The following is a 115343-nucleotide window of genomic DNA, read 5'->3' as shown; positions in this document are numbered from 1 at the left end:
AGATTTAAATAAATTAATAATTGTTTTATTTAGTAATTGTTTAGAGCCTTCTGGTCATTCAAAACCAACTAAGTTTTGTTCCATAATAGAGGTTAATAACTCAGCAAAATTATTTTGCACCTCAGTGGCTTTTTCATCAGCTAAATATTCTTTAAATAAAGTATTAAATGTTTCTTTAATTAAATCTTTATTTAAATCAATAGCATTAATTACTCATTGACTTAAGCTAGTAATATCTTTAGTTGTTTTTTCATCAAAAGCAGAAGCAATTATTTTTTTAATTAATGGCATTAAAGTTACATCATATTTTTCATCAACAAAACCTTTGCTATATTCGATAACGCTTGATAAATAATCTTTAACTTGTTGAGTTATTCCCTCTTTATCATCAACTTTTATACCTTCTAAAGCATTTTTAATAATATTTTTTAAATCTAGTGAAGCAAAAACAAAATCAACAAATTCGTTTTTAGTTAATAAAATTTGAGCGACCTTAACAATATCAATGCTTTCATATTTATTATTAACTGTTATTAAACTATTTAAATTGGTTAATAACTCTTTGTTTTCAAAAGCAAAAATGTTTTTAATTACTGTTAATGAAACATTTACTACATCGCTTAAAGAAGAATTATTGTTCAATTTACTTTCATATTCATTTAATAAAGTATTTGTTAAATTGTTAAATAATTCGCTTTGCGGTAAGTAATTTAAAACATCTTTTATGTATTGTTTTAATGTATTTATTTCTTCTTCACTTAAATTGGTTTTAGCTTTTTCTTTTAAATAATTAATTAAACCATTATAAGCAGTATCAAACACAAAACCATTGCCTAATAAATTAGCTATTAATTTTTTAGTTGGCTTATCTAATGCTATCTGTTTACCTTTTCTTAAAATTAACACAATAAATTTATCTATGGTTGTTAATTCTAAATAAGGATCAATATCTTTATTAATGTTTCTTAATACGTTAAATATATCATCAATTAATTCATCGTCTAAAACGTTTTCAAAAACATTATCTAATAAATTATTAACAAAATCAGTAATACTTTCTTCATCAGTATTAATAAATAGTTTTAATACTTCTTTATTTTCTATCGCTTCTATTTTTTCTTTTAATAATTTTGCTAATAATTTTTTCAATATTGGATTTTGTTTATCTTCTTTGACTTTATCTTTTAGAACATCTAAAATTTGATCTCTTGTTTCTACTTTTAGATGTTTTAAAACTTTTATTAAAGTGTCAATAATTATTTGTTCATCAACTCATGAACCAAAATAATTTTTTAAAAATTCTGCTATTTTAGAAGAAGTGTTAGAAGAAGTGTTAGAAGAAGTGTTAGAAGAAGTGTTATATTCTATATTTACTAATAATTTAGCTAAATCAACATAGTCTTGATCAGTTAATTTTTCTAATAATATTTCATCTAAAAGCTCAAAAACAAAATCTTTTAATTCGCTTTCATTTTTATTTAAAGTAAATATTAGAAAATCAGATCAATCATTTATATTATCTAATTCTTGCTTTTCAATATTAATTATTGAATTAATTAATTGTTTTAGCTGAATATGTAATTTATAGTTTTTAGTAATTAAATTAATTGCATATTCTGATAAATGATTTGCTAAATTGTTTAATTTTGGATTTATTTCTAAAATCTTATTTTTAATCAATATTCCTAAATTATCTTCAAGTAGCTTTTTAAATGATTCACTGGTTTTAATGTAATTTACTAATTGATCTAAATTATTAATAATTTTTTCTTTGTTTTCTTGTGATAAAGAAGTTAATAATTTTTTAACTAGACTAATAATAAATACATTATCAATTTCAATCTTTTTGCTAATGTAAACAATTTTAGTGTTAGCTTTTATTTCTTCTTTTGAATTACCTTCTTCTGAACCATTTTCTTTATTAATAAAGTTATCTAAAACATTTATATTACTAATAATAAATTCAATTATTTTAGCGTAATCATCCCCACTTATAGAAGTAGCAAATAATTCTATTTGATTTAAATCAATTTCCTTAAATAATTTAGCTAAATCTAAAGTGTAATTAAAGTCAAATTGTTTATAGTCAAAATCATTTTTATTAATATTTTCAATTAATTTGTCAACAAAAGCATTAATAACAGGTTGAATAATATTTAATTTGTCTAAATGTTTTGAAATATTAGCTAATAAAGAAACGAGTAATTCATTGTTTTCTTGTGATAAATTTAATTTATTAATTAATAAAGCAGAAACTATTTTTGTAAAAGCTTCTTTAAATTTAGGATTTTCAGTGTTTAAATAAGAATTTTTTAAATTAATAATTGTATTAGTTAAATCAATTTTTGCATTTTCTAAGTAAGCAATAACTAAATCTTTAATTGATTGCTCTTCTTCAACAGAATCTAATAATTTATTTATATGTTTGAATAATTCTTCTTTTATTAAAATATCAAAATTATCATTTACATAATCTTTGGTGTAATCTAAAAGCTCTTTTAAAGCTTCTTTTAATTGAATGTTGCTAATAGAATTTAAATCTAAATTATCTATTGATTTAACAATTAAATCTTTTAAATTTAATTGTTTTCATACATAGTCAACAAAAGTTTTTTTGCTTAAAAGAATTTTTAATGTTTCCACAAATTCTTTAAATTTATATTGTTTATCAACTAATAGTAATTCTTTTATATCTTCTAATAATGATTTATTTTTTAAATCAAAATATTTAGATAAAGCAGTTTGTAAAGCTTTTAAAATATCATCATATTTAGAAGAAGAATGTAAGTTTGCAAATTCGTTAAAAATTTGTTTATTTAAATTATTATAAAGTTTTGAATCAGGTAAAAATTCAATTAATTTTTGAACATAATTTTTAAGTTTTTCTTCTTCATCTTTATTTAAGATCGTATTAGTTTCTGATTTTAAAAATTCTAATAAAGCTGCAAATAATTTATCTTTTACGATTTGATTTGAAGTTGTATTTTTTATTAAGTTATTTACTAATGTATTTAACTTGTTACCTTCGTTAAATCTTAAGATATTAATTATTAGGATTTGAATGCTTTCATCAACGTTATAAACTGGCAGGTTATTAATTATGTTATTTAAAACATTGAATAAACTATCTGATAATTCTTTGTTATAAATATTATCTAACGTTTCGTCAACAATAATTTTAGCTAAGTCAGCAGCTTTATTATTTTCTTGACTTAAAGCTTCTAAATAATTATTAGGTATTTTAGCTATATAAGGTTTAATAACCGCTACTAAAATTTCTCTTAATTTAGCGTTATCCTTATTGTCTGAAATCGCGTTTTTTAAGATATCAAGCAGTTGTTGTTTTTGATCGTTGTTAAACGTATTTAAAACATTAATAATTAGTTTAAATATTTCTTGTTTAGTTATACCGGCTTTTACGTTACTTAGAGTAGTACTTCTAGTAGTTTTAATGTTTATTCTATCTAAAATAAAAGGAATATTTTTTGCTGCTAAATCGATAATAAATAAAACTTCATCTTGGCTTAATTCTTTGGTTAACAGTTGGTTTAAATTATCATAATTAATTAATTGTAATAAAGCGTTAATTAAACTGTTTTTATCTAATCTTACGTCATTAAAATCTAAACCATTTTTTGTCACATAATCAGCTGTTAAAGATAATAATTTATTTAATTCAATTTCAACAACTTTTTGATTTTCAATAAATGAAATCACTTTTAAAATAATTTCTCTTATTTTCTCTTTATCTTTGCCTAAATTTAAATCTGGCGCTTTTTGTTTAATAACCTCAAATAAAATAGATAAAGCATCTTTTTGATTGTCCTTATTTTTTAATAAAAAGTCATCTAAAAGTCGTTTTATGATATCAATTAAAGTTTGTTTGTTAGAAGTTATAACGTTAGCTAAAAATTGATTAATATTATTTACTTCAAAATTATTTTCATCACTAAAAGTATTAACTAAAATATCGACAATGTTTTGGTTAATTAAAGTCTCGAAATTATTGTTTGTATATTCTTTAAATGAATTAATAATTTTATTTAGTTTATCTTTGCTTTCTTGATTTAAATCTAAATTAGAAATATCTATTTTATCAATCGCGTTTAATACAATGCTTTTTAGATTTACTTTATTTAAAACAAACTTAACAAAGTTTTTATTACCTAATAAATAAGAAATAGCTTTTAAAACATCTTTTAAAGGTAATGCACTATTACCGTCTTTATTTTTTGTTAATAAAATATCAATAATTTCATTAATTAAATCTTTATTATTAAAATCAAATTGAGATTTAATTGTTTCTAAAATATATTTTCCTAATTTTGAAAAGTCATTAATTTCATTTGTATCTAAATTATTAATCTTATCTTTTAAAGTATCTATTAAATTTTTATAAAACATAGATTGAGGAATGTTTTTAAATAAAACGCTTAAATAATTAGTTATATCTTTTTGTTTTTGTTCGTCTAGTTTTACATTAGCGTTTTTATCTAATCAAAGGCTTCCAATTTTAACAATATTAGATAAATTATCTTTGCTTGCGGCAATTTGAGTTATTAATGAATTAGCTAAATCATAAATTTGATTATTTTCAGCATTTTTTAATAAAGAAATAACAAAATCATAACCATTTTTTAAATTATAGTTTTGACCGTTTTCAATTAAATCATCCAATACTTTTATTAAGCTATTAGCTATAACTTGTGATTTTAAGGTATCGAATAATTCTTTTCAAGTTTTATTAATAAAATCTTCAGCTGCTTGTTCTGGATTGTTATTATTTTCAGCAAATAATTTAGCGTAATTATTATCAATAATAAAATTGATTAAAGGAGTTAATAAGGCGTATTTTACAATTTGGTTTACTGCTTGTGAAATAACGTTGTTATCGTCTAAAATTTCTTTTATATAATAAGCAGTCAGTTTTTTAATAACTGTCTTACCTTGATCGTTAAGTTTATTATCTTTGTTTCTTACAATATTAGTAAATAAAGCTAATAATCTATCTCTAAATTCTTTATCTAAATATTGATTGATATTACTTAAATTGGCAATGTTTTTATGATCGGCAAAACCTTGCATAAAAGTATATAAACCATTTTGATATTTTTCAACATCCAAATTAGTATTATTTGGTTTAAATGAAATGATCTCAAATAATAAAGAATTGTCTTTTTTATTATTGTAAGTATCAAAAATTAAATCGTCTATCGCTTTACTTATTAAAGAAGCAAAATCATTATTTAATGTTTTAGATCCATTAACAAAACTATTTAAAATAGAACCAATAATTTGTTTAATATTTTCAATTTGATCTAAATTTTTTATTAAATTGCTTAAAAAATAATGAATATCATCATATTTATCTTCTTTAATTGAATAAATATTCATTACGTTTTTAGTAATGTTTTCAATTAAATTATTTAATAAATCAGTATTATCGTTAGATTTAATGATTTTTGTTAAAAGACTAATAACTTCATCTTTATGATCTTTAACAATTTGTTTTACGAATTCTAAAAATGTAGCCGGTTCAAAAGCTTTACTATTTGATGTAAAAATATCATTAATTGTTTGATCAATGATATTTTTTAGGTCGTTCTTAACCGCTTCATTTTTAAAAATAAATTCAAATATTTTAAAAACTTGTGGACTTAAAACCTTACTTAAATTATTCTCACTTAAAATATCTTTTACTAAATTACTTGTTAAATTTTTAAGTAAATTAAGAGATTCCCCTTTATCTTTTAATTGGTTAAATAAATCTTGTAAAATTTCATAAACAGTTTGTTTCGCAAAAACGTTTTGATTAAAAACTGATGTAATATCGCTAAGTTTTACGGCATTATAAGATTTATATTCAATAACATCGTTTGAACTTATGTCAGCTTTATTAATAGCATTGTTTAAATAATCAGAATTTAAAATATCTTCAACAAGTTTAATTGTTTTTTCGAAGGTTGTTTCATTATCTAAATTAGTTTCAAAAAAGCTTCAAATATTTTGATAATTTTGTTCAAATAAACCTAATTGATTTAATAATTTGCCTATTAAATTTTTAGCTTTTTCTTTATTAGAAAATTCTAAGCTTTCAATCTGACTTAAAAAGTATGAAAAGTATTTTTTGTTTTCTAAATTGATTTTTTGAGAATTAATAATCGCTTTATTTTGAGGTAAAGATTCAAAACCATATTCTTTGGCAAAGCTATCAATGTTAGCGGCTGATAAGCCTAAAATATTAGCTTTAATAGCAGTTGAATGTGTTGAAAAAGCCATTGTTTTTCTAAAAGTCTGGTTATCACTATCTTTTTTATTATCACCAATTAAAGCCTTAAAACCTTCTTGACCAGTTGACATTTTCATAAAAATGTCTTGTCCAAGTTTTTTATAAGCTGCATTAGAAGGTAAAGCAGATAAAATATCGGTTGAATATTTATCTGCTTCTTCGGTCATTTTTATTTCATCAAAGAAGCTTACATAATTAACATTATTATTTTTAGCCACTTGTAAAATATTTTGATTTAAGGTTTTAGTAATATCATCTAGAATATTAATTTCATATTGATTTCTTAAAATCGTAGCCAGCTTAGCAAATGGAGTTATATAACCCACTAAATTAATATTAGCTTCTGGATTTAATTCTTTAATTTTCTTAATTAATAAAGAATATTGATTTGAAAAATTAGTTAAATCATCGGCTAATTGTTTTGTTAATTCAGCTATTTTCACTGTCAATTCAGCTGTACTTATTTTTTCCAACGTCATTAAAATAGGTAAAATTTTTGAACTATCAATTACATCATTTAAACCTAACGAAATAGTTATTAGGTTTGCGTTTTTAATATCACTATTCAATTTCTCTAAATTAGAAAAATCACCAAACAGATCGGCAATTCTGTCTGATTTATTTTGTTTATTTAGATATTCGTTATAAGCTAAATTTGTATTGTCGTAATTTTCGACTTCGACATTTAAAAGGTGTAATCAATCATTAACATTGGTCTTACTTAAACCGTAATTTTGATAAGAAGCTAACTTTATTGAATCATCTTTTAAAATGTTAATTGAATTAGCTAAATATGAAGGATATGATATTCCGTATATTTCATCTTTATCTTTGTCAAAATAATTGTTTTTTTCAGCATTAATACTGTTATTTTGTCCAATGGCGTAATCATCCCCTAATGCTACGTAATGCACATCGCCTGTAATTAATTTTTGTGGTTTTTCTTTGTTTTCATCATCAATAGGTTTGTTACATTGTGATGAAACTAAACCAGCAGCTAAAATAGCCATTGATGAACCCATAGCGATAATTTTTTGGGCTAATTTAGAATTCTTTTTCATATAACCTCCTTGGGTTAACCGATAGAGACATCTTCATAAATATATTGATAATTTTCAGAGCTTGCCTTGCTTTTACCTCAAATTTTAATAGTTTGTGGAATACCAAATTGACCGGTAATCATAACTAAAATAATTGCAAGTTTACCAACGACTTGTATTTGTCCAGTAACTCCGGTCGAAAGTCCTGAGTTTCCGAAAGCTGAACATATTTCAAAAAAGACAAATGTTAAAGGCAATGAAGTCTGTCAAGGTGTTTCGGAAGTATGCGGTAAAGTTGCATATACAACAAGTGTTCCAGTTGTGACTAATAATAAAGCAATAGTAAAGACATTAACGGCTTTAATCAACGTTTCTTTGCCAATTTGTCTTTTAAAAGCATTAATGTGTTTTTTACCACTAACCATTGTGATAATACTTAAAAAGATAACAGCTATTGTGGTATTACGTACTCCTCCGGCTGTTGATACAGGACTAAACCCAATAAACATTAAAATACCATGAATAATAATTGTGGGTTGAGTAAAGTTGTAATAGTTAATTGTTGAAAAGCCAGCGGAACGGGTTGATTTAACTTGGAAATAAATCGCAAATAATTTGTTTCAACTATTGCCGTATGCTTGTTGATTTCAAAAGTACATTTCTCCGCGGGCAGTAGTTTCAAAAATAATCGTTAGAATTAAAGCGATAGCTGTTGTAGATATATAAGTTATTAAAGTAAATTTAGTAAATAAACTAAATCTATGAGCTTTTTTATCTTTATCTAAACTTTGAATTTTTAATCAAAAATCATAAATTACTGGAAAACCAATTCCTCCGATAAGAAAGACAAAAATAGTTATTATTTGAAAACCATAATCATAGTAATATGGTTGTAAACTTTTAGCACTAATAATATCAAACCCAGCATTATTAATTGAACTTATAGCGTGAAAAACACCGTATTTAATCGCTAAGTTAATATTGTTGTATGGTTTATATTGTAATGGCACGTAAGGGTTAAATTCATATGGTTTTAATCCTGTACCATTTAATTTATCGACATTATCAGTAAAAAATTGATTGTCGTTATAGTAGAAATATAAAGTAAAAATAATTGAAGCAAAAATCGTTGCAATAATTAAAAAACTAATTGAAACTTTAATCATTTTTTTAGTTTCAGAAATAGTGTTGCCACCTCTTTCAGTTTGACTAACTTGACTGTTAAAGATATTAGTTCTTCAACCTAACAATGATTGGAAAATATAAACTTTTATAGTAAATATTCCGATTCCTCCAACGACAATACAAATAGCAATAATAGCCTGTCCGAACTCGTTAAAGGTTGCTCCGATACCATTTGTAAAGGTATTTAGACCGGTATCACTAAAAGCTGATGCCGCGGTAAATAAAGCGTCTAAATAACCAACTTCTACTCCTTCACGATGGCTAATGTTTCAAAATAATAAAAGCGACATTACAACCGTGAATAAAACATAAACTAAAAATATATATCTAATCGTTCCAATTTTTTTAAGAACCTTAGATATTCAATTATGTCTTCTTATCTTTGGTTTTTGATTTTTCATAGACAAAATTATAATACAAAGGAAAAAAATATTATTTTAAATAATATTCCACCCAAAAGTAGACTTATTTATTGTTTTAAAGTTTCATTTTGGGTTTTTTAAAATATGTTTAATGATAAGATTTTTAAAGTGATTATCAAAAAACAAATAATAAGATAGGTATAAATATGAAATTATTTAAAAAAACACGTGAAATTTGTATTATCGGAGTTGGTCGTTTTGGATCAACAATTGCTAAACATTTACTAGAAGACAGAGAACACAATTTAAGAATAGTTTTAATCGATGAAGATGAAAAACATTTATTGCCTTTTAAAGATGAAGTTGATCTAATTTACGTAGCAGATTGTGCCGATCAAAAAACACTAGATTCAATCAATGTTAAAGACTTTGATGTAGTTATAGTGGCTGCTTCAAATAACATTGAAATTGTTGCTGCACTAGCAGAAATAGGTGTCAAAACTATTATTGCCAGAGCAACATCAACTCGTCATGCTAGAGTTTTAAGACAAATTGGAGTTACAAGTATTGTTTCACCAGAAGTTGAAGCCGGAAAAAGAACTGCAATGCTAGTTGCAAATCCTACTTTATCTTCTTATTCTGAAAACATTGTTGAACTTCAAGATGGATTTCTATCCGCTTCAATTTATGTTAAAAATCCAAGTCTTTTTAATAAAAAGATTAGTGAACTTTCTTTAAGACAAGAATTTGGTGTTTCAGTAACTATGATTAAAAGAGATCATACTTCTTATTTACCTGACGGCGACTTTGAAGTGCATGAAGATGACTTATTAACTTTTATCGGTAAATTAGAAGATATTACTAATGTGTTTGAATTTTTCTCAAAGACTGATTTAGGCAAAAAAGAAAAAACTAAAAATGATAAATCACAAGTTGATATTACTACTAAAAAATAAAAGAGGTTTATATGAAAAATATAGATGTTGAATTGTTAAATAAATTTGAAAAAGAATACAATGAGAACCCTTCAAACAGGATTATTCAAGACAGTATTTTTACTAATGGAATTAGAAAATCTTCAACTAATAATAAAACCGTTCAAAAACATAATTTCAAATTTTCAGTTGAAGTAAAAAACGCCTCAATGCAAGACCAAAAAGCCTCAGGAAGATGTTGAATTTTTGCGGCTATTAATTCTATAAGAATTAAATTATTAAAAGAATTAAATATTGATGATATTGAATTATCACAAAATTACGTTCACTTTTATGACAAATTAGAAAAAGCTAATTTTTATCTAACTTGAATTGTTGACCACGGTTTAGAAGCTGATAATGAAGAAAGATTATTTAGACATTTTAATCAAGAACCTATTAGCGACGGCGGATACTTTGAATACTTTTTAAACTTAGTTGAAAAATACGGTATTTGTCCTAAAGATTTTATGTCCGAATCAGCTAACAGTGAAAACACAAATACTATGGTTGAACAAATTAATTGAAGACTTAAAGCTTACACCGCTTTAATGAGAGAAACATACGCAAAAAGCAAAGATTTACAAGCCGTTTTAAACTTAAAAGAAAAAGCATTATCAGATGTTTATAACATTTTAGTTAAATCTTTAGGCTTACCTCCAAAATCATTTGCTTTTGAATATAATGACAAAGATAAAAAATTCATTAGATTGCCTGAAATGACGCCTATTGAATTTTACAAAAAATACGTTGGTGAAACTTTATTAGATCAAGTCGATTTAATTTCAGATCCTCGTGAAAAATATGACTTTAACCAAGTTTTAGTTTCTCCTTTCTCAAATAACGTTGTAGGCGGTAAACCTTTAACAATGTTAAACGTAACTATTGACGATATGAAAAAAGCAATGATCAAACAATTACAAGCTGGTGAAGGGGTTTGATTTGGTTGTGATGTTGGGACATTCTCAGATTCTAAATTAGGTATTTTAGACCCAAAACTATTTGATTTTGATTTAATATTAACAAAAACACCTGAATTTAGTAAAAAAGCAAGATTTGAATCAAGAGCTTCTGTTTTATCACACGCTATGAATATGATCGGAGTTAACTTGGATGAAAATGGAAATCCAATTTCTTGAAAAGTCGAAAATAGTTGAGGAGAAGATACTGGTAAAAAAGGAATTTTCTCAATGAGCGACGAATGATTTACTGAATATAACTTTGAAGCTATTGTTGATAAAAAATATTTAACTGAAGAAAATTTAAAAGGACTAGAAAAACCTTCAATTGAAATTTCTATTTTTGATCCTTTATGTGAAGAATAATCAGCCGAAGCTGATTTTTTCTTTTCTTTGTTTATTCTCTAAATTGCAGATTTTATAACATTGTTGTTATAATATTTTAAATATTAGGAGGTAGTTTTGGTTGGCGTTGATTTAACTACTATATCTCGTTTTGAAAATTTAGAAGAGCATACAATTAAAAACATTTTGCATGTTGAAGAAATTAAAGAGTATCAAAAAATAAACTCACTTAATAAAGCAAAATATTTAGCAACTAGGTGAGCCATCAAAGAAGCAATTTTTAAAAGTGATAATAACTATTCTAATTTTTCTAAAATAAAAATCGATAAGACGCCAGAAGGTAGATATGCTTTTGAAAATTTTAAGATATCTACATCTAATGAAGGAAACCTTTTAATAGCATTTGTAGTAAAAATATAGGAGATATTATGAAATTAAAAACAAGAATATTTTGAAGAGTTTTACCTATTATGTCTAACATTTGAACTTTAAAAGCTAAAGCAAGAAGACATAAAAAAATGCCTGAGTATTACAGAAAACACGAAAAAAATCATTTTTTACAAAAACATCTAAGCAATATTTTAAAACATTTAAACATTGAAGTCAAAGTCGAAGGTTTTGATAATGTGCCTAATAGTTCATGTTTTTTAACCCCTAACCATTCAACTTATGTTGATCCGTTAATCATCATGTCAGCTTTATATAATCATGGTGATGGTTCAAAAGTTTCCAAAGTTGCTAATTTTGTTGCTAAAGAAGAAGCTAAATCAAATAAAACTGCAGCTTTAATTTCAACTTTATGTGATGTGCATTATATCGATACATCTAAACCAAGAGATGCTTGGGCTGTAATGAGTGAATTTGGTAAATTCGTTAAAAGTAATAAATCTTGTGGTGTAGTTTTCCCTGAAGGCACCAGAACCAAAGACGGTAAATTAGGAGCTTTTAACTCAGGTGTATTTAGGGTTGCCCAAGCGGTATTTTTACCAATTGTTCCTGTAACAATTCTTAATGCAGCTAATGCTTTAGATAAAAACAGAAAAGGCAAATTAACTGTTACTGTTATTTTCCATCCAGCTTTAAAACCAATTGAATTTCAAACTTTAGATAGTAAAGTTTTAGCAGAACATGTAAAAGGAATTGTGTCTTCAAAATATGAAGATCAAGAAATTACTTCAGATGAAACTAAGAAAAACAAATACACTAAAGCAAAAAAAGTAAAAGATAAAAAAGATAAAAAAGATGATTTAGACATATTTAAGGAAGATATTACAAAATAATGCTTGAGGAATTAAAAAAACCAGTTATTAGAGAAATTTCTATCGGAACCGAAGATGAAGATCAACAAAAAACGGAAACAACTTCAGATTTATTAGATAGCGACCGTCATAATTTTAAGCTTTCTAATTTTGATGGTCCGTTAGATTTATTAGTGTCTCTAATTAAAGAAAAAAACATAAGTATATTTGATGTTGATTTACTAGAATTAGCTAATCAATATTTAGACATTATTAAAACTTTAAAATCTTACGAATTTGATATAGCTTCTGAATATTTGGTTATGGCAGCTACTTTATTGCAACTAAAAGCAAGAATGGTTTTACAAGACCCAGAAGCCGAAGAAGAAATCAAGCAAGAAAAACGTAGACTTTTAGAACAAATAGCCGAATATGAAAAATTTAAAGAAATTTCCGAAGTTTTAAGAGAACAAGAAATTAAAAGAAAAGATTTATATTCAAAAGAACCAGAAGATACAGAACAATTTGAAAAAGAAATCGACAATAGTGTTTTAGATGGACATTCAAATAGTTCTAAACTAGTTACTGTTTTAAGAAAAATGTTTGAAAGAACATATGCAGAAATGGTAAGACATGTAACTATTAACACAATTGCCGTTTCACCAGAAGAACAAAAACAAAGAATTATAGAATTATTTAGAAATCGAAACGAAGTACCGTTTGAAGAAATTTTTAATGTACCAACAGTGGGACATTTCGTTATTACATTATTAGCAGTTTTAGATTTAGCAAGACAACAAATTGTTGTAATGGAACAAAAAGATGAAGAAGTAATTAAATTTACTAAAGGAATTGAATATGCATAACAAAATAATTGAAGCACTATTATTTGTGCAAGGTAGTGAAGGTTTAAGTTCAGAACAGTTAAAAAACATTATGAAACTTAATACGGTTCAAGAAGCAAGAAGAATGTTAAAAGACTTTAAAGAATTTTTTAATAAATTAGAACGCGGAATTAAAGTTCATGAATTTAACGATGTTTATAAGTTTTTAACTATCGAATCAGTTAAAGACTATATTTCAGAAATGGTAACTATTACTAGAAAACAAAGACTTTCAAATGCGGCAATCGAAGTAGCAGGTATTGTGGCTTATAAACAACCGGTAACTCGTTCAATGATTTCTAATATTAGAGGAGTTGTTTCTGATGGTATCGTTGCTAGTTTATTAGAAAAAGGCATTATTGAAGAAGTTGGAATTGCTTCTACACCAGGTAATCCAATACTTTATGGTATTACTAATAAATTTTACGATTACTTCAAAATTAAAAGTTTAGGTGAACTTCCTCAGTTTCCTGAATTTAGTAGTTATTCAGATGAAGATGAAGAATATGACAAAGATTTTAATCTATTTGATTCACAACGTTCAGATACTAATAATGACGGTATTTTAATTTCAGAAGAAGGCGACAATGATTAAACTAAAAGCTAATCAAAATGATGAAGGCAGAATTTTATTTAAATACGTTGTTAAAATGTGTGACAACGTTCCTATTTCCAGAATAGAAAAAATTTTTCGTGAAAAAGATATCAAGGTAAACGGACAAAGAACTAAAGATAAACAATATAAAATGCGAATGAGTGATATTGTTGAAATTTATGGTTTAGATGATGCTTTTAAACCACAAAAAAGAAATGCAGCCAATATAAACTTTAAAGTTATTTACGAAGATAAAAACATTATTATTGTCGACAAAGCCACTGGTATTGCAATGCATTCAGAAGAAAATTGTTTAGATGATCAAATTTTAAAATATTTAAATTATCACAAAACAAGTTCATTTAGACCAGCTTCTATCGGCAGAATTGATAAAAAAACCAGCGGTTTGGTTGTTTATGCTAAAAACTATAAAACTCTTGTTGAATTTGAAGCTAAACAAAATGAATTTGAAAAAGTGTATCAATTTGTTTCGGATTTTGATGAAGACAGATTAGATATTACGGTTCGCCTTAAAAAAGATATTAAAAACGAAAAAATGGTTGTAGATCCAAATTTTGGGGTTAAAGCTAGAACTATTTTTTATAAAGAGGGTAATCGTAAATATGCCCAAATCTTAACAGGCAAAAAACATCAAATAAGAGCAACACTTTCTTATTTAAAATATCCAATATTGGGTGATATTAAATATGGAGGCAAGTTTGCTAAGAGATTATATCTACATTCATATTCGGTTAAATTTCATAATTTAAGCGAAGAATTTGACGAATATAACGATCAGATATTTATAAGTCATCCTAAATGATAAAAAGGGGATAATATGGACGATAAAGAATTAAAACAATTAGCTAATAATTTACTTTTCGAACCTAATGAAGAAGTTTTAACCTTAGCTAAAAAACTTTTAGGTTCTATTGATAAAGAATTATTAGAACTTGAAAACTTTGATTTGTCTTATTTAAAAGCAATGTCTCATGTTAATGAAAAACCATTAGCTTTTGAGAAATTAAGATTAGACGAAATTGATGAAAGTTTTATTTTAGATAAAAAATCTATTTTAGAAAACGCTAAAGAGCATGATAACGATTTTGTAATTATTAAGAAGGTAATTAATGAAAATTAAAGGTAATTTTGAACTTGCTTTACAAGAAGTTAAAAATGATAAAAATAACGCAATAGCAACTGTTAATGAAAGTAAAAACACCCATTTTGGCGTTTTAGCTAATTGTGTTTATACTTTAAAAGATAATTATGCTCAAAAAGGTTTTTATACAAAAGGTTCAAGTTTAATTTTAGATAATTTTAAAGCTAATTATGATTCTACCATCGTTTCATTATTAAATCAAGCTGCAGCAAGTTGTGTAGCTAGAACTAACCTTGACGAATTTGGATTAGGCGGATCTGGAGAATATTCGGCTTTTGGGTTAATAAAAAATCCTCTTAATGAAGATTATCTAGTAGGCGGTTCATCTTCTGGAGCGGCCGCAACTTTTACTAAAAACATTTCTTTTGCAATTGGATCAGACACAGGAGATTCAGTTAGAAAACCAGCCTCAAATATTGGCTGCGTTGGTTTTAAACCTAGTTATGGAGCGATTAGCCGTTATGGTTTATTCGCTTTTGCTACTTCTTTAGACACAGTAGCTTATTTTACTCATAATGTTAATGATGCTATAACCTTATCTTCTGTTTTATATCAACAAGATTTAAAACATGATTTATCTTCAATTGATTTAAGTTTTGATAGTAAAACAGTTCAAAAAGTTAAACCAAACAAAGTAGCTTATTTAGATTGTTTTTCTGAATTAGAAGACAGCGTCGCTAAATCTTATAAACAAGTATTAGATAAACTAAAAAATCAAGGCGTTGAATTAGTTAAAATAACGCCCGAAGAACACATTTTAAAATCTATTGATGTTGTCTATAAAATAATTGCTTTTTCAGAAGCTTCATCTAATTTGGCAAATTTAACCGGTGTTGAATTTGGTAATCGTTTAGATGGTAAAAATTGAGAAGATATATATATTAATACAAGATCTCATGGCTTAGGTAAAATGGTTCAATCAAGATTAATTTTAGGTGCTTACTTTTTAAAATTAGAACATCAAATAAAATATTTTGTTCAAGCTAAAAAAATGCGTCGTTATATTGCTAATTACTTTACCAAAATTCATCAATCAGCTGATTTATTTATTTATCCGGCTTCAAATAATTCTGCTCCTAAAATAGGTGAAAACTACAAAGCTTCTTATATGGATTATATTTTGACTAATGCTAATTTGACTGGCAATCCATCTTTAACTTTAAAAATGGGAGAAGATCAAAATAATATGCCATTTAATTTAGCCTTAGATGGAGAATTATACAAAGATACTAAATTATTTTCACATGCTTTATATATTGAAGAAGATATTTTAGGAGGCAACAATGAATAAAGATTGAGAAATTGTTATCGGTATTGAAATCCATCTAGAATTAAATACTAAAACTAAAATGTTTTCTCCTGCCCCTAATGTATATGGTGAAGAAGCTAATGCTCACGTTTCTAATATTGATCTGGCTTATCCAGGTTCTTTACCATTAGTTAATTCGGCAGCAATAATTAAAGCGATTAAATTAGCCAAAGCTTTAAAAATGGAAATTGATCCTATTGTTAGATTTGATAGAAAAAATTATTTTTATCCCGATTTAACTAAGGGTTATCAAATCACTCAACAATTTAATCCAATAGGAAAAAACGGACAGATAAAAATCAAGGTTAATAATAATTGACAAGACGTTTTAATCGAAAGAATTCACATGGAAGAAGATACAGCTAAATCTAACCATGAAGGTGATTTAACTTATTTAAATTACAATCGTTCTGGTGTCCCTCTTATTGAAATCGTTTCTAATCCGGTAATTCATTCTGCCGAAGAAGCAGTTGCTTACGTTGAAGCCATTAGAAAAACAGCTCAAACCTTAAATATTAGTAAAGCCAAAATGAACGAAGGTTCAATGCGAGTTGATGTTAATATTTCAGTGCGTCCAAAAGGTAGCGAAATATTAAATACTAGAGTTGAAATTAAAAACTTAAACTCGTTATCTAATATTGAAAAAGCTATTGAATACGAAGCAAATTATCAAGTCAATAAATATTTAAATAATGAGGCTTTTCCCCAAGAAACAAAACGTTTTGACGAAGGAAAACAAATTACTGTTTCCATGCGTTCAAAATCAGACGCCGTTGATTATAAATATTTTCCAGACCCTAATATTCCTTATATAGGTCTTTCTTCTGATTTAATTGATAATGTAAAAATAGAAGAACTTCCTTATGATAAGGAATTAAGATATATAAAAAATGGTTTAAATGAAGTACAAATTTCTCAACTTATTAATAATGTTGAATATGCAAAATACTTTGATGAAATCGATTTTTTAGATATTAAAAAAGCCGCAAACGTATTTTTTGCAGAAGTTATTTCTTATTTAAATTCAAATAATTTGGCTATTGAACAACTTGAGCTTCAACCTTTAGAATTAAAAGAAGTTTTAGATCTGCTTGTGCTAGATCAATTAGATAAAACTTCGGTAAAAAAAATATTGGTCGAAAAACAAAAAAATCCACAGTTCTCAGTTTCTGAGATTATTAAAAACAACAATCTTAAATTAGAATTAATGAATTTAGATTTAAATCAAATAATTGAAGAAGTTTTAAATGAAAATTCTAATTTATTAGAAGAATTTACTAAAAACCCTGCAAGAGCGGAAAAATTCATGATGGGTCAAGTAATGAAAAAAACTAAAGGTAAAGCAAAAAACGATGAAGTATTAAAAGCAATTAAAGAAAGGTTTAATTAATGGGTTGACGTAAAAAACCTAAATATAACGTTGGTTATAACAATGATTATTCTAAAAAAGATTCTAAAACAATGCAAGAAAGAGTTCAAGCCGGTCAAATAATTACCAATAAGAACAAAAAAAACATTGTTGAAAGAGTTTTAAAATGAATTATTTATGTCATTTTGTTAATTGCTATTCCTCGTTATCTAAAAAGTTCTAAAACCAAAGGGCGTGAAATTGTTAATAGTGCTTATAGCAAATTAAATTCAAACGAATTCTCTTTCGTTCCTGCTGGATATGCTTTATATTTATTTTTATCTTTCATTCCAATTATTACTTTAGTTTTTGGTATCATTGGTTCTATTTCTAGTGAATACGAAGCAGTGCTTAAAGATATTATTTTAGGTCAAATAATTCCTGGGGTCGGTGCCGTTGTTCCGTCAGCGGTTAAACTTTGATCTTCAACCGGAGGAACTGTTGCGTTTATTTTGTTTACTATTTCTGTTATTTGATTTGCTTCAAAAGGTTATAGTAAAATGATTCAATCAATGGACGCTTTATATGGTCATAAAACTACTAATCAAGCTTTAAAAACTAGATTTAAAGGATTTATTGCTTCTATTATCATTTCAATTTTGTTAACAGCAGTATTATTAGGGTTTACAGCCTTTACCACTTTTTTAATAGATAAAGCCGGAATGGGAACTATTGAAAAAGTTGTTAAAGATGGAATTGAAGAAATAATTGTTAAACCTGATTGATCTTTTAATTTAGTTTATTGATTTACAGTTATCTTATTTTTACCTATTATTACCTATATATCATTTTTATGTTTCTTTAAATTTGCTCCAAACTTTAAGCTTAAATTTTCACAAGCTCACCCAGGAGCGTTAGTTACATCTTTACCTACTTCTTTATTCATATTAATTTTTGGTTCATTAACATCATTAATTAAATATGATAAATTTGGAGTTGTAGCTTCATTTATGTACGTTATTTTATTACTATCATTTATGTCATACTTCATTTATGCCGGTTTGATAGTTAATTCAAGTTTTTATCACATTTTTATTAATCTCCCAACTGTTGAAAAAAACAGTTGATGAAAACCTAAAAACAAGATTTTATAATTTACTTATAATTTTTAATATAAATTAAAGGAAGACTATGCATAACAGATTACCAGGCGGTATTAAACACTACTTAAGATGAGTTAGAAGTCAGGCTAACATTTCTTATAAAAAATGAAACTCCAAAAGAATTGCTTTTGTGGGTGTTTTAATTGCTATTTCTGTTGTCTTTTTCTTAGTATCTGTACGTATTCTTCCTATTAGTGCCTTGCCAAGTTTAAAGTTTAGTTTTATCGGTCTTCCAATTAAAATTACAGGTTTTATTTTTGGACCTATAGTAGGAATGATTACAGGGATTTTAGCTGATTTAATTTCTTTTGCCTTGGTTCCAACTTATTACAACGTTTTATATACGGCGGCAGTAGCAATAGCTGGATTTATACCCGGTTTAGCAGCTTATTATTTCTTTAACGTTAACGAAATATTCTTTTCTCGTAAATACCGGATTTATAAATTTAAGGAAATTGTTGACTTCTTTAAATTGCAATATAATGAAGCCTTAGCAAGAGGTAATACTGAAGATATTCAATATTTTTCAGAAAAAATTGCTTATTACGAAGTAAAAATAATTTTATTAGAAACAAAAAAACGTCCAACAGCAATGATTAATTTTGCTTTTGTTTCGACGGTAGTTATTCTTGCCTTACAAATTGTTTTAATTATTGGTATTTTCTATAATCTAGACCCAAGTATTTTTGAAATGAATCGTTTTATTAAAAATAAAACTTTTTACATTATTCTTACTTGTTCTGGTTTTGCCGGCATGATTGTTTTTGTTGTGCTATTTCGTTTATTTTTAAAGAAAAAATATCAAACTTTTATCGAAGTTATGGCAATTATTTCATTTTGTGCTGTACTTGAATTTGTTAACGTTATTTTATTAGCTTGAGCTGATTCGGCAACTCTAAAAACTGACTTTTGAGTTAATTTAACTGGACAGACATTGTTTAGCCCTATTAAGATATTCTTTAACCTTGCTGTTATTTTAGCGACTTATAAAATAGTAGCTCCATTAGTTAGATCAAAAGAAGGAGATCGTTTCTAATGGCTAACAAATTAAAACTAACAGGATTTAGGGTTAATAATTTAAAGTCAATACAGCAAGTTAATGACAATTTTGAAACGTTTATTAATAACTTATCATTTACCATCGGAGTCGGTGGTATTTTGGCTTTTTTAGGCGATGATGAAGCTACTAAAAATTTAATTTTTAAATATATTACTAATAGCAAAATTCATTACAACGATTATCAAGGTTTTATTGAGTTTAAAGAAAACGAGGAGCAATTTAATTTAATTTATAAAAATATTAATTATCAAAGTCAAATTGGTTATGGATTTGACAAAGATATTTTTAGCGAGCAAAACATTTCGAATGTACGGGTGTATGATTATATTAAATCTTATGTGCAAGAAAGCCAGATACTTAATAACTACGTTAATATATTTATTAATAAATGAAGCGATATTTATACCGATTATAAATATTTATTAAGAAACGAATATGCCAAAATTAATGTTTCATTACAAAATGAAATCAATTTACATTTAAATAATATTAAAGACAAATTATTAGAATTTTATAAGGCATTAGAAAATCAAAATAAAATTACTTGTTTGAAAAATCTTAAAGAAATAGAAGAATTAATTTATAAAGTCATTTATATTCATCAAAGACACGAAGAAAAGCTTTTAAACTTAATAAATGAAACAATTTTAAAATCTGAGAACGGTATTTCATTTTTAAATCATAAAGAGTTTTTAGCTAAGAAAAAAGAGTATGACTTTATTAAGAAAAGTTTTAATTATGACAATAATTTCTTTAATAAATTAAAAGCAAAATTATTAGCTAAGAAAAATCATTTTTTAATTAAACAAAATAAATATAAAGAAATAAACCATCACATAAGTAAACTGCGTCATGATTTAAACAAAGAAAATCAATATAATAAAATTCAACTTGAAAAAAATCACAAGAAATCAGCCTTTATTTACTTTTTTAGAAACTATTACTTTAATAAGACCTATTTAAGATTTATAGCTAAATATAAAAGCTACATTCGTAAATTTGATCATGAAGAGCTAAGCCAATTAATTAATGATATTAATGAATTAAAATTACCGGTGGCAATTGACACATCTACTTTATCACGTAAATCTTCTAATATTAAATTAAAAAGACAAATTAAAAAAATCATCGACAGTACTTTTAAAAATACGATAGAGACTTTTAAAGAACGTTTCGAAGTTGCAGAAGCTAATTATCAAAAAAGAATTGAAGATTTAATCAAGCAACAAAATAATAGCGAAGAGATTCGACATACTTCAACTTTTAATAATTTAAGTATTTCTGTTTTGGAAAAAATAAAAATTGCTGAAGCAGAATATAAAGATGCAGAAAACGAATATTTATGAAATTTATCAACTACGGCTAAAAATTTACAAAATGAAACAAATTTATTAACTAATGAAACCTTGGTTAAAGCAGCTCAAAACAATTTTTTATTGTTTGAAATTAAAAGAAATATTAAACATATTTATCGAATTTTATTTAAAAATATCAACGATGAAAATATCGTTTCACAAGCTAAAAAATTATTTTTAAGCTGCAATATCTTGCAAAGATTTACTAAACAAATGGTTGAATATCAACAAATTATTTTTACTTATAAAAAAATAAAACGTAAAGTAAATAAAAATTTGGCTATTACGTTTATTAGGAAATTGTTAATTTATAGAATTATTGAAAACACACAAATACCTTTAAATAACATTTTTAAAAATATTTATGAATTAAGTTTAAAGGATCGTATTAATCTAGAGTTAAATAAAATTTTAGTTAATGAGCCTGATTTACTTGTTATTGGCAAAGAAATTGCAAAACTATCAAAAGAAGATCAAAACGAAGTTTTAAATAAAATTAACCAGTATATTTTGAATAACGGCAAAATGGCTATTTATTTTTTAAATGATTACGACTTAGCTGTTAATTTAACTACAGATTTATACGTTATAAGTGGTTCAAAAGTTATCGAACAAGGTAAGACTTCACTTATTAAAGAAAATCCAATTAATCCTGTTGTTAAATTTAATTTAGGTTTTGACGATGTTAGAACTTCTCATTTATATAAAAAATATTTAGAAACAAAAGATAATTTTGAAAACATTTTTAAATATGAAATTGAACCTAACCATTTTGTGTGATGTACTTGGGACGAATTACAAAGTTGAATCACTAAAAATAATTTAAAAAACAAAAAACTATTAGAGCTATTTTTCTTTAAACATAATTCAGAAAATAATCATTATGAAATTAAAGATGAAAGATTATTTGATGATACTACTTTAATAGATATATCAAATACAGTTCAAAGGAGTGAACCTATGGATAAAACATTTAATCACCAGATTGTTGAAGAAGGTAGAAATCAAAAATGAATAGATAGCAAAGCCTTTTCAACTCACGATTTATCTAAACCACCATTTACAGTTATTTTACCTCCTCCTAATGTTACTGGTAAATTACACATTGGACATGCCTTAGATGGTTATTTACAAGATACTATTATTAGATATAAAAAGATGACTGGATATGACGTTTTATTTTTACCTGGTAAAGATCACGCCGGAATAGCAACCCAAGCTGTCGTAGAAAAAAGATTAGCAGCCTTAGGTAAGAATAAATACGATATGGGTCGTGAAGTTTTTATTGAAGAAGTTTGAAAATGAGTAGGTGAATATTCACAAAACATTGCTCGTCAATGAGGTAAATTAGGCCTTGGTTTTGATTATACTATGGAAAGATTTACACTTGATAAAAAAGCCAATGAAGCGGTTTTAAAAGTGTTTGTCGATCTATATAACGACGGTTTAATTTATCGTGATACAAAACCTATTAATTGAGATCCTAAATTACAAACAGCTTTATCTAATATTGAAGTTATTAACAGTGAAACTAAACAAAAAATGTACTACATCAAATATCCAATTAAAGATAGTGATGAATATTTAGAAGTAGCTACAACCAGACCAGAAACTTTACCAAGCGATGTTGCTTTAGCAATTCATCCAGATGATAAAAGAGCATCTATCCTATTAACTAAAACTATTATTCATCCTTTAACTAAAAAAGAAATTCCGGTTATTAAATCAGAACTAATAGATCCTAACTTTGGTAGTGGTATTATGAAGGTGTCTGCTCATGCAGTTGACGACATAACTATTATTAAAGAAAATGGATTAGAAGTTTTAGAATGTATTGATAAAGCTGGCAAAATGAATAAAAATGCCAACGAATTTTACGGTTTAGATCGTTTTGATGCAAGAAAAGCCATTGCCAATAAATTAAAAGTAGATGGCTTTATTATTAAAGTTGAAGATATTGTTTCTAACGTTGGTTATTCAGAAAGATCAAAAGAAGCTGTTGAAATTTTAGTTCAACCTCAATGATTCGTAAAAATGGACCGCCTAGCAAAAGATTTATTAAAAGATATAAATAGTGAAGATGGTGTTAAATTCTATCCTGAAAGATTTAAACAAACTATGATTAACTGAATGGAAGGGGTTTACGATTGAACTATTAGTCGTCAAATTTGATGAGGACATCGAATTCCTGCTTGATATAAAGATGGTGAATGTGTAGTTCAAATTAATTCACCTGGTGAAGGTTGAATTCAAGAAAGCGATGTTTTAGATACTTGATTTAGTTCTGCTTTAGCTCCTTTTGTTTTCTTGGGTTGACCTCAAGATAAAACATTAATTAAAAGATACTTTCCAACTAATTTATTAGTTACTGCTTATGACATTATTTTCTTCTGAGTAGCAAGAATGTATTTCCAAAGTTTATATTTTATGGAAGAAAAACCATTTGAAAGAGTTTTGATTCACGGTTTAGTTAGAGATGCCGAAGGTAGAAAAATGTCTAAATCATTAGGCAATGGAATAGACCCAATAGCAGTTATTGATGAATTTGGATCAGATGTTTTAAGGGTTTCATTAATATTCCACTCTACCCCAGGTCAGGATATTAACTATGGACCAGATAAAATTCAATCTGCGAGATTATTTGTTAATAAATTTTGAAATATCGCTCGTTATATGACAACTATTAAAAGCGAAAACGCTGGGGAAATGTCATATGATAAACTAGACGTATTTGATAAATGAATATTAGATAAATTTAATAAATTTAAAAACGATGTAGCAAACGCAATAGAAAATTACGAATTTTCTATTATTTATAAAGCTATTCAAGAATTTATTATTAATGATTTTTCAAGCTGATATTTAGAATTTTTAAAATTCAAAAATAATAATTATTTTGCTCCTTATTTATTTAGAGAAATTTTAATTAATCTTCATCCATATATGCCATTTTTAACTGATTACTTATTTGAAAATATTTATCAAGAAGAATTGCTATTTGCAACTCAAAATAACTATCAATTACACGAAGGTGAAGATGTTTCTTTCGTTTCTCACTTAATTGAAATGATTACTACTTTAAGACAATATCGTGAAGATAAAAAGATTTCCAAATCTCAGGTTCTATACTTTTCAATGTATGAAGTACCAAACGAAGAGTTTTTAACAATTATTGAAAAATTAACTAATTTTAAATGAATGGAAAATAAAGATTTTACAGTAAAACTTACATTTGGTAATGTTTACATTAAATTAGACGAAGCATCAAAAGCTAATGAAATAGCAGAGTTAAACAAATTAATCGCCAAAGCCAAAGAAGAAATTGCTTTTAACGAGAAATTTATTAATAATCCTAATTTCATGGAAAAAGCTTCAGAAAAAACAAAACAAGAAAAAATAGATAAACTTGAATTATTTAAGAAAAATTTAGCTTTTTATGAAGAAGAATTAGCTAAAAAAACAAAATAGATTTATTATTGTTTTAATTTAAGGAGATATATGAAAATTAAAAAATTAATTTTTTCAAGTTTAAGTTTAACTTCACTTTCATTGCCTGTTGTGGCTTTATCAGCTTTGGCAAGCAATGAAGATAATTTAGAAGATAAAAAACAACAATTAAATAAAAAAATAAATGAATCAACCGAAATTTTTAATTATCAAAAAAATGATTTTCAAAAACAATTAGAAAATGCCAATAGTGAAAACATTAATCAATTAGAAAACCAAATTAATCAAGCACACGAAAATGGTATAACACCATTTTTACAAAATATTTACAAACCTTTTGCTCCAACTGCCGGACTACAAGGGGTAGTGCCTAATTTTAACCAAAACCAACATTTTAAAAATTATGTAAATCAAGCTAAAAATGATGAAGATAAAAACAAATTAGGTTTAGATGTAACTAAAAATTTAGAAATTTTAAAAGATGCTTCAACATCAATAAAACAAATGGTTGATTTTATTGATAAAGATCCTAAATATCTTAATTCAGATCAAGCATTTAAAGATAGGTTAAATAAAACTTATCATGATTTAATTTTAGCTTCAACCGGAACTGATTTTGCTAGCGTTAAAGCTTTACAAAGCGAATTAACTAAATTAAAAAATGAGACCAACGGTGAAGCTAGATTAAAACAAGAAAAAGAAAAAGCTATTAAAGAAATTAAAGAAAATTCAAATTTGTCTAATTTGCAAAAGGAAACTTTTGAAAAAGAAATAAATTCTATTAATAATATAAGTGATCTAGAAAAGAAAGTACAAGAATTAAGCATTTCAATCAATTACTTATTAGAAATTAAATTTTTAGCAGAAACTTTTAGTGGATATCCAGATGGTAATTTACACGAATATGTAAAATCAGTAAGTTTCTTAGCTACCAGATTTACTAATCCTAAAGAAATATTAGCCTTATTAAACCAAATTAAGTCAAGAGTCATACCTGGTTATGTTCCGATGGCTAATTTTGATACTCATACAAAAGTTCCTGTTCCTGAAACCCATGACGGTTTAATTAATTATCCTAATAGCAAAACCACTTATGAAGAAAATAGAAGTTTTCCATGATTAGCAATTGTTGTAGTTTTTGTTTTACTACTACTATTTGGTATTATTGGTGGTGTATTTGTATCTAAATATAAAAATAAAATTAAAAAAGTAAACAAAGAAGAAATAAATTCAGAAGATAAAAAAGAATAAAACAAATAAAAATGACTTGTGTTATTACAAGCCATTTTTTATATAAATTTTTATTTAGTTTCTTGTTTAGTTAATTCTTCTTTTAATTTCATTGAGCCAACTAGTGAAATGATAAATCCTACTAAAGGGCAAACAAATGAAACCCCAAAACCTACTCATAGTAATATTTTGGTTTCTTCTTTTTGGTTTTTAATAGCAGCTGAAAGACCTGTAAATACAATCGCAGCAATGTTAATTGGGAAAAATAAACCTAAAATCGCAATTGCTACAATATTTAAAATATAAGCTGTTTTAACGGTTTGTAAATCTTTGTTCAAAATAAACTTCCTTTATATGTTTATATATTAAATATTTTATTTTATAAAAGTTGATAATTTAAAAAGTTCAAATAAAAATGTACTTGTAAAGGTACAAGTACATCTGCTTTTTAGTAGTATTTATTTGTTGACTCTGTTGCTAATAAGTATTTTTTTAATTTTGCAGCTCCAACAATTGCTATAATCGCTCCAATAAGTGGAAATACAAATGATAATCCAAAACCTACTCATAGTAAAGTTTTAGTGTTTTTTTCCTGATTCTTAATATTAGCTGCTAAGGCAGTTAAAACTAATGCAGCAATTCAAATACCAAATTCAAATATTCCGAATAATCAGAAAAAAATTAAACCTATACCTACACCTGCAGCTAAGGCTGTTGCTCCTTCTTCTGATCTGCTAGTTGTAGCTACTGCAAAAATGGTTCCTGCAAAAACTAAGAAAAGAATAAAGAAAATTGGAAAAATAACGATATTAGCAATGTTTAAATTAAAAGCTCCTCTAGCTCTTTTTAAATCTTTTGTCAAGATATTCTCCTTTTTAAAATAAATAAATTTTACAACTCGAAAAATATCTAGCAATATATAAAAATATAAAAAAGCAATATATATATATATATATATATATATATATCACTAATTACGAGTCACTATTATTTTATATTTTTTATTGAAATAATTTTTTTAAAAAATAATTTTTGCGTTTTTATAAAACAAGTTAAAACTGTTATAAGTAATTATTTATTTATAATTATTATTATGAATTCAAACGAACATAAATATCAAGCTAGCGATTTAAAAATATTAAAAGGTTTAGATGCAGTTAGAAAAAGACCCGGTATGTATATCGGTTCTACTGACTCTAATGGTCTTCACCATTTAATTTGAGAAATAGTTGATAACTCTATTGATGAGGTTTTAGCAGGATACGCCACTTTAATAAAAGTAATTCTTAAAAAAGACGGATCAGTTATTGTTGAAGATAATGGTCGTGGTATTCCAGTTGATAAACATAGTGAAGGAAAAACCGGAGTTGAATTAGTTTTTACTGAACTTCATGCTGGAGGAAAATTTGGGGATGGAGCTTATAAAAGCTCAGGAGGTCTACACGGAGTGGGATCTTCTGTTGTTAATGCTTTATCAACTAAATTAGAAGTTAGTGTTTATCGCGATAAAAGAGAATACTTCACCGCTTTTCAACAAGATGAAATAACTAAAAAAACTACTTTAATAGGACCAACAACTAAGCAAGGCACAAAGGTTCAGTTTTGACCGGATCAAACTATTTTTAAAAAAGCTAAGTTTAATCCAGAAACCGTTAAAGAAAAACTAAGAGAATCAAGCTTTTTATTACCTTCTTTAAAAATCAATTTTATTGATGAAAATACCCAAGAAAATGTTATTTTTGAAACCACTGAAGGAATAAAAGAATATATTAAATTTGTTGGTGAAAACAAGAATTTTATTAGTGAAATTTTTTATAGTCAAGGGCTAGCTAAAAATGATATCGAAATAAGTGTAGCAGTTGGTTATACTGATGGCTATAGTGAATCTATTTACAGTTTTGTTAATAATGTTAAAACAAGAGACGGCGGAACTCATGAAACCGCTTTTAAAACGGCTCTAACGAAAACAATTAACGATTTTGCTTCTAAAAATAATCTTTTAAAAAATAAAAATACTTATGATGGAAACGATGTTCGTGAAGGAATAATAGCAGTTATATCACTAAAAGTTCCGGAAAAGATTTTGGAATTTGTCGGACAAACCAAAGATAAATTAGGAACCCCAGAAGCCAGAGAAGCAGTTGAAGAATTTGTTAGTGAGAAATTTAATTTCTTTTTAAATGAAAACAAAAAAGAAGCCGAAAAAATCATTGCCAAAATTAAAAAAGCTTATGAAGCTAGAATGGCGGCTAGAAATGCCAGAAATGAAGCTAGAAAAGCTAAAAATAAACTAGATAATAAAAAAATATTATCTGGTAAATTAACACCTGCTCAATCTAAAAACCCTGCCGTTAAAGAATTGTTTTTAGTCGAAGGGGATTCGGCTGGTGGTTCAGCTAAATTAGGACGTAATCGAATTACGCAAGCGATTTTACCGCTAAGAGGTAAAGTTATAAATACTGATAAAGCCAAATTATCTGACGTGTTAGCTAACGAAGAAATAGCAACAATTATTAATACAATTGGGGCTGGTATTGGTGAAGATTTTAATGTTAAAAATAGCAACTACAGCAAAATAATTATTATGACCGATGCTGATACCGATGGTGCTCATATTCAAATTTTACTTTTAACTTTCTTTTGAAGATATATGAAGAAATTAATTGAAGCGGGTATGGTTTATATTGCTCTTCCACCTTTATATAAAGTTTCGGTTAAAGGTGCAAATAAAAAAGAAATATACGCTTGAGATGAAGATCAATTAAAAGAAATTACTAGTCAATATTCTAACTATGAAATTCAGCGTTATAAAGGTTTGGGTGAAATGAACGCCGATCAACTTTGAGAAACTACCATGGATCCTAAAACAAGATCAATTATTAAAGTAACCGTAGCCGATCAAGCTTTAGCTGAAAGAAATGTTTCTATTTTAATGAGTGATGATGTTAATGCTCGTAAAAAATGAATTAACGCCAATGTAGATTTTTCTAATGAAGATAATTTTGAAATTAAGAAATAGGTAATAATGAAAAAAAATCATAAAGATGAATTAGATAAATATATTGAAAATATTATTGAAAAAAACATGGTCGAAGTAATGAGCGACCGTTTTGGGCGTTATTCAAAATACATAATTCAACAAAGAGCTATTCCTGATTCACGGGACGGACTTAAACCAGTGCAAAGACGGATTTTATATTCAATGTGAAATTTAAAACTTAAAAATAAAGAACCATTTAAGAAATCAGCTCGTATTGTCGGCGATGTTATTGGTAGATACCACCCTCATGGAGATTCTTCCATTTACGAAGCCTTAGTAAGAATGAGTCAAGAATGAAAAAGTAATTTTCCGTTAATTGAAATGCATGGTAATAAAGGTTCGATTGATGATGACCCTGCTGCTGCTATGCGTTATACCGAATCAAGATTAGAAAAAATTGCTGAATTAATGCTTAAAGATTTAGACCGTAAAACTGTTCCTTTTGTTCCTAATTTTGATGATAGTGAATATGAACCAGTCGTTTTACCTTCTTTATTTCCTAACTTATTAATTAATGGTTCTAAGGGTATTGCGGCGGGGTTTGCGACCGAAATACCACCACATAATTTAAACGAAGTAATTGAAGCGACAATTGCTTTAATTAAAAAACCGACTATATCTATTGAAGAATTATCACAAATAGTTTTAGGACCAGATTTTCCGACTGGGGGAATTATTTACGGAATTGAAGGTATTAAAGACGCTTTTACAACCGGTCAAGGAAAAATTATTCTTTCTTCAAAATATAAATATATATACGATAAAAAAAACGAAACTAAAATTGTTGGTATCGAAGTAAATGAAATACCTTTTGGAGTTGTTAAATCTAAATTAGTAGCTGATATTGATGCCATAGCCATTGATAAAGTTATTAACGGCATTAAAGACGTTGTTGATCAATCAGACCGTAACGGAATTTCTATTTATATTGAATTAGAAGAAGATGCTAATGCCGAAGCTATTATTACTTATTTACTAAATAAAACCGATTTAAAAATTAGTTATAACTATAACATGGTGGCAATTGATAATAATGCTCCTAAACTTTTAAATCTACAAACTGCTTTATATTCATATTTAGATCATTTAAAACAAGTTAATACAAACGGAATTAAGTTTGATTTAGCTAAATATAATCTAAGACTAGAAATTGTTAAAGGTTTTATTAAAGTTGCTGAAATTTCAGATCAAGTAATTAAGGTTATCAAAGATTCTGATAACTCTAAAAAAGGTGTTATACAAGCTTTAATGGTTAACTTTAAATTTAGTGAAATTCAAGCTACGGCAATCGCTGAATTAAGATTGTATAAATTATCAAGAATGGATCAACTTGAATTCATAAATGAGAAAAAAGAATTAGAACAAAAAATTGATTATTGCAATTTATTATTAGGCAATACATCTGAATTTAACAAATATTTAATTAATCAATTAACGCAAATTAAAAATGAATATGGTAAAGAAAGACAAACCCAAATAACTGAAGAAAAAATCTCTACCGAAGTCGATCAAAAACTCCTTGCTAAAAATGAAGACTTTTATTTCTTTTTAAGTGAACAAGGTTATATTAAAAAAGTTTCACAAAGAATGTTTGCTGCCAATAATTTTGATAACTTTAAATTGAAAGAAGAAGACGCTCTTCAATACTATGACAAAATTAATTCACTTTCAAAATTAATTTTCTTTACAAACTACGGTAACTTTTTTGTTTTAGAAGCTCATAAATTAAAAGATAACAATTGAAAAGATTTAGGAGTTCATATCTCTTCATTTGTTGGCTTAGATCAAAATGAAAGAATTATAAGAGTAATGGAAGTTGCTTCGTTTAATACTTATGCCGATTTAATTTTGGTAAGTAAGTTTGGTTTTGCTAAAAAAGTGAAAATTGAAGAATTTGACAGTAAATTAACGGCTAAAAAGCGTACTTGCATGAGTTTTAAAAATCAGGATGATGAACTAATTGACGTGCGTTTATCTAACGGCGAAAAAGACATGTTTATTATTTTGAATAATGGATGCTACTTTTTAATTAATGAAGATGTTTTTAATTCTTATTTAACTTTAAAGGCCCAAGGTATCAAACTTTTGGGTAAATTACAAATTGAAAAAGGTGTTTTTGTTTCTGGTTTTACTACCACTTCACCAATCAATAATGTGATAATGATAACTAAAGGTGGTTTAGCTAAACATTGAAATATGCGTAAAATTGAACCTGTTAAACGTTATGGTAGAGGTTTTAAATTATTTAATGCAATTAAAAACAGCAACAGTGAAATTCAAACGATTGAAGTGTTAACTTCTTCATTAGAATATTACTTTACAAACGAAGACAATGTGCCACAAAAACTTGAATTAAACGAAATAACCAAAGATAGATCGGCAGTTGATAAATTAATTAAACTAGATATTAAAGCTTTAAATTTAGGTCATTTAATTCAACATATTACTATCAATGAATTAATTGATATAGAAAGATCAGAACAAGAAAAGTTAAAAGAAGATTTCTATAAAAAACAAGAAGCTAACAAAGATCTAGAACTAACGGTCGAAACAACTTTATTTAAACGTTATTATGTAAATCCTAATAAATCACAAGAGGAATTGAACGAAGAAGAAATATTAGAAACAGGTACAGCCTTATTTGATATTCCAGAAATTCAAGAAGTTAATCTTGAAACTAAAAAAGATAATAAATCATTAGAAGAAAAATTAAAAGCAGTTGAAAATTTAAACGTTGATGACCTCTTAAAAAAAGTTAAACAAATTAAGAAAAAATAGGTATAATGTATAAATCTTTATAATATATTATAAATTTTGACAAAGGAGCAACTATGAGAAAAGATGTTAGACTTGCTAACAAAGTTAAAGCTGCTAAAAGACAAGCAAAATTAGCTAAAGAAAGAGCAAGAGAAGCAAGAAGAGCAGCAAGAAAAGCTGCTGCCGAAAACGCACAAAACTAGTTTTAATTTCACATGTTAATAATAAAGCCGTTTTTAATAAAGCGGCTTTTTATAATTATTTGTTTTATACTGTAATAAAATTTAATTAAATATCAATAATAAATAAGGATAAAAAATAATGAATAAATTTAAAATCTTTTTAACTAGCACCGCTTTTTTAGCCTGTGTTCCAGTTTCTTTAATTGCTTCTAATTGTAATAAACCCCAACCGGAACCTCAACCAAAAAATCCAAATCCACAACCCGACCCAACTCCTGCTCCCGATCCAAAACCACAACCACAACCTGCTCCATCACCTGAACCGGTTAAACCTGCTGAACCAAAAAGCAATGAATATCAAGATTCTAATATAGTATATAAACCAAGCGATTTTTATAAATCAATAGATGGTTTAAAAGGTAATGATTTAAGAGAAGGATTATTTTTAATTCAAAAAGCTAACCGAAATAAAACAGGTAATTATAACGATTTATTTGATACATATAAAGATGCTTTTGTTGATAAATATTATGAAAATGATGGCTCAGTATTAGATATATACGAAGAAAACCCAGAGGGAAAAGATAAATATGTTCAATTTCATGGTCGCTTTCAGGATAGAGGAAATAAAGAAGGTGATGGAATGAATAGAGAGCATTTAGTGCCTCAATCATGATTTGCTAAGGGTAACCCAATGCGTAATGACGCCCACCATGTTTGACCTACTGATAAAAAAGTTAATGCATTACATAGTAATTTACCTTATGGAGATGTTATTAGTGCTAAAAATATAACTGTTAACGGAACCAAAATAGGTAAAGGTAAAGAAGACGGCGGTCAAGTAACAGAAGTTATTAATGAATTTAAAGGTGATGTTTCAAGAGCTTATTTATACTTTGTATTAACTTATCAAGATAAAAATATATCAAATACTGTCGGTTCAAGAGTATTCCAAAAAGTAAATGGCAGAAATATTATTAAAAGTTCTTTTTTAAAAACATTTTTAGAATGAAATAAATTAGATCCAATTTCGCAATTTGATTTAGATAGAAATAATGGAATTTATAAGCATCAACGTAATAGAAATCCATTTTTAGATTATCCAGAATTAATTGATGTTGTATTTAACAATAATAATGATTATGTATTTCATAACAAAGGAATAGCTATTTCACTTAAATAATTACTTAATCAAGCTTAGGCTTGATTTTCTTTATTTTATTGCCACTGTTTTATGTGTTAAAATTTTTATACATTATTAAGGAGAGTTTTAAATATGATTAGAAACGAAAATATTACTATTTTTGGAATGGATAATTCTAAAAAACTAGCCAAAGAAATTGGCGGTTATTTAGATTGTGAAATTGAAGATATTCAAAAAACCACTTTTGCTGACGGTGAACATTTACTTTGATCTAATACAACTGTTAGAAATAAAACTGTGTTTATTATTTGCAATACATCAAAACCTGTTAATGATAATTTAATGGATTTATTAATTTTTATTGATTCTTTAAAAAGAGCTAGTGCTAAAAGAATTATTTGTGTTATGACTTATTATGGTTATTCAAGACAAGATAGAAAAACTTCTGGAAGACATCCTATTACAGCTAAATTAGTAGCAGATCTTTTAGAAAAAGCGGGAGCGGATAAAATAATTGCTATTGATTTACATAACGCTTCAATTCAAGGTTTCTTTAATATTCCTGTTGATGATTTAAGAGGACAATTTATTTTTGTTAACGAGTTAAGAAATCGCGAAGATAAATTTGTTATTGTATCTCCAGACCATGGTGGAGCAGTTAGGGCAAGACAACTATCAGAACTTTTAAATAAAGAAGCTAATATTGCTATTATTGATAAACGTCGTACTGGACCGAATGTATCAGAAATAATGGGTGTTTTAGGTGATGTCAAAGATGAAAATGTTATTATTTTTGACGACATAATTGACACCGGCGGAACAATTATTCACGCAGCAGAAGCTCTTAAAAAACAAGGAGCTAAAAAAATAATTATTGCCGCAACTCACGGATTATTTAGTCGAGGCTTTGAAATGTTTGAAAATAATCCTATTATTGACGAGGTTATTATTACAAATTCTATCGACCATTCTGATTTATCACATTTTAAAAAATTAAAAGAACTTTCAATGGCTCACTTTTTAAGTTTAGTTATTGAAGCTAATGTAAACAACACCTCAATTACGGAAATTTATAATGATTACGGAAAAGGCAGCATTTAATTTATTTGATAAATATTTACCCTTAACTTCTGAAATAGTTAAACAAAATTTATATCAATATTATGTTTTGATTGAAGAAGAGAATAGTAAGTACAACCTTACAGGTTTTTATGATGAAAAATTAATTTGCGAAGGTTTAATAGAATCAATATTAATTTTTAAAAAAATTGAAAAAAATATTTTTGATTTTAAAAATAAAAATGTTTTAGATATAGGTTCTGGAGCTGGTTTTCCAATATTGCCATACTTTATATATAACCCAGATTTTGATCTTACTATTTATGAACCCATGCAAAAAAGAGTTTATTTTTTAAATAAGGTTATAGAAAAATTAAATTTAAAAAATATTGCAGTAAAACCAGTAAGAGCAGAAGATTCTAAAGATTCAGAAATCTTTGATTTTATTTCAGCAAGAGCAGTTAGTGAATTAAAAAACCTTGTAGAAATTACTCACAAATTAGGAAAAATTGATTCAACTTTTTGTTTTTTAAAATCTCAAAATTATTCTGAAGAAATAAACAATGCTAACTGAATAAAAAATAAATTAAGTATTAATTTTCAAGTCAAAGATTTAAACAAGTTTTTTAGTATTAATAATGTTTTGGTTTATTATAAAAAAGAATTTAAAACCCCTTATGATATCCCAAGAAAATGAGCTCAAATAATTAAGTATAATTTAAATAAAAAGTAGAGATTGGCTATGTCTATCTCTACTTTTTTGGATAAATAAAACTATATTCATCTTTATTTTTATAAACACCTAAATTATTATTTTTTGCATAAATAGAAGCTTCAACTAATTTATTGTAATATTCTTCATTCTTGGTGAAATAAATATTATCTGCGTCAATACTTATATATTTCATTATTCCGTAACCATTTTTAATAATTTCTAAATTTAAGTTAGCTAAATAATTGTTTTTATCTAAAAAATAAATAATTGATATTATCCGGTTATATTTATCTTTTATACTATTATTGTTTTTATAAGCATTTACTTGTGGAACTAAAATTATTTTATTTGCATTAGTTAAAATTTTTTCTATATATTTTTTGGCTATTAATCCGTGTTTATTTTGTATATCATTTATATTTTTGTTTTGCTCATAAGTATTATTTGCTTTTCTTATTTCTGGTGTATCAATTCCGGCAAAACGGATTTTAAATTTATCGTTTTTTAAATAGACACTAATAGTGTCTCCGTCTATTATTTTATCTAACTTTACATAAGTCGCTTTATTTGCTTTTAAAAAATCAGAAAAATTGTATTTGAAATCTTCTAAATATTTAGGTGAATAATAGTTCAAATACTTAAAATAATTATTTTGTAATTTATCAAAATCTTTAATTTTTGCTTTTATATTATTTGGTTCATTGTTGTTTTGTTCTAAGTAACGCTTCAGATTTTCAAAATTAGGTTTAATGATTTTCAAATTTGATTTTAAATATTTATTTATATTTAATCATTTTTCTCTTATTTCATATTCAGGATTTTGAGTACAAATTTTTATTAAATTTCTTAAAAATATTTTCAAATTTTTATTTGATATAGAACATAAAATTTCTAAATATTCAATTTGTTGATCTAAAAGTTTATTTTCTATTTCTTCTATTTGATTGTTATATTTGCTATAAAAAATTCTAGCTTTTTCTAAAAAAGTTTGTTTAGAAGTATTCGCTATATTTTTAAGATCATTTAATTTATTGGCCACAAGGTTAAATTCTTCGTTTCCGGAAAAAGAAGTAAATAAACTAAAATCTAATTCAAAATTTTTCTTAATTTCAGCAGATGTTAAATTATTACAAGATATAGTTATTGTTGGGACGAAAAATAATAAAGAATTACCTAAAAATAATTTAGAAATATTTTTATTTTTCATTTAAAAAGTCTTTAACAAAAGCCCTTAAATATTGTTTGACTTTTTCAGAAGCAAAACCATAAATTTTGCGAGGGTCATAGTTTTTGCCTTTATTTAAATCGTATTTTTCTAAATACTCTTTAATTGCAAATGCATTCACTTCTTGTAAAGCGGTATTAATATTAATTTTGCTTATTCCTAGTTTTACTGCTTTTTTAATTTCTTGTAAATCAATACCAGAACTACCGTGTAAAACTAAAGGTATTTTAAGGCTATTGTTTAGTTCTTCTAATTTAGTAAAATTTAAACCATCTCATTTTTCTGGATATCTTCCATGATAATTATTGATACCGACAGCTAAATAATCAACTCCTAATTCCTTCATTTTTTGAGCTTCTTTTAAATCAGTAAGCATACATTTTAGATTTTCAATACCATCTTCTTGACCGCCAATTAAACCTACCTCTGCTTCGACAGTTACATTATTTTTTTTAGAAATATCAATTAATTGTTTAGTTTTTTCATAGTTTTCTTCAAAAGGTAAATGCGAACCATCAAACATTACAGATTTAAAACCTGTATTAATAGCTTTTAAGCATTGATAGAAATTACCGTGATCTAAATGAGGTATTGCTTTAATTTGTATATTTAAATCTTCAATTAAATTTTCAACTAAATTTAAACAAGTTTTATATCCACCCATATATTTAATAGCTGATGGAGAAAAGCCAATAATTACATCTTCTCTTAATTCATTAAATACTTCTAAAATATTTTTAATTCATTCTAGATTGTTTGCATTTATGTGTAAAATTGCTTTCCCTTGTTTATATAAGTTTTTTACTATTTCTTTTCCGTTTGTCATATTTAAATTATATTGGCATATTAAAGCTAATTAATGAAATGAGAAATAAGTATGAAAAAGTAATAAATATTTATAATATTTGCATGTGAAAATTTATAAAAAGTGCTTCCGACCATAATAGTTGATTTGACGAAGAAGACAAACAAATAGTTTTTTGAGGTAGATCAAATGTTGGTAAATCAAGTTTGATTAATGCTTTAGCTAAACAAAAAATTGCCAAAACTTCTTCTACTCCCGGTAGAACAAGATTAATTAATTATTTTGAAACAGATACTCAAAAAATTGTTGTTGATTTACCTGGATATGGTTTTGCGATTATGGGTAAAAAACATCAAGAAAAAGTTGCTGGCATTATCGATTTTTATTTTAGAAATGATAAAAGTGAAAAAGTTGTATTAATCTTAATTGATGGTAAAGTGGGTTTCCAACAAATTGATCTTGAAATGATTGATTATTTAAACTTTTTAAATATAAAATTTGACATCGTAATTACGAAAATTGATAAGGCAAATCAATCACAAAAACACAAGGTGAAACAGCAAGCTTTAACTTTTAAAAACGAGATAAATATTTTTATGGTTTCAGCCAATAAAAATATCGGTATTGATGAATTAAGAGAATTTTATAATATGTAATTTTCTTAGATTTGAAACAAAAAGGATTTAAAGATAACCATGGCTCTAACTATAAGTTAGAGCTTTTTAATATATAATTAAATAATATGAAAATTAATCGTCATCAAAAAATAGTTTTAGCTTTACAAATAATATTTTTATTTTTATTGCCAACAGTAGCTTTTTTTGTTGGAGTTTTTAAATTAAGCGGCTGAATTCAGATTTTTGTTGCAGTGTTATACATGCTGGTAGTAGCTGGGCTTTTAATTTATTTGACAGTTAATCTATTATCTTCTTATTTAAGAAGGGCAATTGTCGCCAAAAGATCTCTAAATTATTACATTCAAGAAGAGATCGGACAATATGAAATTGGTTCAATTATCTTTTTAAATAACGGCAAAATTATTTGAGCTAGTGATTTTATTAAAAAAAGATTTGGAGATAACGTTTTAAATAAAACTATCAAAGAATTATTTTTGGTTGATGAGTGAAATGATGATAATTTAGATTTTAATTTTCAAGTAGATAAATATGATTATCAAGTTCACGTTTCTTTTGAACATAACATTGTAACTATTAGAGATATAACAATTCAAACTAATTTATTAGAAGATTACAAACGTCAAAGAATTGTTTTTGGTGAATTAAGTATTGACAATATGAATATGTATCGGGCAATTCTTTCACAAGAAGATATGTTTAAATTTTATGGTCAAGTTATTAACATGTTAGATGAACTTTCGAGAAAATTTAATTTAACTTATCGTCAATATGAAAATGGAAGGTTTTTCTTAATAACCAATCAAGAGACCTTAAATTTATGAGAAAAACAACAATTTACTTTTTTTAATTCTTTTAAAGGTAAACAAACAGTCAGAAACATCGATATAACTTTTTCGGTCGGGTTTTCTTACGGAAACTTTAAATATGATTCTCTAGAACAATTAGCAAAAGATGCCTTAATGCAATCACAAACTCGTGGTGGGGATCAAATCACTGTTATGACTCGTGATGAAAAGCCACGTCATTATGGCTCAACTTCGGAAATAGATGTTAATTTATCAAGGACTAATACTAATTACATAGCTAAAATGTTATTGGCCAAAATAAGATCTAAATTAATTGATAAAGTTATTATTTATGGTCATAAAGATGCCGATTTAGATGCATTAGGTTCTACTTTCGGAGTATGTACTTTAGCAAGGGCTTTAGGTAAAGAAGCTTATATCCAAAATAAAACTTTCGATGAAACAACAAGACATGTTTTTGAAAGTTTATCTGCTGAACATCAAAGTTGATTTATCTCAGTTAAAGAAGCTAATGTATTAACTGACGAAAAAAGTTTGGTTGTAATTTGTGATACTTTTGATCAAAGTAGAATTGAAAACGAAGAAGCTTTTAAAAATGTTAAGAAAGAAAACATCATTGTTTTAGATCACCATCGAATCAGTATTAATCCTGAATTTGCATTTAGAGAAAATCTTTATATCGATTCTTCGGCTTCATCTGCTTCAGAGATTGTTACTGAAATTATTGCTTTAACATCTAATAGCGATAAAATTGATAGCCAATGTGCGCAACTTTTATTAAACGGAATTTATTTAGATACTAATAATTTTCAAAAACAAGTTACAGCTAAAACGTTTAGTGCTGCTTCACTTTTACAAGAATGAGGAGCTAAAATTATTGAAGCAGTATCATTGTTAAAAATGCGAGAAGATGTTTTTGAGACGATTAGAGATTTATTACAAAATTTACAAGAGGTTAAAAAAGGCTATTATTTAGCTTTTAAAGATGAAGAAGTTGCAACTGATATTATTTCAAAAGCAGCAGATGAAATTTTAAGAGTAGACGGTCGAAAAGCAGCTTTTGTAGTTGCTAAAATTGCCGGAACTAAAAAATATAAAATGTCAGCACGGGGCATTAATACTAACGTGCAAATGATAGCAGAAGCAGTCGGCGGAGGAGGACACTTCGGGACAGCCGCTGCAGAAACAACAGAAAAATTAGATTTATTTATTGACAATATTAAACAAGCAATAGTGAGTGTGAAAGATGAAAGTAATATTAATTAAAAATTATCAAAAAAACAAAGTGAATGACATTATTGAAGTAGCAGATGGATTTGCTAAAAACTTTTTAATTAAAAATGGTTATGCTCAACCAGTTAATAAACAAACCATGGCAAACCTTGGTAGAGTAAAAGAAAAGATTGCTGAAAATTTAGCAGAAGAAATTAAAAAAGCAAACGAAGTAAAAGCAGAAATTGAAAAGCAGACAATTGTATTTTCTTTAAAATCAAATGGCAATATCGTACATGGTTCAATTTCTCATAAAGCAATTGAAAAAGAATTACACAAATTAAACATTAGAATTCCAGATCATGCTATGAAAGGTGAATCATATAATACATTTGGATCACATAATGTAAAAATTAAATTACATCCACAAGTAGAAGCGACCTTAAAAATAATTATTAGAGAAGAGTAGGTATTTATGACAAATTTAGAGCAGAAAGAATTGGTTATATTAAATAATGAAGCTTCTTTATTAGGTTTACTAATGAGTGAATCAGAAGCTTATTTACAAATTGGAGACATTTTAGACGCTAGAATGTTTCATTTTCCGGTACATCGCACTTTATATAAAGCGATTGCTGATTTATCTCAAGATTCTAAACAATTCGATTCTGCTCTTTTGATTAATTATCTAAGTAATAACAAATTAATTGACACCATTAAAATGTACGACATGCAAGGTGTCGACTATATAAGTCATTTAATTGAAAACGCTGGTTTTTTAAGTGAAATTGAAAAATATGCTAAAAACGTTATTGATCAATATAAAACCGACGAATTAATAAAACTGTTAAATAATAATTTATCTACTATTCAAAATAAATCATTTATTGTAAAAGATTTAATAAATAATTTACAACTTGATTTATTAAATTTAGATATATCTGAAGTTAATACTTCATTTACTAAAATTGGTCAAACAGCCCAAAATTTGTATTACTCAATTATTAATAATGAAAGAAACGAAATTGGCGTTGGTCTTCAATTTGGTTTTCCACCATTAGACGAACTTTTATTAGGGGTTAACCCAGGTGATTTAATTTTACTAGGGGCTCGTCCAGCAATGGGTAAAACCGCTTTTGCCCTTAACATTGCTAATAATGTTGCTAAAGACGGTAAAACGGTTTTATTTTTCTCATTAGAAATGTCCAATATGCAATTAGTGCAAAGGTTAATGGCAATTGATTCGATGGTTCCTATTAGTGGTTTAAGAAAGAAAGAATTAACCAAAGAAGAAGCGACCAGAATTTATTGAACAGCTGACCATATGAAAGACTGAGATATGTATTTAAATGACAAAGCAACTTTGTCTATTTCTGATATAACTACGCTTTCAAAACGTTTAGCTTCAAATAAAAAAATTGATTTAGTAATAATCGACTATTTACAATTAATTAGCGATTCTTCAAAAAGATCAGCTGAATCTAGAAGTTTAGAGTTGGGAAGAATTTCTCGTGGTTTAAAACAATTAGCGAGAGAACTTCATTGTCCAGTTTTAGCGTTAGCTCAATTAAGCCGTAGCGTTGAAAAAAGAGAAGACAAAACTCCTATGATGTCAGATTTGCGTGAATCTGGAAACATGGAAAATGACGCTGATGCTATTTTAATGCTTCATAGAAACGATTACTACAATAAAAAGAAAACTTATGAAGGATCTAATAATGCCGATACTAATAATAAATCAGGATATAATAATGAAATAGATCACGATCAACCTTCATTAACTAGTGTTATCGTCGCTAAAAACCGTCACGGATCAACCGGAACGGTTCAATTATTATTCGATGCTAAATGTAATCGTTTTATTTACGAAAATCGTAAAGAAAATAATTTTAATGGTTTTAGTCAACAACCTAGAAAGGAATAATATGCCAGAGTTATCTAAAAAAGTAACTAAGGCAAAAGAAAAGATACAAAAGAAAAATCTAACTAAAGAAGAAAAATTAAAACTTAAAGAACAAAAAATGGAGATATTAAATCCCCAAAAAATAAACATTTTTAATGTTTGAAAAAAATGTCCTAAAAAAGTTTTATGAATGTTTGTTAGTGCCTTTCTTTACAACATTGCCTTAACTGTCTTTTTAAAGAAAGCAGCAACTATTGCTAGTGGTACCTCATCACTATCACAAATAATAACTTTTACTGCACCTGCCACCGCTCAATTTTATGGTTTATTTTATGTAATAGTAAACTTACCGTTAATGTTTATTTTTTGGGGCATGAACCCGAGAATGTTTATGGTGTTAACTTATTATTGAATGCTTTTCCAAGTAATAGTTCAATGTTTATTTATTGAATATGCCGGAAGAGGTTCAAACCCAATTGTTAACTTTATAAATCAAAGAATAACAATTTACAATCCGATTGGGCAAGTAGTTACAGAAGATGGTAATATTTTAAGATTTTATTGAGATCCATTTGGGTTGGATACAAGACTTATAACTCACATTAATAGAAATAATTATCAAAATATTTTTGAAGCAGCTCAACAATTAAGCTCTTCAAACGAAATTAAAGCAAGTTTATTAACTTCTTTAAATGCAGACGAAGTTAAATTAGCTCATTATTTGGTAAATAAATTTAATGCTAATGATTTAAATTTTGTTCAAAATAACGTTAAAGAAATTTTTGCTAACCCAGATGTTTACGCTTTAAACACAAAATTAGTACCTTCTATTTTATTAGGAGAAGGTTTAACTAATGGAAAAAATACAAAATTATTTGGAGTATATAATGGAGAAAACTGACCTATTATTGTTTATGCAATTTTAGGGGGTGCTTCTGAAGGGTTTGCTTCTATTGTTGCTTGAAGACAAAGAGGATCAATTGGTGGTACTTCTGTTATTTCAAACTATATCGCTTATAAAAATAAAAAACCAGTTGGAAATGTATTTTTAATGGTAGCAATTTGTTTTTCATCATTTTCTACTATTGTTATTGGTTCACTAGAATATACAGGAAACATTAACGGACACGTTTGAAATTTTGATGAATTTATTGTAAGAATCATGGGTACAATAGTTTACTTATTAGTATTTTCAGCTTTGGTTAATAAGTTTTATCCTAAATACAAAAAAGTTAGAATTGATATTTATACTAAAAAACCAGAACACGTTGCAAGCCGTTTCAAAAAGATTGGATATTTACATTCATTTAATATTTTTAACGGTGTTGGAGGATTTAATCATAAAGAATTTGGCAAGATTGAAACAGTTGCTTTATTTTTAGAAAAAGATCAAATTTTAGATGAAGTTAAATCTGTTGACCCTAATGCTTGAATTACTATTTCTAATATTCATCAAATTATCGGTCAATTTGACACTTCATTCGTTGATTAATAATTAATTTAAACGTTCTAAGTAAGAACGTTTTTATTTAACTTTATATAGTTAAATAATTGAAACAATTAACAATTAAAAAGAATATAATTGATATGTTTTTATGCAAAATAAAGTTAAAAATGTTAAAAAAATAAATAAAAATACAATTGACATTAATCCTTATAAAGTCAATATTTTTAATGTTTTTAAAAAATATCCTAAACGAATGTTAATGATCCTAATTTCAGCAATTTTATATAACGTAGCTGTTAGCATTTTCTTAACCAAAGCAGCAACGATAGCTACTGGACTTTCAGCAGTAGCTCAGGCTATTACGATGCCAATACTGATTTTAGGACCTTATTTTGCTTATATTTATTTACTATTAAACTTACCTTTAATCATTTATTATTGAAGAAAAAATTCGCGTTTGTTTATGATATGTACCGCTTGATGAATGCTTTTTCAGGTTATTTTACAATCTATCTTTTTATTACCAATTATTAAATCAGGATTGCACCAAATTTCTATTTATTATGTTAATTGAAATGTAAACATTCCTTATTCTAAATTGATTCCGTGAGAAGTTTACGGACAATATAACCAAGCTTTTATTACTAAAACTTTTATTAATTTAAGCACCCAAGCAAGTGATTTAATATTACCAATTAAAGATGGATATATACCGGCTAATTTTTCAGATTTAATTAACGCTTGAAATGGGTTTGTAAAAGATAATGCTTCTTATATTACTGAAAATAATTTACCTTTTAAACTAATGGATAATAGTCAAAATATTTATTTAAGTGATTTTTATAATGCGATAGGTATTAATACTAAATTCTTAAATTCAACGCAGTTTGCTACTATATTAAATGATAATTTAAATATTAAAGATTTAACCACTCTAAAAGAAACGCTTGATAAATTAGCTAAAACTAATTATTTATTTAGTGATTATCATAATTTATTTGATGGTCAAACTATATTAATAAATAACGTTATAACAAACGCGATTATTTTTGACATTTTAAATGTTTCCAGATTATATTCATCTGGCTTTTCAAATCCAACTTGACCAATTATTATATATACAGTTATTGGCGGAATAATGGCTGGAATTGCTTCGGGGTTAGCTTGAAAAAATTCAGGAAGTGCCGGTGGTTCTGATTTTGTTGTATTTTATATTTCTAAAATGAAACAAAAAAGTGTGGGAAGAACCTCAAGTTATGTTGCCTTATTCTTCTGTACGGTTTCTGTGGCAGTTATTTCTTTATTAGAAGGAATTGGCGTAGCTCAAGGTAAGCCTTTAAATGTAGGTGGATTAATTTTAAGAATTATTTCCTCTTTCGGTTATATCTTTTTATATACAGCGATTATCGAACTTATTTATCCTAAATACAAGAAAGTTAAAATTGATGTATATACTAAAAAACCAGATTTAGTTATTTCACATTTTAAAAATATTAATTATTGACATGGGTTTAATATTGAAAGAGTGATTGGTGGTTTTACTAATACAGAAACAACCGTAATAGAAACTTACGTTTTATTTTTAGAATTAAAACAAATTAAAGAGCAAATATTAAAAGCCGATCCACATGCTTGAATAGCCACGACCCGTGTAAATAAGGTTGTTGGTAAATTTGATACATCTAAGATTGAATAAAAAATTATTTAATAATTTTTACTATATATTCTTATAAAATTTATATCAAAGAAAGGAACTTTGTGAAAACTAAAGAACTATTAGATAAAGCAGAACGCAAAAAACAAAAGTTAGAAAACCGTAAAATTAATTACGATTCAATTAATCCTAATAAATTAAACTTTTTAAACATTTGAAAAAAAGCCCCTAAAAAAATGATTTTAATTATCATTTCAGCTTTTCTATATAACCTAGCAGTTGCTACTTTTTTAGCTAAAGCTGCAACAATCGCAACTGGTATATCAGCCTTAGTTCAAATGATTACTATTCCATTAGTACAAACAGCACCTTATTTTGCTTATATATACTTTGCTTTCAATTTACCTTTTATTATTATTTTCTGACGTAAGAACTCGCGTTTATTTATGATTTTGACGACTTATTGATTATTATTCCAAGTTGTCTTACAATCTATTTTATTAATACCCACCCTACAAAACGGAATTCATCATATTTCAATTTATTACGTTAACTGAAACAAAGATATTTCATATAACCATTTAGTTCCTTGAGATGCTTATGGACAATATTCAAGTGATTTACTTTTAAATTCTCCTTTAAGTTCTGATTTTAAAACCGCTTTAACTAATGATTTTGGAGTTAAAGCCGATTCAATTAATTACTTTAGCGACTTTTTAAAATGAGCTTCTGAAAATAATCATGTTAATAAACAATTGTTTTTAGAAACCTTAGAAAAATATTGATCAATTAAAAATATTGATTCAACTAATGAATTTATTAATCAATTAAATAGCAACATTGTAGCTAACAATGATCTTAAAAATTTAATCGGCGTACAACTATCAACAGTACAAGCGATGTATGGTTTAGGTTTTTCTAATCCAACCTGACCTATTATTGTATATACCATCATCGGTGGAGTTATGGCTGGGGTTGCTGGTGGGCTTTCTTGAAAAGGTTCTGCTTCAACTGCTGGTGCTGACTTTGTTATTTACTATATTTCTAAAATGAAACAAAAAAGCGTTGGTAAAATTTCAACTTATGTTGCTTTAGCAATGGGGGCTTTATCAATCTTTATAATAGCTGTTTTAGAAGGAATAGGTGTAGCTAAAGGTCGTCCGATGAACCCTGGTGGTTTAATTGTTAGAGTAGTTTCATCAATCGGTTATATCTTTATTTATAGTGCATTTATAGAACTTATATACCCTAAATATAAAAAGATTAGAGTGGAAATATATACTAAAAATCCAGATGCAGTTATTAATCACTTTAAAGAAATTAATTACTGACATGGTTATAATATTTCTAAAGTTACCGGTGGTTATACTAATACCGAAACAACTAAAATTGAAACATACGCTTTATATCTAGAACAAACTTTAATTTGTCAAGAAGTTTATAAAGCCGACCCTTCAGCCTGAGTTTCTGTAATTAAAGTTCAAAACGTATTTGGACACTTTAACACTTCTAAAATTGAATAGAAAAAACAATCAGTTTTTAGGCTGATTGTTTTTATTTGATCTTAAAATCTATTTCAAAATCTTTCTCCATTTTAATCATTTTTACGCCGAAAGAATCGAATATTACTTTTGAAGCTTTAAAATCATCTGATTCGGGTTTATAGGCTTCGGCGTAATAAACCTTAGCTATCTTAGATTGAACGATTAATTTAGCACAATGATAACAAGGCGAATGAGTTACATAAATGCTTGATCCTTTAATAATTGAAGCATTATTAATATTAGCGTTAATAATGGCATTAGCTTCGGCATGAACTACATAGGTGTATTTAGAATTTAAAACATCAGATTGATCTTTGGGTCTTTCTCAAGAAAACATTAAATCATTATTAGTTTCTTGATTATTGTAACCGGTTGGCATTCCATTATAACCAAGTGAAATAACGTAATTATCAGGGCTTACTATACAAGCTCCTACTTTGGTGGTCGGGTCTTTAGAACGCAAAGCACTAAGTTTTGCTAATGACATAAAATAAATGTCTCATTTGATATTATCTTTTTTCTCGTCGAATATAAAGTTATTTTTTTTCATGTTTTATATTTTAACATAAAAAAATAAAACGAAATGGGCGCCGCAGCCCCCATTTCCAATTATTCAGTGAAGTAAGCAATATAATGCTCGGATAAGATATTAACTTTGTTAATCCACCTAACGTGAGGTGAACTGTTAATATTTTAGCATAAAACTTACTACCTTATTAAAATTAATAATATTAAGTTAAAATATTTATATATTTACCCACGTGTGTTGATTAAGGAGTTTTAATATGTCAATAAAAAATACCGGAGCCGTTTATACGCCGAAGTTTATAGTCGATTTAATGCTTGATAAAATTGGTTATAAAGATCAAAATTTATTAAAAAAACATATAATCGATAATTCATGTGGTGAAGGTGCTTTTTTAATAGAGATAGTAGATAGATATATAAAAAATTACTTTATTTTTAATAATGACTTAAAACAACTTAAAAAAGAATTAGAAACCTATATACATGGGATTGAAATAAATAAAGAATCATTTTTAAAAACCTTAGATAATTTAAATGCAGTTGCTAATAAATACGGTTTATTAAATTTAAAATGAGACATTATTAATGACAATGCTTTTAAGGTTTCAAAATTTAATAACAAGATTGATTTTGTAGTTGGTAATCCACCTTATGTAAGAATACATAACTTAAATAATAATTATCAAGATGTTAAATTAGGTAAATTTAGTCAACAAGGTATGACCGATTTATATATTGCTTTTTATGAAATTGGTTTATCGATGTTAAATGGCAAAGGGAAGTTAATTTATATTAACCCAACCTCATTATTACAAAGCAAGGCTTCTTCCGTTTTAAGAAAATATATTATTGGTAATAATTTATTAACTGATTTTATTGATTTAAAACACTTACAAGTTTTTAAGAACATAACCACTTATACCGGTATATTTCTTTTAGACAAAAACAAAGAAACAGCAGATGTAAATTATTATGAAATAGATCAAAAATTTAATTTAAATTTTATTGATAAATTAAAAGCTGATTTATTTTATATTGACGATAATTTTTATTTTTCAAATAAAAACAGCTTAATAGAATTAAAACAAATTTTAAATTACGAACCAACTTTATCTAATATTGAAGTGAAAAACGGATTAGCTACTTTAGCAGATAAAATATTTATTAAAGAAGATTTTCAATTTAAAAGCAGTAATGTTATTGATGTTTATAAAATATCTAGACAAACAAAATTTAAAATAATTTTTCCTTATGACAAAAACGGCAATTTATTGCCTTTTGATAAATTAGATTTAAATGTGCGTAAATACTTATTAAAAAATAAAAAAGCTTTGCAAGATAGAAGTTTAATTGATAATCAAGAGTGATATTCTTTTGGCAGAACGCAATCTATTAAAGATGTTAATAAACCAAAAATAGTTATTAGTAATTTAATTAAGACAAGTAATGATATAAAAATAAAATTAATTAAACCAAATGTTGCAGTCTATTCAGGTATTTATATTATTGGGGAATTAAATTTAGGGAAAATTGAAAAAATATTATTAAGTGATGATTTTATAAACTATTTAAAACTATTAAAGAAATATAAAAATGGCGGCTATTATACATTTTCAACAAAAGACTTAAAAAAATATCTTCAATTTTATTTAGAAAAGGACATACATGACTAAAGAATTTTTAGAAGTAGTTAAGGATAGTTTTTTTGCTTATCTAAATAGTGGAGCAAGAAGTAATCAAAAATTAAAAAGCCTACATTCTAAAATAGGTGAAGATATTTTATTTAAAATTAACCAGTTATCTCAAAACAAAGAAGACAAATATAAAATAGTTTCTATTAATGAAAATAGTTCGGAAGAATATTTATTACACGGAAGATATATTGATAAAAAGATAGATATTGCAATACTCAAAAATAATAATTTTATTGCCTGCATATCAGTTAAATTTTTTATGTCTAATATTAAACAAAATAAAAATAATTATTTTGAAAATATGCTTGGAGAAACCGCTAATGTTAGAACTCAAAATTATAAATATTTTCAATTTATTTTAATGCCAATTTCTGTTCCTTATTTTGATAAGAATAAAAATATTAAAAAATGAGAACATGTAAATGAAAGTGACTTAGGGAAGTATTTTATAATGTCTCATGATAATGAAATATTATTTTTTCATGTTCCTAACAAAACCTTTATTGGTTTATTGCAATTCCCTGAAGTACAAGCTAATAATTTTGAAGAATACAAACAAGCCTTTATACAAAACCAATTATTTGAAATTGATTTTGCTAAAACATTATTTAAAAGCGAATACGGTAAACAATTAATAATTAACGATTATGAAGAATTTATTCAAAAAGTAGCTTATGCTGCTTTATCAGATTAAGAGAGTATATTATGAATGATAAACAAACATATATAAAATATTTTGCTAATAATAAAAAAGCTCAAGAATTTTTATTAAAAGAAAATAACAATGATACTTTTAATAGTTTTTTTAATTTTTATCAAAATAGTTTTGTAGGTAAAATTGGTTTTAACAATTTAACCTTTAATGAATTAACTATTAAATTAATTACCCAAACTTTAATTAATAAGATTAAAAATAATAATCAAAAAATTAATTTTTTATTAGCTCATGACGGAAGCGACAAACAACTTTATCAATTTGTTTTAGATCAGGCGTATGTATTATCTGCCAATAATATTAATGTAATTATATTTGACAAAAATCAACCAGTGCACGAAAGCTTTTTAAAATATAGTTTAATTAAGACTCAAAATATAACCATTTGTTCTTATTTATCTCGTTTTACTTATGACGGTCAATATAAATTAAGTTTTTATACTGGTTCAGGACAACCTGTTAATACTAAAATTCTTTCTACTATTAGCCAAGAAATAAGTGTTTTAGATCCGTTTTCAATCAAAACTTTTCAAAATGATCTTAAAAAAATTAATTATGAAATTTTAGTTAGCGAATATACTAATTTTTTGACTCAAAATAATTTAACGCAAAGCATTAACAAACTTCTTAATATTGGAATTATTAGAGATGAAACATCTATTAATTTTGTTCGCAAAATAATGGGTAAAAATGATTTTGGCTATACTTTGATTAAAAAAAATAATTTACCAGATCAACCCAATGAAATAAAATTGCCTAACATTTTAATTAAAAAACATAAACAAATAAATTATTTAGTTAAATTTTCCTACGATAAAAAGAAACTTTATGTTTATGCTAAAAAAGAAAGTAAAAATTTATTTACTTCTACTTTTCAATTAATTAATATTAATGATTTAATTCTGAATTATTTTGTTTTTGCTAATACCGTTTTAATAACTAACAAAAAATACCAACCTTTAAAAGAAATTAAATACAGTATTGCTAACGATGAAGTCGGATTTAAAAACATTGCTAAAAAATATGAATTAAAAATTAATGAAGTTTGAAACAATAAATTTTTCGTCTCTCAACAAGATAACTATTTATATTTAAATGAAAATAATGAAATTTATTATTCTTGATTAAATTATCAAAGTTTAGACCCTTATTTAACTTTAACAATATTAAGTGATATGTTTAATTATTATCAAACTCAAGAATTAAGCTTTTTTGAGTATGCCAAAAAGAATTTATCTTACGTTTTACATAATAATATTTCTACTTTTTCTTATAAATGCAGTTTTAAAAATATCGAATCATTTGAAACTAAAATTTTTAACCAAAAACAATTAGCTGGTATTGATATTTTACAAATTGAAGATTTAAGAGATCATGTTTTAGAAAAAGAAAAATATATAGCTAAATTTTGATTAAACGAAAATGAATGAATTTTAATTAAATATAACTTTGAATATAAAAATTTAGATTTTATAGTTAGTGAAACTATTAAAACAAATTTAAATGTAGCAACTAAGCTGAAAAAGTTTTTCAAAAAATTTTTAAGTAAATACTCTAATCCTTTATTAAATTTATAAAATAAAAAAATCTGGCCTTAAACCAGATTTTTATTATTCATTGCTTAATAAGATTTATTTATTTCTTTTAGCAAGTTCTTCTTCAGAATAAACTGAAGCAAATTTACGATTGATTCTGTTTTCAAATTTTACAATTCCATCGATTAAAGCATATAGAGTGTCATCTTTTCCTCTACCAACATTGTTGCCTGGGAAAATTTTTGTTCCTCTTTGTCTATAGATAATGCTTCCTGCTAACACAAATTGACCGTCAGTAGCTTTAACGCCTAATCTTCTTCCGGCTGAGTCTCTACTATTAGAGGTTGTTCCACCTGATTTCGTATGAGCCATTATTTAACCTTAATTTCTGAAATTTTAATTCTTGTATATGGTTGACGGTGTCCTAATTTACGTTTGTGGGTTGATTTAGCATTGTGTCTATAAACAACGATTTTTTTAGCTTTTCCTTGTTTTTCGATGGTTCCTAAAACAGAAGCAGATTCTACATAAGGTGTTCCAACTAGATTTTCAACAGCTAAAACTCTGTCAAAAGTAACTTGGTCGCCTTCATTGCCTTCGATTTTTTCGATGTAAATCACATCACCAGATTTAACTAGTAATTGTTTTCCACCGGTTTCGATGATAGCAAACATGTAAATCCTCCTTATATTTTGTCTCATCTTTGAGGTACTGTTTCACCAGTTTGTAAACCTTTTTAGAATGGTTACTCTATAAGTAACGGCTTAATTATAACAAAAAAAGCTTAATTAAAAAAATAAAGCAATAAAACTGTTATTTTTAAGCAAATTATAAATTATATTTATAATTATCAATATGCCAGAATTACCAGAAGTCAGAACAGTGTGTGAAGCACTGAAACCAAAAATTTTAAATAAGAAAATTAAAAGTATCGATATTTTTTATCCTAAGTTATTTAAAGAATATCAACCAGAAGTTTTTGTTGAAGCTTTAGTAGGTCAAAAAATTGTCGATATTAAAAATAAAGGTAAACATATTATTTTCTTTCTTGATAATAATGATGTCTTATTATCGCATTTAAGAATGGAAGGAAAATATCGTTATTACCAAGATAAAGACCCTAACGAAAAACATTTAATTATGAAAATGATTTTTGAAGATAATTCTATTCTTCATTATTTAGATACAAGAATGTTTGGAACTTTTCATTTAAGAAACATTAATAATTACAACCAAATTTTACCGCTTTCTAAAGTAGCTGATGAACCGGCTTATATTGATGTTAATGAAGTTTATCAAAAATTAAGAAAGTCTACTACCGCTATTAAAACCAAATTATTAGATCAAACAATTGTTTCCGGAATTGGAAATATTTATGTTGATGAAACTTTATTTATTTGTAAAGTTCATCCTGAAACACCAGCTAACATGATTTCACTAGAAAAACTTGCTGAAATTATTAAAACCTCAGCAGAAGTTATGGAAAAAAGTTTTCAATTAGGTGGAACAACTTTGTTTTCTTATGAAAGTTTAAATCAGAAACAAGGTTCATATCAAAACTTTTTACAAATTCATAGTAATGACATTAAGATTTGCAAAAGATGTGAAAGCGAAACTTCTAAAATAAAAGTTAATGGCAGAGGTACATATTTATGTAGTAATTGCCAAAGGAAAGAAAATGAATTTTAAATTCTTTCCGATGGAAATAGATCTTCACGGAATGGATACAAATCAAGCAACCGCCTATTTATTAGGAGCTTTGTTTGAATTTAACGAAGATCGTTTTAATCAATATATGGATATTATTGTTGGAGTTGGTAGCGGGGCAATGAAATTTGTTACCGAGCAACTTTTAGAAGAAGAGGGATATCCTTATAAATATTTGACCTCTAATGGTTCTAAAATTAGAGTTTATCATCGTTAGTTTAAAGAAGGTTAATACCTTCTTTTTTCTTGTCTTTTAAAAATAACTTATAATTTAAACGTATTATACTTATAACAATTACTTAAAAAATAATAGGAGATAAAAATGGCTAAAAATACATGAGAAATTGCTAAAAAAGCAATCGAAGAACATGACAATATTTTTATATTTCACCACATTAGACCAGACGGAGATTGTTTGGGATCTCAATTTGGATTAAGAGAATTAATAAAAACTAATTACCCAGAAAAAAACGTTTATGTTTTCGGAGATAACGGCGGTATTTTTCCGTTCTTAGAATGAGATTTTGATAAATTTGAAGACGTTCCTAAGGATCATTTTAAAAATTCATTAGGAGTAGTAGTTGATGCTAACTCTTCAAATAGAATTCAATTCGCACAATATATTTTAGATAAAAACTTTACTCACATGTTAAGAATTGATCACCACCCTGTTGATCCAGATATAAATTACGATTACACTTGAGAAGATGCAACTTATGCAGCTGCTGCTGAACAAATTGGTTATATCGCAATGAAAGCAAATTGAAAAGTTACCACCAAAGCTGCAACTTATACTTATTTAGGTATTAATACTGATTCAGGTAGATTTCAATATGAATACGTAGTAAGCAGAACTTTTGAGGTAATGAATTATTTACATAAAGATAATGATTTTAAAGTATGAAATGTTAACTTTCCTCTTTCAATTAGAGATGAAAAAAGAGTTAGATTTAATGCTTACGTGCTTTTAAACTATAAAGAATTAAATAAAGTGCTTTATTTCCATGTAACTAAAAAAGTACAAAAGAAATTTGGCTTAAATGAAAATCAAGCTAACGATGTAAATATTTTAGCTAATATTGGCGATTGTAAAATTTGAGTTTTATTTATCGATCAACCAGACGGTACAATAAGGGCAAGAGTTAGATCAAACGGAATTTGAATTAATCACATCTGTGCTAAATATAAACCAGGTGGAGGACACGAAGTTGCTTCAGGTGCTACATGTCAAAATAAACACGATATGAAAGCTTTATTGCAAGATTTAGCAAACGAGGTTGATAAACATGCTAGAAATCAGTAAAGATAAATTAAATTTATTTAAAGAAATTGAATCAAAAATAGCAAATCATAAAAATATTGTTATTTATCACCATATTCGACCTGATGGTGATTGTTTAGGATCACAAGCAGGGCTTAAAGCATTAATCCAAGAAAATTATCCTGATAAAAATGTTTATGCTATCGGTGATGCTAAAGGTAATTTTCCATATTTAAACTTTACAATGGATGAATTGCCAAAACAAAAACTTGAAGACTCTTTGGCTATTATAGTTGATGCTAATTTTAAAGAAAGATTAGAAAGCAGAGAATATTTGGATAATAACTTCTTTGATGAAGTAATTAGAATTGATCACCATCCTAATGATGATGATTTAAATGCTTCATTAAGATGAGTAGAACCAGAAGCTCCTGCCGCTGCTCAACAAGTTGCAGAATTAGCTTATGGTTTAAATTGAAAAGTTAATTCAAGAGCAGCTACTTGTTTATATTTAGGAATTTATACTGACTCTGTTAGATTAACTACCAATACGACCACTCCTAAAACCATGTTTTTAGTTTCGTGATTGTGAGCTAACGCCGCACAAAAAGATATGCTACATGCCGAAATGGCTAAAAAATCATTAGCAGATATTAAGGTAAATGCCTTTATTCAACAAAACATGAAAATTGCTAATGATGTTGTATCTTTCTTCTTTACACTAGAAGATCAACATAAGTTAGGTATTACTGATCCTCTTAAAGCTAATCGTCCATTTATATTGGCTTCTATCGATGATAATAAGGCTTGAGTATTCTTTACTGAAGAAGCACCAGGACAAATTAGATGTGAATTTAGATCAACTGGATGTTGTGTTAGAAATGTTGCTTTAAAATGAGGCGGAGGAGGACATCACCGTGCTTCTGGAGCACAAATTAACGATGCTAAAAACATACCTTTAATCATTAAGGATTTAGAAGAAGAAACTAAAAATCTTGCTGAATATCAATAATTTCCAAAAACGTTGCCATTAAGGCGGCGTTTTAATTATTTTTTAAAATTTTTACCGTTTTTTTTTTTTTTTTGAAAGTTAGTAAAATAAAAGAGAACAGCCATTAGCTGTTCGTTTAAAAAATATATACAAGGATAATTATATGCTAACTAAAAAAGAATGTTTAGAAATTTTAGGTGTATCAGAAACAGCTACAAAAGAACAAATAAAAGTGGTTTACCGTCAATTAGCAAACATTTATCATCCAGATAAATTTACAGAAGGTTCGGACGAAAATAAGATGTCAAAAATAACCGAAGCTTATAACTGCTTAATGGAAGAACAGTTTGATACAAATGATTCAAGTTTCAAAAATTCAAATCCTCTTAAACAAGAAATGGATAGCTTTGTTTGAAGAGCAGATCTTCCGTTTTTTGAATGAAGTAAGGAAGAAGTCATTGAATATTATAAAAAACTAGATTTTGACGCAGATAATTTATTAGAACCAGAAGATTTATCAGAATTTTTATTTAAAAGCCCGACTCAAGAAAGTGCTAAAGACTTTAACAAAATTTTAAATAATAAAATGTTTATAAATTATCACATTTTTTATAACTTACCAATGAACGTTAATCGAAAAGTAATTTTAAAATTAAATGAACAAAATTGGAAGCAAGCTATGAATTCTAATTTGCCCGAATGAAAGAAAGAAAAAATTAGAAAAATATGTAGCAATTGTCATAAATGATATTCAAATGAAGAATGATTTAATTTTGCTTTAGCTTTTGAATTTATTTTATATACTCCGTTTCAATTAAATATTAATTTTTATTCAGATATTTTACAAGTTTCTAAATTAGCAAGCCCAAAAGAATTGTTTTCTAGATTTGATGATATTTGTGTAAATGGAGCTTCGTTATATTATTCAATTTTAACAGCTGAAACAAGCCCTGTATATTTTTCTTTTGATGAAATTGTTGATTTGGTTTGAATATCTAATATTGGTGCAGATTTAGTCGGAGATAATCGTGATTCATATCTTAAATATATAGAGAATTTTGAAAATGAGTTTGGATACACTCACTACAAGTTAATTCGTAGAGATCAATTTATGATGTCAATAATATATCCACTTGCTTTAACTGGTGGCAATATGCCTATTATATTTTTAAACAAAGTTTCTTAATTATAAAGGAGAATTTAATGAATAAAAGATCAGTCGGTCTATGAGGGATTATATGTACATTTGTTCCTTTCTTTCAAATAGCGCTACCTATTTTATGAATCTTATCAATAATTGTTGCGTTTCAAGAAGATATTAAATCTGCGAAAATCACTTCTTTATTAGGATTTGTACCTTTTATTGGATTAATAATGGCTTTTGTAACTTTTGTTATTCTTTTGGCAAGTAGTAACGAAGAAAAAAGAATATATAAATCAAGTTACAACACTGCTAACAACCCGTATTTATAATTTTTTAAAATTGCACTATTTAAAATAATGAAATATTTTAATTTTAAGGATTTTTATGAATAAAAAAGCTATTGGTATAACAGGTATTATTTTCTCTCTGCTTCAACTTTTTTCAGCATCGTTTCTTTTAGCTATTATTATTGTAATTGCGGTTAATAGTTCACAAAAACTTACTAATTCACATGGATTTAAGCAAGCCATAAATGATTCATTAGGTGCTGCAACTGGATTTGCATTTATAATTTCAATTATTAACTTTTTAATATTGTTTATTTTATGAATATTATCAATTATTATAGCTTTTAGAGATTATATGACAGGGGCCAAAGTAACTTCTTTATTGGCTTTAATTCCACTTCTTGCATGATTAATGGTATTTGTTACATTTTGTATTTTAGTTCATTCTGCAAGAAAAGAAAAAATGATATACAATTCTAATTTTTCAAATACTAACCCATATTTATAATCAAAAATACAAGGTTTACGTTTATTTAAATAAGAAATTTTAAAAAAGCATTTACAAGTTTAAATCTCCGTATTATTAGGAGATTTTTATTTGTTTTATATTTATATTAAATTGGTTATAATAAAATGTATATTAATTTATATAAATAAAAAGGATATTTATGAATAAAAAAGCAATAGGTGTTACAGGAATAATCTTTTCATTATTTCAATTCTTGTCATTAGGTATTTTTCTAGGAGTTTTCATTTTTATAGTAGCTACAACCGGACATATGCCTGGTTCTAGTGAAGAAGCTCAAAAAGCAGTGGGATTAGCATTAGCAGCATTAGGTGGTATTACTCTTATACTATCAATTATTAATGGTTTAATATTGTTTATTTTATGAATCTTATCAATCATTGTGGCATTTAGAGATGGTATAACCTCAGCTAAGATTACTTCTTTATTAGCTCTAATTCCTGTTATATCAGGTTTAATGGCATTTATTACTTTCTGTATTTTAGTTAATTCAGCTAATAAACAAGTTAATTACGTTAACGCTTCAAATTTCTAAAATATAAAACCTATTTATAATCAAAAGCACCGCTTGGTGCTTTTATTAATTCTTAGCAAAATAAGTTATTTAAATTTGTTATAATTTTTTAAGTTATTTTAAATACATAGAGAGTTGCCAAATTAGCTATTTAAGGCATGCCAACCTACATATTTTGCAAGGTGGATAGCAAGGGATATAAATCTAACATGTATAAAAATGTTATGTTGAAAACCTTCTCTATGTAAGAAAGGTTTTTTATTTATGAAAAGATTACTTACAAGTGAAAGTGTTGGAGCAGGACATCCGGATAAAATTTGTGATCAAATTAGTGATGCAATTTTAGATGGTCTTTTAAAATATGATCCAAAAGCAAGAGTTGCTTGCGATGTTTTAGCCAACAACAATATTATTTATATAGGTGGGCAAATAACTACTAAGGCTTATATTGATACAGTTAAAGAAGCGTGAAAAGTTTTAAAACCATTAGGTTATCGTGGAACTGATTTTAGCATTATTAATGGAATTATTCCTCAAAGTGCCGATATTGCATTAGGAGTTGATAAAAAAGAAAATCACGAATTAGGTGCTGGCGATCAAGGAATTTTATTTGGTTATGCGACTGATGAAAACGAAGAATACATGCCATGACCAATTGTTTTAGCTCACGAATTAGTTAAAAGAGCAGAAAATTTAAGAAGAAACAAAAAATTTCCGTGAGCTAAAAGTGATATGAAAAGTCAAGTCACAGTTGAATATGATGATGAAACCAACCAAATTGAAGTTAAAAAGATTTTAATGTCAATTCAACATGATGCAAATTACAACGTTGACAAATTTAAGAAATTTATTAAAGCAAATATTATTGATTATGTAATCAACAAATATAAATTGAATACTAATTTTGAAGTATTAATTAATCCAACTGGACGTTTCGTTATCGGTGGTCCTGTGGGAGATACAGGATTAACTGGACGTAAAATTATTGTTGATACTTATGGCGGATTTGCTCGTCACGGAGGTGGAGCTTTTAGTGGTAAAGATGCTACTAAAATCGATCGTTCAGCTGCTTATATGGCTCGTTATGTAGCTAAAAATATAGTTGCAGCCGGAATAGCTAAAAGATGTGAAATTCAACTTTCTTATGCTATTGGGTTACCACGACCTCAATCAATTTACGTTGAGACTTTTAACACTTCAAAATATAGTGAAAAAGAAATTGTTGATATGATTTATCAATTATTTGATTTAAGTGTTGAAGGTATTATTAATACCTTACAACTTCAAAGACCAATTTATTTACAAACTGCTTCTTTTGGTCATTTTGGTCGGAGCGATCTAGATTTACCATGAGAAAAAACTGATAAAATAAACGATATAAAACAATATTTTAATAAATAAGAAGAGGTTATATGTCTTCAAATATACTTAATGATTTAAAAGAAAGAAATATTTTAAAAAATATTTCCAGTGAAGAAAAATTCGATAATTTAGCAAAAGGTGTTGGTGTTTATACTGGCTTTGATCCAACTGCTATAAGTTTACATTTAGGTAATTATGTGCAAATAGCTACTTTGTTAAGATTTAAACAATTTGGATATCATCCTGTGACTATTTTAGGCGGTATTACCGGTATGATTGGTGATCCTAGTTTTAGAAATTCTGAACGTCAATTTTTAGATGTAGAAACTTTAACCAATAATAAAGAAGCAATTAGAAAACAACTATCAAAATTTGGACTAGAAGTTATAGATAACTACGATTTTTATCGTCAATGAAATGTTGTTGATTATTTACGTAATTTAGGTAAATTGATCAATGTTAATTATTTGCTAGATAAAGAAAATATTGCTACGCGTTTATCTTCTGGTCTTTCTTATACCGAATTTAGTTATACCTTAATACAGGGTTGAGATTTTAAAGAGCTATTTGAAAGAAACAATGTTAAAATCCAACTTGGCGGCTCAGATCAATGAGGAAACATAACTACTGGATTAGAAATTATTAGAAAGCTACATGGTGAAAATGCGGATGCCGTTGGAGTTACTGCTAATTTATTAACTGATGAAAATGGGGTTAAATTTGGAAAAAGTACTGGTGGCGGATCTTTATGATTAGATCCTAAAATGACTTCTCCTTATGCAATTTATCAATTTCTTTTAAATCAAGGAGATATTAAGATTGAAGAATATTTAAAATGATTAACTTTTTTAAGCCTAAGTGATATTAATGAAATTATGGCTAAACATAATGAAGCTAAATATTTACGTTTAGCCCAAAAAACTTTGGCTTATGAAATTGTTAAAGACATTCATTCTAAACAAATTGCAGATCAATGTGTAAAGATTAGTGAAATTTTATTTGGTAAAACTAATGAAAAAATTAGTTTATCTGATTTAGAAATGTTATTAGGTTTTCTTAAATCTTACGAAATTAAAAAAGATCAAATTTTTATTGACTTTTTAAAGGAAAATCAAATAGTTTCTTCAAATCGTGAGGCAAGAGAATTTATTACCAAAAATTCATTTAGCATTGATGGTGAAATCGTTAAAGATGAAAATTACATAGTTGATTTTAATAACTATGACGGTAAATATGCTCTTCTTAAAAAAGGTAAAAAAGAATTTATTATTATTAAAAAAGGTTATTAATTTATGAGTTATCCCAAAATTATTATTGATGAAAATAAATTTAAAAATAATGTTAAAGTAGCAATTGACATTTGTAAAAAAAGCAATATTAATGTTTTAGCCGTTACCAAAGGTTTTTGCGGAAATAAAAGAATGGCTGAACTTTATTATGAAGCAGGAATCAGACATTTTGGCGATTCTAGATTAGAGAATTTTAAAGAATATTTACATTTAAAAGATATTCATCGTCAATTACTAAGGATTCCAATGATTTCAGAAATTCCTGAAATGATTGAACTTTGCGATTCTAGTTTAGCTGGTGATTTAGAAGTTATTAAAGCAATTAGTGATTATTGTTTAAAAAACAATAAAAAACCTCACGAAATTGTTTTAATGGTTGAATTAGGTGATCGTCGCGAAGGAGTAATGCCTAACGAAGCTTTAAATTGAGCAAAAACTATTGTTAATGATTTAAAAGGGGTTCAATTAATTGGATTAGGATGCAATTTTGGCTGTTATGGAGCTAGAATACCTTCTGATGAAAAGATGGCAGAATTTATCAAAATTCAAAAACAAATAGAGCAAGATTTAAACATCAAATTAACTCATATGTCTGGCGGTAACTCTTTAAGCTTACATATGGTATGAGAAAATCGAATGCCTAAAGAAATTAACTTTTTAAGAATGGGTTTTGCAATGATTTTTGGTACTGAGGATATGTATCGTCAGACAATAGATGGCATGTATCGAGATGCTTTTAAATGTGAAGCCGAAGTGGTTGCTTGTGACTATAAACCTTCATTGCCTGAAGGAGCTTGCGGAATTGATGCTTTTGGACATAAACCATATTTTGAAGATATCGGTGATATTAAAAGAATGTTGGTTGGAATTGGTAAATTAGATACTGCCTTTGATGCGATGTATCCATATGACGAAGCATTAGACATTTTAGGTGGTTCAAGCGACGTAATGATTATTAATTGAACTAAATCAAAAAGAAATTATAAACCAGGTGATATTGTTGAATTTGGTTTAGATTGAGGTAGTTTGCTTTACTTATTTAATTCAAAATATGTAAAAAAAGAATTCAAAAAATAATTTAAAAAGCAGAAATTTTTAGCTTCTGCTTTTAATTTGTCATTATTTTAGATAGTAGGTCTAATAGTAGTTCAAGTACCATCTTCGTTATGGAAGAAAGCTCCGTCGATTGTTAGTAAACGATATAATTCACCACGTTTTTGTTCTAGTAATTTTTCATCAGAAACTTCTTGTGGAGTTTCTTCTCTTCAACGGTCAAATAATTTTGAGCTAATTTTGTTAAATAAAACTGCAAAAGACATGCTTTCAATTCCATTTAAAACATTTTTTGCTTCGTCAACTAAGGTAATATATGTTTTCATTTTTCTCCATCTTGATCTACTATTTGGGTCCAAACGCCAGTAAATCAATCAATCAATTTTTACATTATAGTATAATTAAAACTGTATAAATCATACAAAATTATTATAGTCTAAAAATACATTCGGTATTATAACACAAAAATAGTTTTTATAAATTTTATAAATTTAATGAATTTATACATTATTAACTTTTTAAATATAACATCATTTATTGAAAGGAATAAAATGTCTGTATTTGACAGTAAATTTAAAGGAATTCATGTTTACTCAGAAATTGGTGAATTAGAATCAGTTCTAGTTCACGAACCAGGACGTGAAATTGATTACATTACTCCAGCTCGTCTAGATGAACTATTATTCTCAGCTATTCTAGAAAGCCACGATGCTAGGAAAGAACACAAGGCCTTTGTAAAAGAACTAAAAGAACAAGGTGTTAACGTAGTTGAATTAACCGATTTAGTAACTGAAACATATGACCTTGCAAGTGAAGAAGCTAAAGCTGCTTTATTAGAAGAATTCTTAGAAGACTCAGCTCCTGTTTTATCAGAAGAACACAAAGGTGCTGTAAGAGAATTCTTAAAATCAAGAAAATCAACTAGAGAATTAGTTGAATACATGATGTCAGGTATTACTAAATACGACTTAAACATCGAAGCAGAAAACGAATTAATCGTTGATCCAATGCCTAACTTGTACTTCACTCGTGACCCATTTGCATCAGTAGGTAACGGGGTAACAATCCACTACATGAGATACAAAGTTAGACAACGTGAAACCTTATTCTCAAAATTCGTATTTAGAAACCACCCTAAATTAGTTAAAACTCCATGATTCTACGACCCATCATTAAAATTATCAATCGAAGGTGGGGACGTATTCATTTACAACAATGATACTTTAGTAGTTGGTGTTTCTGAAAGAACAGATTTAGAAACCATCACCTTATTAGCTAAAAACATTGTTGCTGACGCTGAATGTGAATTCAAACGTATCGTTGCAATCAACGTACCTAAATGAGCAAACTTAATGCACTTAGATACTTGATTAACAATGTTAGATAAAGACAAATTCTTATACTCACCAATCGCAGATAGCACATTTAAATTCTGAGATTACGATTTAGTAAACGGTGGAGCAGAACCTCAACCAAAAGAAATGAATTTAAAACTACCTGAATTGTTAGAAACCATTATCAAAAAACAACCTATCTTAATTCCTATCGCAGGTAAAGGTGCAACTCACATTGAAGTTGAAAGAGAAACCCATTTTGATGGTACAAACTACTTAGCAATCAAACCAGGTGTTGTAATTGGTTACTCACGTAACGAAAAAACCAACGCTGCTTTAGAAGCTAACGGAATTAAAGTTCTACCATTCCACGGTAACCAATTATCATTAGGTATGGGTAATGCTCGTTGTATGTCAATGCCTTTAGCACGTAAAGATGTTAAATGATAACAACTAAAAAAGTTAGTCCTTAACGACTAACTTTTTCTTATACTTTTTTAATAATTATTTTTAATGCGATCATAGTTTTTTTGGTTTTTAGCTTGATAAGCTTTTAAGATATCTTCATAATTAATATTAACAATTAAACCTAAACCCAAATAAGCACCATATGCTTTTCTAATTTTTATTTTTGAATGTGATTTTAGAAGTTTAGTAAACAAGCGATAAGTATATGCTAACTGTAAGCTAAAGTTGTCATATTTTTTAATAACTTTAATATTACTTTTGACTTTATTTTTATAAGCTATTGAAGTTAAAAAGTGGATTCCGTCCGCAAATTCTTCCAAAATATCAGCTCTTTTTAACACTTTATTTTTCTTTCAATACTTAAAATCTTGCACTTCGTTAGCAAATTCTCCCAATTCAACTAATAAGGCTATAACGATTTTTTTATCAAAATATAATAAATCTTCTTTGCTTAAATTATTTTGAAAAGCTTGGTCTAATTTAACCTGAGTTTTAAAGATATGATCCAAATTCATGTCATTTATTATAAAGCATTATTTTTAAATAATATATAATATTTATCATATCAGCTCCAGTGGCGGAATGGTAGACGCAGTTGACTCAAAATCAACCGGTGAGAGCCATGCTGGTTCAAGTCCAGTCTGGAGCACCATATAAAAATCTTGGCGATAAAAGGCTAAGATTTTTTTATTTAATAAATGGCTTAATATTTTTATAACTTAAGCGGTGTTCAGGACATAAACCATATTTATTAACTGCTTCGGCATGTTTTTTAGTGTAATAACCTTTGTTATTCTCAAAATCGTAGTGTGGATATTTTTTTGCTAATTCTAGCATATATTTATCCCTTTCCACTTTAGCTAAAATAGAAGCCGCAGCTACGTTAATACTGATACTATCTCCCTTAGTCAAATTTATTTGTTTAATATTAATATCAAGTTTTTCAAAATCAGTAATAACTAAATGAGGTTTAATTTTAAGCTGGTTTATTGCTTTTTGCATGCCTGTTCTAGAAGCTTGTTTAGGATTTAACTTGTCAACTTCATTTGCTTCAATTTTTATAATTGAAAAATCTAGTGCATCTTTAACAATTTGATGATAAGCTAATTCACGTTTCTTTTCTGTTAATTTTTTAGAATCATTTATTAATTCGTTTTGATAGTTATAAGGTAAAACAACTGCTGCTACAAAAAGTGGTCCAGCAGATGGGCCTCGACCAGCTTCATCGCAACCACAAATTATGGTATTTTTATTTATATTATTATCATTTTTTGGTAAGTAATCTCATTCGTAATTTAACATAAATTTATTATATTTATTAATAATAAATAATTATTTAATTTTTATATTTAAAACTAATAAATGTTTTAAAATTAATTATGTGAAAATACAAATTATTATAGTTATTCATTCACATCTAAACACAGCCATATAAGTGGTGACACTTTTTGCTGTGTTTTTTATTAATTTATAAAAATTCACGAAATAAGTTTATTTAAATTATTCAAAATGTTTTATTAAATTAAATTTAATTAAATTAAAAAGAGGAATTACGATGAAAACTAAAACCAAAAAAGCTTTATGATCAATTTTAGGAATTTCTAGTGCTGCAGCTGTATCAGCTTCTTTAGTAGCATGTACAGGTACAAAATTTGATCAACCTGAAAGAAAAGAAATTATTATTCAAACTGGATGATCAAACCAAAATTCACAATATTTAGGTTTACAATCTGTAATTAAATCATACAATGAGTGAGTAAATAACGATAAATCATTAGTAGATAAAGCTACAGGTTTTCCAAAATATGGTGAAGTAGCCGAAGCTGAAAAAGAAAACTATACTTCTCCAAAACAATTTGGTTACAAACCAGCTAAAATCGTTTCTCAATCAGATGGATACAACACATCTTCTATTGAAACAAAACTTAGAACTAAAGATAGTGAAGGTTTATTTAACTTACTAATTAACTATCCAGCAACAGCTGCTATGTTCTATAAATATGAAATGAACTTAGCTGTTCCTGATGATGTTTATAGTAAATTAGGTTTAGCTCCTCAATTTGCTAATGTAAACGATACAATCGGATATAACACAAAAGATGAAACAACTGGTCAATATCATAAATGAGCTGTGCCTTTATCAAGTTCAGGTGAAATGAACTCTGTTGATACTATTTTAACAGGTAAATTCTTAAACGATTTAAACACTGTTTACGGAATTAAAATTTCAGAAAGCGGAGCAGATCTTGTAAATAAATACATCAAAGCTTATAAAGATGGTTTATCACAAGATAACAGTGACAGTAAATATGTAGACCAAAACTGAAACGAAGGTGCAGTTGAAGCAGAAAAAAAACAAGCTGTTATCGATGCAGCTAAAGCTACAAAATATTTCACTAATTTACCAGAATTAAATGACACTATTTTCCAATCATATACAAAATTGATTTCATTCTCAATTTTAGCTAAAAGACTATATCCTAATGCTAAATCAAAATGAGTAGTTGGATTAGACTCAACTCCTAATGCTATTAACATTATGAATGCATCAATTTCGGGTAATGATTTATCAAAAGGATATATTACAGCAGATCCAAACGATCAAAGAAATGGTGGATTCGATTACACATCATGAATGGAAAACGGAACACCTCAAAATAAAGTATTTAGTGAAATTGCACAATTAATTCTTGATGGTGTTAACGAAGAAGCTGTTTGATTAGGTGGAGATGGTAAATATGGTTCATCATATTTAGTAAACCATAACTTAGCATTTAGCTTAGGTTCAACAGCGGGTTATTCACATACTTTTGATTCAAATAAAAATGGTAAAACTATTTTTGTTATTAAAGGAATTACAACTAACGATACAATCACCAAAGATTCAATTACCTTAGAAAGACTATCAGAAATTAAAACTGTCGATAGTACAAATGACAAAATATTTGGTACATATGAATATTCAAGACATATTAATAAGATTTATTTTGCAAATTACAAAGATGATGTGGAATTAAAACCAACTTCTTATGACAAAATATTAACTGAAACAGGTAAAGCAGAATTTGAAAAATTTGTTAAAGTTGGTGGTTGATTCTATAAAGCAAATGATTCATTTAAAGAGGAAGACGGTAAAGTTATGTTAACAGTTGCCGGACAAACTGTTGAAGTGCCGGGTGCAAAATGATTAACAACTCCATTTGCTAATGACAAATCAAATTACATTTTCTTTGCTAGTGATTCATTGACAAAAGAAACATTATCTGCAGGACAAATTTTAAATGAGGCTGAAGCTGATTGAATTTCTGCTCCAACTCAATATAAATTAACAGACCCAAAACAAGGTGTTTTTGTTCAAGGTCCTTCATTTATTCCTTTACATTCAAATGAAAAAGATAATGCTGCAACTGTTAACTTATTGAAATGACTATACACTTCATATAACGGACAATTTGAACAACCAGATGGAATTAAAGGTTTATCAAAAGGTGTACAAAAAATATTTAGTGAAAAAGTTCAAGATGACAATAAGAAAAACCATTACTTTACCAAAGAAAAAACTTCTTATGTTCCGTTAGACATTATGAACTTATTGGCAGGCTATGTTTCTCCAACACAATCATTCTTTATAAATAATAAAGAAACATTTGTAGCTGCTTTAAATAAAGCAAACCAATTATCATTTGCTAACTTTGAAAAAATTAATACAGGCAACTACATCGGTGTTGAAGATATTGCTACTCCATTATCAAACCCACTAAGAAGCTCAATTAATAGTGCTGCAAATCAAGCAGTAAATAACGCGGGTGGAAATTCATTAGATCTTCAAAAATTCATTCAACAAATTAAAGCAACATTTGACCCAACTTATTAATTTATGAATTTAAAGAAATTTTTTATCTACAGTTCATTAACTACTGCAACAGCGATCATGCCAATGGCCGCTGTTGCTTGTAATAAAGTGACAAAAGAAAACATAAAAATTGAATTAAAAAACCCATTTTATTCAATACCTGTTGAAGAATATAGCAAAGTTGGTAATTTATTTAATCAACAAGTTACATATAAATATCGTAATCCGATTACTAGAGAAGCCAAGGAAATAAGTTCATCACTTTGAGATTATTTCCAATACGCCGAAGGAATTGTTAAAAGTTATGCTGATGGTGATACTATTAGAATTACTATTACCAAACAACCAGCTTCTCATTATGAATATGCAAATAATGTAAAACCGGAAGATTTACAAAAAACTTTTACAACTAGTTCAGTTACAATCAGAAACCCTATGATTGATACTCTTGAACAAAATACACAACCGGGCAACGAAGATTCATTAAGTGAAAGAGAAGTTGCTTTAGCTAACATCGACACAGAGCATGCTAAAAACATGATGCCTGTTGGCACTAAAGTAAGAATTATTTTTGATTTAGCTTCTAAATCATATGACCGTTATATTGGTTGAATCTTTTTTGGAGATAATTTTGAAAAACAATATGATATCGAAATGTTAGCCTCAGGTTTTACCTTAGCAAGAATTAACAAGAATGCTCTAGGTTTATTTAGAAGTGATTATCCTGAAATAAGCACTACTAATCCGTCAAATAGCATTATGTCTTATTTATTGCCTTATGCAGCATATGCTTATAATATTGCTTCTGTTGAAAAAAGAGGTTATTATAACCCTGAAACCACTTTTTTAAACAGTGATGAAAAAGTAAACATTCCTAACATTGTTGCTTTATCAAAAGAATATATAGCTCATGGTAGTTCTATCTTAGAAGATGGTAAATCAATTTTATATCCTAAATTATGACCAAGTTCTTTTGGAGAAGCAACTCCAAAAAATAATATTTATTCTTATTTCTGAAATTTAAAAAAATAGATCTATATTTAATATCACAACAATAATTCAATTTTTCTATAAAAAGGAAAACTATGAAAAAAAATATAACTAAATTAAGCCAAGAAGAAATTCATAGTTTCTCTAAACAAAGATATGAAAACAAAAAAGTTATTCCAGCTATTGAAATTCGTGACTTAGTTATTGACTTTGGGGAATCATTAGCTGTTGATAACGCTTCGTTTAATATCGAAAAAGGAGAATTAGTTACTTTATTAGGACCATCTGGTTCTGGTAAAACAACAACCCTTAATGCTATTTCAGGTTTACTAAGACCTACAAGTGGAAAAATTTTCTTTTTTGGAATAGATGTTACTAAACTATCACCACAACAAAGAGAATTAGGTTTAGTTTTCCAAAACTATGCTTTATACCCACACATGTCGGTTTTTGAAAATATTGCTTTCCCATTAAGCAATGATAAACACTGAAAAGAAGATGTTTTAGAGAAAACAAAACTTGCTCAACATGATATTTTTGAAATCATTTGAAAACATTTAAATGTTCCGGAAAATCTAATTGAAGAAGCAAGAAAAAAATGTTACTATTCAATCGACAATCCAAAAGAAACTTCAAAATACATGATTGAAGTTAAATCTCAATATAACGACATTATTGATAAACAATTAAATGATGTTCAATTTTGAGCTACTAAAGTTGACGCCGAAGGAACTTCTTTAACTAAAAATGTAATTAAAAACATTAAAAAAGCTAAATTTGAATACCAAGATAAGGTTTCTTTATTTAAAAAAGAACAACTTGTTGAAACAGCTAATGCTAAAACAGCGTCAATGACTACTAATGGTGAAGTAAATAATGCTAAATTTAATGCTTTAAAAGCTAAAATTGATAAGCAATTTTTAGTTAATAAAACTCGTGCCTCAGAAGAATATAAAAAAACAGTTAAACAATTAAAAGCTGAGTACGAATTAAAATACAAACAAGCTAAAGAGAGAAACAAAAAAGCCTTATTTACCGCTAAATTAGCATTAGTTGAAGCTAAAAAAGTTCAAGCTCAATCACCACTTAAAAATAAATTAAAACAACTTAAATTAAGATACAAATTAGTTAAAAAACAAACTGAACTTGAATATAAAAAGATTGTAAATAACATTTTTACTCCATTATTTGAAAGAATGGCTTTAAAAGGCAACTTTTCAAATAATATTAAGTCATTAATTATGACTTTGCCAAAAGACAAAGTTGAAAAAGTTACTGAATTAAGTCAAAATGTTTTAACTATTAATGAAGCAGCTGTTAGAGATGTTTTAGAAGTTGCTAAAAGAGTTGAAATTACTAAAAACTTAACCAAAAGACCTACTCAACTTTCTGGTGGTCAACAACAACGGGTAGCTATTGCTCGTGCTATTGTTAAAAAACCTAAAATTTTATTACTTGACGAGCCTTTATCAAACCTTGATGCTAAATTACGTATTTCAACCCGTAAATGAATACGTGCTATGCAACAAGAATTAGGTATTACTACAGTTTTTGTTACTCACGATCAAGAAGAAGCTATGTCAATTAGTGACAAAATTGTATGTATGTCAACCGCTAAGGTGCAACAAGTCGGCTCACCTATGGAACTATATCTAAAACCTAAAAACGAATTTGTTGCTAAGTTCTTAGGTATGCCAGAAATGACAATCTTTGAAACTTCAATCAAAGATGGTTATATTATTTATGACAACAAAAAGCTACTAAAAGCTCCTAAAGACTATAAAAAAGCTAAAATCGATGTTGGTTTTAGAGGCGAAAACCTAGTCGAAGATGAAGAAGGTATCATCAAAGGAGATATTAGAGTAGTTGAATATTTAGGAAAAGAAATTCAAGCCCAAATTTATATTAAAGAAATTGACAAAATTGCTAACGTTTTCCTAAGTGCTAAAACTAAATACGACATCGGTGAAGTTGTATCACTTTCAATCAAGAATAAAGATTATTATCATTTATTTGACTTCGATACTAAAGACAGGATTTAATTATGTGGGAATATTTCCGTCGTAAATATCGTATTAAAAAGACAGGCGACGCATTAAGTGCCTTAAATCAAAAAACCGCTTTTTGAAAGCCTTTCTTATTAATGCTTCCGTCATTAATAACTATTACTTTAATGACAATAATTCCATTTATTCTTGTTATTATTTGATCTTTTAAAGTTGAAAATGGACCGAGAGCATCACAATTTGTTATTGGTTTTAATAACTATGCAAAAATCTTTAATGATGACAAATACATTGTAGGTATTAGAAACTCATTTATTTACGCTTTATTATCTCTTCCAATGTCACTTGCTATATCTATTTTAATTAGTACAGCAATTACAATGGTTGTTAAAAAATGAGCTAGAAGTTTTTGACAAACAGTATTCTTTTTACCATATGTAACTTCAGCTATTGCCGTTTCTCTAACTTTTGCTTATATTTTCCAACCAGAACACGGAGATGGTTTAATTAACTCAATTTTAGGCAAACACGGTTCTAATGCAATTAAGTTTTTAAATGGTGGACCTACTAGTTGAAGTGCTTTTATCGTTATTTTAACTAGAGGTATTTGAGGAAGCTTAGCTTTCCAAATTCTAATATTAACAACCGCTATGTTATCAGTAAACCAAAACTTATATAAATCTGCTTCGATTGATGGTGCTTCACAAAGAAAACAATTCTTTACTATTACTCTTCCATCAATTCAAAGAACAATCTCATTCTTATTTACTATGGGTATTATTGGGGGTATTAAAGTCTTCCCATTAGCTATCTTCGGAAATAATGCTAAAGCAGCCGTAATTAATGGTGGATCAAGTTTGATGTTATATGTTTATTATTTAACTTCTGATTCTAAATTTAATACTGCTGCAGCTGCATCTATTATGTTATTTATCTTTGGTGTGGCTTTATCATTTGTTATGAGAAAATTAGCAGCTTTAACTTATAAAGGTGTAATAAAAATAGGAGAAAGAAATGTCCTTAACAAAATTGAAAACAAGACATTGAAGAGAACAATTTCGTTTAAAATCTAAACAAGATTTAATGGTGAAACCTTATGAATCAACTCATATTGCTTCTAAGATTTCAACCTTCTTGTTTAAGTTCTTCATTCTATCATTCTTCGCCTTTATAATTATTTTTCCGTTCTATTTTATGCTTCAATATTCATTGACAGATAAAATATGACAAGATAGAAGCCCTGAAGCCTCTTGATTATGACCACAACAATATCAAGATGGATTAACTTATACTAATTACAAAGCAAGTAATTTTAAAATTTCTTTACATTTTGAAAACTATGTAAATGCCTTTCAAGCTGGATACTTCCAATCATTAGTATTTACAGCTGCGATTACAACTTTATCTATTTTAGTTAGATTATTTTTCTCAATGACATTAGGTTATGCTTTATCAATGAGAAAATGAAAAGGTAAAAGTGTATTCTTTAACTTATTTATTTCTTTAATGGTTCTGCCTGAAATAGCCTTACTAACTGGTCAATATTATGTTGTTACTCGTTTAGGATGAGGAATTAAATCGGGATCCGAATTTAGTGGTTGACTATTTGTAACATTCGTTATTCCTTTTGCTGCTTCAATATTCTTCTCATACATGTATAAAAATGCTTTTGAAGAAATTCCTGATTCAGTTAAAGAATCATCAATGTTAGACGGTGCAAGCAGTTTTAAATACTTTATTAAAATTGCTTTACCAATGGTTAACCCAACCACATGAACAGTTGCTATTTTAACGGCATTTGCTTCATGGAATTCATATACATGACCTGCTTTAATTATGAACACTACCAAAACTCTATGATCTCCAATGAACATTTGAGTGTTTACAACCGGTAAAGATTATTCAACCCAACAAACTATTGTTTATACTTCAATTAAGATGGCGGCAACCTTCTTAGCAATTCTACCAATGTTAATTATTTACTTTATTCTAAGAAAAAGAATTATGAAAGCAATTTCAAGACAAGGTAGAGCAACCAAAGGATAGGATATGGAAAACAATAACAATAAAAAATATGATGACATTGATTTAATGTTAGTTAAAATTAGCAAAAATGTTGCTAAAGAACGTAAATTAAAAATCTTAAAAAATATTGGAATTAGTATTTCTATAATTGCTGGATTGATTTTTGTAATTTTAGGTATTTATGGTATCGTTGGTACAATTATCGGAACAATTAAAGTTGGTATCTAATTAAATAATACAAAACAAAAACGTAGACAAATTTGTCTGCGTTTTTTAATCAATTAATTGTAAAATGCGATCTACTATATATTGTTTAGATTTTAAATTATAATCTTTTTTATATTCACGATAAACGTATTTAATAATAATGTCTTGAATTGTATTTCTTAGTTTATCACTTTGACTATCAACCGGTTCAGCAAAATTAACTAAATTTTTATAATAAATTTCATAATAAAGCTTTTTATTAATATCTTTTAGGTTTGAACCGTGTTTATTAATATTTACCGGCGAAATATAACCTAATTTATTATTAAGATCATCAATTTTATATTTGTAAATTCATTTAATAAAATCATTAGTTATTTGATCTTGAATATTATTTTTTTTAATAGCAATAATATTTTGTCCTTGCGATAGATAACTTCCATTTTTATTTTCTAATTGATGTTTATCTAAATAAAATGGGGCATTTAGAAAAATAAAACCATCTTTGTTAAGTTTTTTATTAATATCTAAATATCAAAAATGAGAGGAAATTAAAGCAAATAATTTATTGTCAGATTGATTAGAATAATAATCATTGCGGTCATAAAAATCTATTCAATTATTTTCTAAACCATTAGCGATTAAATTATAAATTCAATTAAAATTTTTGTTATAAATAGTTTTTTCATTAAATACATTTTTATAATCAATATTACTAGTTTTATAATCGACTTTTAAAAAGTAATTTGAATAATTATTATTAGCTTTTTGAAACATTAATGAATAAATAAAATTAGTTGGATGGTTAATAAAATAAATACTTTGATTATTATCTTTTATTTGTTTATTAACAAGCTTAGCAATATCCTGACTAATTTTAATTAAACCTTCATTAGTTTTAAACAATTCATTACTTCAGCTTTTATTTAAAGTTTTTAAATAATTTAAATCAATTTGGTAATAATTATCATCTTTTTTATTATTTAAATAATGTTGTAAAGAATCCTTAAAAATACTAATATCTTTTTTATCATCTAGATAATAAAAATCTTTTAAATCATTTTCCTTAATTGCTTTATTAATACTAAATAAAACCTTTCCTAAAATGTTTTTATTAATAGCTAAGCTATCAACACTTAATGATAAAGGCAAGGTATAAATATTATCTTTATCTTTTATTCCTAAAACACTTTGATTATTAATTAAAAGGTTTTCATTTATACTTGCTTCTTTAATAATACTTTTATCTAGTTTTAATATCTGATCGTATTTATAAATTTGTTTAACTAAACTAGGATAATATAACAATAAATTGGGTAATTCTTTATCTTTTGAAGATAAACCAAGACTAATTTGGTTATATAACATACTGCGGTTATTTGCTGGTATGACATTAACTTTGAATTGATTTTTATTATTTTGATTATATTCATTAGCTAAATGGTTATAAATTAAAAATTCATTACGATTCTTCTCGTAAGGCACTAATCAAGTTATTTCTTTTTTTACTTCTTCTTGACAAGCTATGGTAAATAAAGGCAAAGCCAACGTTGCAAAACCTCAATAACTTATTTTCATGTTATTTTCTACCTAATTTCTTGTCTTTTTTCTTTTTAACAGCAATAGAAATTAAAATAAATAAAACGATAAATAAAACTGCTCCGCCCATAACACCATAACCAATTTTTCTTCATAAGTCGTTTTTGGTATCATCTTTTTTAGGTTCATCTATTTTGAAGTCATCTCAATAAAGAGTTACAGCATTGTTTTTATAATATTCAAAAGTTTTTAGTTCTTCTAAATTGTCAGTATTTAAAGCTTTTTGATAAACTTCATTAGGCACTAATGACATAATAAAATAAGCACGATCTAAATCGCTATTGTAATGAGTTTGATAAATTATTTTTAGATTATCTGCAAAAAACTTTTCTAAATTATTTTTTGTTAATGTTTTTCAAAAAGGTCCCTGTTTATTAAAAATATCTAATCAATTTTTTTCATTTTTCTTAAAGCGATCAGCGTCGTCGGGTCCATATTGATAAACAGTTCAATTATCATAATAAAATTCTTTTAAAGAAACATCAGTAGCATTTTTAGGTAATAAATTTTCAGCTAAATCGTTTTTATTTAATTTATCAAAAGCATTAAATATTATTTCATAACTGGCTTTATTTTCTTGGGGAATAGGTAGTTGCCCTTGTTCTAATTCTTTTTGACAAGAAACAGTTATAACCGGAGTTGCTATAACAGCTGCAGCTATTGAAGCAGAAGTAATCATTTTAGTTAATTTTAATTTCATTTTAATTCCTTTTATTAATCTAAAATTGATCTAACAGTAATGTTAATTGGTAAATTATAGTCATAAATTTCTTCTACTGGAATATAAACTCCATAAGTATATTTATAGTCATCATAACTTATTTTATCGGTTCCTAATGTAAAAAACTGAGCTTTAAATGATAAACTGTCATATTTTACAAAGTTTTCTTTTCATTCAAAAGTTTGATTTTCTTTTATTTCAATTTGATTATTTTGATTATCGTACATTAAATTAAAAGGGACAAATAATGGCATAGCTTGTGTTCTAGCAAACAAATTAAAAACTTTTTGATCTTTTAATAAAGGCATTATTAATAATAAACTTTTATCTATGTAATCATATTTAGGTAAACTTGCCTCGTTTACTCTTTTTACAATTTCATTTATATCATTTAATTGACGCTCATGACTATTTGAATTAGTAGTTAAAAATAATTCTCAATTACCAGTTGCTTTTTTCTCACTTTGATTATATTCATTATAACCTTTAATGTTATCACCAGTTATTTCATAAGGTTTGCTAGTTTTAATTCTAAAATTACGAATCGCGTATAAATCAAATAAATTATTTTTATTTTCTGCCATGATATCAAAATGTAAAACATGTTTATCAAAAGCATCAAACATAAAGTTTTCTAAAGTATAGTTGTAATTTTCAGCTTCTATTTTAAAATTAAACCCACTTAAAAACTTATTATTAGGAGTTCTGTCTTTTATTAGCTCTAGCATTAATTCCTTGGGATCACCCTGAAAAATAGCTTCATTATCTTGTCAACTAATTAAATCGTCTAAACTAGCATATCTTTTTGTTTCTTCATTATATGTAGAAGCCGCGGCTAAGGAAAGTTTAGTACCATCACGATAAATTTTTAAATCATAAGTTTTATTTTTTAAAGTTATCGATAAAACAATAACAGTTGTTACTCCGGCGAAAGCTAAAGTACCAAATACAGCAGCCTTAATAATTCTTTTTTTAGGTCAAGTTTTACCAAAATTTTTATTTTTAAAAACTTCTGCTGTTGATAATTCTTGTTCGGCTGCTTCTTCGAATTCATTTTTATTTTTTTTGCTCATATTTGTCTTTCTAATTTAAATATAAATGCTAATAATTATTTATATTATTTTATCAAATTTTATGCTAAAATAATAACGCTAAATAAATGGCGTTCGTGGCGAAGTGGCTAACGCATCGGGTTGTGGCTCCGACATTCGAGGGTTCGATCCCCTTCGAACGCCCCATTTTTTTTAACTCTTTTTTGGTCTAAATTTAATAATATAAAAACAAAGCCAGCTAGAAAAATAATCTAACTGGCTTTGTTTTTATTATAGTTTTTAAAAAAATAAATAAAAAAAGCAACGACCTATTTTCCCTTCTGGTATCGTCGGCACTACGGGGCTTAACTGCTGAGTTCGGAATGGGTTCAGGTGGAACCCCCGTGTTATGGTTGCTACGGTTATAAGTATACACTAATTTTTAAACTTATTCACAATTTTTTTTAATTTTATTAAAGAATGATTTAAAGCAGATTTTGAACGTACAATTCCAATATTTTTTAGCATATTTGCTAAATCACTTAATGAAGTATCTAGATTTTGTTCTTTTAAATTAAAAAACTTTAATTCTTCATCAGTAAATTTATCTTCTAAATGATTTTCTTTAATAAATTTTAGATTATCTAAAAAAGCAACGTTAGCTTTGGCTATTCTTTCTTGGTTATAAATATCGAAGTTAGTAATCCGATTGATGTTATTATAATAGTCTCTTTCGATTTTAGTTTCCTCTAAACGATAATAACTATCAATTGTTTCGATTGCTTTTAAAAAATCGCAAATATTTTCAACTTTTTTGCAATAAACTAAATAACGATTATTTCTTTTTAAAATTTTAAAATCTAAGCCGTAATTATTAAGAATATTAACTACTTCTAAAGCATAATCATGATTATAAAATTTAATTTCTAAATGGTTTGTATTACTATCTAAATCAGAAATCGAACCAGAAGTTAAAAAAATCCCAGCAAAATAATCGCGTTCTTTTTTAAGTGTATTATTTTTAAAAGTAGTTAAGTCGATAGAAAAACTGTTTTTGCGTTCGTTAATGTAATAAACTTTTAATTCAAAAAATAATTTACTAATAAAACTAAAAATTTCGTTGTTATTAACAATTAATTTTGCTTTTTGGTTAGTTATTTTAGCAGTTGCTAAAATACCACTACATAAATTAAGTTTTTGGTTTTTACTTAACTTATGTAGTAATATTTCATTTTTAATATCACGAGCAAAAGATTTTTCCATTTTATATACCTTAATATTTATTTGTAATTATTAATTATAGCTAAAAAAATAAATAAAAAAAGCAACGACCTATTTTCCCTTCTGGTATCGTCGGCACTACGGGGCTTAACTGCTGAGTTCGGAATGGGTTCAGGTGGAACCCCCGTGTTATGGTTGCTACGGTTATAAGTATACACTATATTTTTTGGCTTTAATAAAAAAATAAAAAAATTTTTAACAAAAAACTAGGTAATTTAAACCTAGTTAATTTTGATTATAAAAATGAACGATATAACTTCTTATAAATTACCTTTGTAATACCTACTAAACTAATATATGTAGTAATTATTAATAATAATCAAGCATAGAAAATTGGAGGTAGAGGTCTAATTCTTAATCCTGAATTTAAACCAGGGATATAAGGTGCAGCTGTCATAATTCCAACACCTAATAAAGTCATAATAATAACAGGGGTTGAAGCACTTGATTTAATAATAGGTAATTTATTAGTTCTTAAAAAGTGAATTACCAATGTTTGAGTTCACATTGAAGAAATTAGTCATCCGGTTCAGAATAATTCTTGGAAAGCTTCTTTTTTATCGTTGCTAAAATCGTGTGAGTATAATCCAAATTTTTCTGTTCCGTTATATTTAATACTTGGGATTAATACAAAGTAAAGAATTAAAAAGGTCATGACGTCAACTATCGAACTAGCTGGTCCAAATCATAACATAAACCTTCAAATCGATTTATGTTCCCAATTCCGCGGCTTTTGAATAAAGTCTTTATCAACATTATCCCATGGTAAAGTACCACAACAAAAGTCATAAACTAAGTTTAGGAAAATGATTTGTACCGGAGCCATCGGAATAAATGGCAGCATAATAGCGGCTATTAGTACACTAAAGATATTTCCAAAGTTTGAAGAAACGGTCATTTTAATGTATTTATTAATATTGGCGTGTGTTTTTCTACCTTCAACAATTCCGGTAGCCAAAACGTTTAAATCTTTTTCTAATAAAATGATATTTGCTGATTCTTTGGCTATATCGACGGCTGTATCAACCGAAATAGAAACGTCAGCAACTTTCATAGCAGGAGCGTCGTTAATACCATCTCCCATATAACCAACAACGTGCCCGTTTTTACGTAATATTTCAATAATACGAGCTTTTTGATCCGGACTTAATTTTGCAAAAATTTGTGTTTTTTCGACCGCAAAACCAAGTTCGGTGTCAGTCATTTCCATAATATCTTTTCCTAAAAGGATTTTTTCATATGGAATACCTACTTTTGAACAAACCGCTTTGGTTACCAATGGGTTATCTCCTGTTAAAATCTTAACTTCTACTCCAAGGTTGTGAAGTTTTTGAATAGCAACTTCAGCAGAATCTTTTGGTGGATCTAGAAAAGTTAAATAGCCGATTAAAGTCATATCTTTTTCATCGGCAACAGAAAGTTTTCCGACTGCTTCAATATTTGATTTTTTAGAAGCAATGGCAATAACTCTCATTCCTTCTTCACTGTATTCTTCAACTTTTCTTAAAACTTTTTTAATAATTTTTTTATCTAATTTAACTACTTTACCATCTAAATAAATCTTAGAACAAACACTAATAATTTCTTCGACAGCCCCTTTAGTAATTAAAGTAACCTTTTGGTTTTCGCTTTTTAGATATTTAACTAAAACAGACATTCTTTTTCTATGAAAATCAAACGGAATTTCGTCGATTTTTTCGTAGTGTAATTCTAGATTATCTAGCATTTTTTCGTTATCAGCTAAATCTAAGGTCTTTTTAATAATAGACTTATCTAATAAGTTTTTTAAACCTGTTTGATAATATGAATTTAAAAAAGCATATTTTAAAACGTGGCTATCTTCTTTACCGTTTACATCAAGATGTCTTTCTAAAATAACTTCATCTTGAGTAATCGTTCCAGTTTTATCAGTACATAAAATATCCATTGCTCCAAAGTTTTGAATTGAGTTTAAGCTTTTAACAATTGTTTTAGCTTTACCCATTGCAATTGCTCCTTTTGATAAACAAGCAGTTACAATCATCGGCAACATTTCTGGGGTTAAACCTACAGCAATAGAAATACCAAACATTAAAGCATTAATTCAAGCTTTTGAACCTTGTAAACCTTGATTTCTTAAACCAACAATTAAGAAAACAACAGGAATAATACATGCCATAATAATGGTTAACATTACTGAAATTTTCTTAATACCTTTTTCAAAACTAGTTGGAACTTGTTTTTCGTTAACCTTAGCGGCAACTTGTCCGATATATGTATCGTTTCCAGTTACTACTACAATCGCTTTTGCTGATCCTGAAATAATATTTGAGCCCATAAAAGCTAAGTTGGGACGATCGGTTACTGCGTCATAAACTTTGCTTGTATCGATAATTCCATATTTTTCGATTGCATCACTTTCCCCAGTTAGAGAAGATTGTGAAACGAATAAGTCTTTGGCGTTAATAATTCTAACATCACCAGGAATAATATCTCCGGCAGCTAGATGGACGATATCACCAACAACTATTTCATCCATAGGAATTTCTTTTAAAATTCCGTTTCTTTCGACCAAACAAGTCGTTTCAATAATTTCAATCAGCTTATTAGCTGACGAAGCACTTTTTTGCTCTTGTATAAAGTGAATAATACTACTTAAAATTACCATAATTAAAATAACGGTCATAGTAATTCAGTTAATACTTGTATCGGCGTTTGGATCTTTTTTTAGTTCTAAATAAGGAACAATAACATCAACCACCATTGATATCATCGCTAAAATAAATAAAATGATGTTAAACAAGTTAAAAAATGATCTAAATAATCTTTTTAAAACATTATCTGAACCTTTTTTAGAAATTTTGTTAACCCCGTATTCATCACGATTTTCTTCAATAATATCTTCTTCTGAAATTCCCTTAGAAGTTGAATTATATTTTTTTAATAAGTCTTCAACATTGCTATTAGAAGCCTCAATTAGCCGATTTTTAATAGCTAATTTTTTTTGTTCTAATTTGGAATTTTTTTGATTTTTAAGATCAACTATAACTTTTTGATCTTTTTGTTTTTTTGCCATTTCCACCTCCTTTTTTATATTCTTAAAATATTATTTATATTTTAGCACATTATATTTTAAACCATGGTTTATCATAGCAGACTTTTATGCAAAAATAAAGTTTAAAAATGGCAGAAACTTGACTTTTTTGAAGACAAAAAATAAAAATTAATATAATATAAACTAATAATTTATACATATATAAGTGAAAGGAAAATTATGTCAAAAATATTAGTTATTAATGCTGGCTCAAGTTCTATTAAATGAAATTTATTTAATGACAAATTAGAAGTTGAAGCCAAGGGTGTTGCCCAAAGAATTAAGATGGCAGAAGGAATTTTATCTTTATCTTTTAAAGATCTTAAAGAAGATATTAATACCCAACTTCCAACTTTTTTAGAAACTGTTAAAAAATTAGTTGCTCTTTGACAAGAAAGAGGAATTATTGAAAACTTTGACGACATCAGTCAAGTTGCTTTTAGGATTGTTAACGGTGGTCCTAATTTACAAAAAACTAGCGAAGTTAATGATCAAACCATTAAATATTTAGAAAATTCTTTAGATTTAGCTCCAGTTCATAACCCTGGTGCCTTAGAAGCAATTAAAGCTTTTAAAGAATTATTACCACACGCTAAAATGAGTATGCACTTTGATACTTCATTCCACCAAACCTTACCTAAAATCGCTTATACCTATCCAATTAATGCTAAGGTAGCAGAAGAATTAGGTATTAGAAAATACGGTTTTCATGGTTTAAACCACCACTACATCGCTTTAAAATGTGAAGAAATTTTTAACAAAAAAAATGTTAATGTAGTTAGCTTACATATTGGTAATGGAGCAAGTTTATGTGCTATTCAAGATGGTAAATCAATTGATACTTCTATGGGATTTACTCCACTAGCAGGTATTATGATGGGAACTCGTTCAGGAGATATTGATCCCTCAATCATTCATTACATTATGAAAGAAAAAAATATGAATATTGACCAAGTTATGAAACTTCTAAATGAAGAATCAGGAATGCTTGGAGTAAGTAAAGTTTCTTCTGACATCAGAGATATTCACGGCGTTAGAGGAAATGATGAACAAGCTCAATTTGCGATTGAACTTTATTCACAAAAAATTGCTGACTATTTAATTAAATATTTAAATAGAATCGAAGGACCAATTGACGGTATCATTTTCACCGCCGGTGTTGGTGAAAATGATGATTACGTTCGTGCTGAAGTAATTAAAAGAATTCATTTAATTCATTTAACTGTTAACGAAGAAGCTAACAAGAACCGTAAATACGGTGATTATAAATTAATTTCTACTCCTGAAAGTCAGCTACCTATTTATGTAGTTAGAGCAGAAGAAGAAATGCATATTGCCAAAGAAGCTAAAAAATTCTTTGAATAAAAAATTTTAATATAAAAAAATATATTTTAAAAATTGAAAGGAGGGCTAGTGCTAAAACTTTATAAATTACTTAGTGCTAAATATAAATGATATTCAGCTATCACTGTTTTTCTAACATTAGTACAAGTAGCAGCATTTTTAGTAATTCCAATTTTAATTGGTAATATTGTTGGTTTTATCGCAGCTAAAACACAAATACCAGCCGGCACACCAGCAATTCCTGTTGAAGTTGAAATTTTAAAAATCAAATTTACGTTTGCAAATCTTGATGAAGCAACAAAAAGTCTATCGATTTGATTTGTGATTTTTCTAGTAATAGGAACAATAAGTTCTTTATTAGCCTCAGTTGCTGCTTCTTATATTTCAAACGCAGGTGCTAGAGATATTAGACAAAAACTATGAGAGCATTTAGGCAGATTATCTGAAAAAGATATTGAAACATTTAGTCATGCTAAAATTCTTACTAGATTTACTATTGATATTAATAGAATTCAAATTGGGTTAATGTCATTTTTAAGAACTATGATTATTGGACCATGTAATCTTATTTTTGGATTAGTTTTTGGTTTATTAACTGATCTAAACTTATCAATCGTTTTTGGAGTTATGATTCCGGTTTTAGGACTAACTATGATTATTTCTGGTGCAGTAATTGCTCCACTATTTAAAAAAGAACAAAAAAATTACGATGATATTAATAACGAATCACAAGAAAGTATTTTAGGGGCTAAGGTTATTAAATCTTATAACCTAGAACATTTACAAAATACTAAATTTGAAAAAGCCAATTTATCTTGAAAACAAGTATCTAAAAAATCTTGATCTTCATTTAACTCAACATTTAACTTTATTAACTTATTTGCTAACTTAGCTGTTGCATTTATTTTATTTGTTGTTGGCAAAAATGCTCACTTAACTGCTAAAGACCCAATTACTTTTTCAAAAGTTATTGCTAATGCAACTACTTTTGTTAACTACGTAATGTTTATTACTATTGGTGTTGTTATGTCTTCGTTTGTTATTTTTAACATGTTTAGAGCAAGAGTTTCTTCAAAAAGAATTATGGATATTATGAATACTACTCCTGATATCGCTCATGTGGTTTCAGATAACAAGGTGACTGACGGTTTAATTGAATTTGACCATGTTTCATTCAGATACTACGATCATTCAGAAAAAAATGTTTTAGAAGATGTAACATTTAGTGTTAAACCTGGTGAAGTATTAGGTATTATCGGACCAACTGGTTCAGGTAAAAGTACGATTGCTAAATTAATGAATCTTGATTTTCAAACTATTTATGGAACTGTTAAAATCGACGGAAATGATATTAAAACTATCGATACTTATTCATTAAGAAAAAATGTGTCTCATGTTTATCAAACTCCATTGATTTTATCTGGTACTATAGCTTCAAACTTAAATTTAGCTAATCCCGATGCTGATTTGGGAATGATGGAAAATGCGGCTAAAAATGCTTGTGCTTTTGAATACATTAATAGATTTGAGAAAAAATTCGATCACGAAGTAGTACAAAAAGGAGCTAATCTTTCTGGTGGTCAAAAACAAAGATTAGCAATCGCTCAAGGAATTATTAAACGTCCTAAAATTTTAATTTTAGATGACTCGACTTCTGCTTTGGATGCTAAAACCGAAGCTCAAGTTAGAAAAAACATTCGTGAAGAATTTAAAAAAGAAAAAATTACTACTGTTATTATTGCTCAAAAAATATCATCAATTATTGATGCTGATAATATTTTAGTATTAGAACACGGAAAAATTATCGGTCAAGGTAAGCATGAAGAGCTTTTAAAAACCAATAATGTTTATCGTGAAATTGCTTTATCACAATTAGGAGGTGAAGATGTATAACTTAGACCCCTTAAAAAGTGAAAAAAGTTTAAAAAGAATGACTAAGCAAGAGAAAAAAGAATATTATGCTAAGTCAAAAGCCATCAAAAGGGAAAGTTTAAAGAAACTAATTAAATATTTAAACTATCGTCGTGGCATGTTATTTTGAATTATTTTTACAACTTTAATTTCTTCTTTATTAACAACTGCGGGTATTTTTCTAATGGGTCATATTACTGACCAATTCTTAAATAATTACCAAGTCATGGTTGTTGATTATGATAAAAATGCTACTTCATTTTTACTAAATGTTTTAGCTTTAATAGGCTTATATTTAGTACAACAATTATTTAGTTGAATTTCTAATGAATTATCGATTAAAGCTGGTATTTTAACGGCGACGATAATGAGAAACGATGCTTATAAAGCTATTATGAAAATGCCAATCTCATTTTTCGATGCTGTTAATAACGGAGAATTAATGTCAATTTTATCAAACGATATTGACAACATCTCCAATGGTCTTTCAGGAGCATTTAATGCTATTCTATCAACCATTTTTACCGTTTTAACTTCAATTGGTTTCATGTTTTATTATTCAGTTTATTTAACCCTAATTGTTGTTCCTATTTTTGCAATATTTTTAATTGTAGCTTTTGTTTTAATCAAAAAAGCAATGCCACAATATGCTAAATCACAAAAAAGAGTAGCGACTCTTAACGGTTATGTTGAAGAACATTTAGCGGCTCACCATACTATTAATTCTTTCTATCAAAATGAAGCAATTAATAAAGAGTTTGCAATTAAAAATAATAAATTATATAAATCTTCATACAAAGCAAGTATTTATTCAGGTATTATTTGACCTTACAGTAATGTTATAACTAACATTTTACAGCTTATTGCAGTAGGTATTGGTTCAGCTTTTGCTTTATCAGGAATTAGTTCGGGCTCAGGTCATGCTTTAGAACCAGGTGCTATTATGTCATTTGTTTTATACATTAGATTAATGGCAAACCAAATTGGAAGAAGCTTTGAAAATATTGCTTCTATCCAAATGTCAACTGTTTCATCTGCACGGGTATTACAAATTATTAATTTAAAACCAGAAATTGATGAATCTAAATTGAGTGAAATTAGTAGTGTTAAGGGTGATGTTGAATTTAAGGATGTAAGTTTTTCATATGTTAAAAACAGTCCTAAACTACAATTAAAAGATGCTTCATTTAAAGCTAAAAGAGGTCAATTATTCGCAATTGTAGGACCTACTGGAGCGGGTAAAACAACTATTATTAACTTATTATCTAAATTTTATGCACCAAACGGCGGAAGAATTACTATTGATGGTCATTTATCAACTGACGTTAACGAACATAGTTGAAGAAATCAAATGGCAATTGTCTTACAAGATACGTTCTTATTTAAAACAACTATTTTAGAAAATTTAAGATATGCAAATCTTGAGGCTAGCGATGAAGAAATTAAAGCGGCTGCAAGAATTTCGACTGCTGATGACTTTATTCAACAACTAGAAAATGGTTATGATACAGTTGTTGAAGAAGGTGGATCAAACTTTTCACAAGGTGAAAGACAGCTATTAGCTATTACCAGAGCAATTATTGCTAATAAAAATATTTTAATTATGGACGAAGCAACTTCAAACGTCGATACTAGAACCGAAAAAAATATTCAAAAAGCAATGCAAGAATTAATGAAAGGTAAAACTTCATTTGTTATAGCTCATCGTCTTTCAACTATTATTAATGCCGATCAAATTTTAGTAATTAAAGATGGACAAATCATTGAAAGAGGAAACCACAAAGAATTATTAAAACAAGGCGGTTTTTACGAAAAACTATATCACTCTTCATTCGATGAAGATGCTTAATAACTAATATTTATTTAATAATTGAAACGTAGATCAAGGTCTGCGTTTTTTATTGCAAAAATAGTAAAAATTTTTATTTAAGCTTTTTAAAAAATACTATATAATATTAAATGCAATTAGCACGGAGGGGTAGCGAAGCGGCCAAACGCGGGTGGCTGTAACCCACTTCCTCACGGTTCGGGGGTTCGAATCCCTCCCCCTCCACCATAAATTGCCCTTTAGCCAAGCGGAAAGGCAGCGGTTTTTGGTACCGCCATGCGTTAGTTCGAATCTAACAAGGGCAGCCATATCACGAAAGTGTTTTAAAAGTAGCGTAATGCTACTTTTATTTTTCTTTTTAAAAAGATGCTTTGATGTAAAATTGTATTTATGTATAATCATCGTGAAATAGAAAAAAAATGACAAAATTATTGAGAAACTAACAAAACTTTTAAAACAACTGAAAATCATAATAAAAAAGCATATATCTTAGATATGTTTCCTTATCCTTCTGGATCAGGTTTACATGTTGGACATCTTGAAGGATATACAGCCACTGATATTTTAAGTCGTTATAAACGTTTGAATGGTTACGACGTACTTCACCCTATTGGATGAGATGCTTTTGGTCTTCCTGCTGAACAATATGCAATTAAAACGGGGAATCATCCTGCTCCATTTACTATTAAAAATATCAATAATTTTAGAAGACAACTTAAATCATTAGGTTTTTCATATGACTACGATAAAGAAGTGGATACTACTGATCCTAAGTTTTATAAATGAACTCAATGAATTTTTAAGGAAATGTATAAACAAGGGTTAGCTTCTATCGAAGAAATTGATGTTAATTGATGTGAAGGGTTAGGAACTGTTTTAGCCAACGAAGAAATTTTAGTTGTTGACGGGGTTAGAGTTAGTGAAAGAGGATTTTTCCCAGTAATTAAAAAACCAATGAAACAATGAGTTTTAAAAATTACTGCTTATGCTGACAAACTTTTAGAAGGTTTAGATGAACTTAATTGACCAGAAAGTTTAAAACTTTTACAAAGAAACTGAATTGGTAGAAGTGAAGGACATCAAGTTACTTGAAAAGTTAATAATCGTAATTTTTCATTAGAAACATTTACTACTAGATTAGATACCTTATATGGTGTCGCCGCAGTTGTTATTTCGCCAGAACATCCTTTATTAATGAAATTAACTACTTCTGAATATAAAGAAAAAGTTAAAGCTTATGTAGAAAAAACTAAAGCTAAAAATGAATTTGAAAGAGTACAATTAGCCAAAGATAAAACTGGTGAATTTATTGGAACATACGTTGTTCATCCATTAACTAAAAAATTAGTACCTATTTGAGTAGCTGATTACGTTTTAATGTCTTACGGTACCGGAGCAGTAATGATGGTTCCGGCTCACGATGAAAGAGATTATCAATTTGCAACTAAATATAATTTACCTTTATTAAAAGTTATTGAAGCCAAAGATGATGAATTGCCATTTTTAAATAATGGGAAGCATATTAATTCTGGTTTAGCAGACGGTAAATTAATCGATGAAGCTAAGGAAATAATTTATGAAGAATTAGCTAAAACTAATGAAGTTAAAAAACAAGTAGGTTATAAATTAAGAGATTGAATTTTTTCAAGACAAAGATATTGAGGAGAACCGTTTCCTGTTTTATTTGATGAAGAAGATAATATCTATTTAGTTAAAGAACTAGTTAAATTACCTGAGATCGATAATATTAAACCTTCAGGTAGCACCGAAGGTCCACTTGCTAATGTCCAATCATGAATGAACGTAGTGATTGACGGTAAAAAATATCGTCATGATACTAATGTTATGCCACAATGAGCTGGTTCAAGTTGATATTACTTAGCTTACGTTTTAAAAAATCCAGATGGAAGCTATACTCCATTAAACAGTGAAGAAGCTAAAAAACGTTTTGAAAATTGATTACCAGTTGATCTTTATATTGGTGGTCAAGAACACGCTGTTTTACACTTATTATATGCTCGTTTTTGACATAGATTTTTATACGATTTAGGTGTTGTAAATACAAAAGAACCATTTGCCCAACTTATTAATCAAGGATTGATTTTAGGTACCGATGGACAAAAAATGTCTAAATCATTAGGTAATGTTATTAACCCTGATGATTTAGTAGAAAGCCATGGAGCCGACGCCTTAAGAGTTTATGAAATGTTTATGGGTCCTTTAACCGATGCTAAAGCTTGAAACGTCGATTCACTAAACGGAATTAGAAAATGATTAGACAAGATTTATAACACAATCGAAAGATTATTACAAAATGTTAAACTTTCAACTAAAAACGCAGAATTAGATTCTAATATTAATAAACTAATTCTAGAAGTTTCAGAAAATATCGAAAAAACCAAGTTTAATATTGCTATTAGTAAAATGATGGTTTTCATTAATTATCTTTCTTCGTTAGAAGAAATACCTTCAACTTTTGTTATTAAAAACTTTTTAATTTTACTTTCACCTTTTGCTCCACATATAGCCGAAGAATTAATGGAAAAAATAGGTGAAAAACCAGTAGAACAACACAGTTGACCTTTTGCCGAAGTAGATAAAATAATTAATGAAAATCCACGAATTGGCGTTCAAATTAATGGAAAAGTAAGAGGACAAATTGAAATCTTACCAAATGAAGATAATGAAGAATTATTTGCAAGAGCTAAGGCTATTCCAAGTGTTGCTAAATGATTAGAAGGCACACAAGTTGTCAAGATAATTTATAAAGAAGGCAAAATCTTAAACTTTATTGTTAAATAAAAATTTAAACTAAATACCGCGGTGTATTTAGTTTTTTACATAAGAAGACTAAATATAGTAAAATTTTTGTATATTATTTTATAAATAAAATAATCTTTGTTTATTATTAGGAGTAATTATGGAAGAAAAAAAAGATTACAAACAAACTTTATTAATGCCTCAAACTGAATTTTCTATGAAAGCTAATTTAGGTGAAAAAGAGGCAAAATATATTGCTAAATGAGAGGAAGATAAATTATATCGTCAACTTTTAGATCGTAATTTAAACAATAACAGTTTCGTTTTACATGATGGTCCACCATATGCAAATGGTAATATTCACGTTGGCCACGCTTTAAATAAAATTTTAAAAGATATTATTGTTCGTTTTAGAACTATGCAAGGATTTTATGCCCCTTATGTTGCGGGTTGAGATACTCATGGTTTGCCAATCGAACATAAAATGTTATCGGAAGCAAAAATGACAGCTAAAGATTTTTCTGTAGTTAATTTAAGAAAAAAATGTGCTGAATATGCTTTAAGTCAAGTAGAAAAACAAAAAGAACAATTTAAAAAGTTAAGTTTATTATCTGATTTAAAAGATATATATGTTACCTTAGATAAAAAAGTTGAAGCTAAACAATTAAGACTATTTCAAAAAATGGTTAATGATGGATTAATATATAAAGATTTAAAACCTATTTATTGATCTCCTTCTTCTCAATCTGCCTTAGCCGAAGCCGAAGTTGAATATGCTGATCATATTTCACCATCTTTATATGTAGCTTTTCCAGTTATTGAAGGCAATGAGTATGTAAATAAAGGTGATTATATCGTTATATGAACCACAACTCCTTGAACTTTAATTGCTAATTCAGGTGTAGCAATAAACAAAGATTTTGATTACGTTTTAGTTAAAAGAAATGATAAAAATTACGTTTTAGCAAAAGAACTATTAGAAAAAGTTGCTGAAGTTGCTAAATGAGAAAATGATTTTGAAATTATAAAAGAATTTAAAGGTAAAGAACTTTTAAATGTTAAATACAAAGGTCCAATTAATAAATTAATTTGTCCAATTGTCGAAGGACACCATGTTACCCTTGAAGGTGGAACCGGTTTAGTTCATATGGCACCCTTATTTGGGGAAGATGACTTTTTAATTGGTAATAAATATAATCTTGAAAAAATCATGCACGTTGAAGACGATGGGACTTTAAATGAAAAAGGTCTACAATTTGCCGGCGTATTTTACGATGATGCAAACCCATTAGTTGGTAAATTTTTAGAAGAAAATAACTTACTAGTTGCTTTTAAAAAGATTAAACACTCATATCCACATGATTGAAGAACACACTTACCAATTATGTATCGTGCCACTCCTCAATGATTTGTTTCTTTAAGTTCAATTAAAGAAGATATTCAAGGCGCTTTAGCTAAGGTTAAAACTTATAATGATTGATCTAAAAAACGTTTAAGTTTAATGTTAGAAAATCGTGAATCATGATGTATTTCACGTCAAAGAACCTGAGGTGTTCCAATTATTATTTTTTATGATAAAGACAAACAACCAGTTATCGATAATGAAATTTTCGATTATGTAATTAATTTAGTAGAACAATATGGCAGCGATATTTGATATGAAAAAACTGTCGATGAATTATTACCAGAAAAATACCGTGGTTTAGGTTTTACTAAAGAAACTGATATTATGGACGTTTGATTCGATTCTGGATCTACTTCTATTTCTGTTACACCAGGTAATATCGAAGCTCCTTTTGATTTATATCTTGAAGGTTCAGATCAATACAGAGGATGATTTAATTCTTCTTTAATTAATTCAGTGGCTTGAAGAAATAACAGCCCATTTAAAGCTTTATTATCACACGGTTTTGTATTAGATGGTAAAGGCAATAAAATGTCTAAATCAAAAGGCAACGTTGTAGATCCATTAGACGTTGTTAATAAATACGGAGCTGATATTTTAAGACTATGAGCTGCAAATTCAGAATATAGTGCTGACGTAACTATTGATGATAAGATATTAAGTCAAAATGTGGAAATTTATCGGAAAGTTAGAAATACAATTAAATTTATTTTAGGTGCTTTAAGTGATTTTGATTTTAAAGAATACGATTTAGATTCAATTCATGCTTTAATGAATGAAAGAATTGATAACTTAGAAAATAAATTGTTAAATAATTACGAACAATATCGTTTTGTTAACGTAATTAAAGATATTAATAACTTTATTATCGATTTTTCAAGTTATTACATTTCTATTTCCAAAGATATTCTTTATTTAAATAAAATTGATGATAAAGAAAGAAGACAAGTTCAATTTGTGTTTAACAAGCTTTTATTAGTATTAGTAAAAGCATTAGCACCTATTATGCCGGTTACTGCGGAAGATATTTATGAACACTACAATAACCCTATTAAGGAAAGTTCAGTTCATAAATTAAACTTCTTAACCCATAAACAAGAAAGCTTAATATTAGAAGAAAAATGAACTTCATTTTTCAATCTTAAAGATGAAGTTTATCGTCTAATTGAAGATAAAATTAAACAACAAGAAATTAAAAGACAAAATGAAGCTTTTGTAACTATTAATAGCGACGACGAATTTATTAAATCATTACCTTTAACTAAATTATTAATGGTAGCTAAAGTAGAATTCGGCTCTGAAAATAAAATTGAGAAAAAAGAAAGCTTTAAATGTGAAAGATGCTGAAACCATTTTGAAATTAATGATTTTAATCTATCGGAATCAATTTGTTCAAGATGTGATGAGGTAGTTAATGGAAAAGGAAAATAAAGTTAAGTTATTTAATAAAAAATGATGAGGACTTTACTGGAAAAATGTAGTTATCAATTTAGCGATCTTTTTTGCGATTTTTATTAGTTTTACTTTAATTGACCTTTTAACTAAATTATATATTTTTAAGTGAGAAGGTGAAACTCCACCATACGTGGAAGGAATTTCTAAACCAACTGCAACATGATGTAATTTTGTCATTTGAAAATCAGTTGCTCATGATGGTACAACGGTTGGTTGAATTAAAAGTTTAACTTTATTGCATATTATTAGTTTTGTAATTATTTTGGCAGGAATTTTCTTTTCTTTTTATTTAAAAGATAAAGCTTATCGCGGTGTTGTTGTCTTTTTAGCAATTGTAGCAGCAGGAGCATTTGGCAATATGTATGATCGTATGGCATATGGGCCAGTGAGAGATATAATTTATCTGCCTTGAGCTCCTTATGGAACCTTTAATTTTGCAGATGTTTGACTAGCAGGCGGAGCCGGTGCTTGTGGACTAACAGTTTTAATTACAATGCTAGTTTTATGATTAAAAAATAAAAAGAATAAAAATTCAAAAGCAGAAGCAGTTGAATTAAAAGAGCAAGGAGTTGCTTTTGATAGTTCAAAAACAAATGATTTACCACAAGATCCCAATCATTCATTTTAATAATCAAAATAGCTCGTTAATGAGCTATTTTTTTCTTACTTTTTTATTAAAAACTATATTTTTTTAAATTCTTTGATTTATTCTTAAAACATAAGGGAGGTAATATGACAGGTTTTACAAAAATGTCAGAAGATAAAACCAAAGATATTTGTGGTGGCTTTGCGATTAGTGCTATTTTATCTACTATATTAGCAATAGTTCCCGTAGCAATAAACGCCATAAGCGGCATAGTTGGAATTGTTAAAGCAGCAAGTGCTTCGACAGGGGAAATTAAAACAAAAGATTTTCAAGCTAAATGAGATAATGGCGATACTAATGTGGCTTATGGATTTCATTATATAACTTAATAAAATAATAAAAAAATCGGGGTTAACCCGATTTATTGCTAATTAGTCTATTTTTTAGATTTTTCTAGAATCTTGTTGAATCTTTCTACACGTCCACGTGCTTTAACATCTGTACGGTTACCGGTGTAGTATGCGTGACAACTAGAACAAACATCTAAATTTACTTTTTCAGCAGTAGAACCAAATGTAAATTCAGCATTGCAAGATGAGCAAGTTGCTTTAATTTGGTTGTATTTTGGATGAATATCTTTTTTCATAATTTGCTCCTATCTACGCTTTTATGTTAATTAACTTGTTTAATTGTACCATGAAACATATTTTTTTAATAAAAATAAAAGAGATTAAAATCCCTCTTATTTTGTTAATAATTATTTGTTAATATTTTCTCATTTTCATTCAACAATTTCAGGCATATCGTAGCCATATTCTTGAATGTAAGCTGTATGATCTGCTAGTTTTTGATCCATTTTAGCCATAAATGGTTTAGCATCATTGTTATATACAGCATAAGCTGCATCTTTGGCAATATGGAATCTGTCCATATGGCTTAATTGACGGATATCGAAGCTGGTAGTAATATCACCATTTTCACGGTATCCGTGAGTAATTAAATTATGGTTATGTCTATCAAAGAAAATATCTCTTATTAATCCTTCGAAACCATGGAAGGCAAAAACAACTGGTTTATCTTTGGTAAATACCTTATCGAATTCTTCATCACTAATACCACGTGGATCTAATTTTGGTGATCTTAGTTTTAAAAGATCTACTACGTTAACAAATCTAATTTTTAAATGAGGATATTCTTTATGCATAATTGAAATCGCAGCTAAAGTTTCTAAGTTTGGCTCAACTCCAGAAGCAACAAAAACAACATCTGGCTCTTCGTTAATATTAACGTTTGAAGCTCAATCGATAACTTTATATCCTTTTTCAACCATTTCTCTTGCTTCATCAATAGTGTAGAATTGTTCTCTTGGTTGTTTTGAAGCTACAATCAAGTTAATTACATTTCTTTCCATTAATGATTTTTCCATAACGGCTAATAATGAGTTGGTATCAGCTGGTAAATATTCTCTAATTAATTCTGGTCTTTTATCAGCTAAATGTCCTAGTAATCCAGGATCTTGGTGAGTATAACCATTATGATCTTGTTGGAAAGCAGTTGAAGTTGCGATTACATTTAAAGAAGGATAATCTTTTCTTCAAGGTAATTCTAGTGATTTTTTTAATCATTTCATATGTTGAGTTAACATTGAATCTACAACTCTTAAGAAAGATTCATAAGAAGCAAAGAATCCATGACGTCCAGTTAAAACATAACCTTCTAGAAAACCTTCGGCTTGATGTTCACTTAATTGTGAATCGATAATTCTTCCTTCGGGTCCAACTCATTCATCATATAAAGGTGAAGCTTCTTCTAATCATTGACGTTGTGTAACGTTAAATAAAGCTCAAAGTCTATTAGATTTAGTTTCATCTGGTCCAAATACTCTAAAGTTATCTTTATTTAAAGTAACTAATTTAGCCATGTATTTACCTAGTTCAACCATATCTTGGGCTTTAAATTCACCAGGTTTTTTAATATCTAAAGCAAATTCTTCTCAATTACCTAAATCTAATAATTTAGGATTAATTCCTCCATTAGTAATTGGATTAACTGCCATTCTTCTTTCACCTTTAGGAGCTAATTCTCTAATTTCAGGAATAATTGTTCCGTTTTCATCGAATAATTCTTCTGGTTTATAAGATTTTAATCATGCTTCTAAATCGGCAACTTTATCCATTTTAAATGATGAAACAGGAATAGGAACTTGGTGAGCTCTAAATGAACCTTCAACAGCTTCTCCGTTTCATTCTTTTGGTCCGGTTCAACCTTTTGGTGTTCTTACGACCAACATTGGTCATACTGGTCTTGTTGCTTGATCTGCAGGTTTTTTTCTTGCTTTACTTTGAATATTTTTAATTTTTTCTACTGCATAATCTAGGGCTTTTGCCATAATTTCATGCATTTCCATATTATCTTTGTCTTGATCTCATTCTACAAAGATAGGTTCTCAACCTAAACCTTTAAAGTAGAGTTCAACTTCTGCTTTAGGTTTTCTTGATAAAATAGTTGGATTTGAAATCTTTCCACCGTTTAAATGAAGTATTGGTAAAACAGCTCCATCGTTTACTGGGTTAATAAAAACATTTGAAAATCAGCCAGCTGCAAGAGGTCCTGTTTCGGCCTCTCCGTCACCAATAACAGTTGCAGCAATAACTTCTGGATTATCTAAAATAGCACCAGTTGCATGTGATAAAGCATAACCTAATTCCCCCCCTTCATGAATTGATCCAGGAGTTTCAGGCGCAGCATGACTAGCTGTACCGCCAGGGAATGAAAAGCGTTTAAACATTTTTTGTAATCCGTTTTCATCTTGGGTAATATTTGGATAAATTTCACTATATGATCCATCTAAATATGAATTAGAAATCATAACTTGTCCACCGTGTCCTGGTCCTTCGATGTAAAACATATTTAAATCGTATTTATTAATAACTCTATTTAAGTGAGCATAAATAAAGTTTTGTCCAGGTATTGTTCCTCAGTGCCCAATTGGATATAATTTAACATCATCTTTGGTTAAAGGTTTTCTTAATAAAGGATTATTTCTTAAATAAATTTGACCAACACTAATGTAGTTAGCTGCTCTAAATCATTTATCTATTTTTTCAAGATATTTTTTATCGTCGAAAATAGTTGTACTCATATTTTCTCCTTATTTTTGAATTATAAAATTAATATTTTTTTAAGTAATTTAGCTATATATAAAACAATATATTTAGCATTACAATTTTACATCAAATCAGCCCGATTTAGTTTATATAGTAAAAACAGGTAAGCACTTTTTAAATTTAAAAAATTTAATTATTATTAACTTTAAAAATAGTAAAAATATTTTAAAATAATAGTGTGAATAACCAATTTAAACAAAAATAGGTAAAAGCAAAGCGGGAACTTAGTTCTTTCTTTGCTTTTGTTTTATTAAAGGAGATTATAAATGAGTAAAAAAGGAAAAGTATTTTTATCGTTAATGGGAGGAAGCTTAGTTACGGCTATTCCATTAACATGTGTTATTTCATGTGAATCAGAAAAAGAAAAACAAATTAAAATTGCTAATGAATTAAAGGCAGAAATTATGCCACTTATTACTACTTTAGAAGGTAAAGATTTAAGTGCTGAAAATAAGGAAGTAGTTAATCAATTTAAAACAACTTTAAGTACGACTTTAGACGATAAAAAAGTTGAACAATTAAAAAGTTTAGTAGAAGAATTTAAACAAATTAAAATTCAAGTAAAAGATTTAATAAATTCGACTCCCGACAAGAAAAATGATGATGATCCAAAAGATCTTGATAGCAATTCTAAGGTTGAAGATCCTAAAAAACAAGATGAACCAAATCAAAATTCTGATATAAAACCAACTGGTGATAATGATTAAAAAGATAAAGATGATCAACCAAAAACTGACGCAAAACCAGAAGATAATGATAAAACTTCAACCGAAGACAATCAAACTTCAAATACTAATGGAGAAAATAAAGCAACAGAAACTGATGACACTAACAATGAACCTGCTAAACCAGTTGAAAATAATTCTTCAGAACAACCAAAACAATGGACAGAAGATAACAAAAAAACTAATGATACCGAACAACCTAATTTAGATAATTCTGAAAATAATGACTCAAAATCAAAAGAAAATAAAGATAAAGAAGAACCAAATGATACAGCTAAACCGGTTGATTTAATGGCTATAAAAGAAATTTCATTAACCCCAGAAGAAGAACAAAAAATTAAAGAAATAAATCCAGAAGATGATGAAAGAGGTTCTGAAAACAATAAAGCTTTTAGATCATTGCTTGCTAGCTCTTCAATTGGTGTAAATCCAGAATTAATAAGCAAAGTTGAAAATTTAGGCGACGGAGTATTAGCTCAACATTTCACATATGACAAAGATACTTTAAAAATTGATAGTCCATTATATTTTATTTTTAATGGTAACAGCGACAAAATTAAAACGATGTCTTATGATCATAACTTAGTTATTTTTATTACTAATCCAATTAAAGGAATAACTGATAAAAGAAAACATTTAGTTGAAAAAGTAACATTAACTATTGGTACATTAGAAGACTTTTTAAACAAAAAATTTGAAAATATGACTTCCGTATCTAGAAATTTAAAAATTCAACAAGGTAAAAAGAATAAACCAGATAGTTATGATTTTAATTATTACAAATCAAATTTAAATAAAGCTTTTAATACTTATGTTATCGGTAAACATTTAGATTTAGATTATAAAGATAAAAATAAAATATTAGCTTCTGAGGCTAAAAATGCTACCGAAATTTTAGACAATTTAATTGATAATACTAGAGAAGAATGAAAAAAACTTTACGTGATTGCCGAAGTTTCTGGGTCACACATTGATGCAGATGATAACAATGGAACTTTAACTTTTAGTATAAGAGTTGTTTCACCAGAAAACGTAAAAAATAAAAAAATGCGTTCATATTTATTCCCAATTACAATTTCAGGATTTAAAAAAGCTTAATTAGATTTTTAAAAGCTTAACCGTATATAAATATACGGTTTTTATTTATTTTTATAAATTTCAAGCAAAAAAAATAATTTTGTTTATAATTACTAACGCAACTACAACCAAGAAGCACAAGGTTACGATACGCCGAGCTTAGTTGTTCATCTCGTGTAGCGATAACTTGTGTGGAGTTACTTCAATTAATGAAGAAGGAGAACAAACTATGAAATTAGAGATCAAAATTAAAGCTTTTGACGCTCAATTAGTAGAAGATGCAGCTAAAAAAGTTGTAACTCTTGCTAAAGAAGAAAAAGCTAAAGTAAGTGGTCCTATTCCTTTACCAACTCGTAAAGAAATTGTTACCATTTTAAGATCAGTTCACGTTAATAAAAAATCTCGTGAACAATTCGAATCAAGAACCCACAAACGTTTAATCGTTTTAGAAAATGTTTCAGCTACTTTGCTAGACAAAGCTAAAAGATTAGAACTACCAGCTGGTGTTCAAATTAGTTTAAAATCTGTTAACTAATAACAGATATTGTTTTTTATTTTAATTAATATATATAAGATAAAAAGCCATAACAATAAGAAAGGAAAATCATGAAAGGAATCTTAGGAAGAAAAGTTGGAATGACTCAACTATTTACAGCCGAAGGTAAATTAATTCCTGTTACTGTAATAGAAGTTAAACCAAATGTTGTTACCCAAGTTTTAACCGAAGAAAAAAACGGTTATGTTGCAACCCAACTATCAACCGAAGATAAAAAATCTTCACGTGTTAAAAAACCTGAAATTAACCATTTCAAACTAGCTAACACAACACCTAAGCGCTTCGTTAAAGAAATCCGTGATATGTCTGGATATAACTTAGGTGACACTGTAGATGCTTCATTGTTCACCTCAGGTGACGTTGTTGACGTTACAGCTATATCAAAAGGAAAAGGATTTGCCGGAACCATTAAAAGATGAAACCAACACATTGGTCCTAAATCTCACGGTGGTGGTGGGGGATCTCAACCTATCAGACAAACTGGTTCTTTAGGTGATATCTCTGGAAACAGAGTTTGAAAAGGTATGACCATGCCTGGACACCTAGGAGCAGAACAAGTTACAATTCAAAACTTAACAGTTGTTAAAGGTGACGCTGACAACCAACTATTATTAGTTAAAGGTAGCGTACCAGGTGCTAAAGGTGCTTTATTAGTAATTAAAAATGCTAAGAAATCAGTACAAAGAAAAGAAGCTATCGAACTTGTTAACTTAAAAGAAGCTCTTGCTAAAAATGAAATTTTTGAACATGCTAAAAAATACAACTTAGAGTTAAATATGGAAATGTCATTAAAAGAAATGAAAGCAGCTTTAGATGAAGCTATCGCTAAAGCAGAAGGAGAAAAATAATGCCAGCTAAAAGTGGATTAGATAAATTCTATATTTCTGAAAAATTTGATGACGAAAGAAATGTAACTTTTAACTTTAAGAAAGCAAATCAAAAAATTTCAGGTAACTTTAAAAACTTTACCGACGCTGTTGAAGAATTTATTAAAGTTGCTGAAAAATCTAAAAACGATGCTAGAGTATGATTCCACCGTGATGGTGCATACCGTGGATCTGTTAATTTAGAAAAAGCTAGAGTTATCGTATCAAAAGTAACCGAAGCTAAAGTTGAAAACCACGAAGCTATTACTTTTATTGAAAAAGAAAACTTAGTTGACAAATCTGCTTCTAAAAAACCAGCTGCATCTGTTAAGAAAACAAACACTGAACACACTTCATTTAGTTCAGATAACTTACCTAAAAATGTTTTTGGTTTAGAAAAAGTTTACAGTCAAGCAATCTTCGATGCGATTTTAGCCGAAAGAGGAGCAAAACGTTTAGCTACTCATAAAGTTAAATCAAGAGCAGAAGTTAGTGGAACTGGTAAAAAACCATGAGCTCAAAAACATACAGGTAATGCGAGAGCCGGATCTTTAAGATCACCAATCTTTGTTGGTGGTGGTAAAGCATTTGGACCTACAACCGAAAGAAACTACAATCTAAAAATTAACAAAAAAGCACGTAGAAATGCTTTATTCTCAGCTTTAACATTACTTGCTAACGACAAAGCGGTTTTAGTAAAAGAAATCAAGTTAGACAAAATCTCAACTAAAGGTTTATTAGTTGAATTAAACAAAGATAATTTAATCAATTTAAACAACATTTTATTAGTTTCATCAGATAACACAGTATTTATGTCAGCAAGAAACTTACCAAACGTTCATGTAACCAAAGTAACTAGCTTATCAGTTGAAGCATTACTAGCAGCTGATGTTCTAATTATTGGTTCTGATGATGTTAAAGTATTAGAAGGGATGGCTAAATAATGAATATTAATGAAGTTATTAAATATCCAGTTATTACTGAAAAATCAGAAATTGCTAGATCAAACAACAACGTTTATACATTCGTAGTTGACAGAAGAGCTAATAAAGTTGAAATTAGAAAAGCGATCGAATTTATCTTCGATGTTAAAGTTTTAAAAGTTAACATTGCTAACTATGACAAAAAACCTGCTAGATTAGGTAAATTTGTTGGTTTCAAAAGTGCTTACAAAAAAGCGATTGTTAGCTTAGATCCTACTTCTAAAATTGTTATTTTTGCTGACGAAGCAAAAGAAGCTTTAAAAGAAGTTGAAGAAGCTAAAAAAGAAACCGTTAAAGCAGAAGAAAAATCTGCTGAATTATCAGAAGCTGAATTAAAAGCAGCTGAAAAAATTAAAAAAGCTGAAGAAAAGAAAAATAAATAATTAATCTTGCTTAAATATAAGGTTAATTTATTAAACAATTTACTAAAAGAATAATTCTTAAAAGAAATAAATATTTTTAAGAAACGGAGAAATTATGGCTATTAAAAAGTTTAAAGCATATACCAATGGTCGCCGTAATATGTCTTCTCTTGACTATCAAGCAAACTTAACTGGACACAAACCAGAAAAATCATTGCTTGTTAAACTTCCTACTCATGCTGGAAGAAATAATCAAGGTAAAATTACTACCCGTCACCACGGTGGGAGATTAAAAAGATTTTATCGTATTATCGATTTCAAACGTTACGATAAAGATTTAATTCCTGGAACCGTTAGAACTATTGAATACGACCCAAATAGGTCAGCAAATATTTCATTAGTTGTTTACGCTGATGGGGAAAAAAGATATATTATCAGCCCTAAAGGTATTAAAGTTGGACAAGTTGTTGTCTCAGGAGAAAATGTTGATATCCAAGTAGGTAACCACATGCCTTTAATCAACATGCCTGAAGGTACATTTGTTCACAACATTGAATTACAACCTAAACAAGGTGGAATTATCGCTAGATCAGCTGGATCATCAGCTCAAATCTTAGGTAAAGATGAATCTGGAAGATATGTAATTCTAAGATTAAAATCAGGTGAAGTTAGAAAAGTTCTAGGTATTTGTCGTGCAACTATCGGTGAAGTTGGTAACGAAGAACACTCACTTGTAAATATTGGTAAAGCCGGAAGAAATAGATTAAGAGGAATCAGACCTACCGTTCGTGGTTCAGCTATGAACCCTAACGATCACCCTCATGGTGGTGGTGAAGGTAGACAACCTATCGGTAGAAAAAGTCCTATGACTCCATGAGGTAAAAAAGCACTTGGAGTTAAAACAAGAGCAACCAAGAAAGCATCAAATCAATTCATTATTAGAAGAAGAAAGGAAAATAAATAATGGCACGTTCATTAAAAAAAGCTCCATTCGTTGATGATCACTTAATGAAAAAAGTAGTGGCTATTGTTGAAGGTAATGCACCTAAACGTCCAATCAAAACCTGATCAAGACGTTCAACAATTTACCCTAACTTCATTGGTCTAACATTCCAAGTTCACAACGGACACGCATTTATCGATGTGTTTGTAACTAATGACATGGTAGGACATAAATTAGGAGAATTCTCACCAACAAGAACCTTTAACGGTCACGGTGCAGATAAAGGTAAAAAATAATGGCTGAAGTTGTTAAAGCATCAGTTAAGATGCAAAGAGTATCAGCAAGAAAAGCTAGACTAGTTGCTGATTTAATTCGTTATAAAACTACTACTCAAGCATTAGTTATTCTAGAAACTACTTTCAAAAAATCATCAAAAATTCTTCTAAAACTATTAAACTCTGCAATTGCTAACGCAACTAATAACGCAGGTTTAGATGCAACTAAATTGGTTATTTCAAAACTACTTGTAAACGAAGGACCTACTCTAAAAAGATTCCAACCACACTCAAGAGGTAGAGCATACCCTATTCTAAAAAGAACAAGTCATTTTTACATCGAATTATCAGAAATGCCTTCATTAGAAAGCGTTAAAGGAGATAAATAATGGGTCAAAAAGTTAATCCAAATGGTTTCCGTTACGGTATTACTAAAAACCACAATACTACTTGATATTCAGATAAAAAAGACTTTGCTAAATTATTATTAGAAGACCAAAAAATCTATGACTTCTTAGATTCAAAAGTACGTGAATACTTAATTGGTAATGTTCAAATCAAAAGAGATCAAAACAACCACATTATTGTTTATGTACACACCGCTAAACCAGCTGCATTTTTAGGAACTAATGGTGAAAACGTTAAAGCTTTAACCTTAGAACTTAAAAAAGCAATTAAAAACAAAAATGCCGACATTACTTTAGAAGTAATCGAACTTAAAAAACCAGATTTAAATGCAAGATTATTAGCTGAAAATATTGCAGTTAAATTAGAAAACCGTGGAAGTTTCAGACTTGCGCAAAAATTTGCAATTAGAAGTGCAATGAAAGCAGGAGCTAAAGGTATTAAAACTTCTGTATCAGGTCGTTTAAATGGTGTTGATATGGCTAGAACCGAAGGATATACCGAAGGAGAAATGAAACTTCACACATTAAGACAAGATGTTGATTATGCTGTTACAACAGCTAAAACTACATATGGTATTCTAGGGGTTAAAGTTTGAGTTTCTCTAGGAGAAATTTTAAACAAAGATAATAACCAAGAAAACTTACTAGAAGAAAAACCAAGAGCAAGAAGACCAAGAAGGGACGGTGAAAAGCATGCTTCAACCAAAAAGAACTAAACACAGAAAAATGTTTCGTATCCGTCACGACAAAGTTAAAGCTCACAGAAATAACACTGTAACTTTTGGAGAATTTGGTTTAAAATCAACTTCTTCAGCATGAGTTAGTGCAAGACAAATCGAAGCTGCCCGTATTGCGATTACTCGTCGTATGGGTCGTGAAGGAAAAGTTATTATTAAAATTTTCCCACACATGTCTAAAACCTCAAAACCTATCGGAGTTCGTATGGGTTCTGGTAAAGGTAGCCCTGACCAATGATTCGCAGTTGTCAAAGAAGGAACAGTTATGTTTGAAGTTAGCGGTAACACCGTTGACACTATGAAAGACGCTTTAAGATTAGGTGGACATAAATTACCAGTTACCTGAAAAATCGTATCTAAAGAAACCAAGGAGGACAAATAATGTCTTACCAAGAATTAGTTAAAAAATCAATCAAGGAACTAAAAGAACAATTAGCTGAATTAAAAGCAGAATTATTCTCATTACGTTTTAAAAATGCAACCAGACAACTTCAATCAACTCACAAAATTGATTCAGTTAAAAAAGATATTGCTAGAGTTTTAACAGCTATTAACAAAAAACAAGCCGAAGGAGAACAAGAATAATGGAAGCACAAATTAGAGAAAATCGTCGTAAAACTTTAGTTGGTACTGTTGTATCTACTAAAAACAACAAAACTATTACCGTAGTTGTTGAAACTTACGAAAAACACCCATTATACTCAAAACGTTTCAAAAAATCAAAGAAATTTGCAGTTCATGATGAAAGAAACGAAGCTAAAATCGGTGACGTTGTTAAAATTCAAGAAACTAGACCACTTTCAAAAACCAAACACTTTAGATTAGTTGAAATTAGATCTCACGCTATTGGAGGAAACGAAAATGCTTAGTGAATTTTCTAGATGTAATGTAGCTGACAACTCAGGTGCAAAAGAAGTTATGATCATCAAGAACCTTGGAGGATCTATCGTTAGATCAACTAACATCGGTGACGTTGTAGTTGTTACAGTTAAAAAAGCTATTCCTAATGGTGTTGTTAAAGAAGGTCAAGTTGTTAAAGCACTTATCGTTAGAACAAAAAGAGGAGTTGCCAGAGAAAATGGTTCATACATCAGATTTGATGACAACGCCGTTGTTTTAATTAAAGAAGATGGTTCATTAAGAGGTACTCGGGTATTTGGACCTGTTGCCAGAGAATTACGTGACAAAGGATATTTAAAAGTTGTTTCTTTAGCACCGGAGGTTTTATAATGGCTCAAGCTAAAATTAAGAAAAATGATATGGTTTTAATTATCTCAGGTAAAGACAAAGGTAAATTTGCTGCCGTTTTATCAACAAACGTTAAAAAACAAACTGTTCTCTTAAAAGAAATCAACATGAAAACCAAACACCACAAACCTTCACAAGAAAATACCGAAGGTAAAATTGAGAAAAAAGAATTTCCAGTTCACGTTTCAAACGTGGCTTACCTAGCTAAAAAAGCAGCTCAAGGTGAACACTCAATCGGAACTAAAATTGGATTTAAAGTAGATAGCAAAACTGGTAAGAAACAAAGATACATGAAAAAATTAAACAAAACAATCTAGTTAGGAGAGATATATGGCAAAACAAGAAAAATTAGCTTTAGAACAAAAATACTTAAACGAAATTCGTCCAGAACTAGTTAAGGAATTCGGCTACACCAGTGTTATGCAAGCTCCAAAACTAGTTAAAATCGTTATTAACATGACAGCTGGTAACGAAGTTTCTAACTCAAAAGCTATCGAAGAAGTTATGACCGAACTTGCTCAAATTACTGGTCAAAAACCAGCTCAAACAGTAGCTAAAAAATCATTGGCTTCATGAAAACTACGTGAAGGTATGCCAATGGGTGGAAAAGTAACTTTAAGAAGAGAAAAAATGTGATCATTTTTAACTAAATTAATTAATGTTGCTTTACCACGGGTACGTGATTTCAACGGTACATCAACCAAAAGCTTTGATGGTCGTGGAAACTACGCTATCGGTATTAAAGAAGAAATTATTTTCCCTGAAATTTCATTTGATAAAATCCGTAAATTAAAAGGTATGGACGTAATCATTGTAACTAATGCAAAAAGCAACAAAGAAGCTTATTCATTATTAAAACACCTAGGAATGCCTTTTGCAAAAGGTAACAACTAACAAGGAGATAGTATATGGCAAGAAAAGCATTAATGGTTAAAGCCGAACGTGAACCTAAATTTGCTGTTAGAAAATACACAAGATGTCAAATCTGTGGTCGGGTACACGCTGTTTTAAGAAAATATAAAATTTGTAGAATTTGTTTTAGAGAATTAGCACACGAAGGAAAAATTCCTGGTGTAAAGAAAGCGAGCTGATAATTATGGCTATTATTATTGATCCAATAGCAGATATGTTTGTTAGAATGAAAAACGCAATTTCAAGAAAATATCACGAAGTTGTTTTACCTCATTCAAACAAAAAAGAAAAGATTTTGGAAATTATTAAAAACGAAGGTTACATTACAAACTTTGAAGTTATCGAAGAAAAAGGTAAATTCAAACAAATTAAAATAACCTTAAAATACAAAGGAATGAACCAAAATCAATCAGCAATTAGTGGACTTAAAAAAGTTTCTAAACCAGGTCTAAAAGTTTATTTACCAAGTGAAAAACTTCCAAGAGTTTTAAGTGGTTACGGTACAGCTATTATCTCAACTTCTAAAGGTTTATTAACTGATAAAGAAGCAAGAAAAGCCAACGTTGGTGGCGAAGTTATTGCTTTCGTTTGATAGTTATGTCTAGAATTGGTAAAAGAGTACTAGCTATTCCAGCTGGTGTTGAAGTTGAATTAAACGCTAACCACATCACAGTTAAAGGTAAATTAGGTCAATTAGAATACACTTTCTCACCATTAATTCAAGTTGTAGTTGAAAACAATGAAATTAAAACTCTAAGAACAAACGAAGAAAAAACTACAAAACAATTACACGGCACAACTAACGCTAATATTAAAAATATGCTACACGGTGTTTCAGAAGGTTACAAAAAAGAATTAGAAATTAAAGGGGTTGGTTATAAAGCTACCCTAAAGGGAAATGAAATCGAAGTTATCGCGGGTTATTCACACCCAGTTAACGTTGCTTTACCAAGCAATTTAAAAGTTGAAGTTCCAAAACCAACTATTGTTATTATTTCAGGTATTGATAAACAAGCCGTCGGTGAATTTGCTGCTAATATTAGAGGTATCAGACGTCCAAGTCCTTACTCAGGAAAAGGAATTATGTACAAAGATGAAGTTATCAGACGTAAAGAAGGAAAAACTGCTGCTAAGTAGTTGTAAGGAGAGAAAATGTTATCAAGAAATCAAAAACGTCAAAATAAACATTTGAAAATTAGAAACAGATTATCACAAGGTACCGCTGAAGTTCCAAGAGTTACTGTTTTTAAATCATTACATAACTTTTACGCACAAGCAGTTAACGATTTAGAACACGTTACCTTAGCTTCATCATCAACTTTACAATTAGCAGAAAAAGGCAACAACATCGAAAGTGTTAAATTAGTTGCTAAAGCATTTGCAGCAAAATTAAAAGCATTAAAAATTGAAAAAATCGTATTTGACCGTTCAGGTTACATCTACCACGGAAAATTAGCAGCATTTTGTGATACATTAAGAGAAGAAGGGATTAAATTCTAATGGCAGAAGAAATGAAAAAAGAACTAGAAGCAAAAGAAACCAAAGTTGTTTCAGCTCCTAAAAAAGAAGTTAAATCAAATCACGAAGCTAAATCAGAACATAAACCAAGACAATTCTCAGATCGTAAATCGTCTGCTCGTAACGTTGAAGCAAAACAATACGAAGAAAAAGTTATTGATATTGCCAGAGTTACAACCGTTGTTAAAGGTGGACGTAGATTTTCATTCTCAGCTTACGTAGTTGTTGGAGACAAAAAAGGTAAAGTTGGGTTTGGACACGGTAAAGCAAACGAAGTTCAAGATGCAATTAAAAAAGCTGTTAAAGATGCACAAAAAAATGTATTTTCAGTTCCACTAGTTAACGGAACTATTCCTCACGAAGTAAAAGAAAAATTCTTAGCTTCAAGAGTACAACTACGTCCTGCTCCTAAAGGTGCTGGTATTATTGCTTCAAACACCGTTCGTGCTGTTGTTGAATTAGCAGGTTATACTGATATTTCAACCAAAACTTATGGTTCAAGAACAAAACAAAACATCGTCCTAACTACTATTAAAGCTCTTAAAAAACTTAGAACCGTTGAAGAAATCGCTAAACTACGTGATATCGACGTTAAACATTTATTATCTAAATAATTTAAGGAGAAGTTATGAAATTAAATAACTTAAAACCAACCCCAGGGGCAAGACAAGTTAAACACCGTGTAGGTAGAGGTCACGCTGCTGGTAAAGGTAAACAAGCTGGTAGAGGACAATCAGGACAAACCAAAAGAAGCACTGTTAGATTAGGATTTGAAGGTGGACAATTACCACTATTCAGAAGAATTCCAAAACGTGGTTTTAATAATGTTAACCACGTGGAATATCAAGTAGTTAACTTACAAGACTTAGAAAGAGTATATGCAAACGGCGACGTTGTTTCATACGAAACTCTAAGTGCTAAAAACTTAATTAAAGGTAGCCTTCCTGTTAAAATTTTAGCTAAGGGAAATCTAAGCAAAAAATTAACAGTGGAAATCCCTACCTTATCAGTAGCTGCGAAAGAAGCTATTGAAAAAGTCGGAGGAACAATCGAGGTTAAATAATGGCTAAAAAAAGAAAACTAGAAAAAGCCGTCGAGGATGAAAGATTAGAACGTAAATTAGCGATTGATAAATTTTTCACCCAAAAGCGTAACACCTGATCTGAATGATGGAAAAATCACGATCTTTTCAAAAAGATCTTGTTTACCTTATTCATCGTTACCCTTTTTCTAGCTGCTGGAACGATTACAATTCCAGGTGTTAATTTAGCTAATCAAAACCAATTGACCCAAGGAGATTTCTTTGGTATTCTTAATTTAGTTGGCGGTGGAGGACTGAGAAGGTTCTCCATTGTTGCGTTAGGAATTGGGCCTTTTATATCATCAAGTTTAGTTATGATGATTTTACAAACTAAGGCTTTTCCGGCCATCCACCGACTAAGTCAATCTGGACCGCAAGGCCGGATAAAAATTAATTTTATTACCTACGGAGCAACTTTTGTTTTCTCAATAGTACAATCATTACTATTAATTAAAGCATTGGTTAATCCACGTCAAGGCTTCGGTATTACTTTTTCACCAACTATTACTGCAATGTTAGGTGCTAAAGGTATGTTTGCTTATCAGTATTTTATTCTTCCAATGATTTTAACTGCTGGTTCATTTTTTACCTTATTTTTATCAGAACAAATTACTAATAAAGGGGTAGGAAACGGAACAAGTATTATTATCTTTGCTGGTATTGCATCAGGGTTAATTCCAACCTTTAAACATGCTTTCGAATACTATATGCCTTCAATTAAACAAAACAACGTAGTTTTACGTGAAGTAATTAATTATTCAGTATACATTTTGGCTTACTTATTAACTATTTTTGTTGTTGTTATTTTTACAATTGCAGAAAGAAGAATCCCAATTCAACAAGTTGGAGCAGGACTTTCTAAAAACGAAAAAGAATTAAGCTTTTTACCAATTAAAGCTAACCCTGCCGGAATTATGAGTATTATCTTCGCGATGATGGTACTTTCCGTTCCAACAATGATTGCTAATATGTTTGATCCAAACACTTCATATTACTATCACTGAGTTTATTCAAATTTACAATTTACTCAACCTTTAGGATTTTTCTTATTTGTAATTATTACTTTTGGATTAACTATTCTTTTAGGAGTACAACAATCTAAAATTGATAAAATAAGTGAAGATTTTGCTAAAAATAGTACTTTTATTCCAGGTATTAGACCCGGAGACCAAACTGAAACATATTTATTAAATATTGTTTTAAGATTGTCATTCTTCTCATCAGGTTATTTACTGATTTTAGGATCTTTACAATTTGTGCAACAGATGGCCGGTATGCCTGCCTCAATCGCTTTTGGCGGTACTAGTATCATGATTTTAGTTTCAACCGCTTATGAAACTATTCAACAAATTAAAGCTCGTTATAAATCACAAGAACTAGCAAGAAAAAGAAGAATGATTAGAGAATTAAAAGAAATGTATGGAGAGGAAGAAGAAGATTTAATATGATAGATCATGCTAAATCATCATGTCAGATGTCAAACGCTAATGATACAAAACATGACAGTAGACCTAACTTAATATTTCTTGGTGCACCCGGAGCTGGAAAAGGTTCGATAGCATCATTACTTGTTAAGGATTTCGATTATTATCAACTGTCAACTGGTGATATGTTTAGACAAGAAATTAATAGCCAAACGGCGCTAGGTTTGGAAATTAAAAACATCTTGGCATCAGGAAAATATGTTGGTGATGAAATCACAAATGCTCTAGTTGAAAAAAGACTTTTAGATTTAGTTAACAAAAAAACACCGTTTATCTTAGATGGATATCCAAGAACACTAGATCAAGCTGACTTTTTACAAACTTTAGAGGCAAAAAGTATTAAAATTGATAAAGTTATTTTATTAAAAATAACTAATGAACAAATCATCGCAAGATTATCAAAAAGAAGAATTTGTTCATCATGTAAAACCATTTTTCACTTAGAATCATATCCTCCAAAAGACGGACAATTTTGTACTAAATGTGGAAACGTGGTTATTAAACGTGCTGACGATGAACCCGAAGTAATTAAAAAACGTTTAGAAATCTACGATTCTCAAACTAAAATTTTAATTGACTATTATCGTCAAAAAGGTAAGCTAATTGAAATTAATAGCTACCAAGAATTTAATAAAGTGTATATTGATGTAAAAGAGGCTATTGGATGATCATAATTAAAGCTTCATGAGAAATTGAGCGGATCAAAAAAGCCTGCGCCATCTTGGCAGAAGTTAAAACAGTTTTGTTTGACTTCATAAGTCCAGGCGTTTCTTTAAAAGAAATAGATAGCGTCGCTTTTAAAGAAATAAGAAAAAGAGGCGGAAAACCAGCTTTTCTAGGACAATACGGGTTTCCTGGAACATGCTGCATTTCCGTAAACGACGAATTAATTCATGGTATTCCTTCTGATTATGTTGTTAAAGACGGGGATATTGTAAAAATTGATACTGGCGTTATTTATGAAGGATATTACTCTGACTCAGCTTTTACTAAGGGAGTAGGTAATATCTCAGCTAGTGATAAAAAATTAATTCAAGTCGCTAAAGACGCTTTCTACGCCGGCTTTAATGCAATCAAAGTTGGCAAACGCATTGGTGATATATCTTACGCTATTGGTTCTTATATTCAAAAAGCAGGATATTACACTCCTGATGAATATTGTGGACACGGTATCGGAAGAAATTTACACGAAGATCCTAATGTTTTTAATGATGGACTTCCTAATACAGGACCAATTATTAGAAACGGTATGGTGATTTGTATTGAACCAATGATTTTACAAAAATCACGGAATGTAATGGTTAAAGATGATGGTTGAACGGTAGTAGATCCTTATGGATTAAATACAGCTCACTATGAACAAACAATTTTAATTGATAATGACCAAGCTTACATTCTTTCAGGAGATAACATATAAATGGCAAAAAACGCAAAAGATAATAACACCATTAAAATGTCTGGAAAAATTGTGAAAATGCACTCTTCAAAAGACTATGAAGTTTTATTAGATAACGACATGGTTGTAAAGTGTGTTATTTCCGGTAAAATGAAACTTCACAACATTAAAATGATCCCAGGAGATAGAGTAGACGTTGAACTTCCTGTGGTTAATTTAAATCTTGGAAGAATTGTTTTCAGACATAAATAAATAAGGAGAAAACATGAAAGTACGTGCTTCAATTAAACGTATTTGCAAAGACTGTAAAATAATTAAAAGACACGGTGTTAACAGAGTTATCTGTATCAACCCAAAACACAAACAAAGACAAGGATAAAATATGGCCAGAGTTTTAAATATTGAAATTCCAAATAATAAAAAAGTGCGTATTTCTTTAACCTATATTTTTGGGATCGGAAGAACTTTAGCAGCTAAAATCTTAGTAGACGCTAAAGTAGACGGCGAAAAAAGAGTTAAAGATTTAACTGAAGAAGAATTAACCCGTATCAGAGACGAAGCTAAAAACTACGTTACTGAAGGTGATTTAAGACGTGAAATCAATATGAATATTAAACGTCTAATGGAAATTAAATCATACCGTGGTATGAGACACAGAAAAGGATTACCAGTTCGTGGTCAATCAACTAAGAAAAATGCAAGAACAAGAAAAGGTCCAAGAAAAACAATAGCAGGAAAGAAAGGTAAATAATAATGGCTAAGAAAAATAAAAAAGTTGTAACCCAAGGGATTGCACACATTCACTCAACCTATCAAAATACTATTGTTTCATTTTCAGATCTTAAAGGAAATGTATTTGCATGAAGTTCTTCAGGTGCTATCGGTTATAAAGGTACCAAGAAGAAAACCCCATATGCAGCTGGTTTAGCCGCTGCTGCTGCAGTAGAAAAAGCAAAAGAATTTGGTCTAAAAGAAGTTTCAATTTTAGTTAAAGGTGTTGGTCCAGGTAAAGCAACAGCTAGAAAACAAATTGAAAACAGTGGTTTTATCGTTAAAGATGTAAAAGACGTAACCCCTACTCCACATAACGGTACTCGTCCTCCAAAAAAAATTCTTAAAAGAGCATAATTAAATTAAGAGATAAAGAAAGAGGAATTAGTATTATGGAAAAAATTCAAAAAATTACTTATAAAGAATTAGTAGCTGAAAAAGTTAATGATTTCGAAACTACTTTTGTTATCGAACCTCTAATGAGAGGTTACGGTAATACAATGGGAACAGTTTTAAGAAGAACTCTGCTTTCTTCTATTACTTCTGTTGCTCCCTTTGCAATTAAAATTAATAATGTTGAACACGAATTTCAAACTATCGAAGGCATTACCGAAGATGCTATTACCTTAGTAGCTAACATTCGTAAAATTAGATTTACCTATGTACCAGAAGCTTTTGGTAAAGATAATATTGTTAAAATTTCATTTAAATCAAGCCAAGCAGGTGAAATTACCGCTTCAAATATCGAAGTTTCAAACGGTTTAGAAATCGTTAATAAAGACCAACACATTGCAACAATTAGCGATGGCGGATCTTTACAATTTGATTTATTTTTAAGAACAGGTCGTGGCTTTATTGACTTCGAAGAAAATAAACAAATTATTGAAGAATACGGACCTAAATTAGAATCAACTATCGAAAAAGGTCGTTTCTTAGCGATGGACTCTGATTTTAGTCCTGTAACTAAATGTGGCTATCATGTTGAAGATTTAAACTCATCTTCAAAAACTATCGAAGAATCACTAAAAATTAAAGTTACAACTGATGGTACTATCGAAGCTAAAGACGCTATGGATCAAGCGGCCCAAATTATTGTAGCTCACTTCCAAATTATCGGTAACATTGATGCTTTAGAAACTATTAACTTATTTGAAGAAAACGAAGCTAAAAAAGAAAAAACTCCAAAAGCAACCGTTACAATCGACCGTTTAGGATTAACTATTCGTTCACTAAATGCTTTAAGAAGAGCAGGTTATGCAACTATCGACGAAGTTATGAAATTAAGTGACGAAGAACTTTCAAACATTAAAAACTTAGGTAAAAAATCAGTTCAAGACATTATTGACAGAAGAGATGAATGAAATCAAAAATCAGCAGACGAAAACGCTGAACTATCAGTTTCAGATACTAATGAAGAAGGAGAATAATTATGGCAAATCCAAAACAAGTATTTCGTAGAAATACCGAATGATGAAACCATGTGGAAAGATCTTTAGTTACTGACTTATTAATTCACGGTCAAGTAAAAACCACTCTTGAAAGAGCAAAAAGAATTAGATCAAATGCTGAAAAAATGATTACCTTAGGTAAGAAAAATACTTTAGCAACTCGTAGACAAGCTGCTGCATTTTTAAGAAACATTCCATCAGAAGTTGCAAATAAAGATGCTTTACAATACTTATTTGACGTATTAGCACCAAAATACGCAGAACGTAACGGTGGATACACCAGAATTATTAAAGTTGCAAACCGTGCTGGTGATAATGCTAAAATGGCAATTATTAAATTAGTATAAAGGAGAAATCATGGCAGTTGTTCCAAAAAGAAAAACCTCTAAACAAAGAAAACATTTAAGAAGAAGTCATCACGCATTAGAAACAACAACCTTGGTAGAATGTTCACAATGTAAACACCAAATTATTCCTCACCAAGCATGTAAATATTGTGGCTTTTACAAAGGTGTTAAAGTTATCAAAAATGCAATTAATGACAAACTATAATTTTTTAAAATAATGCAAAACAAAAATCTTCGTTTAAACGAAGATTTTTTTATTATTTATTATCCCTCTTTTTCTATTTCATTAAAATCTTTTGCTATATATGTAGGACGACAATATTTTTTTATTAAATATAAGAAATATATTTTTTCAAAAATTTCTGCTTTTTTCTCACTTAATTTTATTTCTCCCTTTACAATATTGTTTCAATTTTCAACAAATTCAGGATTATTTTTCATAACTATATTAATTCTATTTTCTATTTCATTATTTAATCTTTTTAAAAATTCTATTCTGTCGTTTTTTTTAAGAATTTTTGGTAATCTAATAGCCTCGGTTCTGTTTTTTATTCTATTTAGCAAATTAGCCACTTTATAGTTATAATCATTTTCGCCGGTTAAATGGATAATCTCCGAAACAGTATACGCATCTTTACGCATTCTTTCTTCAAATTTAAACATTTTATCGTTATAACCTTGTTTATAAAATAATTTAAAATCTTTGTAATAATAATCAATTAATGAATCCAAAAAATGTTTTTCATTCTTTATATTATCTGTATTATTACAAGAATTTAACAAAAGACAAGGAAATATCCAAACTGTCGTTAAACTAAATTTATTTAATATTTTTTTAAATTTCACAAAACCTCTTTTATTGTTTTTCTGCTTTTTGTTCTAATGAATATAAAATAGGAAAACTTAAATAATACAAAAACATAATTTTTATAAATTTTTCTTCTTCTTGTAAATTTAATTCTACTTTTTTTGACCACAATACATCATCTATTATTTTTTGAATATAGTTTTTAAATAAAGGTTCACTATCAACAATTTTTTCAATTAATTCTTCTGTTTTAGAATACATTTTTCTCAAAAAAAATAATTTTTGTTCATTATCATAAATTTTTTCTAATTCTTTTTCTATATCTTTTGTTATTTCTTTCGAGAAATTCTTAATTTCATTTTCTGTTTCTGGTTTGTAATTACCCAACCATTTTTTAGCAAAATCTTCTATATCGTTTTTGTGATATATTTTTTTTCATTCCATATAATGCTTTTCTAATATTTTGTCCAAAATAATAGTTTCATTATCTGTTTTTTCACAAGAATTAATAGAAATAATAGAAATTGGCAACGTGATTAAAGAAAAATAAAAAATATTTTTTTTCATTTTATTAATATCCTTCAATTTAAAAATTATTTATTATCAGAAATAATCATCTTTTTATCTTTTAAATACTTAACATTAGCATTTAATTTTAAAAGCATTTTTGGATAAGCATGACCGATGTTAATGTTATAAACGATTGGTAAATCATATTTTTTAGCTAATTTTTCTAAAATAGCTTTATATTCGTAAATATATGTATTATTTTGAGGTTTACCAAATAAAATACCGTTAATTTTGTTAAAAACTCCGGTTGTTGCTAAGTTGTTTAGCATCTCCTCTAATTTTTCTGGTGTAATTCTTGCCTCAGAAGTTTCTAAAAGTAAAACACGGTTAGTAAAATCAGTTTTATCATCAAACAAGTGATATTTCTTATTAATATTAATTACCTCTTGTTTAAATTCTTCACCAACTATTAATTCATTAATACTTTCGACACAACCACCAATTAAAATTCCTTCAAAATCTTCTTTAACGTTAATTTCAATAAAACCGTCTTGTTCCTTAAAACTTTCTCTTGGTTTATTTAAACTATTGATAGAAAAATCTTCTCTTTCGTTATATCAAATGTCGCTTGAAGTATAAGCTCATTCTTTTTCTTCAAAAAGATTTAAAAATGATTGTTTAGTATATGGAAGCATTTCTTTATCTAATTCTGCTAAATCTGTGGCGACACAAATTCCGTAATAAGAAGGTAAACCTAAATGGTTAAACATTAAATGATTAATTGTTGTATCAGAATAACCGATAAATGGCTTTAAATTGTCTTTAATTAATTTTATATAATTTGGGTTATCTAAAATAAAAGGAAGGGTTTTAAACGTATCAAAACCACCAATAGCACTGATTATAGCTTTTACATCTTGATTATTAAAAGCTCAAATTAAATCTTGGGCTCTTTTATCAGGATTTTTGCAAATAAAATCTCTTCCTTTTAAAGCATTTAGAGTATAAATAAAATTTAAATTAAATTCCTTTATCCTTTTATTAGCTAATTCTACTTCGTGTTTAGCGAAATCTTCACCTAACATACCGTCTGATAAAGAAATAATAGCGATTAAATCATTTTTATTTATTTTCATTTTGATCCTTAAAATAAGTATATGGCGGGGGTTAAAGGAATCGAACCCTTATCATTGGTTTTGGAGACCATTATACTGCCATTGTACTAAACCCCCATTAAAAACTCAATAATGAGTTTAATTATTATTTTCCAAATTTGAAGTGGCAAACATCACCGTCTTGCATTACGTAGTTTTTGCCTTCTGAACGCAATTTACCTGCGTTTTTAGCTCCTTGTTCGCCTTCAAAAGCAATGTAATCGTCATAAGAAATAACGTCAGCTTTAATAAATTTCTTTTCAAAGTCAGTGTGAATAACTCCGGCACATTTAGGAGCTAGTCAACCTTTATGATAAACTCAGGCTCTTGCTTCTATTTTACCGGCTGTAAAATAAGTTTCTAGATTAAGCAAATCAAAAGCCTCACGAGTTAATCAATCCAAACCACTTCTTTCTATGCCGTACATTCCTAACATTTCTAATTTTTCTTCATCGCTTACTTCTACTAATTCAGATTCTAATTGAACTGAAATAGGAATTAATTTTTCATTTTCTAATAAAGAATTTTTTAAAGCAACAAAGTTTTTATCTTGCTCACGATTTACAAATTGCTCTCCGCTTAAATTAGCAACATAAATAATTGGTTTAGCTGTTAATAAATGTAAACCTTTAATAAATTTTTCTTCTTGTTCGTTTAGATCGATTTCTCTAACAGCTTTATTGTTTTCTAAACCATCTTTAATTTTTAAAGCAGTGTTATATTCTAACAATGCTTCTTTATCACCGCTTTTAGCTTTTTTATTAACTCTTGAAATAACGTTATTTATTGTTTCTAAATCAGCAAATGCTAATTCATAATTAATAATTTCTTTATCTCTTAAAGGATCAACTGAATTATTAACATGCATGATGTTTTTATCTTCAAAACATCTTACTAAGTGAATTATTAAATCAACTTCTCTGATATTAGCTAAAAATTTGTTGCCCAGTCCTTCGCCCTTAGAAGCTCCCTTTACTAATCCAGCTATATCAACAAAATCGAATGTTGCTCAAACAATTTTATCTGGTTTAACAATATCGGCAATTTTTTGCAATCTTGGATCGATTAAAGGCACTGATGAAATATTAGGTTCAATCGTAGTAAAGGTATAGTTAGATGATTCAACTTGCTTTTTGGTAATGGTACTAAAAAGTGTACTTTTTCCAACGTTGGGTAGACCAACAATTCCGGCTTTTAAACCCATAATTATTTACTCCTAAATTATTAAAGTATATTTAAAAAATATCTAGTTATTATTATACAATAATAAAAACAAGGAGGGGATATGTATAAAAATTTTAATGAAGGGATGATTGAAGTAATAACTGGTCCCATGTTTTCGGGGAAAAGTGAAGAATTGTTAAGAAGATTAAGAACGCTAGAATATGCAAAATTAAAACCATTGGTGATAAAACCACAATTCGATACGAGATTTTCTTCGAAAGAGATAGTAAGTCGAGCAGGAGTTAAACATCAAACCCATGTTTTAAGTGATATTAACGAAGTTTATCAGCTTTTAAGGTTAGATAAATATAAAGCTGTTGTAATTGACGAAGCCCATTTTTTTAGTCTTGATTTAGTGAGTGTTGCTGATGATTTGGCTAATAAAGGTTATTTAGTAATAGTAGCTGGTTTGGATCAAGATTATTTAAGAAAACCATTTGGACCAATTCCTAATTTATTAGCTATTGCCGAAAGAGTCACTAAGCTTCAAGCTATTTGTGTAATTTGTCAACATGCCGCCTCAACGAGTTATCGTAAGGTTTCATCTGACGAATCACATTTGCTAGGCAATACCCAAGAATACGAAGCAAGATGTAGAAAATGTCATAATTTAGGTATTAAAAATAAATAATTATTTAAACAAAAAGCAAGAGATAACTAAACTTGGACACTTTTTGTGGACAGTTTATAAATATGAATAAACATCTCAACATTGTTGGGGTGTTTTTCAATTTAAATTTGATTGTAATCTTTCGTTGTTATATCATTCTATATAAGATTTAATT

113 protein-coding genes, 5 tRNA genes and 2 rRNA genes (1 of these 120 running past the window's edge) are annotated in these 115343 nt (G+C 27.9%); 92 read left to right on the top strand and 28 right to left on the bottom strand.

Annotated elements, in window-relative coordinates; genetic code table 4:
- On the bottom strand, positions 1 to 7350 hold the 5' portion of the coding sequence (locus FJO69_RS06525) for an SGNH/GDSL hydrolase family protein (protein WP_140781064.1). 2778 nt of this gene lie to the left of the window's left edge; only the first 7350 of its 10128 coding nucleotides appear in the window; it begins with the start codon at positions 7348 to 7350; the stop codon falls past the left edge of the window.
- 14 nt (positions 7351 to 7364) lie between these two features.
- Positions 7365 to 8915, bottom strand: a complete 1551-nt coding sequence (locus FJO69_RS06520) for a TrkH family potassium uptake protein (RefSeq protein ID WP_140781063.1) — start codon at positions 8913 to 8915, stop codon at positions 7365 to 7367.
- Between the two features lie 167 nt (positions 8916 to 9082).
- On the opposite strand from FJO69_RS06520, the gene FJO69_RS00580 reads away from it, so the two are divergent.
- The 14 genes from FJO69_RS00580 (at position 9083) to FJO69_RS00515 (ending at position 25966) form a co-directional block, all read left to right on the top strand.
- A complete protein-coding gene (locus tag FJO69_RS00580; protein WP_140781062.1) occupies positions 9083 to 9832 on the top strand; it encodes a potassium channel family protein in 750 nt (249 codons plus the stop codon).
- A gap of 11 nt (positions 9833 to 9843) precedes the next feature.
- Positions 9844 to 11175, top strand: coding sequence for a C1 family peptidase (locus FJO69_RS00575; RefSeq protein ID WP_140781061.1), 1332 nt, complete (start codon positions 9844 to 9846; stop codon positions 11173 to 11175).
- A 96-nt stretch (positions 11176 to 11271) separates the two neighbouring features.
- A complete protein-coding gene (locus FJO69_RS06515; protein ID WP_140781060.1) occupies positions 11272 to 11574 on the top strand; it encodes a 4'-phosphopantetheinyl transferase superfamily protein in 303 nt (100 codons plus the stop codon).
- An 8-nt stretch (positions 11575 to 11582) separates the two neighbouring features.
- Complete coding sequence (locus FJO69_RS00565) at positions 11583 to 12434, top strand: lysophospholipid acyltransferase family protein (protein WP_140781059.1); 852 nt, start codon at positions 11583 to 11585, stop codon at positions 12432 to 12434.
- On the top strand, positions 12434 to 13258 hold the full coding sequence (locus FJO69_RS00560) for a segregation/condensation protein A (protein WP_140781058.1): 825 nt from the start codon (positions 12434 to 12436) through the stop codon (positions 13256 to 13258). Before FJO69_RS00565 ends, FJO69_RS00560 begins: the two co-directional genes overlap by 1 nt.
- Positions 13251 to 13871: an SMC-Scp complex subunit ScpB gene (gene scpB, locus FJO69_RS00555; RefSeq protein ID WP_140781057.1), complete on the top strand. Its 621-nt coding sequence runs from the start codon at positions 13251 to 13253 to the stop codon at positions 13869 to 13871. Before FJO69_RS00560 ends, scpB begins: the two co-directional genes overlap by 8 nt.
- On the top strand, positions 13864 to 14697 hold the full coding sequence (locus tag FJO69_RS00550; RefSeq protein WP_140781056.1) for an RluA family pseudouridine synthase: 834 nt from the start codon (positions 13864 to 13866) through the stop codon (positions 14695 to 14697). Before scpB ends, FJO69_RS00550 begins: the two co-directional genes overlap by 8 nt.
- A gap of 12 nt (positions 14698 to 14709) precedes the next feature.
- On the top strand, positions 14710 to 15012 hold the full coding sequence (locus FJO69_RS00545) for a glutamyl-tRNA amidotransferase (RefSeq protein WP_140781055.1): 303 nt from the start codon (positions 14710 to 14712) through the stop codon (positions 15010 to 15012).
- Positions 15002 to 16324, top strand: coding sequence for an amidase family protein (locus FJO69_RS00540; protein WP_140781054.1), 1323 nt, complete (start codon positions 15002 to 15004; stop codon positions 16322 to 16324). Before FJO69_RS00545 ends, FJO69_RS00540 begins: the two co-directional genes overlap by 11 nt.
- Positions 16317 to 17732 carry an Asp-tRNA(Asn)/Glu-tRNA(Gln) amidotransferase subunit GatB gene (gatB, locus tag FJO69_RS00535; protein ID WP_140781053.1) on the top strand — a complete coding sequence of 472 codons (1416 nt, stop codon included), beginning with the start codon at positions 16317 to 16319 and terminating at the stop codon, positions 17730 to 17732. Before FJO69_RS00540 ends, gatB begins: the two co-directional genes overlap by 8 nt.
- Complete coding sequence (locus FJO69_RS06510; protein ID WP_140781052.1) at positions 17732 to 18844, top strand: YihY/virulence factor BrkB family protein; 1113 nt, start codon at positions 17732 to 17734, stop codon at positions 18842 to 18844. Before gatB ends, FJO69_RS06510 begins: the two co-directional genes overlap by 1 nt.
- Before the next feature lie 37 nt (positions 18845 to 18881).
- On the top strand, positions 18882 to 19889 hold the full coding sequence (locus FJO69_RS00525) for an ECF transporter S component (RefSeq protein WP_140781051.1): 1008 nt from the start codon (positions 18882 to 18884) through the stop codon (positions 19887 to 19889).
- On the top strand, positions 19889 to 24736 hold the full coding sequence (locus FJO69_RS06505) for a valine--tRNA ligase (RefSeq protein ID WP_277872274.1): 4848 nt from the start codon (positions 19889 to 19891) through the stop codon (positions 24734 to 24736). Before FJO69_RS00525 ends, FJO69_RS06505 begins: the two co-directional genes overlap by 1 nt.
- A gap of 30 nt (positions 24737 to 24766) precedes the next feature.
- The gene (locus tag FJO69_RS00515; protein WP_140781050.1) at positions 24767 to 25966 is read left to right on the top strand and encodes a GA module-containing protein; all 1200 of its coding nucleotides are present in this window, start codon (positions 24767 to 24769) and stop codon (positions 25964 to 25966) included.
- Positions 25967 to 26016: 50 nt separating this feature from the next.
- Here FJO69_RS00515 and FJO69_RS06500 read toward each other — a convergent pair whose 3' ends face one another.
- Positions 26017 to 26283 (bottom strand): hypothetical protein, encoded by a 267-nt coding sequence (locus FJO69_RS06500; RefSeq protein WP_140781049.1) that lies wholly within the window; start codon positions 26281 to 26283, stop codon positions 26017 to 26019.
- Between the two features lie 110 nt (positions 26284 to 26393).
- Positions 26394 to 26807, bottom strand: coding sequence for a hypothetical protein (locus FJO69_RS06495; RefSeq protein WP_140781048.1), 414 nt, complete (start codon positions 26805 to 26807; stop codon positions 26394 to 26396).
- A 231-nt stretch (positions 26808 to 27038) separates the two neighbouring features.
- Here FJO69_RS06495 and parE point away from each other — a divergent pair, with 231 nt between their 5' ends.
- The 6 genes from parE (at position 27039) to rsmG (ending at position 34860) form a co-directional block, all read left to right on the top strand.
- Positions 27039 to 28964, top strand: coding sequence for a DNA topoisomerase IV subunit B (parE, locus tag FJO69_RS06490; protein WP_140781047.1), 1926 nt, complete (start codon positions 27039 to 27041; stop codon positions 28962 to 28964).
- A 6-nt stretch (positions 28965 to 28970) separates the two neighbouring features.
- Positions 28971 to 31763, top strand: a complete 2793-nt coding sequence (locus FJO69_RS06485; protein ID WP_140781046.1) for a DNA topoisomerase (ATP-hydrolyzing) — start codon at positions 28971 to 28973, stop codon at positions 31761 to 31763.
- Between the two features lie 53 nt (positions 31764 to 31816).
- Positions 31817 to 31945: a hypothetical protein gene (locus FJO69_RS06480; RefSeq protein ID WP_277872273.1), complete on the top strand. Its 129-nt coding sequence runs from the start codon at positions 31817 to 31819 to the stop codon at positions 31943 to 31945.
- Positions 31946 to 32063: 118 nt separating this feature from the next.
- Positions 32064 to 33107, top strand: coding sequence for an endonuclease (locus tag FJO69_RS00490; protein ID WP_140781045.1), 1044 nt, complete (start codon positions 32064 to 32066; stop codon positions 33105 to 33107).
- A gap of 93 nt (positions 33108 to 33200) precedes the next feature.
- On the top strand, positions 33201 to 34169 hold the full coding sequence (locus FJO69_RS00485; RefSeq protein WP_211333773.1) for a ribose-phosphate pyrophosphokinase: 969 nt from the start codon (positions 33201 to 33203) through the stop codon (positions 34167 to 34169).
- Positions 34144 to 34860 carry a 16S rRNA (guanine(527)-N(7))-methyltransferase RsmG gene (gene rsmG / locus FJO69_RS00480; protein WP_140781043.1) on the top strand — a complete coding sequence of 239 codons (717 nt, stop codon included), beginning with the start codon at positions 34144 to 34146 and terminating at the stop codon, positions 34858 to 34860. Before FJO69_RS00485 ends, rsmG begins: the two co-directional genes overlap by 26 nt.
- A gap of 19 nt (positions 34861 to 34879) precedes the next feature.
- Here rsmG and FJO69_RS06475 read toward each other — a convergent pair whose 3' ends face one another.
- Entirely contained in the window at positions 34880 to 36049 is a 1170-nt protein-coding gene (locus FJO69_RS06475) for a thermonuclease family protein (RefSeq protein WP_140781042.1), read from the bottom strand.
- Positions 36039 to 36893 carry a class II fructose-bisphosphate aldolase gene (locus tag FJO69_RS00470; protein WP_140781041.1) on the bottom strand — a complete coding sequence of 285 codons (855 nt, stop codon included), beginning with the start codon at positions 36891 to 36893 and terminating at the stop codon, positions 36039 to 36041. The genes FJO69_RS06475 and FJO69_RS00470 overlap by 11 nt, the downstream gene beginning before the upstream one ends.
- Positions 36894 to 36976: 83 nt before the next feature.
- Between FJO69_RS00470 and yihA the strand changes: the two genes are divergently transcribed.
- From yihA to FJO69_RS06455, 7 genes are all read left to right on the top strand, one after another.
- Positions 36977 to 37528, top strand: coding sequence for a ribosome biogenesis GTP-binding protein YihA/YsxC (yihA, locus tag FJO69_RS00465; RefSeq protein WP_140781040.1), 552 nt, complete (start codon positions 36977 to 36979; stop codon positions 37526 to 37528).
- Positions 37529 to 37614: 86 nt separating this feature from the next.
- A complete protein-coding gene (locus FJO69_RS06470) occupies positions 37615 to 39582 on the top strand; it encodes a GGDEF domain-containing protein (RefSeq protein ID WP_140781039.1) in 1968 nt (655 codons plus the stop codon).
- The gene (gene rplI / locus FJO69_RS00455; RefSeq protein WP_140781038.1) at positions 39563 to 39997 is read left to right on the top strand and encodes a 50S ribosomal protein L9; all 435 of its coding nucleotides are present in this window, start codon (positions 39563 to 39565) and stop codon (positions 39995 to 39997) included. Before FJO69_RS06470 ends, rplI begins: the two co-directional genes overlap by 20 nt.
- Positions 39998 to 40003: 6 nt before the next feature.
- The gene (dnaB, locus tag FJO69_RS00450; RefSeq protein WP_140781037.1) at positions 40004 to 41452 is read left to right on the top strand and encodes a replicative DNA helicase; all 1449 of its coding nucleotides are present in this window, start codon (positions 40004 to 40006) and stop codon (positions 41450 to 41452) included.
- A gap of 1 nt (position 41453) precedes the next feature.
- A complete protein-coding gene (locus FJO69_RS06465; RefSeq protein WP_140781036.1) occupies positions 41454 to 42923 on the top strand; it encodes a DUF2179 domain-containing protein in 1470 nt (489 codons plus the stop codon).
- Positions 42924 to 43026: 103 nt separating this feature from the next.
- Positions 43027 to 44574 carry a DUF2179 domain-containing protein gene (locus tag FJO69_RS06460; RefSeq protein WP_140781035.1) on the top strand — a complete coding sequence of 516 codons (1548 nt, stop codon included), beginning with the start codon at positions 43027 to 43029 and terminating at the stop codon, positions 44572 to 44574.
- 62 nt (positions 44575 to 44636) lie between these two features.
- Positions 44637 to 46055: a YitT family protein gene (locus FJO69_RS06455; RefSeq protein ID WP_277872272.1), complete on the top strand. Its 1419-nt coding sequence runs from the start codon at positions 44637 to 44639 to the stop codon at positions 46053 to 46055.
- Positions 46056 to 46086: 31 nt separating this feature from the next.
- Here FJO69_RS06455 and FJO69_RS00430 read toward each other — a convergent pair whose 3' ends face one another.
- Entirely contained in the window at positions 46087 to 46626 is a 540-nt protein-coding gene (locus FJO69_RS00430) for a deoxycytidylate deaminase (RefSeq protein WP_277872271.1), read from the bottom strand.
- Positions 46627 to 46861: 235 nt separating this feature from the next.
- Between FJO69_RS00430 and FJO69_RS00425 the strand changes: the two genes are divergently transcribed.
- Genes FJO69_RS00425 through FJO69_RS00415 form a run of 3 tightly spaced genes read left to right on the top strand, consistent with a single transcriptional unit; the run spans position 46862 to position 50590 of the window.
- Positions 46862 to 48277, top strand: a complete 1416-nt coding sequence (locus FJO69_RS00425; RefSeq protein WP_211333772.1) for an Eco57I restriction-modification methylase domain-containing protein — start codon at positions 46862 to 46864, stop codon at positions 48275 to 48277.
- Positions 48270 to 48992, top strand: a complete 723-nt coding sequence (locus FJO69_RS06450) for a hypothetical protein (protein ID WP_140781033.1) — start codon at positions 48270 to 48272, stop codon at positions 48990 to 48992. Before FJO69_RS00425 ends, FJO69_RS06450 begins: the two co-directional genes overlap by 8 nt.
- Positions 48993 to 49003: 11 nt before the next feature.
- The gene (locus FJO69_RS00415; protein ID WP_140781032.1) at positions 49004 to 50590 is read left to right on the top strand and encodes a hypothetical protein; all 1587 of its coding nucleotides are present in this window, start codon (positions 49004 to 49006) and stop codon (positions 50588 to 50590) included.
- A 54-nt stretch (positions 50591 to 50644) separates the two neighbouring features.
- On the opposite strand, the gene rpmA is transcribed toward FJO69_RS00415, so the two are convergent.
- A complete protein-coding gene (gene rpmA, locus FJO69_RS00410; RefSeq protein WP_140781031.1) occupies positions 50645 to 50920 on the bottom strand; it encodes a 50S ribosomal protein L27 in 276 nt (91 codons plus the stop codon).
- Positions 50920 to 51222 carry a 50S ribosomal protein L21 gene (gene rplU / locus FJO69_RS00405; RefSeq protein ID WP_140781030.1) on the bottom strand — a complete coding sequence of 101 codons (303 nt, stop codon included), beginning with the start codon at positions 51220 to 51222 and terminating at the stop codon, positions 50920 to 50922. The genes rpmA and rplU overlap by 1 nt, the downstream gene beginning before the upstream one ends.
- Positions 51223 to 51403: 181 nt before the next feature.
- Between rplU and mutM the strand changes: the two genes are divergently transcribed.
- From mutM to FJO69_RS06405, 11 genes are all read left to right on the top strand, one after another.
- Positions 51404 to 52237, top strand: a complete 834-nt coding sequence (mutM, locus tag FJO69_RS00400) for a DNA-formamidopyrimidine glycosylase (RefSeq protein ID WP_140781029.1) — start codon at positions 51404 to 51406, stop codon at positions 52235 to 52237.
- On the top strand, positions 52227 to 52472 hold the full coding sequence (locus FJO69_RS00395; protein ID WP_140781079.1) for a hypothetical protein: 246 nt from the start codon (positions 52227 to 52229) through the stop codon (positions 52470 to 52472). The genes mutM and FJO69_RS00395 overlap by 11 nt, the downstream gene beginning before the upstream one ends.
- A gap of 105 nt (positions 52473 to 52577) precedes the next feature.
- Positions 52578 to 53558, top strand: coding sequence for a bifunctional oligoribonuclease/PAP phosphatase NrnA (gene nrnA, locus FJO69_RS06445; RefSeq protein ID WP_140781028.1), 981 nt, complete (start codon positions 52578 to 52580; stop codon positions 53556 to 53558).
- The gene (gene nrnA / locus FJO69_RS06440; RefSeq protein WP_140781027.1) at positions 53542 to 54528 is read left to right on the top strand and encodes a bifunctional oligoribonuclease/PAP phosphatase NrnA; all 987 of its coding nucleotides are present in this window, start codon (positions 53542 to 53544) and stop codon (positions 54526 to 54528) included. Before nrnA (FJO69_RS06445) ends, nrnA (FJO69_RS06440) begins: the two co-directional genes overlap by 17 nt.
- A 142-nt stretch (positions 54529 to 54670) precedes the next feature.
- Entirely contained in the window at positions 54671 to 55693 is a 1023-nt protein-coding gene (locus tag FJO69_RS06435) for a DnaJ domain-containing protein (RefSeq protein ID WP_140781026.1), read from the top strand.
- Positions 55694 to 55710: 17 nt separating this feature from the next.
- The gene (locus FJO69_RS06430) at positions 55711 to 55980 is read left to right on the top strand and encodes a hypothetical protein (RefSeq protein WP_140781025.1); all 270 of its coding nucleotides are present in this window, start codon (positions 55711 to 55713) and stop codon (positions 55978 to 55980) included.
- Between the two features lie 55 nt (positions 55981 to 56035).
- Complete coding sequence (locus tag FJO69_RS06425; protein WP_140781024.1) at positions 56036 to 56446, top strand: hypothetical protein; 411 nt, start codon at positions 56036 to 56038, stop codon at positions 56444 to 56446.
- 160 nt (positions 56447 to 56606) lie between these two features.
- The gene (locus FJO69_RS06420) at positions 56607 to 56999 is read left to right on the top strand and encodes a hypothetical protein (protein WP_140781023.1); all 393 of its coding nucleotides are present in this window, start codon (positions 56607 to 56609) and stop codon (positions 56997 to 56999) included.
- Positions 57000 to 57242: 243 nt separating this feature from the next.
- Positions 57243 to 58379 (top strand): methionine adenosyltransferase, encoded by a 1137-nt coding sequence (gene metK / locus FJO69_RS06415; RefSeq protein WP_140781022.1) that lies wholly within the window; start codon positions 57243 to 57245, stop codon positions 58377 to 58379.
- Positions 58380 to 58390: 11 nt separating this feature from the next.
- Positions 58391 to 59629, top strand: coding sequence for a tyrosine--tRNA ligase (gene tyrS, locus FJO69_RS06410; RefSeq protein ID WP_140781021.1), 1239 nt, complete (start codon positions 58391 to 58393; stop codon positions 59627 to 59629).
- Positions 59630 to 59632: 3 nt separating this feature from the next.
- Complete coding sequence (locus FJO69_RS06405) at positions 59633 to 60706, top strand: alanine/ornithine racemase family PLP-dependent enzyme (protein ID WP_140781020.1); 1074 nt, start codon at positions 59633 to 59635, stop codon at positions 60704 to 60706.
- Between the two features lie 47 nt (positions 60707 to 60753).
- Here the strand turns inward: FJO69_RS06405 and rpoE are convergent, their stop codons facing one another.
- Complete coding sequence (gene rpoE / locus FJO69_RS06400; protein WP_140781019.1) at positions 60754 to 61008, bottom strand: DNA-directed RNA polymerase subunit delta; 255 nt, start codon at positions 61006 to 61008, stop codon at positions 60754 to 60756.
- 225 nt (positions 61009 to 61233) lie between these two features.
- Here rpoE and arcA point away from each other — a divergent pair, with 225 nt between their 5' ends.
- Positions 61234 to 62466, top strand: coding sequence for an arginine deiminase (gene arcA / locus FJO69_RS00340; RefSeq protein ID WP_140781018.1), 1233 nt, complete (start codon positions 61234 to 61236; stop codon positions 62464 to 62466).
- Between the two features lie 47 nt (positions 62467 to 62513).
- On the opposite strand, the gene FJO69_RS00335 is transcribed toward arcA, so the two are convergent.
- Complete coding sequence (locus FJO69_RS00335) at positions 62514 to 62999, bottom strand: dUTP diphosphatase (protein WP_140781017.1); 486 nt, start codon at positions 62997 to 62999, stop codon at positions 62514 to 62516.
- 53 nt (positions 63000 to 63052) lie between these two features.
- Here FJO69_RS00335 and FJO69_RS00330 point away from each other — a divergent pair.
- Positions 63053 to 63136, top strand: a tRNA-Leu gene (locus FJO69_RS00330).
- A 35-nt stretch (positions 63137 to 63171) separates the two neighbouring features.
- On the opposite strand, the gene rnhB is transcribed toward FJO69_RS00330, so the two are convergent.
- The gene (rnhB, locus tag FJO69_RS00325; protein ID WP_140781016.1) at positions 63172 to 63786 is read right to left on the bottom strand and encodes a ribonuclease HII; all 615 of its coding nucleotides are present in this window, start codon (positions 63784 to 63786) and stop codon (positions 63172 to 63174) included.
- A gap of 253 nt (positions 63787 to 64039) precedes the next feature.
- Here rnhB and FJO69_RS06395 point away from each other — a divergent pair, with 253 nt between their 5' ends.
- The 6 genes from FJO69_RS06395 to FJO69_RS00295 are packed head-to-tail and all read left to right on the top strand — an operon-like array spanning position 64040 to position 71586.
- The gene (locus FJO69_RS06395) at positions 64040 to 66358 is read left to right on the top strand and encodes a P68 family surface lipoprotein (RefSeq protein WP_140781015.1); all 2319 of its coding nucleotides are present in this window, start codon (positions 64040 to 64042) and stop codon (positions 66356 to 66358) included.
- Between the two features lie 3 nt (positions 66359 to 66361).
- A complete protein-coding gene (locus FJO69_RS06390) occupies positions 66362 to 67369 on the top strand; it encodes a hypothetical protein (RefSeq protein WP_140781014.1) in 1008 nt (335 codons plus the stop codon).
- 53 nt (positions 67370 to 67422) lie between these two features.
- Entirely contained in the window at positions 67423 to 69369 is a 1947-nt protein-coding gene (locus tag FJO69_RS06385) for an ATP-binding cassette domain-containing protein (RefSeq protein WP_140781013.1), read from the top strand.
- A gap of 2 nt (positions 69370 to 69371) precedes the next feature.
- A complete protein-coding gene (locus FJO69_RS06380; protein ID WP_140781012.1) occupies positions 69372 to 70406 on the top strand; it encodes a carbohydrate ABC transporter permease in 1035 nt (344 codons plus the stop codon).
- Positions 70348 to 71379 carry a carbohydrate ABC transporter permease gene (locus FJO69_RS06375; protein WP_140781011.1) on the top strand — a complete coding sequence of 344 codons (1032 nt, stop codon included), beginning with the start codon at positions 70348 to 70350 and terminating at the stop codon, positions 71377 to 71379. The genes FJO69_RS06380 and FJO69_RS06375 overlap by 59 nt, the downstream gene beginning before the upstream one ends.
- A gap of 3 nt (positions 71380 to 71382) precedes the next feature.
- Positions 71383 to 71586, top strand: a complete 204-nt coding sequence (locus FJO69_RS00295) for a hypothetical protein (protein ID WP_140781010.1) — start codon at positions 71383 to 71385, stop codon at positions 71584 to 71586.
- Positions 71587 to 71631: 45 nt separating this feature from the next.
- On the opposite strand, the gene FJO69_RS06370 is transcribed toward FJO69_RS00295, so the two are convergent.
- Genes FJO69_RS06370 through FJO69_RS06360 form a run of 3 tightly spaced genes read right to left on the bottom strand, consistent with a single transcriptional unit; the run spans position 71632 to position 74958 of the window.
- Positions 71632 to 73143 (bottom strand): P80 family lipoprotein, encoded by a 1512-nt coding sequence (locus FJO69_RS06370; RefSeq protein ID WP_140781009.1) that lies wholly within the window; start codon positions 73141 to 73143, stop codon positions 71632 to 71634.
- 1 nt (position 73144) lies between these two features.
- On the bottom strand, positions 73145 to 73864 hold the full coding sequence (locus FJO69_RS06365) for a hypothetical protein (protein ID WP_140781008.1): 720 nt from the start codon (positions 73862 to 73864) through the stop codon (positions 73145 to 73147).
- Between the two features lie 14 nt (positions 73865 to 73878).
- Positions 73879 to 74958: a hypothetical protein gene (locus FJO69_RS06360; protein WP_140781007.1), complete on the bottom strand. Its 1080-nt coding sequence runs from the start codon at positions 74956 to 74958 to the stop codon at positions 73879 to 73881.
- Positions 74959 to 75047: 89 nt separating this feature from the next.
- Between FJO69_RS06360 and FJO69_RS00275 the strand changes: the two genes are divergently transcribed.
- Positions 75048 to 75123: transfer RNA gene (locus FJO69_RS00275), tRNA-His, on the top strand.
- A gap of 109 nt (positions 75124 to 75232) precedes the next feature.
- Here FJO69_RS00275 and rrf (FJO69_RS00270) read toward each other — a convergent pair.
- The 4 genes from rrf (FJO69_RS00270) to mgtA form a co-directional block, all read right to left on the bottom strand.
- Positions 75233 to 75337: ribosomal RNA gene (gene rrf / locus FJO69_RS00270) — 5S ribosomal RNA — on the bottom strand.
- A 14-nt stretch (positions 75338 to 75351) separates the two neighbouring features.
- On the bottom strand, positions 75352 to 76179 hold the full coding sequence (whiA, locus tag FJO69_RS00265) for a DNA-binding protein WhiA (RefSeq protein ID WP_140781006.1): 828 nt from the start codon (positions 76177 to 76179) through the stop codon (positions 75352 to 75354).
- A gap of 56 nt (positions 76180 to 76235) precedes the next feature.
- Positions 76236 to 76340: ribosomal RNA gene (gene rrf / locus FJO69_RS00260) — 5S ribosomal RNA — on the bottom strand.
- Positions 76341 to 76432: 92 nt separating this feature from the next.
- Entirely contained in the window at positions 76433 to 79252 is a 2820-nt protein-coding gene (mgtA, locus tag FJO69_RS06355) for a magnesium-translocating P-type ATPase (protein ID WP_140781005.1), read from the bottom strand.
- A gap of 198 nt (positions 79253 to 79450) precedes the next feature.
- On the opposite strand from mgtA, the gene FJO69_RS00250 reads away from it, so the two are divergent.
- From FJO69_RS00250 to FJO69_RS00210, 9 genes are all read left to right on the top strand, one after another.
- Positions 79451 to 80635, top strand: a complete 1185-nt coding sequence (locus tag FJO69_RS00250; protein ID WP_140781004.1) for an acetate/propionate family kinase — start codon at positions 79451 to 79453, stop codon at positions 80633 to 80635.
- A gap of 48 nt (positions 80636 to 80683) precedes the next feature.
- Positions 80684 to 82507 carry an ABC transporter ATP-binding protein gene (locus FJO69_RS06350; RefSeq protein WP_140781003.1) on the top strand — a complete coding sequence of 608 codons (1824 nt, stop codon included), beginning with the start codon at positions 80684 to 80686 and terminating at the stop codon, positions 82505 to 82507.
- Positions 82500 to 84374 carry an ABC transporter ATP-binding protein gene (locus tag FJO69_RS06345; RefSeq protein ID WP_140781002.1) on the top strand — a complete coding sequence of 625 codons (1875 nt, stop codon included), beginning with the start codon at positions 82500 to 82502 and terminating at the stop codon, positions 84372 to 84374. Before FJO69_RS06350 ends, FJO69_RS06345 begins: the two co-directional genes overlap by 8 nt.
- Before the next feature lie 123 nt (positions 84375 to 84497).
- Positions 84498 to 84581: transfer RNA gene (locus FJO69_RS00235), tRNA-Tyr, on the top strand.
- 5 nt (positions 84582 to 84586) lie between these two features.
- A tRNA-Gln gene (locus FJO69_RS00230) sits at positions 84587 to 84661 on the top strand.
- An 82-nt stretch (positions 84662 to 84743) separates the two neighbouring features.
- The gene (leuS, locus tag FJO69_RS00225; protein ID WP_140781001.1) at positions 84744 to 87155 is read left to right on the top strand and encodes a leucine--tRNA ligase; all 2412 of its coding nucleotides are present in this window, start codon (positions 84744 to 84746) and stop codon (positions 87153 to 87155) included.
- Positions 87156 to 87273: 118 nt separating this feature from the next.
- Positions 87274 to 89949, top strand: coding sequence for an isoleucine--tRNA ligase (gene ileS, locus FJO69_RS06340; RefSeq protein ID WP_140781000.1), 2676 nt, complete (start codon positions 87274 to 87276; stop codon positions 89947 to 89949).
- Positions 89933 to 90601, top strand: coding sequence for a signal peptidase II (locus FJO69_RS06335; protein WP_140780999.1), 669 nt, complete (start codon positions 89933 to 89935; stop codon positions 90599 to 90601). Before ileS ends, FJO69_RS06335 begins: the two co-directional genes overlap by 17 nt.
- A gap of 104 nt (positions 90602 to 90705) precedes the next feature.
- The gene (locus FJO69_RS00210; protein WP_140780998.1) at positions 90706 to 90948 is read left to right on the top strand and encodes a hypothetical protein; all 243 of its coding nucleotides are present in this window, start codon (positions 90706 to 90708) and stop codon (positions 90946 to 90948) included.
- 47 nt (positions 90949 to 90995) lie between these two features.
- Here FJO69_RS00210 and rpmE read toward each other — a convergent pair whose 3' ends face one another.
- Together rpmE and FJO69_RS06330 are read right to left on the bottom strand one after the other, a co-directional pair.
- A complete protein-coding gene (gene rpmE, locus FJO69_RS00205) occupies positions 90996 to 91205 on the bottom strand; it encodes a 50S ribosomal protein L31 (protein ID WP_140780997.1) in 210 nt (69 codons plus the stop codon).
- Between the two features lie 111 nt (positions 91206 to 91316).
- Complete coding sequence (locus tag FJO69_RS06330; protein WP_140780996.1) at positions 91317 to 93701, bottom strand: phosphoketolase family protein; 2385 nt, start codon at positions 93699 to 93701, stop codon at positions 91317 to 91319.
- Positions 93702 to 93992: 291 nt separating this feature from the next.
- Here FJO69_RS06330 and FJO69_RS00195 point away from each other — a divergent pair, with 291 nt between their 5' ends.
- Complete coding sequence (locus FJO69_RS00195) at positions 93993 to 94433, top strand: hypothetical protein (protein WP_140780995.1); 441 nt, start codon at positions 93993 to 93995, stop codon at positions 94431 to 94433.
- On the opposite strand, the gene FJO69_RS06325 is transcribed toward FJO69_RS00195, so the two are convergent.
- Positions 94430 to 94627 (bottom strand): hypothetical protein, encoded by a 198-nt coding sequence (locus FJO69_RS06325; RefSeq protein WP_140780994.1) that lies wholly within the window; start codon positions 94625 to 94627, stop codon positions 94430 to 94432. The two genes, FJO69_RS00195 and FJO69_RS06325, sit on opposite strands and share 4 nt — an antisense overlap.
- A 115-nt stretch (positions 94628 to 94742) precedes the next feature.
- On the opposite strand from FJO69_RS06325, the gene FJO69_RS00185 reads away from it, so the two are divergent.
- The 31 genes from FJO69_RS00185 (at position 94743) to rpmF (ending at position 111067) form a co-directional block, all read left to right on the top strand.
- Positions 94743 to 95549: a lipoprotein 17-related variable surface protein gene (locus FJO69_RS00185; protein ID WP_140780993.1), complete on the top strand. Its 807-nt coding sequence runs from the start codon at positions 94743 to 94745 to the stop codon at positions 95547 to 95549.
- A 208-nt stretch (positions 95550 to 95757) separates the two neighbouring features.
- Positions 95758 to 96063, top strand: a complete 306-nt coding sequence (gene rpsJ, locus FJO69_RS00180; protein ID WP_140780992.1) for a 30S ribosomal protein S10 — start codon at positions 95758 to 95760, stop codon at positions 96061 to 96063.
- 71 nt (positions 96064 to 96134) lie between these two features.
- Positions 96135 to 96932 carry a 50S ribosomal protein L3 gene (gene rplC, locus FJO69_RS06320; protein ID WP_140780991.1) on the top strand — a complete coding sequence of 266 codons (798 nt, stop codon included), beginning with the start codon at positions 96135 to 96137 and terminating at the stop codon, positions 96930 to 96932.
- Positions 96932 to 97894 carry a 50S ribosomal protein L4 gene (gene rplD / locus FJO69_RS06315; RefSeq protein ID WP_140780990.1) on the top strand — a complete coding sequence of 321 codons (963 nt, stop codon included), beginning with the start codon at positions 96932 to 96934 and terminating at the stop codon, positions 97892 to 97894. The genes rplC and rplD overlap by 1 nt, the downstream gene beginning before the upstream one ends.
- A complete protein-coding gene (rplW, locus tag FJO69_RS00165) occupies positions 97894 to 98316 on the top strand; it encodes a 50S ribosomal protein L23 (protein ID WP_140780989.1) in 423 nt (140 codons plus the stop codon). The genes rplD and rplW overlap by 1 nt, the downstream gene beginning before the upstream one ends.
- A 94-nt stretch (positions 98317 to 98410) precedes the next feature.
- Positions 98411 to 99259 carry a 50S ribosomal protein L2 gene (gene rplB, locus FJO69_RS00160; RefSeq protein WP_140780988.1) on the top strand — a complete coding sequence of 283 codons (849 nt, stop codon included), beginning with the start codon at positions 98411 to 98413 and terminating at the stop codon, positions 99257 to 99259.
- A complete protein-coding gene (rpsS, locus tag FJO69_RS00155) occupies positions 99259 to 99534 on the top strand; it encodes a 30S ribosomal protein S19 (protein ID WP_140780987.1) in 276 nt (91 codons plus the stop codon). The genes rplB and rpsS overlap by 1 nt, the downstream gene beginning before the upstream one ends.
- Positions 99534 to 99902, top strand: a complete 369-nt coding sequence (rplV, locus tag FJO69_RS00150) for a 50S ribosomal protein L22 (protein WP_140780986.1) — start codon at positions 99534 to 99536, stop codon at positions 99900 to 99902. Before rpsS ends, rplV begins: the two co-directional genes overlap by 1 nt.
- Positions 99902 to 100636 (top strand): 30S ribosomal protein S3, encoded by a 735-nt coding sequence (gene rpsC, locus FJO69_RS00145; RefSeq protein ID WP_140780985.1) that lies wholly within the window; start codon positions 99902 to 99904, stop codon positions 100634 to 100636. Before rplV ends, rpsC begins: the two co-directional genes overlap by 1 nt.
- Complete coding sequence (gene rplP / locus FJO69_RS00140; protein ID WP_140780984.1) at positions 100614 to 101039, top strand: 50S ribosomal protein L16; 426 nt, start codon at positions 100614 to 100616, stop codon at positions 101037 to 101039. The genes rpsC and rplP overlap by 23 nt, the downstream gene beginning before the upstream one ends.
- Positions 101039 to 101242 (top strand): 50S ribosomal protein L29, encoded by a 204-nt coding sequence (rpmC, locus tag FJO69_RS00135; protein ID WP_140780983.1) that lies wholly within the window; start codon positions 101039 to 101041, stop codon positions 101240 to 101242. The genes rplP and rpmC overlap by 1 nt, the downstream gene beginning before the upstream one ends.
- Positions 101242 to 101526, top strand: coding sequence for a 30S ribosomal protein S17 (gene rpsQ / locus FJO69_RS00130; RefSeq protein ID WP_140780982.1), 285 nt, complete (start codon positions 101242 to 101244; stop codon positions 101524 to 101526). Before rpmC ends, rpsQ begins: the two co-directional genes overlap by 1 nt.
- Entirely contained in the window at positions 101519 to 101887 is a 369-nt protein-coding gene (rplN, locus tag FJO69_RS00125; protein WP_140780981.1) for a 50S ribosomal protein L14, read from the top strand. The genes rpsQ and rplN overlap by 8 nt, the downstream gene beginning before the upstream one ends.
- Positions 101887 to 102222: a 50S ribosomal protein L24 gene (gene rplX, locus FJO69_RS00120; protein WP_140780980.1), complete on the top strand. Its 336-nt coding sequence runs from the start codon at positions 101887 to 101889 to the stop codon at positions 102220 to 102222. Before rplN ends, rplX begins: the two co-directional genes overlap by 1 nt.
- Before the next feature lie 13 nt (positions 102223 to 102235).
- Positions 102236 to 102799, top strand: coding sequence for a 50S ribosomal protein L5 (gene rplE, locus FJO69_RS00115; protein ID WP_140780979.1), 564 nt, complete (start codon positions 102236 to 102238; stop codon positions 102797 to 102799).
- Positions 102800 to 102813: 14 nt separating this feature from the next.
- Positions 102814 to 102999 carry a type Z 30S ribosomal protein S14 gene (locus tag FJO69_RS00110; RefSeq protein ID WP_140780978.1) on the top strand — a complete coding sequence of 62 codons (186 nt, stop codon included), beginning with the start codon at positions 102814 to 102816 and terminating at the stop codon, positions 102997 to 102999.
- 2 nt (positions 103000 to 103001) lie between these two features.
- Positions 103002 to 103412, top strand: a complete 411-nt coding sequence (rpsH, locus tag FJO69_RS00105; protein WP_140780977.1) for a 30S ribosomal protein S8 — start codon at positions 103002 to 103004, stop codon at positions 103410 to 103412.
- Between the two features lie 2 nt (positions 103413 to 103414).
- Positions 103415 to 103954, top strand: a complete 540-nt coding sequence (rplF, locus tag FJO69_RS00100) for a 50S ribosomal protein L6 (RefSeq protein ID WP_140780976.1) — start codon at positions 103415 to 103417, stop codon at positions 103952 to 103954.
- A gap of 15 nt (positions 103955 to 103969) precedes the next feature.
- Positions 103970 to 104317 (top strand): 50S ribosomal protein L18, encoded by a 348-nt coding sequence (rplR, locus tag FJO69_RS00095; RefSeq protein WP_140780975.1) that lies wholly within the window; start codon positions 103970 to 103972, stop codon positions 104315 to 104317.
- Positions 104317 to 104949: a 30S ribosomal protein S5 gene (gene rpsE / locus FJO69_RS00090; RefSeq protein ID WP_140780974.1), complete on the top strand. Its 633-nt coding sequence runs from the start codon at positions 104317 to 104319 to the stop codon at positions 104947 to 104949. The genes rplR and rpsE overlap by 1 nt, the downstream gene beginning before the upstream one ends.
- A 14-nt stretch (positions 104950 to 104963) precedes the next feature.
- The gene (rplO, locus tag FJO69_RS00085; protein ID WP_140780973.1) at positions 104964 to 105398 is read left to right on the top strand and encodes a 50S ribosomal protein L15; all 435 of its coding nucleotides are present in this window, start codon (positions 104964 to 104966) and stop codon (positions 105396 to 105398) included.
- Positions 105398 to 106867 (top strand): preprotein translocase subunit SecY, encoded by a 1470-nt coding sequence (secY, locus tag FJO69_RS00080; protein ID WP_140780972.1) that lies wholly within the window; start codon positions 105398 to 105400, stop codon positions 106865 to 106867. Before rplO ends, secY begins: the two co-directional genes overlap by 1 nt.
- Positions 106861 to 107574 carry an adenylate kinase gene (locus FJO69_RS00075; protein ID WP_277872270.1) on the top strand — a complete coding sequence of 238 codons (714 nt, stop codon included), beginning with the start codon at positions 106861 to 106863 and terminating at the stop codon, positions 107572 to 107574. Before secY ends, FJO69_RS00075 begins: the two co-directional genes overlap by 7 nt.
- Positions 107565 to 108317: a type I methionyl aminopeptidase gene (map, locus tag FJO69_RS00070; RefSeq protein ID WP_140780971.1), complete on the top strand. Its 753-nt coding sequence runs from the start codon at positions 107565 to 107567 to the stop codon at positions 108315 to 108317. Before FJO69_RS00075 ends, map begins: the two co-directional genes overlap by 10 nt.
- Entirely contained in the window at positions 108318 to 108548 is a 231-nt protein-coding gene (gene infA, locus FJO69_RS00065; RefSeq protein WP_140780970.1) for a translation initiation factor IF-1, read from the top strand. It begins immediately after the preceding gene.
- Between the two features lie 13 nt (positions 108549 to 108561).
- Positions 108562 to 108675 carry a 50S ribosomal protein L36 gene (gene rpmJ / locus FJO69_RS00060; protein ID WP_002881082.1) on the top strand — a complete coding sequence of 38 codons (114 nt, stop codon included), beginning with the start codon at positions 108562 to 108564 and terminating at the stop codon, positions 108673 to 108675.
- 3 nt (positions 108676 to 108678) lie between these two features.
- Positions 108679 to 109047 (top strand): 30S ribosomal protein S13, encoded by a 369-nt coding sequence (gene rpsM / locus FJO69_RS00055; protein WP_140780969.1) that lies wholly within the window; start codon positions 108679 to 108681, stop codon positions 109045 to 109047.
- Positions 109048 to 109049: 2 nt separating this feature from the next.
- Complete coding sequence (rpsK, locus tag FJO69_RS00050) at positions 109050 to 109424, top strand: 30S ribosomal protein S11 (RefSeq protein ID WP_140780968.1); 375 nt, start codon at positions 109050 to 109052, stop codon at positions 109422 to 109424.
- A 35-nt stretch (positions 109425 to 109459) separates the two neighbouring features.
- Positions 109460 to 110494, top strand: a complete 1035-nt coding sequence (locus FJO69_RS00045) for a DNA-directed RNA polymerase subunit alpha (RefSeq protein WP_140780967.1) — start codon at positions 109460 to 109462, stop codon at positions 110492 to 110494.
- 2 nt (positions 110495 to 110496) lie between these two features.
- The gene (rplQ, locus tag FJO69_RS00040) at positions 110497 to 110862 is read left to right on the top strand and encodes a 50S ribosomal protein L17 (RefSeq protein ID WP_140780966.1); all 366 of its coding nucleotides are present in this window, start codon (positions 110497 to 110499) and stop codon (positions 110860 to 110862) included.
- Positions 110863 to 110872: 10 nt separating this feature from the next.
- Complete coding sequence (gene rpmF, locus FJO69_RS00035) at positions 110873 to 111067, top strand: 50S ribosomal protein L32 (protein WP_140780965.1); 195 nt, start codon at positions 110873 to 110875, stop codon at positions 111065 to 111067.
- A gap of 59 nt (positions 111068 to 111126) precedes the next feature.
- Here rpmF and FJO69_RS00030 read toward each other — a convergent pair whose 3' ends face one another.
- The 5 genes from FJO69_RS00030 to ychF form a co-directional block, all read right to left on the bottom strand.
- Positions 111127 to 111594 (bottom strand): hypothetical protein, encoded by a 468-nt coding sequence (locus FJO69_RS00030; protein WP_140780964.1) that lies wholly within the window; start codon positions 111592 to 111594, stop codon positions 111127 to 111129.
- Positions 111595 to 111718: 124 nt separating this feature from the next.
- Complete coding sequence (locus tag FJO69_RS00025) at positions 111719 to 112237, bottom strand: hypothetical protein (protein WP_140780963.1); 519 nt, start codon at positions 112235 to 112237, stop codon at positions 111719 to 111721.
- A gap of 26 nt (positions 112238 to 112263) precedes the next feature.
- Positions 112264 to 113316 (bottom strand): S66 family peptidase, encoded by a 1053-nt coding sequence (locus FJO69_RS06310; RefSeq protein WP_140780962.1) that lies wholly within the window; start codon positions 113314 to 113316, stop codon positions 112264 to 112266.
- A gap of 22 nt (positions 113317 to 113338) precedes the next feature.
- A tRNA-Trp gene (locus FJO69_RS00015) sits at positions 113339 to 113412 on the bottom strand.
- 28 nt (positions 113413 to 113440) lie between these two features.
- On the bottom strand, positions 113441 to 114538 hold the full coding sequence (gene ychF / locus FJO69_RS06305; protein ID WP_140780961.1) for a redox-regulated ATPase YchF: 1098 nt from the start codon (positions 114536 to 114538) through the stop codon (positions 113441 to 113443).
- An 81-nt stretch (positions 114539 to 114619) separates the two neighbouring features.
- Between ychF and FJO69_RS00005 the strand changes: the two genes are divergently transcribed.
- Positions 114620 to 115189, top strand: a complete 570-nt coding sequence (locus tag FJO69_RS00005) for a thymidine kinase (RefSeq protein WP_140780960.1) — start codon at positions 114620 to 114622, stop codon at positions 115187 to 115189.
- Positions 115190 to 115243: 54 nt separating this feature from the next.
- Here FJO69_RS00005 and FJO69_RS07675 read toward each other — a convergent pair.
- The coding region (locus FJO69_RS07675; protein ID WP_368853734.1) for an IS3 family transposase at positions 115244 to 115343 on the bottom strand (100 nt) is incomplete at its 5' end.

The organism is [Mycoplasma] falconis, from assembly GCF_006385795.1.
GTDB lineage: Bacteria > Bacillota_I > Bacilli_A > Mycoplasmatales > Metamycoplasmataceae > Metamycoplasma > Metamycoplasma falconis.
The sequence above is the reverse complement of the archived record's forward strand: the minus strand, read 5'-3'. Positions and strand labels throughout refer to the sequence as shown.